Annotated in this window: 91 protein-coding genes and 3 pseudogenes; 55 read left to right on the forward strand and 39 right to left on the reverse strand. The window is 71.6% G+C overall.

What is annotated here, in order from left to right:
• The 9 genes and pseudogenes from E9998_RS26620 to E9998_RS00115 form a co-directional block, all read left to right on the forward strand.
• Positions 1 to 1033: pseudogene (locus E9998_RS26620) on the forward strand (hypothetical protein); the annotation flags it as partial.
• Positions 1034 to 1690: 657 nt separating this feature from the next.
• The gene (hemL, locus tag E9998_RS00085; RefSeq protein ID WP_136527682.1) at positions 1691 to 2998 is read left to right on the forward strand and encodes a glutamate-1-semialdehyde 2,1-aminomutase; all 1308 of its coding nucleotides are present in this window, start codon (positions 1691 to 1693) and stop codon (positions 2996 to 2998) included.
• Positions 2995 to 3648 (forward strand): histidine phosphatase family protein, encoded by a 654-nt coding sequence (locus E9998_RS00090; protein WP_136527683.1) that lies wholly within the window; start codon positions 2995 to 2997, stop codon positions 3646 to 3648. The genes hemL and E9998_RS00090 overlap by 4 nt, the downstream gene beginning before the upstream one ends.
• A 23-nt stretch (positions 3649 to 3671) precedes the next feature.
• Positions 3672 to 4241 carry a TlpA disulfide reductase family protein gene (locus E9998_RS00095; protein ID WP_136527684.1) on the forward strand — a complete coding sequence of 190 codons (570 nt, stop codon included), beginning with the start codon at positions 3672 to 3674 and terminating at the stop codon, positions 4239 to 4241.
• The gene (locus tag E9998_RS25050) at positions 4241 to 4387 is read left to right on the forward strand and encodes a hypothetical protein (protein WP_158299638.1); all 147 of its coding nucleotides are present in this window, start codon (positions 4241 to 4243) and stop codon (positions 4385 to 4387) included. Before E9998_RS00095 ends, E9998_RS25050 begins: the two co-directional genes overlap by 1 nt.
• The gene (locus E9998_RS00100) at positions 4384 to 5181 is read left to right on the forward strand and encodes a cytochrome c biogenesis CcdA family protein (RefSeq protein ID WP_136527685.1); all 798 of its coding nucleotides are present in this window, start codon (positions 4384 to 4386) and stop codon (positions 5179 to 5181) included. The genes E9998_RS25050 and E9998_RS00100 overlap by 4 nt, the downstream gene beginning before the upstream one ends.
• Positions 5178 to 6770 carry a cytochrome c biogenesis protein ResB gene (gene resB, locus E9998_RS00105; protein WP_240037437.1) on the forward strand — a complete coding sequence of 531 codons (1593 nt, stop codon included), beginning with the start codon at positions 5178 to 5180 and terminating at the stop codon, positions 6768 to 6770. Before E9998_RS00100 ends, resB begins: the two co-directional genes overlap by 4 nt.
• Positions 6771 to 6828: 58 nt before the next feature.
• The gene (gene ccsB / locus E9998_RS00110) at positions 6829 to 7830 is read left to right on the forward strand and encodes a c-type cytochrome biogenesis protein CcsB (protein WP_136527686.1); all 1002 of its coding nucleotides are present in this window, start codon (positions 6829 to 6831) and stop codon (positions 7828 to 7830) included.
• 4 nt (positions 7831 to 7834) lie between these two features.
• Complete coding sequence (locus E9998_RS00115) at positions 7835 to 8392, forward strand: hypothetical protein (protein ID WP_204745165.1); 558 nt, start codon at positions 7835 to 7837, stop codon at positions 8390 to 8392.
• 281 nt (positions 8393 to 8673) lie between these two features.
• Here E9998_RS00115 and E9998_RS00120 read toward each other — a convergent pair whose 3' ends face one another.
• Together E9998_RS00120 and E9998_RS00125 are read right to left on the reverse strand one after the other, a co-directional pair.
• Positions 8674 to 9777 carry an MHYT domain-containing protein gene (locus tag E9998_RS00120; protein ID WP_136527687.1) on the reverse strand — a complete coding sequence of 368 codons (1104 nt, stop codon included), beginning with the start codon at positions 9775 to 9777 and terminating at the stop codon, positions 8674 to 8676.
• Between the two features lie 80 nt (positions 9778 to 9857).
• Complete coding sequence (locus E9998_RS00125; RefSeq protein WP_136527688.1) at positions 9858 to 10727, reverse strand: MHYT domain-containing protein; 870 nt, start codon at positions 10725 to 10727, stop codon at positions 9858 to 9860.
• Positions 10728 to 11278: 551 nt separating this feature from the next.
• Here E9998_RS00125 and E9998_RS00130 point away from each other — a divergent pair.
• From E9998_RS00130 to E9998_RS00145, 4 genes are all read left to right on the forward strand, one after another.
• Positions 11279 to 14536: a sensor histidine kinase gene (locus E9998_RS00130; protein WP_136527689.1), complete on the forward strand. Its 3258-nt coding sequence runs from the start codon at positions 11279 to 11281 to the stop codon at positions 14534 to 14536.
• A 45-nt stretch (positions 14537 to 14581) separates the two neighbouring features.
• The gene (locus tag E9998_RS00135) at positions 14582 to 14980 is read left to right on the forward strand and encodes a roadblock/LC7 domain-containing protein (protein WP_030161947.1); all 399 of its coding nucleotides are present in this window, start codon (positions 14582 to 14584) and stop codon (positions 14978 to 14980) included.
• Positions 14981 to 15232: 252 nt separating this feature from the next.
• A complete protein-coding gene (locus tag E9998_RS00140) occupies positions 15233 to 15610 on the forward strand; it encodes a DUF742 domain-containing protein (protein WP_136527690.1) in 378 nt (125 codons plus the stop codon).
• A gap of 6 nt (positions 15611 to 15616) precedes the next feature.
• Positions 15617 to 16204 (forward strand): GTP-binding protein, encoded by a 588-nt coding sequence (locus tag E9998_RS00145; protein ID WP_136527691.1) that lies wholly within the window; start codon positions 15617 to 15619, stop codon positions 16202 to 16204.
• A gap of 194 nt (positions 16205 to 16398) precedes the next feature.
• Here E9998_RS00145 and E9998_RS00150 read toward each other — a convergent pair whose 3' ends face one another.
• Positions 16399 to 16728 carry a hypothetical protein gene (locus tag E9998_RS00150; RefSeq protein ID WP_136527692.1) on the reverse strand — a complete coding sequence of 110 codons (330 nt, stop codon included), beginning with the start codon at positions 16726 to 16728 and terminating at the stop codon, positions 16399 to 16401.
• Positions 16729 to 16839: 111 nt separating this feature from the next.
• On the opposite strand from E9998_RS00150, the gene E9998_RS00155 reads away from it, so the two are divergent.
• From E9998_RS00155 to E9998_RS26965, 6 genes are all read left to right on the forward strand, one after another.
• Positions 16840 to 17694: a helix-turn-helix domain-containing protein gene (locus E9998_RS00155; protein ID WP_136527693.1), complete on the forward strand. Its 855-nt coding sequence runs from the start codon at positions 16840 to 16842 to the stop codon at positions 17692 to 17694.
• The gene (locus E9998_RS00160; RefSeq protein WP_136527694.1) at positions 17691 to 17888 is read left to right on the forward strand and encodes a DUF397 domain-containing protein; all 198 of its coding nucleotides are present in this window, start codon (positions 17691 to 17693) and stop codon (positions 17886 to 17888) included. The genes E9998_RS00155 and E9998_RS00160 overlap by 4 nt, the downstream gene beginning before the upstream one ends.
• Positions 17889 to 17976: 88 nt before the next feature.
• The gene (locus E9998_RS25055; protein ID WP_158299639.1) at positions 17977 to 18864 is read left to right on the forward strand and encodes a hypothetical protein; all 888 of its coding nucleotides are present in this window, start codon (positions 17977 to 17979) and stop codon (positions 18862 to 18864) included.
• Positions 18861 to 19520 carry an AAA family ATPase gene (locus tag E9998_RS00165; RefSeq protein ID WP_158299640.1) on the forward strand — a complete coding sequence of 220 codons (660 nt, stop codon included), beginning with the start codon at positions 18861 to 18863 and terminating at the stop codon, positions 19518 to 19520. The genes E9998_RS25055 and E9998_RS00165 overlap by 4 nt, the downstream gene beginning before the upstream one ends.
• Positions 19475 to 20935: an ASCH domain-containing protein gene (locus tag E9998_RS26030; protein WP_240037440.1), complete on the forward strand. Its 1461-nt coding sequence runs from the start codon at positions 19475 to 19477 to the stop codon at positions 20933 to 20935. The genes E9998_RS00165 and E9998_RS26030 overlap by 46 nt, the downstream gene beginning before the upstream one ends.
• A gap of 32 nt (positions 20936 to 20967) precedes the next feature.
• Positions 20968 to 21084 carry a DUF397 domain-containing protein gene (locus E9998_RS26965; RefSeq protein WP_158299641.1) on the forward strand — a complete coding sequence of 39 codons (117 nt, stop codon included), beginning with the start codon at positions 20968 to 20970 and terminating at the stop codon, positions 21082 to 21084.
• Positions 21085 to 21123: 39 nt separating this feature from the next.
• Here E9998_RS26965 and E9998_RS00180 read toward each other — a convergent pair whose 3' ends face one another.
• The 8 genes from E9998_RS00180 to deoC all read right to left on the reverse strand — a co-directional run bounded on the left by E9998_RS00180 (position 21124) and on the right by deoC (position 31129).
• Complete coding sequence (locus tag E9998_RS00180) at positions 21124 to 22146, reverse strand: DUF2332 domain-containing protein (RefSeq protein WP_136527696.1); 1023 nt, start codon at positions 22144 to 22146, stop codon at positions 21124 to 21126.
• A 564-nt stretch (positions 22147 to 22710) separates the two neighbouring features.
• Complete coding sequence (locus tag E9998_RS00185; protein ID WP_136527697.1) at positions 22711 to 24189, reverse strand: HNH endonuclease signature motif containing protein; 1479 nt, start codon at positions 24187 to 24189, stop codon at positions 22711 to 22713.
• Between the two features lie 286 nt (positions 24190 to 24475).
• Complete coding sequence (locus E9998_RS00190; protein ID WP_136527698.1) at positions 24476 to 24901, reverse strand: roadblock/LC7 domain-containing protein; 426 nt, start codon at positions 24899 to 24901, stop codon at positions 24476 to 24478.
• On the reverse strand, positions 24898 to 26436 hold the full coding sequence (locus E9998_RS00195) for a hypothetical protein (protein WP_136527699.1): 1539 nt from the start codon (positions 26434 to 26436) through the stop codon (positions 24898 to 24900). Before E9998_RS00195 ends, E9998_RS00190 begins: the two co-directional genes overlap by 4 nt.
• 416 nt (positions 26437 to 26852) lie before the next feature.
• Positions 26853 to 27671 (reverse strand): DNA primase, encoded by an 819-nt coding sequence (locus tag E9998_RS00200; RefSeq protein ID WP_136527700.1) that lies wholly within the window; start codon positions 27669 to 27671, stop codon positions 26853 to 26855.
• 253 nt (positions 27672 to 27924) lie between these two features.
• A complete protein-coding gene (locus E9998_RS00205) occupies positions 27925 to 28800 on the reverse strand; it encodes an aldehyde dehydrogenase family protein (RefSeq protein ID WP_136527701.1) in 876 nt (291 codons plus the stop codon).
• The gene (locus E9998_RS00210; RefSeq protein WP_136527702.1) at positions 28793 to 30211 is read right to left on the reverse strand and encodes an aldehyde dehydrogenase family protein; all 1419 of its coding nucleotides are present in this window, start codon (positions 30209 to 30211) and stop codon (positions 28793 to 28795) included. The genes E9998_RS00205 and E9998_RS00210 overlap by 8 nt, the downstream gene beginning before the upstream one ends.
• Before the next feature lie 3 nt (positions 30212 to 30214).
• Complete coding sequence (gene deoC / locus E9998_RS00215; RefSeq protein ID WP_136527703.1) at positions 30215 to 31129, reverse strand: deoxyribose-phosphate aldolase; 915 nt, start codon at positions 31127 to 31129, stop codon at positions 30215 to 30217.
• 107 nt (positions 31130 to 31236) lie between these two features.
• Here deoC and upp point away from each other — a divergent pair, with 107 nt between their 5' ends.
• A complete protein-coding gene (gene upp, locus E9998_RS00220) occupies positions 31237 to 31869 on the forward strand; it encodes a uracil phosphoribosyltransferase (protein ID WP_136527704.1) in 633 nt (210 codons plus the stop codon).
• A 35-nt stretch (positions 31870 to 31904) separates the two neighbouring features.
• On the opposite strand, the gene E9998_RS25065 is transcribed toward upp, so the two are convergent.
• The 5 genes from E9998_RS25065 to E9998_RS25640 form a co-directional block, all read right to left on the reverse strand.
• Positions 31905 to 32072, reverse strand: coding sequence for a hypothetical protein (locus E9998_RS25065; RefSeq protein ID WP_158299642.1), 168 nt, complete (start codon positions 32070 to 32072; stop codon positions 31905 to 31907).
• Positions 32065 to 32478, reverse strand: coding sequence for a type II toxin-antitoxin system VapC family toxin (locus tag E9998_RS00225; RefSeq protein WP_136527705.1), 414 nt, complete (start codon positions 32476 to 32478; stop codon positions 32065 to 32067). Before E9998_RS00225 ends, E9998_RS25065 begins: the two co-directional genes overlap by 8 nt.
• Positions 32475 to 32711 carry a hypothetical protein gene (locus E9998_RS00230; RefSeq protein WP_136527706.1) on the reverse strand — a complete coding sequence of 79 codons (237 nt, stop codon included), beginning with the start codon at positions 32709 to 32711 and terminating at the stop codon, positions 32475 to 32477. Before E9998_RS00230 ends, E9998_RS00225 begins: the two co-directional genes overlap by 4 nt.
• Positions 32712 to 32809: 98 nt before the next feature.
• Positions 32810 to 34465, reverse strand: coding sequence for a phospho-sugar mutase (locus E9998_RS00235; protein ID WP_136527707.1), 1656 nt, complete (start codon positions 34463 to 34465; stop codon positions 32810 to 32812).
• Positions 34466 to 34521: 56 nt separating this feature from the next.
• Positions 34522 to 36567, reverse strand: coding sequence for a protein kinase domain-containing protein (locus tag E9998_RS25640; RefSeq protein ID WP_204745166.1), 2046 nt, complete (start codon positions 36565 to 36567; stop codon positions 34522 to 34524).
• 183 nt (positions 36568 to 36750) lie between these two features.
• Between E9998_RS25640 and E9998_RS00245 the strand changes: the two genes are divergently transcribed.
• Positions 36751 to 38337, forward strand: a complete 1587-nt coding sequence (locus tag E9998_RS00245; protein WP_136527708.1) for an acyl-CoA mutase large subunit family protein — start codon at positions 36751 to 36753, stop codon at positions 38335 to 38337.
• A gap of 599 nt (positions 38338 to 38936) precedes the next feature.
• Positions 38937 to 40127: an amidohydrolase gene (locus E9998_RS00250; protein ID WP_192907020.1), complete on the forward strand. Its 1191-nt coding sequence runs from the start codon at positions 38937 to 38939 to the stop codon at positions 40125 to 40127.
• A gap of 79 nt (positions 40128 to 40206) precedes the next feature.
• On the opposite strand, the gene E9998_RS00255 is transcribed toward E9998_RS00250, so the two are convergent.
• A complete protein-coding gene (locus tag E9998_RS00255; protein ID WP_136527710.1) occupies positions 40207 to 40650 on the reverse strand; it encodes a gamma-glutamylcyclotransferase family protein in 444 nt (147 codons plus the stop codon).
• A gap of 63 nt (positions 40651 to 40713) precedes the next feature.
• Here E9998_RS00255 and E9998_RS00260 point away from each other — a divergent pair, with 63 nt between their 5' ends.
• Positions 40714 to 42099 carry an NAD(P)H-quinone dehydrogenase gene (locus E9998_RS00260; protein ID WP_136527711.1) on the forward strand — a complete coding sequence of 462 codons (1386 nt, stop codon included), beginning with the start codon at positions 40714 to 40716 and terminating at the stop codon, positions 42097 to 42099.
• A 55-nt stretch (positions 42100 to 42154) separates the two neighbouring features.
• Here the strand turns inward: E9998_RS00260 and E9998_RS00265 are convergent, their stop codons facing one another.
• The 3 genes from E9998_RS00265 to E9998_RS00275 form a co-directional block, all read right to left on the reverse strand.
• Positions 42155 to 43159, reverse strand: coding sequence for an L-type lectin family protein (locus tag E9998_RS00265; RefSeq protein ID WP_136527712.1), 1005 nt, complete (start codon positions 43157 to 43159; stop codon positions 42155 to 42157).
• Between the two features lie 190 nt (positions 43160 to 43349).
• The gene (locus tag E9998_RS00270) at positions 43350 to 44069 is read right to left on the reverse strand and encodes an ABC-2 transporter permease (protein ID WP_158299643.1); all 720 of its coding nucleotides are present in this window, start codon (positions 44067 to 44069) and stop codon (positions 43350 to 43352) included.
• A gap of 19 nt (positions 44070 to 44088) precedes the next feature.
• Positions 44089 to 44838 carry an ABC transporter ATP-binding protein gene (locus E9998_RS00275; RefSeq protein WP_136527714.1) on the reverse strand — a complete coding sequence of 250 codons (750 nt, stop codon included), beginning with the start codon at positions 44836 to 44838 and terminating at the stop codon, positions 44089 to 44091.
• Between the two features lie 132 nt (positions 44839 to 44970).
• On the opposite strand from E9998_RS00275, the gene E9998_RS00280 reads away from it, so the two are divergent.
• Positions 44971 to 45840 (forward strand): sensor histidine kinase, encoded by an 870-nt coding sequence (locus tag E9998_RS00280; protein WP_158299644.1) that lies wholly within the window; start codon positions 44971 to 44973, stop codon positions 45838 to 45840.
• Positions 45837 to 46478, forward strand: coding sequence for a response regulator (locus E9998_RS00285; RefSeq protein ID WP_136527716.1), 642 nt, complete (start codon positions 45837 to 45839; stop codon positions 46476 to 46478). Before E9998_RS00280 ends, E9998_RS00285 begins: the two co-directional genes overlap by 4 nt.
• Before the next feature lie 466 nt (positions 46479 to 46944).
• On the opposite strand, the gene E9998_RS00290 is transcribed toward E9998_RS00285, so the two are convergent.
• From E9998_RS00290 to E9998_RS00300, 4 genes and pseudogenes are all read right to left on the reverse strand, one after another.
• Entirely contained in the window at positions 46945 to 48378 is a 1434-nt protein-coding gene (locus tag E9998_RS00290; protein ID WP_136527717.1) for a GuaB1 family IMP dehydrogenase-related protein, read from the reverse strand.
• A 129-nt stretch (positions 48379 to 48507) separates the two neighbouring features.
• Positions 48508 to 48756, reverse strand: a pseudogene (locus E9998_RS26970) (acyl-CoA carboxylase biotin carboxyl carrier protein subunit); the annotation flags it as partial.
• A gap of 57 nt (positions 48757 to 48813) precedes the next feature.
• Positions 48814 to 50265 (reverse strand): annotated as a pseudogene (locus E9998_RS00295) (acetyl-CoA carboxylase biotin carboxylase subunit); the annotation flags it as partial.
• 168 nt (positions 50266 to 50433) lie between these two features.
• On the reverse strand, positions 50434 to 51108 hold the full coding sequence (locus tag E9998_RS00300) for a PadR family transcriptional regulator (protein ID WP_136527719.1): 675 nt from the start codon (positions 51106 to 51108) through the stop codon (positions 50434 to 50436).
• 168 nt (positions 51109 to 51276) lie between these two features.
• Here E9998_RS00300 and E9998_RS00305 point away from each other — a divergent pair, with 168 nt between their 5' ends.
• Together E9998_RS00305 and E9998_RS00310 are read left to right on the forward strand one after the other, a co-directional pair.
• Positions 51277 to 52245, forward strand: a complete 969-nt coding sequence (locus E9998_RS00305) for an ATP-binding cassette domain-containing protein (protein ID WP_136527720.1) — start codon at positions 51277 to 51279, stop codon at positions 52243 to 52245.
• Between the two features lie 2 nt (positions 52246 to 52247).
• The gene (locus E9998_RS00310; RefSeq protein ID WP_136527721.1) at positions 52248 to 53009 is read left to right on the forward strand and encodes an ABC transporter permease; all 762 of its coding nucleotides are present in this window, start codon (positions 52248 to 52250) and stop codon (positions 53007 to 53009) included.
• A 184-nt stretch (positions 53010 to 53193) separates the two neighbouring features.
• Here E9998_RS00310 and E9998_RS00315 read toward each other — a convergent pair whose 3' ends face one another.
• Entirely contained in the window at positions 53194 to 54471 is a 1278-nt protein-coding gene (locus E9998_RS00315; protein ID WP_204745167.1) for a nucleotide sugar dehydrogenase, read from the reverse strand.
• 339 nt (positions 54472 to 54810) lie between these two features.
• On the opposite strand from E9998_RS00315, the gene E9998_RS00320 reads away from it, so the two are divergent.
• Positions 54811 to 55926, forward strand: a complete 1116-nt coding sequence (locus E9998_RS00320) for a glycosyltransferase (RefSeq protein WP_136527722.1) — start codon at positions 54811 to 54813, stop codon at positions 55924 to 55926.
• Here E9998_RS00320 and E9998_RS00325 read toward each other — a convergent pair.
• On the reverse strand, positions 55843 to 57372 hold the full coding sequence (locus E9998_RS00325; RefSeq protein ID WP_136527723.1) for a glycosyltransferase family 2 protein: 1530 nt from the start codon (positions 57370 to 57372) through the stop codon (positions 55843 to 55845). The genes E9998_RS00320 and E9998_RS00325 overlap by 84 nt on opposite strands.
• A 40-nt stretch (positions 57373 to 57412) precedes the next feature.
• The gene (locus tag E9998_RS00330; protein ID WP_158299645.1) at positions 57413 to 58819 is read right to left on the reverse strand and encodes a glycosyltransferase family 2 protein; all 1407 of its coding nucleotides are present in this window, start codon (positions 58817 to 58819) and stop codon (positions 57413 to 57415) included.
• Positions 58820 to 59381: 562 nt separating this feature from the next.
• Between E9998_RS00330 and E9998_RS00335 the strand changes: the two genes are divergently transcribed.
• The 5 genes from E9998_RS00335 (at position 59382) to E9998_RS00355 (ending at position 65455) form a co-directional block, all read left to right on the forward strand.
• Positions 59382 to 61592, forward strand: coding sequence for a glycosyltransferase family 2 protein (locus E9998_RS00335; protein WP_158299646.1), 2211 nt, complete (start codon positions 59382 to 59384; stop codon positions 61590 to 61592).
• 2 nt (positions 61593 to 61594) lie between these two features.
• Positions 61595 to 61930: a hypothetical protein gene (locus E9998_RS00340; protein ID WP_136527726.1), complete on the forward strand. Its 336-nt coding sequence runs from the start codon at positions 61595 to 61597 to the stop codon at positions 61928 to 61930.
• Positions 61931 to 62055: 125 nt separating this feature from the next.
• Positions 62056 to 62901: an ABC transporter ATP-binding protein gene (locus tag E9998_RS00345; protein ID WP_136527727.1), complete on the forward strand. Its 846-nt coding sequence runs from the start codon at positions 62056 to 62058 to the stop codon at positions 62899 to 62901.
• Positions 62898 to 64913 carry a CDP-alcohol phosphatidyltransferase family protein gene (locus tag E9998_RS00350; protein ID WP_136527728.1) on the forward strand — a complete coding sequence of 672 codons (2016 nt, stop codon included), beginning with the start codon at positions 62898 to 62900 and terminating at the stop codon, positions 64911 to 64913. The genes E9998_RS00345 and E9998_RS00350 overlap by 4 nt, the downstream gene beginning before the upstream one ends.
• 107 nt (positions 64914 to 65020) lie before the next feature.
• Positions 65021 to 65455 carry a hypothetical protein gene (locus tag E9998_RS00355; RefSeq protein WP_136527729.1) on the forward strand — a complete coding sequence of 145 codons (435 nt, stop codon included), beginning with the start codon at positions 65021 to 65023 and terminating at the stop codon, positions 65453 to 65455.
• A gap of 120 nt (positions 65456 to 65575) precedes the next feature.
• Here the strand turns inward: E9998_RS00355 and E9998_RS00360 are convergent, their stop codons facing one another.
• Positions 65576 to 66481, reverse strand: a complete 906-nt coding sequence (locus E9998_RS00360; RefSeq protein WP_158299647.1) for a polysaccharide deacetylase family protein — start codon at positions 66479 to 66481, stop codon at positions 65576 to 65578.
• Positions 66482 to 66533: 52 nt separating this feature from the next.
• Between E9998_RS00360 and E9998_RS00365 the strand changes: the two genes are divergently transcribed.
• Both E9998_RS00365 and E9998_RS00370 read left to right on the forward strand, forming a co-directional pair.
• Positions 66534 to 67127 (forward strand): non-oxidative hydroxyarylic acid decarboxylases subunit B, encoded by a 594-nt coding sequence (locus E9998_RS00365; protein WP_136527731.1) that lies wholly within the window; start codon positions 66534 to 66536, stop codon positions 67125 to 67127.
• 3 nt (positions 67128 to 67130) lie between these two features.
• Positions 67131 to 67382: a hypothetical protein gene (locus tag E9998_RS00370; RefSeq protein ID WP_204745168.1), complete on the forward strand. Its 252-nt coding sequence runs from the start codon at positions 67131 to 67133 to the stop codon at positions 67380 to 67382.
• A gap of 145 nt (positions 67383 to 67527) precedes the next feature.
• On the opposite strand, the gene E9998_RS00375 is transcribed toward E9998_RS00370, so the two are convergent.
• Positions 67528 to 68922: a UDP-glucose dehydrogenase family protein gene (locus E9998_RS00375; RefSeq protein WP_136527732.1), complete on the reverse strand. Its 1395-nt coding sequence runs from the start codon at positions 68920 to 68922 to the stop codon at positions 67528 to 67530.
• A 334-nt stretch (positions 68923 to 69256) separates the two neighbouring features.
• Here E9998_RS00375 and E9998_RS00380 point away from each other — a divergent pair, with 334 nt between their 5' ends.
• A complete protein-coding gene (locus tag E9998_RS00380; protein WP_136527733.1) occupies positions 69257 to 70423 on the forward strand; it encodes an acyl-CoA dehydrogenase family protein in 1167 nt (388 codons plus the stop codon).
• Positions 70424 to 70484: 61 nt separating this feature from the next.
• Here E9998_RS00380 and E9998_RS00385 read toward each other — a convergent pair whose 3' ends face one another.
• Positions 70485 to 71363 carry a sulfite exporter TauE/SafE family protein gene (locus tag E9998_RS00385; RefSeq protein WP_136527734.1) on the reverse strand — a complete coding sequence of 293 codons (879 nt, stop codon included), beginning with the start codon at positions 71361 to 71363 and terminating at the stop codon, positions 70485 to 70487.
• A gap of 363 nt (positions 71364 to 71726) precedes the next feature.
• On the opposite strand from E9998_RS00385, the gene mdh reads away from it, so the two are divergent.
• The 3 genes from mdh (at position 71727) to E9998_RS00400 (ending at position 74846) form a co-directional block, all read left to right on the forward strand.
• Positions 71727 to 72677, forward strand: a complete 951-nt coding sequence (mdh, locus tag E9998_RS00390; protein WP_136527735.1) for a malate dehydrogenase — start codon at positions 71727 to 71729, stop codon at positions 72675 to 72677.
• A gap of 201 nt (positions 72678 to 72878) precedes the next feature.
• The gene (locus E9998_RS00395) at positions 72879 to 73565 is read left to right on the forward strand and encodes a phosphatase PAP2 family protein (RefSeq protein WP_136527736.1); all 687 of its coding nucleotides are present in this window, start codon (positions 72879 to 72881) and stop codon (positions 73563 to 73565) included.
• Positions 73566 to 73601: 36 nt separating this feature from the next.
• On the forward strand, positions 73602 to 74846 hold the full coding sequence (locus tag E9998_RS00400) for an APC family permease (protein WP_136527737.1): 1245 nt from the start codon (positions 73602 to 73604) through the stop codon (positions 74844 to 74846).
• 206 nt (positions 74847 to 75052) lie between these two features.
• Here E9998_RS00400 and E9998_RS00405 read toward each other — a convergent pair whose 3' ends face one another.
• Together E9998_RS00405 and E9998_RS00410 are read right to left on the reverse strand one after the other, a co-directional pair.
• Positions 75053 to 75436 carry a DUF3263 domain-containing protein gene (locus E9998_RS00405; protein WP_136527738.1) on the reverse strand — a complete coding sequence of 128 codons (384 nt, stop codon included), beginning with the start codon at positions 75434 to 75436 and terminating at the stop codon, positions 75053 to 75055.
• 39 nt (positions 75437 to 75475) lie between these two features.
• Entirely contained in the window at positions 75476 to 76261 is a 786-nt protein-coding gene (locus tag E9998_RS00410) for an HAD-IIA family hydrolase (protein WP_136527739.1), read from the reverse strand.
• Between the two features lie 151 nt (positions 76262 to 76412).
• Here E9998_RS00410 and E9998_RS00415 point away from each other — a divergent pair, with 151 nt between their 5' ends.
• A complete protein-coding gene (locus E9998_RS00415; protein WP_136527740.1) occupies positions 76413 to 77003 on the forward strand; it encodes a heme-binding beta-barrel domain-containing protein in 591 nt (196 codons plus the stop codon).
• A gap of 40 nt (positions 77004 to 77043) precedes the next feature.
• On the opposite strand, the gene E9998_RS00420 is transcribed toward E9998_RS00415, so the two are convergent.
• Positions 77044 to 79389 carry a DEAD/DEAH box helicase gene (locus E9998_RS00420; RefSeq protein WP_204745169.1) on the reverse strand — a complete coding sequence of 782 codons (2346 nt, stop codon included), beginning with the start codon at positions 79387 to 79389 and terminating at the stop codon, positions 77044 to 77046.
• A gap of 179 nt (positions 79390 to 79568) precedes the next feature.
• Between E9998_RS00420 and E9998_RS00425 the strand changes: the two genes are divergently transcribed.
• The 6 genes from E9998_RS00425 (at position 79569) to E9998_RS25070 (ending at position 89040) form a co-directional block, all read left to right on the forward strand.
• Positions 79569 to 79928: an STAS domain-containing protein gene (locus E9998_RS00425; protein WP_240037441.1), complete on the forward strand. Its 360-nt coding sequence runs from the start codon at positions 79569 to 79571 to the stop codon at positions 79926 to 79928.
• 41 nt (positions 79929 to 79969) lie between these two features.
• Positions 79970 to 80443, forward strand: a complete 474-nt coding sequence (locus E9998_RS00430) for an ATP-binding protein (protein WP_158299648.1) — start codon at positions 79970 to 79972, stop codon at positions 80441 to 80443.
• Positions 80444 to 80662: 219 nt separating this feature from the next.
• Positions 80663 to 82996, forward strand: coding sequence for a sodium-translocating pyrophosphatase (locus tag E9998_RS00435; protein WP_136527742.1), 2334 nt, complete (start codon positions 80663 to 80665; stop codon positions 82994 to 82996).
• Between the two features lie 119 nt (positions 82997 to 83115).
• Positions 83116 to 85866 (forward strand): type I DNA topoisomerase, encoded by a 2751-nt coding sequence (gene topA, locus E9998_RS00440; RefSeq protein WP_136527743.1) that lies wholly within the window; start codon positions 83116 to 83118, stop codon positions 85864 to 85866.
• A 171-nt stretch (positions 85867 to 86037) separates the two neighbouring features.
• On the forward strand, positions 86038 to 87207 hold the full coding sequence (locus E9998_RS00445) for a glycosyltransferase (RefSeq protein WP_136527744.1): 1170 nt from the start codon (positions 86038 to 86040) through the stop codon (positions 87205 to 87207).
• Between the two features lie 123 nt (positions 87208 to 87330).
• The gene (locus E9998_RS25070) at positions 87331 to 89040 is read left to right on the forward strand and encodes a CDP-glycerol glycerophosphotransferase (protein ID WP_158299649.1); all 1710 of its coding nucleotides are present in this window, start codon (positions 87331 to 87333) and stop codon (positions 89038 to 89040) included.
• A gap of 4 nt (positions 89041 to 89044) precedes the next feature.
• Here E9998_RS25070 and E9998_RS00455 read toward each other — a convergent pair whose 3' ends face one another.
• Positions 89045 to 89791: an IspD/TarI family cytidylyltransferase gene (locus tag E9998_RS00455; protein ID WP_204745170.1), complete on the reverse strand. Its 747-nt coding sequence runs from the start codon at positions 89789 to 89791 to the stop codon at positions 89045 to 89047.
• A 182-nt stretch (positions 89792 to 89973) separates the two neighbouring features.
• On the opposite strand from E9998_RS00455, the gene E9998_RS00460 reads away from it, so the two are divergent.
• From E9998_RS00460 to E9998_RS00475, 4 genes are all read left to right on the forward strand, one after another.
• Positions 89974 to 90669, forward strand: a complete 696-nt coding sequence (locus E9998_RS00460; RefSeq protein WP_136527745.1) for a phosphocholine cytidylyltransferase family protein — start codon at positions 89974 to 89976, stop codon at positions 90667 to 90669.
• A 102-nt stretch (positions 90670 to 90771) separates the two neighbouring features.
• The gene (locus tag E9998_RS00465) at positions 90772 to 94215 is read left to right on the forward strand and encodes a bifunctional glycosyltransferase/CDP-glycerol:glycerophosphate glycerophosphotransferase (protein ID WP_136527746.1); all 3444 of its coding nucleotides are present in this window, start codon (positions 90772 to 90774) and stop codon (positions 94213 to 94215) included.
• A 40-nt stretch (positions 94216 to 94255) separates the two neighbouring features.
• The gene (locus tag E9998_RS00470; protein WP_136527747.1) at positions 94256 to 96217 is read left to right on the forward strand and encodes a tetratricopeptide repeat protein; all 1962 of its coding nucleotides are present in this window, start codon (positions 94256 to 94258) and stop codon (positions 96215 to 96217) included.
• Positions 96218 to 96349: 132 nt separating this feature from the next.
• The gene (locus E9998_RS00475; protein ID WP_136527748.1) at positions 96350 to 98278 is read left to right on the forward strand and encodes a tetratricopeptide repeat protein; all 1929 of its coding nucleotides are present in this window, start codon (positions 96350 to 96352) and stop codon (positions 98276 to 98278) included.
• A 49-nt stretch (positions 98279 to 98327) separates the two neighbouring features.
• Here E9998_RS00475 and E9998_RS00480 read toward each other — a convergent pair whose 3' ends face one another.
• The 4 genes from E9998_RS00480 to E9998_RS00495 all read right to left on the reverse strand — a co-directional run bounded on the left by E9998_RS00480 (position 98328) and on the right by E9998_RS00495 (position 103803).
• The gene (locus tag E9998_RS00480) at positions 98328 to 99482 is read right to left on the reverse strand and encodes a phosphonoacetaldehyde reductase (protein ID WP_136527749.1); all 1155 of its coding nucleotides are present in this window, start codon (positions 99480 to 99482) and stop codon (positions 98328 to 98330) included.
• Positions 99483 to 99493: 11 nt separating this feature from the next.
• Positions 99494 to 100618 carry a phosphonopyruvate decarboxylase gene (aepY, locus tag E9998_RS00485; protein WP_136527750.1) on the reverse strand — a complete coding sequence of 375 codons (1125 nt, stop codon included), beginning with the start codon at positions 100616 to 100618 and terminating at the stop codon, positions 99494 to 99496.
• A complete protein-coding gene (gene aepX / locus E9998_RS00490; protein ID WP_136528041.1) occupies positions 100615 to 101895 on the reverse strand; it encodes a phosphoenolpyruvate mutase in 1281 nt (426 codons plus the stop codon). The genes aepY and aepX overlap by 4 nt, the downstream gene beginning before the upstream one ends.
• Positions 101896 to 102117: 222 nt before the next feature.
• Positions 102118 to 103803, reverse strand: a complete 1686-nt coding sequence (locus tag E9998_RS00495; protein WP_136527751.1) for a CDP-glycerol glycerophosphotransferase — start codon at positions 103801 to 103803, stop codon at positions 102118 to 102120.
• 310 nt (positions 103804 to 104113) lie between these two features.
• On the opposite strand from E9998_RS00495, the gene E9998_RS00500 reads away from it, so the two are divergent.
• Complete coding sequence (locus tag E9998_RS00500; protein ID WP_158299650.1) at positions 104114 to 105043, forward strand: GT-D fold domain-containing glycosyltransferase; 930 nt, start codon at positions 104114 to 104116, stop codon at positions 105041 to 105043.
• Here the strand turns inward: E9998_RS00500 and E9998_RS00505 are convergent.
• On the reverse strand, positions 105030 to 105845 hold the full coding sequence (locus E9998_RS00505) for a DUF3109 family protein (RefSeq protein ID WP_136527753.1): 816 nt from the start codon (positions 105843 to 105845) through the stop codon (positions 105030 to 105032). The two genes, E9998_RS00500 and E9998_RS00505, sit on opposite strands and share 14 nt — an antisense overlap.
• Positions 105846 to 105954: 109 nt before the next feature.
• Here E9998_RS00505 and E9998_RS00510 point away from each other — a divergent pair, with 109 nt between their 5' ends.
• From E9998_RS00510 to E9998_RS00525, 4 genes are all read left to right on the forward strand, one after another.
• Entirely contained in the window at positions 105955 to 106743 is a 789-nt protein-coding gene (locus E9998_RS00510; RefSeq protein ID WP_136527754.1) for a sugar phosphate isomerase/epimerase family protein, read from the forward strand.
• Between the two features lie 171 nt (positions 106744 to 106914).
• Positions 106915 to 108021 (forward strand): DegT/DnrJ/EryC1/StrS family aminotransferase, encoded by a 1107-nt coding sequence (locus tag E9998_RS00515; RefSeq protein ID WP_136527755.1) that lies wholly within the window; start codon positions 106915 to 106917, stop codon positions 108019 to 108021.
• The gene (locus E9998_RS00520; protein ID WP_136527756.1) at positions 108018 to 109028 is read left to right on the forward strand and encodes a Gfo/Idh/MocA family protein; all 1011 of its coding nucleotides are present in this window, start codon (positions 108018 to 108020) and stop codon (positions 109026 to 109028) included. Before E9998_RS00515 ends, E9998_RS00520 begins: the two co-directional genes overlap by 4 nt.
• Positions 109029 to 109090: 62 nt before the next feature.
• A complete protein-coding gene (locus tag E9998_RS00525) occupies positions 109091 to 110374 on the forward strand; it encodes a nucleotide sugar dehydrogenase (RefSeq protein WP_136527757.1) in 1284 nt (427 codons plus the stop codon).
• Positions 110375 to 110868: the final 494 nt, after the last annotated feature.

Below are 110868 nucleotides of genomic sequence, written 5' to 3' on the forward strand. Positions count from 1 at the left end.
GCCCACCGCCCGCCCCCTCACCCACCACCTGCCCGCCGACCTCAAGACCCCCGTCCCCAGGCCCGACGAATACCGCGCCCTCGACCGCGCCTTCGCCGGCCACCGCCTCGTCACCCTCACCGGACTTGACGGCTGCGGCAAGACCACCCTCGCCAAGTCCTGGGCCCGCCGCCGCCTCGCCTTCCACGAAGGCGGCGTCTGGTACTGCCGCGCCGCCGACGACCTCGGCCGCTCGCTCCTGAACGCCCTCGGCCGACCCGCCGAGGCCCTCCGGCCCGCCCTCGACACCGCGATCGACCGCCTCCGCGGCGCCCGCGCCCTCCTCGTCCTCGACGACCTCACCCGCGCCGCCGCACCCGACGTCGAACGCCTCCTCGCCGAATGCCCCGAACTCACCGTCCTCGCCGTCGGCACCCGCCCCCTCGAACTGCCCGGCGAGGCCAAACGGGCCCTCGGCCTCCCGCCCGCCGACGTCGGCGCCGCGATCCTCGCCGGGCACTGCGAGGACCGCGGCGCCCCGTGGACCCCCGCCGACTGCCGCCGCCTCGCCGCCGCCGTCGAGGGCTTCATCCCCGCCCTCGCCGCCCTCGCCGAGGTCACGGCCCTCGCCTCGCCCGCCGCGGCCCTGCGCCGCCTCACCGACGACCCGGTGACCGCGCTCGGCGGCGCGGGCTTCCGCGCCGCCGTCGACGAAGCGGTCGCGGCCATCTCGGGCCCGGCCCGGGCCGTGCTGCTCGAACTCGCCGCCCGCGCCGGCGGCGCGACCGTGGACGAGGTGCTCGAACTGTGCCGCCAGCGCGACGGCAGCCTGGAGGCGCTCGTGGAGCTCGTCGACGTCGCGCTCGTGGTGATCGAGCGGCCCGCGATGGACCAGGCGCTCTACCGGGTGCCCGCACCGCTGCGGTGGCTCCTCGCGGGCCCGGATGCGCCCGCGGCGACCGAGCGCGAGAGCCCGCACGAGGCGGTGACCGCGAGCTTCGCGGCGCGCCTGGTGCACCCGGTGACCCTCGGCGCGCTGGGCGCCGCGGCCTGAAGGGCGGGGAGGGCCGCGGCGACCGCCCCGGCCCTCCCCGCCCTTCAGCGCTGGAAAGGTTCCTGCCGACACCCCGCACGCTCGACCTCACCGCCGACGGCCCTGCTTGTCAGCGCTGAGGGCGCCAGGTATCTGCCGACACCGGCGTCGGATACCTCGCCGACTGCGATTTCGACTCCGACCTTGCGCTCTTCGGCGCCGACGGGCGCCGGACACTCGGAGCCTCGTTTGGAGCCCGGCTCCACCTTCGGAGCCGTCGCACCGCGCGGTTCGCGACGGTGCCTCGCCTGCGGGACCCGTTCGGGCGACACGGGAGCCGAGACGGCCGCTTTCTGTCGTACGCGGGCGGCAGTGTCGACCGTATGGTCCCCTCTCGGGAGGGTGGGGGTTCGGGATGGCAGGGCGCGGCAACGTTCTCAGGCGGTCGCAGTGGGCCTCGACCGCCGCCGTTACCTTCGTGGCCGCAGTGCCGGGCTCGCGCGAGGCCCGGGCGCGAGGTCCGGGAGCGAGGCCCGGGGCAAGGTTCTGGCGCGAGGCTCGTGAGTGCGGCTCCTGAGCGAGATCCCGGCGCGAGGTCCGGGCCGGGCTCGGGTTGCGCCCGCCGTGGGGCACGGGCCGATCCGGGGCGTGGGGCTCGGCGTGTGCGATGCTGGCCGTGTGACAGACAGGGACGCACCGGCAGCACTGGACCACGCCGCCTCCTCGGCCGCCGTCGCGCGGGCCGCGCGGGTCATCCCCGGGGGCGTGAACTCGCCCGTCCGGGCCTTCCGCGGCGTCGGCGGCGACCCGGTCTTCATCCGGGAGGCGGCCGGGGCCCGCATGACCGACGTCGACGGGAACACGTACGTCGACCTCGTCGGCTCCTGGGGCCCGCTCATCCTCGGCCACGCCCACCCCGACGTCGTCGCGGCGCTCGCCGAGGCTGCCGCGCGCGGGACCTCGTACGGCGCCCCCACGCTCGGCGAGGTCGAGCTCGCCGAGCTCATCGTCGAGCGCACCCCGTGCGAGATGGTCCGCCTCGTCTCCTCGGGCACCGAGGCGACCATGAGCGCGGTGCGCCTCGCCCGCGCCGCCACCGGCCGCGACAAGATCGTCAAGTTCGCCGGCTGCTACCACGGCCACGCCGACTACTTCCTCGCCGAGGCCGGCTCGGGGGTCGCCACACTCGGCCACCCCGACTCGCCCGGCGTGCCCGCCGCCGCCGCGGCGGACACGATCGTCGTGCCCTACAACGACATCGCCGCCGTCGAGGCCGCCTTCGCCGCCCACCCCGGGCAGATCGCCGCGATCATCACCGAGGCCGTCCCCGGCAACATGGGCGCGGTCGCGCCGCGCGACGGCTTCAACGAGAAGCTCCACGCCGTCGCGAAGGCCCGCGGCGCCCTCCTCGTCTCCGACGAGGTCATGACCGGCTTCCGCGTCGGCCCTGGCGGCCTCGCGGCCCCCGCCGACCTCTACACGTACGGCAAGGTCATGGGCGGCGGCCTCCCCGCCGCCGCGTTCGGCGGCCGGGCCGACCTCATGGGCATGATCAGCCCCGCCGGGCCCGTCTACCAGGCCGGGACGCTCTCGGGCAACCCGCTCGCCGTCGCCGCCGGGCTCGCGACTCTCCGCGCCTGCGACGCCGACGCCTACCGGACCCTCGACGCCACCAGCGCCGAACTCCAGCGCCTCGCCTCGGCCGCGCTGTCGAAGGCCGGCGTCCCGCACCGCGTCTCGGCCCCCTCGAACCTGTTCTCGGTGTTCTTCACCGACGAGGACGTCACCGACTTCGAGGGCGCCAAGCGCCAGGACACCGCGGCCTACGGCGCGTTCTTCCACGCCATGCTCGAAGGCGGCGTCTACCTGCCGCCGAGCGCCTTCGAATGCTGGTTCACCTCGACCGCGATCGACGAGGAAGCCCTGTCACACATCGAACAGGCGCTGCAACCGGCCGCCGAAGCCGCGGCTATGGTGCGATCATGAGCGGTTCCCAGACCATCGTCCACCTGCTGCGGCACGGCGAAGTCCACAACCCCGAGGGCATCCTCTACGGGCGCATCCCCGGGTTCGGCCTGTCCGCGCTGGGACGCGAGATGGCCCTGGCCGCCGCCGAGCGACTCGCCGGCCGCGACATCGTGCACGTCGGCGCCTCGCCGCTCCAGCGCGCCCAGGAGACCGCCGAGCCCGTCGCCGCCTCGCACCGCCTCGACGTCACCACGTACGACGGCCTCATCGAGGCCGGGAACTCCTTCGAGGGCCTGCGCGTCGGCGTCGGCGACGGCGCCCTGCGCGAACCGAAGTACTGGTGGCGCCTGCGGGACCCCTTCACCCCGTCCTGGGGCGAGGCCTACCTCGACATCGCCCGCCGCATGACCGAGGCCGTCGACAAGGCCCGCGTCGCCGCCGAGGGCGGCGAGGCCGTCCTCGTCTCCCACCAGCTGCCGATCTGGACCGCCCGCCGCTTCGCCGAGCGCAAGCGCCTGTGGCACGACCCGCGCAGACGCGAATGCGGCCTCGCCTCGCTCACGAGCTTCCACTACGAGAACGAGACGCTCACCCGCATCGAGTACTCCGAACCCGCCGCGCACCTGGTCCTCAAGTCCGAGTCCGCTCGGAAGGCCAAGGGCGCCTGACGGTGGGCCTGCGGCGGAGGAGGATGCTGGCCGCGGTGCCGCTGCTGGCCGTCGCGGCCTGCACGGAAGCCGACCCGAACGCCAACCGCGTCAACGAGATCAACCGCGACCGCTACGTCTCCGGCGACGGCCGCAACTACCGCTGGGACGACCCCGAGGAACGTTTCGACGCGCCCCGCCTCACCGGCGAGGACCTCCAGGGCAATGCGATCGACACCGACGACTGGGCCGGTTCGGTCATCGTCGTCAACTTCTGGGGCTCGTGGTGCGCCCCGTGCGTCGAGGAGGCCCCCTACCTCGTCGAGGCCGCCGCCGAGTTCGCCGACCAGGACGTGCGGTTCCTCGGCGTCAACATCCGGGACTCCCCGGACGCGGGCAAGGCCTTCGAGACCCGCTGGGGCGTCGAGTACCCGTCGCTCAACGACGAGGCCGGGCGCATCGCCGACGCGTTCATCGACTACGGCGTCTCCCCGAACAACATCCCCGCCACCATCATCATCGACGCCGAGCACCGGGTCTTCTCCATCTGGCGCAGCCAGTTCGACGACGCCCGCACCCTCATCGCCGACGTCAACGAGGCACTGGAGACCTGATGCCGAACCTGCCGAAGTCCGCGATCCGCAAGGCCGCCAAGGGCGCCGTCATGGCAGGCACGCTCGCCGTCAGCGTCGTCGCCGTCGGCGCCCTCGTCAAACGCCGCCTCGCCACCGAGCCCCCGCCGCGCGAGGAGGGCGAGTGACCGCCGCCGAGACCGCCGCCTCGGGCCCCCTCCTCCTCGCCTTCGGCATCGCCGCCCTCGCCGGGCTCGTCTCCTTCGCCTCCCCGTGCACGCTGCCGCTCATGCCCGGCTACGTGTCCTATGTGACCGGACTCAGCGGCGCCGAACTCGACGGGGTCTCCAAAAGCGGGGTTTCCAGCGGCAGCGCCTCCGGTGCCACCCTCCTCCAGACCCGCCGCCGCACCGGACGCATCCTCCTCGGCGCCCTGCTCTTCGTCGCCGGGTTCACCGCCGTCTACACCACCGTCGTCTTCGCGCTCCAGAGCGCCGGACGCGCCCTCCTCCAGAACTCCTCGACCCTGGAGACCGTCGCCGGGATCGTCATGATCGCCATGGGCCTCATGTTCATCGGCCTCATCCCCACCCGCGGCGGCTTCGCCCCCCGCTGGAGGCCCGCCGTCGGCCTCGCCGGGGCGCCCCTGTTCGGCGCGGTCTTCGCCCTCTCCTGGATCCCCTGCACCTCACCGGTCCTCGCCGCCATCACCAGCCTCGCCGTCGTCCAGGACGGCACCGCCCGCGGCATCGGCCTCATGATCGCCTACTGCTTCGGCCTCGGCGCGCCCTTCGTGCTCTTCGCCGTCGGCATGCACCGCCTCGCCGGCGCCCTCGACTTCCTCAAACGCCACGGCCGCGCCATCGCGATCGCCGGCGGCGTCATGCTCGTCCTCGTCGGCCTCATGCTCGTCACCGGCGCCTGGACCGAGTTCACGAACTGGCTGCGCGCCACCGTCGGCGCCGGGGTGAGCGTCCTGTGACCGCCACCCTCGCCCCGCCGCCCCGCAGGAAGGCCGGACCCGCCAAGCGCCTGCGCTCCTTCGCGCGCCGCTGGTGGCACCAGCTCACCTCCATGCGCACCGCCCTGCTCCTGCTCCTCGCGCTCGCGCTCGCCGCCATCCCCGGTTCGACGTTCCCGCAGCGCGCCATCTCCTCGGTGGACGTCGCCGACTACTACACCGCGCACCCCGACCTCGCCCCCTGGCTCGACCGGCTGTGGGCCTTCGACGTCTACACCTCGCCGTGGTTCTCCGCGATCTACCTGCTGCTCATGATCAGCCTCGTCGGCTGCATCATCCCGCGCCTGGGCGTCCACTGGCGGGCCCTGCGCGCCCCCGTGCCCGACGCCCCCCGCCGCATGTCGATCCTGCCCTACCACCGGGTCGTCGAAGGCGACCTCAACCAGAGCCGCGCCCGCGCCGTCTTCAAGCAGCGCCGCTGGCGCACCGCCGTGCGCGAGGCCGAGGACGGCACCGTCACCATCGCCGCCGAGAAGGGCCACCTGCGCGAGACCGGGAACCTGCTGTTCCACACCAGCATCATCTTCATGCTCGTCGGCATCGCCGTCGGCAGCCTCGGCACCTGGTACGGCAACCGCATCCTCTCCGAAGGCAAGTCCTACTGCAACAACCTCCAGCAGTACGACGAGTACGGCCTCGGCTCATGGGTCGAGGAGACCGACCTCCCGCGCTTCTGCCTCACCCTCAACGCCTTCGACGCCGAGTTCACCGACGGCGGCCCCACCGCCTACGACGCCGACGTCTCCTACGAGACCCCGAGCGGCGACGGCGACTACGACCTCGAGGTCAACCACCCCCTCAACCTCGAAGGCACCAACGTCTTCCTCATCGGCCACGGCTACACCGCCGTCGTCACCTACACCGACCGCTACGGCCAGACCCAGACGCTCCACCAGGAGTTCCTGGCGATGGACGCGGCCCTGAACTCCGAGGGCGCCTTCAAGTTCCCCGACGTCAACGTCGACCCCGCCACCGGCGTCGTCGACCCGGACGCCGAAGTCGGCTTCGACGCGATCCTCGTCCCCACCTTCGACGACGCCACCGAGATGCTCCTGGGCTCCGAACCCGAACCGAACAACCCGGTCCTGGCCCTCACCGCCTACACCGGCGACCTCGGCCTCGGCGACGGGCTGCCCGAATCCGTGTACGCCGTCAACCCCGACCAGATCGCCTCCGGCGGCCTCGAACAGGTCAACGACCAGGTCGAGGTCATCGGCGTCGGCGACTCGATGACCCTGCCCGACGGCTCCAGCCTCACCTTCGACGGCGTCGAGCAGTACGCCGTCCTCCAGGTCCGCCACGACCCCGGCGGGCCCATCGTCCTCATCGGCGCGCTCCTCCTCCTCGGCGGGCTCCTCCCCGCGCTCGCCGTGCGCCGCAGGCGCTACTGGATCCGCTGGAACCCCGACGGGACCGTCGAGACCGCCGGTCTCAACCGCAACGACTACGACGGCCTCGACGAGGAGTGCGACGAACTCACCGCGCTCATCGCCGGCAACGAGCCGCCGCGAACCGACAACGACACCCACGACGACGGGGACCGGGCATGACCGACGCATCAGCCGCGCCCGCCTCCGCCGCCGTCCGCGCCACGAACTGGAGCCAGCCATGACCGGTGCCCAAGCGGCGAACGCGCTGTTCGTCGCCACCATCCTCGCCTACGCCGCGGCGATGTTCGCCTACGCCGTGGAGTACGCCTTCGACAAGCGGGCCCCCAAGCGCGCCAAGGCACTCGTGGCCGCAGGGGGAGGCGCCGAAGACGCTGTCGAGAGCGCCGCCTCAGGGGGAGGCGCCGAAGACGCTGTCGAGAGCGCCGCCTCTGAGGCCCCGATCAGCCCCGCCGCCGCCCGCGGCGCCGGGCGCCTCGGGCTCGTGCTCACCTACCTCGGCACGGCCGCCCTGGCCGTCAGCATCGTCACCCGCGTGGTCTACACCGGACGGTGGCCGTGGGGCAACATGTTCGAGTACACCGTCGGCGTCGCCCTCGCGGGCATGGTCACCTGGCTGATCCTCGTCGCCAACCGCACCGTGCCCCGCCGCCTCGGCCTCTTCGCGGCCTTCGCCGTGACGATGGTCCTCGGCACCTCCGTGCGCGTCTACACCGAGGCCGGACCGCTGGTCCCGGCCCTGGACTCGTACTGGATCATCATCCACGTCACGGCCGCGATCATGGCCTCGGGCATCCTCCTCATCGGCTGCGTCTTCGCGATCCTCCACCTCGTCAAACGCCGCTTCGACCGCCAGGTCTCCGACGGCGCCGCGATCCGCTTCCCGCTCAACGTCGCCGAGCGCCTCCCCGACGCCACGGTGCTCGAGCGCCTCACCTTCAAGATCCACGTGTTCGCGTTCCCGCTGCTGACCTTCGGCATCTTCGCCGGCTCGGTCTGGGCCCACTTCGCGTGGGGCCGCTACTGGGCCTGGGATCCCAAGGAGGTCTGGGCCTTCATCGCCTGGGTCGTCTACGCCGCCTACCTCCACGCGCGCGTCTCCGGCAAGGGCGCCAAGGCGAACGCCCCGTGGATCGCGATCCTCGGCTACGCCGTCATGCTCTTCAACCTCACCGCCGTGAACCTCGTCTTCTCGGGCCTGCACTCCTACTCCGGGGTCTGACGCGGTGCGCGCCCGGCCGATCCGCGCGGTCGCACCGGGCCGCGCCGTCCTCCTGCGCATCGGCCTCCCCCTCGCCTGCCTCGCCCTCGCGGGCTGCTCCGCCGCGTCCTCGCTGGTGTGCGCCGACGCGAGGGCCGAGCGCGGCGAGGCCGGCGCGAGCGTGGCGGTCGAGGACGTCGAGGGGCCGACCGGCGCGACCGCGACCGTCACCGACTGGCGGATCGAACCGCACCCGCAGACGCCCGACGAGGGCGACCTGCTCCACTTCGAGTACGAGGTCACCGGGTTCGAGGGCACGCGCCTCCACCTCGACGTGTGCGCCGTCGACGCCGACCGCACGGCGCTCGTCTGCGTCACCGTCATGACCGAGACCGCCTGGGAGCAGACCGAAGGCGTCTACACCGGCGACGAGTGGCTGTTCCCCGAGGACCTCGGCCGGGTCGCCGACGTCCTCATCGTCCCCAACGACGTCACCGACGATCGGGCCATGTGCGACCAGGACGCGAAGGACGGCGGCGGCACCCATCCCCCCGAGGGCCCCGTCCCCGGCGAACGCCTCTAACGGGCGCCCGGAACCGATCCGGCGCCCCCGCAACGCCTCCCCGCCCTTCCCGGCGCACCTCGCGACCGGACCGTCGCGTTCCGTGCAACGTTCGCGGACCCCTTGCGGCCCTTCGGCACCGAGAGGGACCGTTGTGCCGTGTTCCGGCTGCTCAGGCCTCCGGCAACCGCTGGCACGGGGCTGCGTTGCGTTACGGGCCATATATATAAGGCATAGAACGGGGACGGCCCCCGCCCGAATGGGCGGGGGCCGTCCCCGCTGCCTGCGGGTGCGGGAGTCGTTCAGTTGCGCCTGGTGTGCTGCGTGATGTCGAAGTGCTCGGCCGTCCGCTCCAGGTCCGCCTGCTGGAAGGAGCGCTGCTCGCGCGGCGGCGTGCCGTCGGGGACGATGAGCGGGCCGTCGTGGCCGCCCAGCGGCGCGGGCACTGGCGGGGGCGTGCGCTGGTCCGGGACGTAGCCCGGCGCGCGCTCGGTCCGGTTGCGGACCCGGCCGGGGGCCGGGGGCGCGGTCGGGTTCGCGGTCGCGCCGGGGGTCGGGCGCGGCCGTCCGCCGCGCATCCGCTCGACCTGGATCGCGCCGGTGGCGGTCGGGAGGACCTCTTCGTCCTCGACCTCGATGCCGAGCTGCTCGCGGCGGGTCACGGTCTTCGGCGTGGTCCCCATGAGCGCGAACAGGAGCACGATGATGCCGATGGTCGCGACCCCGAGGATCGGGAGGATGAGCATGATCGGGTCGATGCCGTCCACCGAGTTGCGGCCCTGGTCGTAGACCGTCACCCGCACCCCGGCCATGCCCGTGTAGTGCATGCCGCAGATGGCGACCGCCATGACCACGGCGGCGGCGGTCTGCCAGCGCCAGCCGTCGAGGAACATGCCGCAGAACAGCGCGGCGGTGGCGGCGACGACGGCGATGACGACGGCGGCGACGAGGTAGTCGCGGTCGTGTGCGATGTGGCCGGAGACGTTGATGGCGGCCATGCCGGAGTAGTGCATGACGACGACGCCGATGCCGGTGAGCGGCCCGGCGATGAGGATCTTGGCGACGGTGTTGCGCCGTCCGGTGCCGGCGACGAGGAGCCCGAAGAACACCGAGCCGATGGAGGCGACGAGGCTCAGGAGGGTCGTGACGGGGTCGTAGGCGATGTCGGACTCGACGACCTTGAAGCCGATCATGGCGGTGAAGTGCATCATCCAGATGGCGGTGCCGCCCAAGGCGAACGCGGCCAGCGCGATCCACTTGACGCGTTTGCGGGCGGCCTTCACCGTCCGGTCCTGGCGACGCGCCTGCGTCATGCACATCAGCGCCAGGATCGACCCCGCGAAAGCGAATCCGAAGGCCATGATGGGGTTGATCCATCCGTAAGTGAAGTGACTTACGTGTTCCACCAGCGGTCTTCCTCCCCGGGTCGAGACCCGTATCCGGAATGTTGCGCGATTGCAATCTGCGCGATTCGAAACTTATACGACTACTGTCCGCCTGCATCCACAAGACGGACAGTTGCACTAGGACGGTCAATTCGCTCGCGGCGGCCCTGATCGCCCGAACGGTGGTCGAGGGTGGGGGAGGCGAGCACGCCGAACACCATGCCGACGATGGCGACCAGGGCGAGGACGAGGATCGGCAGGAGCAGGACCAGGGGGCTGATCCCGTCGACGGCGCGGTCCGGCGGGCCTTCGACGCTGACGGCGGCCATGCCGGTGTAGTGCATGCCGACGACCGCGACGCTCATGACGGCGGCCGCGAGGGACATGGAGCCGCGGCGCGAGACGACGGCGGTGAAGCGCAGCGCGACGGTGGAGGCGACGACGGCGACGACCGCGGAGGCGGCGACGAGTCGCGGGTCGTAGACGACGCGCGCGCCGGTCGCGATGGCGGCCATGCCCGTGTAGTGCATTCCCACTACGCCCGCGCCGCACACCAGTCCGCCGAGGACGAGGCGCGGCCAGCCAGCGCGCCCGCCTCCGGAGACGAAGAGCCCCACGCCCACCGCGAGGACCGCGAGCGCGAAGGAGGCGCCGGTCAGTGCGGGGTCGTAGGCGAGGTCGGCGCCGATGACCGTGAAGCCGATCATCGCGATGAAGTGCATCATCCAGATGCCGATCCCGCCGATGGCGAGTGCCGCCATCAGGGTCCAGCGGAGGCGTCCTGCGCGGGTGGGCGCGGCGCGGGCGTAGCGGGAGGCCGACAGGCCGAGGAACGATCCGGCCGCGGCGAAGGCGAGGCCCATCACGGGATTGAGCCAGCCGTAGGTGAAGTGGTGGTGCTCGAGGGTCGTGGCGAGCACGGTGTGCAGCGGCGAGCTGCTCGGTGACACGGCGTCCAGTGGCACGGTCATGGGGTTGCCTCCTGAAAGGGGTTGTGCCTCAACGGTGCCTTAGCGAGGGTGGTCCCCTGTCGCACAGTCTGTGCGAGTTCTCGGAGCTTGTGGCGTATCCGTCCGCGGGAAGTGGCCGTGCGGTCGCGGAGGGTGTGCGGACCTTTGCCGCGAATCGGACGGTACTGAACGTGGTCGTGTCATCGCGTTCCGTGCCGTCGCGATCGGGTGCGGGCGGATCGGCCGTGCGGCGCGACGGTGTTCGCCTTAGCGGTCTGATTTCCTGACTGAACGACCGAATACCGGATAGGCATGTGTCCGAAAGATCAGTGTTTCTTGAGATTCGCCCCGTAACACGGTGCCATACGCGGGCCGCATCAGAACTCCAGTACGCCCCTGGATTTCGAGGCGTTCTTTCGTCATGATGGAATCTGCTGGGCTTCACATGCCGGCCCCCGTCGCCCCGGCGGCCGGACGGCACCGCCGACGCGCAGCGTCGGCCCGAGACCGAGCCCGGCCCGGCACGGGCCCTTCGGTCTGACACAGAGGACCACCCCAGGAGGCTAGACAAGGTGAGCAAGCGCAGCGCGAACCGTGCGGGTTCAGCGGCTCGACGAGGACCGCTCGGCCTGCCGCGCATCGCCGACATGCGGATCCGGTCCAAACTCGGCCTGATCCTGCTCGTGCCCCTCGTGGTGCTGGTGGCCGTCGCGAGCCTCCGTCTCTACGACCTCGCCAACCGGGTGTTCGACTCGGACGACATGGTGAAGCTCGTGGAGTTCAACGCCGTCACCGCCGAACTGCGGTACGACCTCCAGCGGGAGCGCTCGCTGCTGGTCACCAACCTGCGGCTCGACAAGGACAACGTCGAGGACATCGACGAGTCCCAGTACGACGAGGCCGCGGTCAACAAGCAGCAGGCCGAGACCGACGCCTCCCTCGACGCCTTCAACGTCAAGGCCGACGAGCTCCCCGCGATCTCCGACGACATCGAGAACCGGATCGACGCGATCGGCACGAACTACGAGAGCCTCCTCCAGATCCGCCAGGCCGCGGCCGACAGCCCCGGCGGCACCTCGATCGACGCGACCTCCCGCGTCTACCAGCGCCTCATCGCCGAACTGGTGACCATCACCGACATCTCCTCGCGCATCGTCAACGACCCCGACATCGCCAGGAACCTCCAGGCCATCGCCGCCGCCACCTCCGTCATCGAGACGCTCGAGGAAGAGCGCGCGATCGCCATCAACGTCGGCGACGGCGAGCGGTTCATCAACAACACCCGCTGGCAGAACTTCATCGCCTACGCCAAGCTCCGCGAGTCGGCCGAGGACCAGTTCAAGACGGTCGCCGACCGCGACGAGCAGCTCGCGTTCTTCTTCGACGAGGGCGGCCTGAACACCGACCAGGCCAAGGCCGCGCTGGAGTTCGAGAACTCCGCGATGAACGCCAACACCACCAAGCCCCTCGACGTCAACGCCGAGATCATCGACTCGTACAACGCCATCCTCGAGAACGGCGTCCAGTACATCGACAGCGAGTCCGAGCAGGTCCTCGACGAGGCCCGCGCCGACCTCAACGCGCAGATCTTCCAGCTGCTGCTCGAAGCGGTCCTCATCCTCGCGGCCTTCGTCATCGCGACCGTGGTCGCCCTGCTCATCGCCCGCAACATGGCGACCGGCCTGCGGCGCCTGCGCGAAGGCGCGCTCGACGTGGCGCACGTGTCGCTGCCCCAGGCGGTGGCCCAGATGCGCGACGCCGAGACGATCGGCAACCGGACACCGGACGAAGTGGCGGCGGATACGGGCGCGGTCATCGACATCGACCAGCGCGACGAGATCGGCAACGTCGCCCACTCCTTCAACATCGTCCACACCGAGGCCATCCGCATCGCGGCCGAGCAGGCCGCCCTGCGCGCCAACGTCTCCCAGATGTTCATCAACCTCGCCCGCCGCTCCCAGAACCTGGTCGACCGCCTCATCGGCCACCTCGACCACCTCGAACGCGGCGAGGAGAACCCCGACCGCCTCGCCGAGCTGTTCCAGCTCGACCACCTCGCGACCCGCATGCGCCGCAACGACGAGAACCTCCTGGTGCTCGCCGGCGCGGACTCCACCCGCCAGGAGCGCTACCCGGCCCCGATCGGCGACATCCTCCAGGCCGCCCAGTCCGAGGTCGAGCAGTACACCCGCATCGAGTTCGGGAACCTGGAGGCCGAGCGGGAGATCCGCCCCGCCGCCGTCAACGACCTCGTGCACCTCATCGCCGAGCTCATGGACAACGCGACCGCGTTCTCCCCGCCCGAGGCCCCGGTCATCGTCGAGGCCGAGCAGATGCGCACCGCCGACAGCCCGCAGGGCGCCATCCGCGTCCGCATCTCCGACATCGGCATCGGGATGCCCCCGGCGCAGATCGAGGAGATCAACCGCCAGCTCTCGGAGTCCGGCGACGTCATCGACCTCGCCTCCTCGCGCATGATGGGCCTGGTCGTGGTCGCCCGCCTGGGCAAGCGCCACGACGCCCGCGTCGAACTGCGCCCCGGCGACCAGCGCGGCACCGTCGCCGAGGTCATCCTGGGCGACGCGGTCCTCACCGAGCCGCGCCTGCCCGAGCGCGGCGCCCGCTCCGGCGTCCCCCTCGACAGCGCCTTCGACGGCAACTCCTTCGAGAGCGGCGAGACCGTCGCCCTCCAGGGCCGCGAAGGCGGCCCCCGCGGCGAACTGCTGTCGGGCATGGAGTCCACCGGCGCCCTCCCGCAGGTCCCCGAGAGCCCGGCCGGCCTGTTCGACACGGTCGCGCCGCAGGCCCCGCACTCCCCGCCCCCGCCGCAGTACCAGCCGCCGGCCTGGCAGCCGAGCGCACCGCCGATGGCCTCGCGCCCGCCGATGCAGCCCGAGCACCCGGTCGAGCCCATGACCGGCGAGCACCAGCTCCACCGCCAGCCCTCCCAGCCGTTCCCGCCCGCCCCCGCGGACGAGGAGCCGGGCTTCATGTTCCGCCCCGGCGCGCTCGCCGACGAGCGCAAGGCCAACGGCAAGGTCATGGAGGTGACCGGGGAGATCGTCTCCTCCGAGCACGTCGCCCTGCCGAAGATCCAGCTGGAGGCCTGGACCCCCGAGCCCGAGCCCGTCCCGCCCTCGTGGCCGGACGTCGCGGCCGGCCCCGGCGGGACCGAGGCCCCTCGCGAGGCCAGGGGCGGACGGGTGTCCGCACTGGACGCCACGACCGAGCTCCCCATCTTCCGCGAGGTCGAGTCGGCCTGGTTCAAGGCGGTCACGCCCGCCCCCAAGCCCGTCGACGAGGAGGCCCCCGCGGCGCCCGCCGCCGAGGAGGCGCCCGTGTCGTCCTTCCGGCCTCAGGCTGCAGCACCTTCGGAGGTGGCGGCGGCACCCGTGCCGCGCTACGCTGACCAGTCAGGTGCGGCAGAGCCCGAAGCCCCGGCTTGGGAGGCGGCGCCCCCTTCCCCTCCGCAGCCCACGGAAGGCCCGACCATGCAGAGCAGCCCCGCCGACGAGTCGTCGGCCGCCTCGGGTCCGGAGCGCCGTCGCCTCAACACCGCCCACGAGTCCGAGGCCGGCTCCTACGCCTGGCGCACCGCCGCCGACGACGGCTGGCAGCGGGTCGACAACGCCTTCGCCGAGACCGTCGTCGACGAGACGACCTCGGTGGGACTTCCCAAGCGGCGCCCGATGGAACGCCTGGTTCCCGGCGCCGTGGAGGAGTCGCAGGAGACCGTCAGCGCGCAGAAGCGCAACCCCGAGGGCATTCGGGGCCTGCTGTCGGCCTATCACCGTGGCGTGCAGCGAGGACGTGGCAATGACGGTAACTGAGTCGCTGAACCGCAACACGGCAGACGCTACTAAGGAGCGCAAACGATGAGCACTGGTGGAACCTCGGTCCAAGACCTTGGCTGGCTGCTTGCCGGCTTCGCCGAACGCGTGCCGGGAGTGGCGCACGCCGTGGCGGTCAGCGCCGACGGTCTGCTGCTGGCCTCCTCGCGGGACCTCCCGCGGGACCGGGCCGACCAGCTGTCGGCGGTCACCTCGGGTCTGGTCAGCCTGACCCAGGGCGCGTCCCGCTGCTTCGAGGGCGGCGCCGTCCTCCAGACGGTGGTCGAGATGGACCGTGGCTTCCTGTTCCTCATGTCGATCAGTGACGGCTCCTCTTTCGCCGTCCTGGCTTCGAAGAACTGCGACGTGGGCCAGGTCGGCTACGAGATGGCCCTCCTGGTCGACCGGGTCGGCCAGGCCCTGACGCCTTCGGCCCGCAGCTGATCCGCCGCGGCGCCCGCCCGCCGGCCGTGGATTCGCAGGGCCGCGACTCGGGCGCGATTGGCAGATGGGCGCGTGGCACGGTAGGCTCCACTCGATGCATTAAGCAGCACGAGTGGGACGAACTGAACAACCAACCCCTCCGTCGCGTCCCCAGGCGACGGGCCGGTGCCTCCCCGGGCACGCGGTACATGGATAACTGACAAGACTGCGGCACAAGGATTGTGGGATCTGCGTCCGTGGTTGGAGGTAACAATGGTCCTCGGTGGTGATGAGCCTACCGGCTCACTCGTCAGACCGTACGCGGTCACGCGCGGCCGCACGCGGCCCCAATTGGAGATCGCCCTCGAAGCGCTGGTGGAGACCACCGCGCGCGGCCGGTCCGGGCAGTTCCTCGGCGGCAGGGAGCAGAAGGTGATCGTCGACCTGTGCGGCGGCCGTCTGCAATCGCTGGCCGAGATCGCCGCACGCATGGAGGTGCCGCTCGGCGTCGCCCGAGTGCTGGTCGCCGACATGGCGGCCGACGGCTTGTTGGCAGTGCACGCACCCACCGGTTTCGACGCCGACGGCGCCGACGAATCGGTCGGAACCGAGCTCCTTGAGCGCGTTCTCAGTGGACTCAGGAGGCTTTAGACCCTAATGAACTCACCCGCAGACACCTCTCGTGTGACCTCTGCCAAGATCGTCATCGCCGGTGGCTTCGGCGTCGGCAAGACGACCTTGGTCGGATCGGTCTCCGAGATCACCCCGTTGACGACCGAGGCGATCATGACCTCCGCCTCCGAGGGCGTCGACGACAACAACCTTGTGCCCGACAAGGCGACGACCACGGTGGCGATGGACTTCGGTCGTATCACCATCGACCAGGACCTCATCCTGTACCTGTTCGGCACGCCCGGACAGACCCGGTTCTGGTTCATGTGGGACGAGCTCGTGCGCGGCGCGATCGGCGCGATCGTCCTGGTCGACACCCGCCGTCTCGCGGACTGCTTCTCGGTCATCGACTTCTTCGAGCACCGCAAGCTCCCCTACCTCGTCGCGGTCAACTGCTTCGACGGCAAGCAGCTCCACGAGGTGCAGGACATCCGCGACGCCCTCCAGATCGCCCCCGAGGTGCCCGTCGTCTACACCGACGCCCGCAACCGCGAGTCGACCAAGCAGGTGCTCATCAAGCTCGTCGAGTACGTGCTGTCGATGCGCCGCACCCGCACCGTCGGCGTCCACTAGTCGCCCACAGACGGACGCCCCCGGAACAGCCACAACCGCATATTGCCCCGTCTAGGCTGACCCAACCACCTGGACCATGACGCAAGGGGCCCGAGGCGAAAGCCTCGGGCCCCTGCGCCGTCCCCACCGGCTCCCGTTCCCGATGCCCGCGCCGACCCTGCCCAAGCAGTCGCCGCTCCCGCCTTTGCTCCCGCTCACGCCAGCCCTGCCCGGCGCTGAAGCTCTCGCATCGCCGCAAGGCTGGTCACCCCGCTGATGGTCGAACCCGGTTTGCGGCTCAACGAGGTCGAGACGCCGCTGTCGAACTCCCGCCCGAGACTCCCCGACTCAGCGGCACCTGTATACCGATCGGCGATCTCCACGACGATCCGGTGCGCGAGCGAATCGGCCTCCCGGAAGCTCAGCCCCGCAGGGAGATTGAAGCGGAGCGTGTAGGCCTCGTGCTCCCACATCTCCCCGATCCGCTTCTCCCCGAAGGCGAGATCGGACTCGTAGAAGTCTGCGGGCGGCTCGGTCGTGTCCACTGCGCTCTCCCTTGATCGCTCTGCGTACACTCATCGTGTGAAGTAGATCGTAGCGAATAACTCACCTCAGGTAAACTAGGGACACGCAATCTCCTTCGAAAGGTGTCGATCATGAGCACACCCGACGGCCCGACCGCCCTGCGCCGCATCATTGGAGCCGAACTGCGCCGCCTGCGGACCGCGCTCGACCTGACCCAGAAACAGGCCGCCGAGCGAGCGGGCATCGACCCCTCGGCGATGGTCCGATACGAGGGCGGCGTGTCCTCGATGTCGAACCCTGTGGCGGAGAAGCTGCTCGACATCTACGGGGTGGACGCCGACCGCAAGACGGAACTCCTCGACCTGGTCAAACGATCCCGAAAACGAAGGCCGAAGGGCGAAGTCCGGCCCGCGATCTGGGAACCGGTCGAAGACCTGATGGCACTGGAGCGCGATGCTTCAACGATCCGGGAGATTGCGATCCAGCCACTCCCAGGGATGCTCCAGACCGAGGCCTACGCACGAGCGATGCTGGGGCAGGGCAAACTCGGCGCGGATGTTGTCGAGGGCCATGTGCAGGGCCGACTTTCTCGTGCCGTAATTCTGACCGGCGACGGGCGTGTCCAGTACTGGGCGGTGCTGCACGAGGCCGCGCTTCGATGCGCCGTAGGCGGACCGGAAACGATGAGGGAGCAGCTTGCGTACCTCGCAGAGCTTTCCAAGCGGCCCAACATAACTCTTCAAGTCCTGCCGGATAGTGCCGGGGCGCATTCGGCCATTGCTGGTGCGTTCATGGTGCTCCGGTTCCCGATCGCGCCCGAGTATGGCGTGGTGTACGTCGACTACCTGACCGGCGCAAATTACCTCGACGAACCCGAGGAGGTCGCGCAGTATGATGACGCATATCTTCATCTGATCAAGATGGCCCTGTCGGAACAGGCCAGCTTGGCGTTCATCAAGAAGCTGTCCAAGGAGCTGTATTCATGACTGTCGTGGGGTTCGAAGATCAATTCACCTGGCGCAAGGCCCAGCGATCGGCGAACCAGGGCGGCAACTGCGTCTGCGTCGCCGCCGATGGCGACCGCGCCGGCATCCGCGACTCCAAGGAAGGCCCGACCGGCCCTGCCCTCTGGCTCACCCCAACCGACTGGACCGCCCTCCACTCCCACCTCGCCCGTTGAGGTCCGGAATCCCGAGCTGAGCTCCAACGCCACTTCCACGCCGGTTTGAGTGTGGGCATTTTCTGGGCATCTATGGTTCAATACTTGCATGACCACGAAAAGCCCACTCCATCAGGACGTCGGTGCGGCGCTCCGTGTGGTGCTTCGCCACGGTCTCCCGCTCACCGTCGACCTGTCTCCGCCAGCGCTGCTTGAACTCCGAGGGGTTGTCGGACGCGCCGCCGACCCTATCGATCCGGCCAGCCGAACCGAGGCGGCCGACGGTCTGCTGCGCTCGCTGTTCGCCCGCTATCCCGATCCTCGTTTGGCTTCCGGGATTCGCGTCCTGTTCGGCCTCGACACCGGTGCGGGCCTCAACCTGATGAAGCGACGTGCGCTCGCCGCTACGGCGGTCGCATACGAGGCCGACCACTTTCGCAAGCGCATCGAGCCGGAGATGGTCGATCACCTCGCCGCCGAACTCCTCGCCGATGCGGACCGATTCCGCAATACCAGGCTCATCGCACCGCGACTGACCGCATCTACTGCACGCCAATCGATTCCAGCCGATCCGTTCGCCTGGGAAGTGACCGCTCAAGAGGAGTCCACGGCGCTGGTCTGGGCGGACCTGTACTCCCTTCGAGCCGCCCTGCTGCACGTCGAGCGACTCCTCAGCCTGGATGCGAACCCTGAGGAGATCGTCGACGCCTTGCGAAGTGCGGCATGGAAGTGGGGCCGTGCCCGCAGTGTCGCCCTTGCCCACGCCGATACGTTTCCCGGTGACGTGAGCGCCGACGCGCTCATGTCGCTCGCCGGCTGGTGCCCGCCCATCTCTCAGGAGGCGGCCGCGACGATCCAGACCGCAGCCCAGTCGGCCGACGGACTCGACACCTTCAATGCCGCCCTTGCGGCCGACTTCGATCTCGACCAGGTCTGGGTGCGTCCCTACCTGGAGTCGCCCGTGACCAGACCGATCCGAGAAAGAATCACGCCGTGAAAGAGACCGACGCGCTTACGCAAGCGATCACCGCCGCCGCCACCGAACCACCGCGGCGGTACGTGATCACCGGCGGACCTTCAACCGGTAAAGACGACCTCATCGAGGCCATCCGTGAAGCCGGCATCCCCGTCATGGAGGAGGAACCGGGCCGGGCGATCTACCGCAGACACCGTGACCGCCTCGGCCGCCACCTCCGCAAAGAGGATCGCCGTGAATACTCCCTGGAGGTCCTCGCCGCATTCATCGAAGAGTTCGAGACCCACACGAGCGGCATCCGGTTCTACAACCGCGGTATCCCGGACGGATACGGCTGGGAAGGCTTCTTCGGGCTACCCCCGGCGCCTGAACTGGAGGCGGCGACCGCCCGCTGCCGATACGACACCGTGTTCGTCCTCGACCCGCTCGACAAGTTCGAGGACCCCGACGACATCGTGTGGGCCAAGGAACGCGAACTGCGCCGGGTCCATGAACTGATCGTCCAGGGCTACTACAACGCCGGATACGAACCCGTGTTCGTCTCACCCGGCCGCCCCGCCGACAGGCTCGACTTCATCTGCGCCAATCTGCGCCTCCCCAAACCCGCTCGCGACGAGAGGTTACGGCCATCATGGATCTCCTGGTCTCCCCGAACTCGGTTCTCGCGAACGCGCTGATGCGCTCGATCGACCTCCTGCGGCCCCGGGTCCACGCCAACCGGCCCGACCGCATCGAATTCGTCGTAGGCACCCAGATCAACGGCGCCCCGCACTTGGGCACCAATCTCGTCCAGGCCGCTGCGTTCTCCCTCGCGAAGATCGCTCGCCGCGAGTTCGGCGTGGAGACCGTCGTCCGTTTCGGGGCTCTCGACAACGCGCCGCACGATGTCGAACTCGACCCGGAGACGCATCACGCCTACCAGCGAACCTACTTCCATGCACTCGGCAAGGCCGGGATCGACGACCTGATCGACCGGTACTACCGGGCCTTCTTCGACTCACTCGCCGACGCCACCGATGTGGACTACACAATCGAGACGTACACCGACCAGCAAGCCGCACCCGGTTTTCGCGCCGAGTTCCTCCGCAGCCTCGAACACCTCGACGGCATCCGCTTGTGGCTGGCCCCCTCACACGGCAACATCCACGTACGGGTCCCCTGCCCCGAGTGCGGCTGGGCCGAGAAGCGCGGCGACCGGACCAGGCTCCGCGGCCTCGGCGAGGACGGTGCCGAGTTCACGGCCGTATGCATGGACCACGGTGGGTACGAGGCCCACATCGACCCCGAAGACGGTTCGCCGTACCTCGACCTCGCCACCCTCTACCGCAACCTCGTCAAGGAGCGCCTGGCCGGTCACGACCGGAAGGTTCTGCCGGTCATGATCAAGGGCGGCGACTGGACTTTCGGCTGCCAGCTCGTAGACGGCGCACTCGGTGCGATGGGCACCCCCGTCGCTCAGATCCCCATGCGGATCTTCACCCCACAGGTTCTCGCGCCGACCGGTGCCAAGCTCTCGAAGTCACTGCTCCGGCAACAGGGCAAGACCGCGCTCCCGGCAGATGTCGAACCGTGGATGCTGGACACCACAACCGTTCCCGGCCATGTCGATGACTATGTCGATGCGCTCCTGTGGCTTGTCGGGGTCATGCTCGCCGACCCGAAGCACTTCTTCAGGTCGTTCACCGTCCGTGAGCTCGCAAGGCTCATGCACGCTCGGCCCGCCCAGCAGACCGATCGACCGCGCGCTCACGAGATGGGCATCTACAAGCGCTACTTCGACCTGATCGCCTCCGGCAAGAAGACCACCGAGATCCGCGTGAACGACGCCTCCCGGCGAAATCTCAAGGCGGGCAAGCTGATCAGGTTCAAGTGTCAGGGCGACGAAGTTCTCACCCGTGTCACGTACGTCCACCGGTACCGCGATTTCGAGGAGATGTTCGATCACGAGTCCGTCGCATCGGTGAACCCGACAGCCAGCAGGGAAAGCCAACTCGCCAACATCCGCCAGATCTACCCACCCGACCGCGAGGCCGCCGGAGTGTTGGCAATCGGGATCGAACTGGTCGGCGCAGCAAGAGGTTCCGACAGTTGAGCACTGCGGCAAGGTCGTCCCTTCTGGCTTGCGTGGCCGCCGATCGCGACCGTGCCGGCATCCGCGACTCCAAGGAAGGCCTGAACGGACCCGCCCTCTGGCTCACCCCCGCCGACTGGACCGCGCTTCACTCCCGCCTCGCTTCCTGACCTCAGCCGTCGTTCCCAGTTCTCCAACGCGGCAGGCTTTCAGGATCGAGCCGGGATGGCTTCGTATGTCCGCCCGTGCGGTGAGGTCAAGGCGGTTGGGACACCGTCGACGGCGAGGACGAAGTGTCCTTCGGATGCGGTGCCTTCCGGGCGCTGGGCGGTGATGTCGGGGAACACTGCGGGCGCTTCGTTGCTGATCCAGGTGCAGTCGAGGTCTTGGACCGTGCGGCGGAATCGGGCGCGCTCCTCGGGTTGAAGGTAGGCGAGTACCGCCGAGTGGAATACCACGAGGTGTGCGTCCGGCGGTGCTGCGGCGGCGACCTTGGGGAGGGCCTCGTTCAGGTCGGCGGCGACCAGGCGCGGTGGTTGCTCGGCGAGGATCGCGGCTGCTTGCGTGATGCGCTCGCGGCGATCGTGGTGTTCGGGCCAGACGAGCGATTCGAGCCAGGCGCGGGCGTCAGGGTCGGTCGCGTCGAGAGGGTTGCGGTCGATGCCCCCTCGCCATACGACCTGCGGCAGCCGGGTCGGTGCTTCGCCCTGGCGCAGTTCGCATTCGAGAACGACCTTGCTGGGTCCGTCGCCGGGGTCGAGGCTGGCGATGCCTGAAGCCGTCCGATAGCGGTAGCTGTAGCGGTCGGGATACAGGCACAGCCCGGCAGAGGCACCGACCTCCAGCAGGGCGATCGGGCCGTCGATCGCGGCGAGCGCGGGGAGGAGCGTCGCGCACCGTGCCGCCTCGTTGGTCTGTGTCGCCCGCTCAAGAATGATCGGGAGCATCTGCCCCCATTGCTCCGACAGCCATGCACGCCACCGCCCGTAGTCCCTCACCGGTGCACCGAGATGCCGAGAGGCGGCGAACACCAGATTCGGCTGGCGCTTCGCGGGCGGCAGTTCGGCGATGCGGTCGCACATGGTGCCGTCTTCGGACACCCCTGCGGCCAGCGCCTCGTAGATCGGCGAGACGCCGTTGGCCTCCACCGCGGCGAATCGCGCATAGAGGCGAGCGACCTCGGCAGACTGAGAGGCTGTTGCGGTGGGGCCGAAGGAATCGTTGTGCGACATGGGCACGATCCTATGAACGTGCGTCATGACCTCAGGTCGGGCGTCTCCTCCACCGCGGATGAGGGCGCGGCGGGTCCGTGGCCTGTTCTTTGGCTTTGCGCGCCTTCGTGGGCGGGGCTACTGCGGCGGCGACAAGAAGGTGAGGGGAGGGTCTGGCCGGGTTCTTCGGCACAGGGGTCGTCGGTGTGAGGGGCGCGGACACCTTGGATCCTCTGGGGTGAGGCGTGACGGATCTTTGAGGTGTGCGGGGCGGGCGGACTCTGGTCCAGGGCTTGACAGCCAGGTCTGGGCATGGCGGTGTGCCCGGACCCTTTCGGGCATCGGGCTGGGAGGCGTGTCCCGTACCCCCGCCCCGGCCGCCACCGGGACGGGCGTCTTAAGAATGGGGGAGGTCCGTAGTCGACGGGTCCGGCCATTGCCAACTTCGGGCGGTGATGGGTCGACCCAAGGGAGTCTTGCTTTGCTGTTGCGGCTGGCTTGAAGGGGATTCGTGTGGGCGCAATGGGGGGGCTGGGGAGTTCTCGCTCTTTTGGCGCTGGCGGCTGTTGCGCGGGTATCCGTTCGTCAGCGGAGGCTTCCGCGATGCCGAACTTGGCTCGCAATCTGGCCTTGGCCGCTTTGATGTCGGCGAGGATGTTGATGCGCTCTGCCGCATCGGCCCTGGTCCGCAGTTCGGATTCCAATGCCGATGCCCACTCCGCGCGGTAGAGCCCGGTGGGGAAGGATTCCGCGCCGTCCTCGGCTCGGTCCATGTCCGCGTCGGTGCGCCAGTCCCGAGCACCCGCATCCGCCTTCGATGTCCGCAGGGGCGCTCTCGTGGCCCTCGTGGTGGACGATGAGCGCCTGTCCGGGGCCGGTCTTCTCGACCGACCAGCCAGGAGTGTGTATGCGGCCGTGGTGAAAGCGGCACAGCAGGATCAGGTTCTCGGCGACCGTCGCGCCGCCGTCGGCCCAGTGAGCGATGTGGTGTGCCTCGGTCCAGGCGATCGGACGGTCGCATCCCTGCCAGGCGCACCCTTCCGGTTGCTCTAGCTCCAGTTTGCGGCGGAGGGCGGTGTTGGGGAGTCGGAGGGCTCGGCCGAGTTCGACCGCTTCGCCTGTCTCGTAGTCGAAGACCGAAGGGATGATGCCGGCTTCGCAGGCGAGGAGGCGGGCCTTGGCGACACTGATGGGGCGGCCTTCGAGGAGGGGGAGGCGGCCGGTGTCCTTGCCCTGCAAGGTCTCGATGTCGACGGTGAGGTCGAGGGTCGCGGTGTGCCCGTGGCGGGTGGCGGCCTGGGGGGAGGTGCCGTATCCGGCGAGGAGCTGGTGCAGGGCCTCGGCGTGGCGGTTGGGCTGGGCCATGAGGACACCGTCGTTGTCCTGCTCGGATTGGCGGGGTGGTGGGCAGGCCGTCTTCAGGTACTTGTCGAGGAGGCGGCCGGTGTCGGGGGAGAGTTCGCCTGAGAGCGACCAGAGTCCGTTGGCCTGTTCGCCGACTTCGATCCATTGCAGTGCCTGCTCGCCGAGGTGCTCGAACAGCTCTTCTTGGTCGGCCAGTTGGGCGGCGAGGGCGTCGATGTGGGCTCGGAGTTCGGTGAAGGTGGCGTGTGCGCAGTACTCGCTGAGCATGGCTTCGGGTGTGGCGCAGGAGACCTCGGGATCGAACGGGGAGGTGGCCGCCTCCCTGAAGGGGGTGAGGGCGAACAGGCGCATGGCGGGGGTCTTGTCGAGTTGGCGCACGCCGTAGGCGACCTGGTCGATGCGGGCCCTGCCGGTGGTGGCCGCTTCGGTGAGGAGGGTGAACTTCGTGGAGAGGCGGGCGATGGCGGCGACCGATCCGGCTGTGGCGTAGGTGAAGTCGAACTGTGAGAGGAGGAGGTCGCGGAGGGCGGAGAAGCCGAAGGCGTTGCGGTGGAGGTTCGCGTTCTTCATGGTGATGACCGCTGAGAGGACCTGGGCGTAGTGGGCGTTCACTGCGGCGGCGGCTTCATCGAGGGTGGTTCGGATGGCTTGGGCTCGTTCGCCGGAGCCGGTGAGGATCTGAAGCGCTGTCGCCGCCATTGGATTGCACCTCCTTCGCTGCTTCTCGAATGTGTTGCCGAGTTTGGGTTGTCTGTTCTATTGGTGTAGGTCAATTGTGACTCTTGGTGGTATAGGGCGGCAACACCCAGAAGGATGACATTTGGTGAGAAAGTTTCGCCGGGACGGCCGAGACCCGCAGGCCCGCAACCAAACCGGGGAATAGCGAGACCTCTTCGTCGCTGACTTCTCTGACCCGTCCCCAAGAACACCAGAGACGCGGAAACGGCCCGAGGCAATGCCCCGGGCCGCTCGCTCAGTCTTCGCCTCAGATGACCTTCGGGATCGAACCCGTGTTGGTCAGGGCTTCGTTCAACAGCGGACCCACCTGCATGGTGAACTGGCCCAGCTCGTAGCCGAGTTGCTCTCTGTCGCACTGCGACACGGCCAGCAGCGTCAGGCAGATCTGCGGGCCGACCGGGGCGGCCAGGAGCACGCCCTCGGCCATCTCCACGATGACCTGCTGGGCGGGGCCGTGGTCCATCGACCGGCCAGCGCCCTCGCCCATCGAGAGGAGGCCCGAGCCGATGCCCGCCAACTGGTCGGCGCGCTCCTTCGGCAGCCCTGCCGAGACGGCCAGCGGCAGTCCGTCGACGCTCACCAGGACCGCGTGGGACAGGCCCGGGGTCCGGGCCACGAGGGAGCCCAGCAGCATGCTCAGCGAGCGCTCGTAGACACCGAGGTTGGCGCTCATCGGGCGGCCATCCTCTCCGTCCGGGAGGCCGTGCCGGGGCGGGCGCCGCGAGCGCGGCCCCAGCCCTTGAAGTAGCCGGCGGTGTTCTGCGCCAGCAGTTCCGCGTCGCGCTCGATCGGCTCGTCGAAGCGGGTGTGCTCGTCGGCGACGACGGCGCCGGGCACGAGGTTCGCCTGGGGCTTCCTGCGCGGCAGGCCCGCGGGCGTCGTCTTCTCCTCCGTGGCGGGCGTCTGCGTCGCGGTCCGGGCGGTGCGCCAGCCGTCGTCGCCGGGGAGGTTCCACGACTCCGACTCGGGCTCTTCGCCTTCGGGACGTTTGAACCAGGCGCTGCGGGCCTGGCCGAAGATGAGGAGGCCGTCGTCGTCGTTCGCGAGGCTCGCGACGTCGACGATGCTGACGTCCTCCTTGGGCTGCCACGGGTGGCGGCGCGGCTCGGGGTCGGCCTGCATCGGCTTGGCGGGCTTGAACAGCTCGTTGGGCTGCGACAGCTCCGCGGGGGCGGAGCGGCGGCGCCGCAGCGACCGCGTCGAGGGCTCGCCGTCGACCGGCGCGCGGTCGGGGTCCGGGAGCACCTGAGTGGCCTCGAGATCGACCGGGAGCACCGAGTGCAGCTGCGAGGCGGGGTCGAGCGCCCGGAGGCTCTGACGGTCCGGCAGGTCGCCTGGAAGGCGGACGGTGGCGTGCGTGGTGTCGCGGAAGCGGCGCGGCGGGGCCTGCTCCTCGGGGGCCGGGGGAGCGGGGGCGGGCGGGGCCTCGGAACGGGGGCGCTTGGCCTGGAGCAGGCCGATGAGGCCCTCCAGCGAGCGGTCCCAGGCCGAGACGGCCTCGGCCGTGGCGGAGACGGACGGGGCCACCGACGGGTCGTCCCCGCCGCCGATCTCCCGGATCGCCTCGGTCAGCGCCCCGGCCATCGCCGCGACCTGTCCGGGGTCGGCGACCGTGGCGAGGTCCGCGGCGAGCTCTTCGGTTGAGATCGACTGGAGCGCACCGGGTTGGGGGAGTCTGGTGAGGATCGCGACGGCGTTGGCCTCGCTGGGGTCGTCCCAGGCGGCCAGCGCCGCGGGGAAGACCGCGCGCAGCAGGCACGTGAGCGCCTCGGCGGCGTCGTGGCGGGCGCGGGCGGCGGAGGCGACGGTGTCGAGGATCGGGCGCAGGGCGGCGATCTCGGCTCGCGCGGCGAAGGGCTGCCCGGCGACTTCGCCGGTGGCCATGCCGCGGGCGATGGCGATGGCGTCGTCGAGGGCGTCCTTGGAGCGGGAGGCGCGGCCGTCGGCGCGGACGACGTACTGCCCTGCGGCGGCGGCGTACTCGGCCAGCTGGACCACGTCGCCGTCGACGGCGACGGAGACCGACTGGCCGGGGGCCGAGCGGGCGAGCAGGCTGTTGAGGCGGACCCAGCCGCGCGGGTCGTCGCCGAAGGTGTCGGTGGCGATGAGGCCGCCTCCGGCCGCGACGAGCGCGACCGCGCAGGCGGTGTCGCCCGGTCCGGCCCCGGTTACCTGCTGATCGGTGGTGATGCCGCAGAACACTTGCACCCGCGGAGCTCCTCTCGTAGGGCGCGCCCTCGGGCACCGACCCCTGACGGCGAGGCCTGTGCCCCGCCCGTTTTTACCAGTCCGTTATCAGTTTTCCGCAGAATACTCGGTTCTGCAAGCGGACTCCCAGTGCGGGTTCGCGAAGGGCGCGTACGCCGGGCGGGCCCCGGAACGGGCCTCCCTCAGGTCCTTAACACGCCTTTCCGGCAATTGGCTGAGAGTCCTGACCAGGCGATTCCCTTGTGGAGTAACGCAGCGGTGCCGCCGCGGTCACGCCGCGGCGGCACGGGAATCGGTCTTGGAGTACGAGTGGCAATGGGCTGTTCGGACGATTCTCCCGATTGCCTATCGCGTCACCGTCGCACCGGACCGCAGACCGTTCGGACCTTTCGCCCTACTTCCACTCGGCTGCGCTCCTAACGCCATTCGACGTGGTCGTTGAGCTTCGCGATGACGCCGCGCCAGGCGATGGCGGCCTGCTGGGCGTCGTTCTTGCGCAGGCGGCGGCGCGCGAGCTTGCCGCGCAGGCCGCCGTCGACGACGACCCGGAAGGTCTCGTCGAGGTCGTCGAGGGGCGAGCCGGGGGCGAGGGCGCCGACGATGGAGTCGTTCTTGAGCGCGTACCCGAGGTCGCGGCCGACCTCGGCGGCCTTGATGAGGAGTTCGGGCTCCCAGGTGTCGTGGCCGCCGCGGAGGTTGGCGACGACGAGGTCGAGCTCGTAGGTGTCGTCTTCCTCACAGGCGATGTCGGCGACGGCGACGCGCTCCTGGAGCTCGGCGTACTCCTCGATGACGGCCAGGTCGTGGTCGTCGTTCTCCTTGACGTAGGCCACGAGCGCCTCGGGCTCGCGGAAGAGCAGGAGCTTCCCCTTGCGCGTCAAGAAGACCGGGACCTCTTCGGGCTCGGCGTCGAGGGCGTCGACCTCCTCTTCGGGCTCGTCGTCGGCGAAGTCGGCCTCGTCGGGCTCGTCCGCGTCCTCGTCTTCCGCGAGCGGCGCGTCCTCGTCCTCAGGCGCTTCTTCGGCGACCTCGTCCTTGGAGGCCTTGTCCTCGGACACCCCGTCCTCGGGCTCCTCGTCGCGCTTCGCGGTCGGCAGCGTGTCCGACATGCGGTAAGCCCGCAGGGTGAAGCCCGAGTCCTTGCCCAGGTGGAGCTCCACCGGGTCGACGCCGGTCTCGTTCCAGAGCTTGTCGGTCTCGGCGCTGCGCGCCGCCCCGTCCGATTCGGCCGCCATGTCGCGTCCCTCCCGCAGTCGTCAACGTGGTCACAGAGTCCTCTAGCTGGGGAACAGCCTACGACCACATGGCACGGCCACTCGCTCCGGTGCGCGCTTTCGGCACGGGGCGCCCGAAAACGCCGCAGTACTGACGTATCGGCACTTCTCAATACAGGGACGGGCCCGTGCCGCGGCCGCGGCACGGACCCGCCGGTCCAGGTGGTGACGACGGACCCCCGCCGGCGTCGCCGGCAGGGGTCTTCAGGCCTCGTCAGTAGCCGCCGCCCGCGGCGGCGGCCATGCCCGCCGGGTGCCACACGGTCTTGTACTCGGTCCACTGCCGCAGCAGGGCGAGCGAGTCGCCGACCTTGCCCGGGCGGCGCACGACCTTGAGCGTCCCGGCCGCCGCGGCCTCCAGTTCGGCCGCGAGCGCGGCGTCCTCGACGCCGCCGAGGTCGATCCCGTTGACGTCGGCGTGCGCGGCCAGGTGCGGCGCGACCTCGGCGACGTTGCCGCTCAACAGGTTCACCACCCCGCCGGGCAGGTCGGAGGTGGCGAGCACCTCGCCGAAGCTCAACGCGGGCAGCGGTTTCGCCTCACTGCTGAGCACCACGACGGTGTTCCCGGCGGCGATCGCGGGCGCGAGGGCCTCGACCAGGCCCAGGAACGGGTCGTCCTGCGGCGCGAGGACGGCGACGACGCCGAGCGGTTCGGGCTTGGTGTGGTTGAAGTAGGGCCCGGCGACGGGGTTGGCGCCGCCGAGCACCGAGGCGTACTTGTCGGTCCAGCCCGCGTAGTGCACGAGCCGGTCGATCGCCTGCTCCACGGTGCCGAGGGCCGCATGGGGCTCGGCGCCGGTGGCGTCGGCCAGCTCCTCGGCGAACTGCCCGGCGCGGCCTTCGAGCATCTCGGCGGCCCGGTAGAGGATCTGGCCCCTGAGGTAGGCGGTCTGGCCCGCCCACGGGCGCTGCGCCTTGCGGGCCGCGGCGACGGCGTCGCGCGCGTCCTTGCGGCTGGCGAGCGCGGCGTTCGCGAGCTCGGCGCCGTCGGGGCTGGTCACCGGGTAGCTCCTTCCGGACTCGGAGCGGGGGAACTTCCCGCCGACGTACAGCTTGTAGGTCTTCTTCACCCGCAGTCGCTCAGACATCGAGGTACGCCTCCAGCCCTTGGCGGCCGCCCTCGCGGCCGTAACCGGACTCCTTCAGGCCGCCGAAGGGGCTGGCGGCGTCGAACTGGTTGAACGTGTTGGCCCACACCACGCCCGCGCGCAGCCGCTCGGCCGCCCACAGGATCTTGGAGCCCTTCTCGGTCCACACCCCGGCCGACAGGCCGTAGGGGGTGTTGTTGGCCTTGGCGATCGCCTCGTCGGGGGTGCGGAACGTGAGGACGCTGAGCACCGGGCCGAAGATCTCCTCGCGGGCGATCCGCATCGACTGCTGGACGCCGGTGAACACGGTGGGGCGGAACCAGAAGCCGTTCTCGGGCAGGTCGCAGGCGGGCTGCCACACGTCGGCGCCCTCGCCGCGGCCGGTCTCGGTGAGCGCGGTGATGCGTTCGAGCTGCTCGGCGGAGTTGATCGCGCCGATGTCGGTGTTCTTGTCGAGCGGGTCGCCGACCCGCAGCGTCGCGACGCGCTCCTTCAGCCGCGAGAGGACCTCGTCGGCGACCGACTCCTGGACGAGCAGGCGCGACCCGGCGCAGCACACGTGGCCCTGGTTGAAGAAGATGCCGTTGACGATGCCCTCGACGGCCTGGTCGATCGCGGCGTCGTCGAAGACGATGTTCGCGGCCTTCCCGCCCAGCTCCAGCGTCACCTTCTTCTTCGAGCCCGCGATGGACTTCGCGATGGCGCGGCCCACGGCGGTCGAACCGGTGAAGGCGACCTTGTCCACGTCGGCGTCGACGAGCGCGGCGCCAGTGGCCCCGGCGCCGGGGAGGATGTTGACCACGCCCGGGGGCAGGTCGGCCTCCTGGCACAGCTCGGCGAACATGAGCGCGGTCAGCGGCGTCGTCTCGGCGGGCTTGAGCACCACCGTGTTCCCGCACGCGAGCGCCGGTGCGATCTTCCACGCGAGCATGAGGATCGGGAAGTTCCAGGGGATGACCTGGCCGATGACGCCCAGCGGCCGCGGGTCGGCGCCCAGGCCCGCGTAGGCGAGCTTGTCGGCCCACCCGGCGTGGTAGAAGAAGTGCTGCGCGGCGGTGGGGACGTCGAAGTCGCGGGTCTCCTTGATGGGCTTGCCGTTGTCGAGGGACTCGGCGACGGCGAACTCGCGGGACCGCTCCTGGAGGAGCCGGGCGATGCGGAACAGGTACTTGCCGCGCTCGGCCCCGCTCATGGGGCCCCACACGGCCTCCTGGGCGCGGCGGGCCGCGGCGACGGCCTTCGCGACGTCGGCCGCTCCGGCCTCGGCGACGGTGAACAGGACCTCCTCGGTGGCGGGGTTCACCGATTTGAAGACGGCCTCGCCGTCGACGAACTCGCCGTCGACGAAGAGCCCGTAGTGCTCTTTGATCTCGGGCCGCACCGACTCGGGCGCGGGGGCGTACTCGAACATCGCTTAGTCCACCGTCACGTAGTCGGGGCCGGAGTAGTGGCCGGTTGTGAGCTTCTGGCGCTGCATGAGCAGGTCGTTGAGGAGGCTGGAGGCGCCGAAGCGGAACCACTCGTTGCTCAGCCAGTCGTCGCCGAGGGTCTCGTTGACGCACACCAGGTACTTGATCGCGTCCTTGGTGGTGCGGATGCCCCCGGCGGGCTTGACGCCGACCTGGCGGCCGGTGAGGGCGCGGAAGTCGCGCACGGCCTGCATCATGAGCAGCGTGACCGGCAGGGTCGCGTTGACGCCCACCTTGCCGGTGGAGGTCTTGATGAAGTCGGCCCCGGCGTGCATGGCGAGCCAGGAGGCGCGGCGCACGTCGTCGTAGGTGACCAGTTCGCCCGTTTCGAGGATGACCTTGAGGCGGGCCTCGCCCGCGGCGGCCTTCACCGCCTTGATCTCGTGGAAGACCCGTTCGAGGTCCCCGGCGAGGAACGCGCCGCGGCTGATGACCATGTCGATCTCGTCGGCGCCCGCGCGCACGGCGGCCTCGGTGTCGGCCAGGCGGAGGTCGAGCGGGACCTGCCCGGCGGGGAATCCGGTGGCGACCGAGGCGACCTTGACGCCGCTGCCCTCGAGGGCCTCGGCGGCGACGGCGACCATCGCGGGGTAGACGCAGACGGCGGCGGTCGAGGGCGCGTCGCCGTCGGGGCGCACGGCCTTCGCCGCGAGCGACCGCACCTTGCCGGGGGTGTCGGCCCCTTCGAGCGTGGTCAGGTCGATCATGCTGATGGCGAGGTCGATGGCCTGCGCCTTCGACGCCTTCTTGACCGAGCGGGTGGCGAGCCCCGCCGCGCGCGCTTCGAGGCCGACCGCGTCGACGCCGGGGAGGGCGCGGACGAGGGCGGCGGCCTCGGCGCCGCTCACAATTGATCCCATGACCCGATGGTATCCGTCCCTGTAACGACCGCCGTCGCGACGTTCGGCTCAGCGTGTGGTGACCAGCTCACATTAGCCCGGCGAACTGGACGTTAAGGTTGGTAACCGTGGATGTCAAGATCGTCGAACACCCGCTCGCCGCCGAACGGCTCACCGCCATGCGCGACGAGCGCTCGGACTCGCCGAGGTTCCGGGCCGCCCTGCACGAGCTCACCATGATGCTCGTCTACGAGGCCACGCGCGACGTGGCCGTGACCGAATACGAGATCAGGACCCCCGTGGCCCCCGCCAAGGGGTACCGGCTCGGGAACCCGCCCGTGCTCGTCCCGGTGCTGCGCGCCGGGCTCGGCATGGCCGACGCCGCCCAGGCGATGATCCCGGACGCCTCGATGGGCTTCGTGGGCCTCGCCCGCGACGAGGAGACCCACGAGCCGTACGCCTACATGGAGTCGCTGCCCGACGACCTGGCCGGCCGCCACGTCATCGTCCTCGACCCGATGGTCGCCACCGGCGGCTCCCTCCTGCGCTGCTGCGAGATGATCGCCGCCCGCGGCTGCACCGACATCGACCTCATCAGCGTCCTCTGCGCCCCCGACGGCATCGACAAGCTCGCCGCCTCCGGCATCGCCATGCGCATGACCACCGCCGCCGTCGACCCCGAACTCAACGGCAAGGCCTACATCGTCCCCGGCCTCGGCGACGCCGGCGACCGCCAGTTCGGCGCCTACCGCCGCTTCTAGACACGAAAAAGGGCCGGGCGCGCAGCGCCCGGCCCTCATTCGTCGCTGTAGCACTCCCACGGATCCCTCACGATGAACGATCGGTTCATCTCCTGGTGGACTTCCTCGAGATTCGCCGCGAACTCCTCATCGGGTTCACGGGCAGAGTAGTAAGCGATGATCGCGGCGCCGTTCGGATTCGGCGGGGGAGGGTCGTCAGCCACGCTGCCCGTCCAGGCACTTGATGGTCACGATGTTGCATTTCGGTCCCGGAGTGCGCTCGAATTTGCAGTCAACCGTCAACAGCGGAACCTGGAACGCTTCGGCAAGTGCCACGTAGGAGGCATCGTACGTGGTCATGTTCGCCCTCAGTTCCCAGATCCTGGGCAGGTACCATGCGTGCTCATACCGGTCAATGTCCGATTGCATCAGCGATTCCAAGGCCAGGTTGGCTTTCGCCTGATCGAGTTTGCGGCCGAGTACCAAGCCGCGGAGCACTGAGCTGAACTCGAGATCGATGAAGTGCGGCGCTATCAGTTTCTCACCCGCGACTGCCGCGCGTACGCCTTCGCCCAGTTCATCAGAGCTGGTGAGCAGTTCGATCATGGAGGAGGTGTCGATGACGATCATTTGCGGTGCGCTCGGTCCTCCTCGACGGCCGCGAGTATGTCCTCGGTCGTGATCCCGCTGCCCTCGGAGATCGCTCGGCCGCGTGCGACGAGTTCGTCGGAGGTGAGTCGTTTCGAGTCCTGTTCGAGCAGGCGCTTCACGAAGCCCTCTACGGTGGTGTGGTTGTTCTGCGCGCGGAGCCGCAGTCGAGCCATCACGTCTTCGGACACATCGTGGATCTCCAGATCAGCCATGATTCGAGCGTAGGCGACCAGCCGTCGGATTTCATGTTCTGACACGCCGTGCCGAAGGGGCCGGGCGCGTAGCGCCCGGCCCCTTCGTCGTACGGGCGTCAGTGCGGGACGCCGAGGATCGCTGCCATCTCGGCTTTGAGGGCCTCGACGCCGGCGCGGGCCCGTTCGCGGGCCGCGGGGAGGTCGCCGCCGGTGTCCTCGCGGACTTCGAGGTAGGCCTTGAGCTTCGGTTCGGTGCCGGAGGGGCGGCAGACGACACGGGCGTTCGCGGTGGTCACCGTGACGACGTCCGCGTCGGGGAGCCGGTCGAGGTAGTCGGTGACGGGTTCGTCGAGCAGGGAGGCGGGCCGGTTGGCGCGCAGGCGCTTCATGCACGCGTCGATCTCCGAGAGGTCCTCGACGCGGACCGACAGCTGCCCGGTCTCGTAGACGCCGAACTCCTCGGCGAGCTCGTCGAGGCGGTCCTGGAGGGTCGCGAAACGCGCGGCCTGGCCCGCGGCGATCTCGGCGACGACGAGCGACGCGGAGACGCCGTCCTTGTCGCGCAGGAACTCCGGTGCGACGCAGTAGCCGAGGGCCTCCTCGAAGGCGAACGCGAGGTCGGCGCCGGCGCGGGCGAGCCACTTGAAGCCGGTGAGGGTCTCCTCGTACGCGAAGCCGCGCCGCTCGCACATGGCCTTGAGCTGCGTCGTGGAAACGATCGTGGTCGCGTAGGTGCCCTTGTGGCCCTTGCGCATCCAGTGGTCGGCCAGGAGGACGCCGACCTCGTTGCCGCTGAGCTGGCGCCAGCCGTCGCCGGTGGGGACCGCCACCGAGCAGCGGTCGGCGTCGGGGTCGAGCGCGAGCGCCACGTCCGCGCCCTCCTCGGCGGCGAGGGCCTTGAGGAGGTCGATCGCGCCGGGCTCCTCGGGGTTGGGGAAGGCGACGGTGGGGAAGTCCGGGTCGGGGTCGGCCTGCTCGGGCACGAGGGTCGGGGCGGCGAACCCGGCCCGCTCCATGGCCTTGACGAGGGTGGCGCCGCCGACGCCGTGCATCGGCGTGGCGACCGAGGCGAGCCGCTTGGGGTCGTCGGGGTCGACGACGGAGGCGACGGCGGCCAGGTACCGGTCGAGGACGGACTCGTCGAGGGTCTCGCCCTCGTCGCCGAGCGGGATCTCCGAGAGCGGCCCGAGCGCCTCGATCGCGGCCTCGATCTCGGTGTCGGCGGGCGGGACGATCTGCGCGCCCGCGCCGAGTTCCCCGCCCAGTTCGCGGCCGAGATAGACCTTGTAGCCGTTGTCCTGCGGCGGGTTGTGGCTCGCGGTGACCTGCACGGCGGCGGCGCCGTCGAGGTGCGTCACGGCGAACGCGGTCACCGGGGTCGGCAGGGGACCGGGCATGAGGAGCGCGCGACGGCCCGACCCGGTGACGACGCGGGCGGTCTCGACGGCGAAGTCGCGGCTGCCGTGGCGGGCGTCGTAGCCGATGACGACGGGACCGGTCGCGCCCTTGGCGTCGAGCCAGTTCGCGAGCCCGGCGGCGGCGGCGCGGACCACGGCGAGGTTCATGCCGTTCGGTCCGGCGCGCAGGGGCCCGCGCAGCCCGGCGGTGCCGAACTTCAGGCGCCCGGCGAAGCGGTCGGCGAGCTCCTCGGCGGTGCCGGGGAGCGCGTCGAGGAGCCGGTAGAGCTCGTCGCGGGCGGCCTTGTCGGGGTCGTCGGTGATCCACCGCAGTGCCGTGGCGCGCAGCGCATCCAGATTGGTCACGTCCGTCATGGGGAAATGGTCGCATATCCGCCGTCCGCGGGGCCGCTCTTGCGGACGGTGTGGCCTCAGCCGGTCTGGAACGACGCCACGGCCTCGGCGTAGACCTCCTGTGATAGCGACCATGCGTCGGCGTCCCCGGAGATGAAGACGCCGAACGTGGTCCCGTCCCCGGCGTCCACGATGGCCCAGATCGAGTGGCGCTCGGCGCCGGCCTCGTCGAGGTTCGTGCCGGTGTACTCCAGGACCGTGCCGCCCATCCCGGCGATCTCGACGTCGTCGAGCGCGACCCGTTCGAGGTCGGTCATCTCCACGGGCAGGCCGTCGAAGTAGTCCGAGAGGTAGCCCTCGGCGTCGCCGGCGCCGCGGTCGGAGCCGGCGTAGAACCGGACCCACTGGGTGTCGTCCTCGGGGTTGTAATAGGAGACGTAGTCGTCGCCGGCCTGGCCCTCGGGCCACTCGGCGGGGTGGTTCACGGTGAAGCCGTCGCCCTCGTGGGCGGCGGTCTCGAACGACGGGCCCTCGTCCTCCTCGGAGCCCCCGTCCTCCTCCTCGCCCTCGCCGGAGGGGGACTCGCCGCCGGAGGCGTCCTCGGCGGCCGTGGTCGGGTCGGCGCCGCCGGCCCCGCCGCCGTCCCCGGCGAACTGCCACTTGTAGACGCCCCAGCCGAGCACGACCACCAGGAGCACGCAGATCGCGATGACCGACCCGGACTTCCAGCGGTTCGGCTCCGGCTCGGGTTCGGGTTCGCGCACGCGGGGGCGCCCGCCGGTGCCGTCGGCGCGCGGACGCGGCGGCGAGACCTCCTGGTAGGCCGCGGAGGGCCCGCCGCCGCCGTCGTTGCGGTAGGCCGGTCCGGCGGCCATGCCGCCGGTGACGCCGGTGCCGCCCAGCGGCCCGGCGAGGAGGGACGCGAGCTCCTGGCGGACCTCGGGGAGCGAGGCGCGCTGCTGCGGGTCCTTCGCGAGCATCCCGCCCAGGAGCGGCGTCAGCGGCCCGGCGTGGCGCGGGTTCTCCGGCGGCTCCTGCACGACCGCGCGCATCGTGGAGACCGCGTCGCCCCGGTCGAACGGCGGGCGGCCCTCGACGGCCGCGTACAGGGTCACGCCGAGGCTGAAGACGTCGCTGGCGGGCGCGGCCGGGTGGCCCACCGCGCGCTCGGGCGCGATGTAGTGCGCCGAGCCGAGGACCTTCCCGGGGGTCGTGCCCCCCGAGACCTGGTGCATCTGGGCGGCGCCGAAGTCGGAGAGGACGCAGCGCCCGTCGGTGGAGATGAGCACGTTCCCGGGCTTGACGTCCCGGTGGATGATCCCCGCGTCGTGCGCGGCCTGGAGCGCGCCGACCAGCGCCATGCCGATCTTCGCGGCCACGCGCGGGGCCAGCGGGCCGTCCTGCGTCAGGATCTCGGCGAGGCTGCGCGCCTGGAGCAGCTCCATGACGATCCACGGCAGGCCCAGGTGCTCGACCACGTCGAAGACGCGGATGACCGACGGGTGCGAGAGCCCCGCGGCGATCTGCGCCTCCCGCCGGGAGCGGTCGATGAGCTGCGAGCGCTCCTGCGGCGGCAGGTCCGGCGGCAGGAACACCTCCTTGAGGGCCACCTCGCGGCGCAGGACCGTGTCGGTCGCCCGCCACACCGACCCGTTGCCGCCCTTGCCGACGAGGTCGACCAGGAGGTACCGGTCGGCGACCATGTCGCCGGGCCCGGCCCGGTTCGCGCCCGGACCGCCCGCCCCCGGGCGGTGCCCGGGCTCGTCGCCGACCGCGAAGCTCTGCCCGAGGTTCCCGTAGTTGCCGTACGAGGAGCTGTGCCGGTACGAGGAGTCGCCGTAGGAGTCCCCGCCGTACGGGGACCGGTTGTAGGCGCCCGACTGGCCGCCGGCCGCGTCGTAGCCCGAGGAGGCCTCGTACCCGCGCCCGTACCCGGGCGGGTGCGGCTCGGAGCCGGTGAACCTCGCCCCGAACGACGGGTGCGGGTCGCGCCCCGGATCGGCGCCCGGGCCGCCGTACGGCCCTTGGCCTTCGGGGGAGCTCCGCGGGGTCGGCACGGCGCCGGGGCGGGGGTCCTCATAGGCGCCGGGACCACCGCGACCGTAGTCAGATGAGTACGTCATACCGCCACTCCTCGCGAGGGATCCCCACTAGTCTGCCGCGTCCCGGCCACCGGTGTGGAACCGGGGACGCGTAACAGTGCGCTGACGGCGACGTAGACGGCCTTCGTCCGGGGGAGCGGCGGCGCCCCCGGAGCGACCACCATGATCTTCCGAAGACGCAGTTCACAACCTAGGATGGCAGCCATGCAGCCGCCACCGCAAGGCCGAGACGGACTTGAGATCCGAACCGTCTACGGCCCCGACGACCTCGCGCCCGACCTCCAGGAACGACTCGGCGACCCCGGCTCCTTCCCCTACACGCGCGGCGTCCACCCGACCATGTACGCCTCCCGGCCCTGGACGATGCGCCAGTACGCCGGGTTCGCCTCCGCCGCCGAGTCCAACCGCCGCTACCGCGACCTCCTCGCCGCCGGCACCACCGGACTCTCGGTCGCCTTCGACCTGCCCACGCAGATGGGCTACGACTCCGACGCCCCCGAGGCCCTCGGCGAGGTCGGCAAGGTCGGCGTCGCCGTCGACTCCCTCGCCGACATGCGCGTCCTGTTCGGCGGCATCCCCCTCGACGAGGTCTCGACCTCGATGACCATCAACGCCCCCGCGGCCGTCCTCCTCCTGCTCTACCAGCTCGTCGCCGAGGAGCAGGGCGCCGACCCGGCCGCCCTGCGCGGCACGATCCAGAACGACGTCCTCAAGGAGTACATCGCCCGCGGGACCTACATCTTCCCGCCCGCCCCGAGCCTGCGCCTGGTCAGCGACACCTTCGCGTACTGCGCCGCCGAACTGCCGCAGTGGAACACGATCTCCATCTCCGGCTACCACATGGCCGAGGCCGGGGCCACCGCCGCGCAGGAGCTCGCGTTCACCCTCGCCGACGGCATCGAGTACGTCGAGTGCGCCCTCGCCGCCGGCCTGGAGGTCGACGCGTTCGCCCCGCGCCTGTCGTTCTTCTTCGTCGCCCGCTCCACGCTCCTCTCGGAGGTCGCGAAGTTCCGCGCCGCCCGCCGGATCTGGGCCCGCATCATGCGCGACCGCTTCGGCGCGAAGGACCCCCGCTCGATGAAGCTGCGCTTCCACACCCAGACCGCCGGCGTCGAGCTCACCGCCCAGCAGCCCGAGGTGAACCTCGCCCGCGTCACCGTCCAGGCCGTCGCCGCCGTCCTCGGCGGCACCCAGTCGCTCCACACCAACGCCTACGACGAGGCCATCGCCCTGCCCACCGACCGCTCCGCGCGCCTGGCGCTGCGCACCCAACAGGTCATCGCCGCCGAGACCGACCTGTGCGACACCGTCGACCCCTTCGCCGGCTCCTACGCCGTCGAGGCCCTCACCGACGAGGTCGAGGCCGAGTCCCTGCGCCTCATCGACGCCGTCTTCGCGCACGGCTCCGCCGTCGCCGCGATCGAGGAGGGCTTCCAGAAGAGCGAGATCGAACGCAGCGCCTACGCGACCGCCAAGCGCATCGACGCGGGCGAGCAGACCGTCGTCGGCGTCAACAAATACCTCCTCAATGGCGATGACGCCCCCTATAAACCGCTCAAAGTGGACCCCGCGATCGAAGTCGCGCAGGTCGAGCGCCTCGCCGCCCACCGCGCCGGCCGCGACGCCGCCGTGATCGCGTCGTCCCTGGCAGCGGTGCGCGAGGCCGCCGCCGGGACCGCGAACGTCCTCTACCCGCTCAAGACCGCGCTCGCCGCCGGCGCCACCGTCGGCGAGGTCTGCACCGCGCTCGCCGCCGAATGGGGGCGCTACACGCCGAACGAGCACTGGTGACCCCATTGCGCCGTTCGACGAATGGTGACGGGAGTGTCACCGAGCGCCGAAGCGCACAAGGCGTCTGTCGACGCATTCGGTGAACGGGGAAACACTGGTCCGGGGTCGCGTCACCGAGTCGGTGCATTGCCGGGCGTCGGTTGAAAAACCGTGCTGCGGCCGTAACTAATCGGGCTGGCAAGCGTTATGCCTCATGACGGCGGGTTCGGCCGCGGGGCCGTAACCGCCAGTCGTGCGGCCGTGACCCATGGGCGGGAATTGCCCCGGTGCGATTCGCGGGCCGAGCGCAGGTCCCGCCCGGGTTCGGACGGCGGGCGTCGCTCAATGCGGCGCTGACCGCAACGGAGTGCGATCGGATTAAGCTTGGTCGATCGCCCTCCATCGTCTTTGATCCTCGAACGCGAATTGCGAGGCGCGAAGGAATGTACACGCTCACTGCGGAGAAAGTCGTCGAGATGGGTACCGCCACGAAATCCAATGAGCCGCTCCCGAGTGCGACCGCGCCCGAATCGCGTCTCGTGGTACCGGCCGCACTGCCCACGCTCGATAAGGCTGCCCCAGTCGCAGCCGCCGGCAACACCGCTACGGAGCCGCAGGCCATGCCAACATCGCTGCCCGACTTCCTCGACGGCTGGCTCGAAGCGCACGAGGGCGAGATCGTCGCCGCCCGGCGCCACATCCACGCCAACCCGCGCCTCTCGCGCCAGGAGCACGACACCGCCGACTTCGTGGCCGCCCGCCTCGCCGAGGCCGGGCTCGACCCGCGCCTCATCCCCGACGGGACCGGCCTGACCTGCGACATCGGCACCGGCGACCGGATCATCGCGATCCGCGCCGACATGGACGCGCTCCCGATCCACGACCCGAAGCAGGTCCCGTACCGCTCCACGGTGGAGGGCGTCTGCCACGCGTGCGGCCACGACGCCCACACCGCGATGCTCCTGGGCCTGGGCCGCGTCCTGGGCGAACTGGAGCGCCGCGAGGGCCTGCCGGGCCGCTTCCGCCTCGTCTTCCAGCCCTCCGAGGAGCAGTTCCCCTCGGGCGCGCCCACGATGATCAAGTACGGGGCGCTCACCGGCGTCGACGCGATCTTCGCGTTCCACTGCGACCCGCAGTTCCAGGTCGGCCAGATCGGCGTCCGCAACGGGCCGCTGACGGCCGCGTGCGACGTCATGGAGGTCCGGATGCAGGGGCGCGGCGGCCACACCTCGCGCCCGCACCTCACCTCCGACCTCGTCAACGCCATCGGCCGCGTCGTCGTCGACGTCCCGGCCCTCGTGGGCCGGCGCCTGGACCCGCGCCAGTCGGTCGCGATCGTCTTCGGGGCCGTCCAGGCCGGCGAGGCCGCGAACGCGATCCCGCAGGAGGCGCTCGCGCGCGCCACCGTCCGCGTCCACGGCCGCGAGACCTGGGACATGATTCCCGACCTCGTGCAGGAGGTGACCCGCTCGGTCGCCCGCGCCTGCGGCGTCGAATGCGAGATCGACTACCGCCGCGGCGTCCCGCCGGTCGTCAACGACCGCGCCGCCTCGGCGATGTTCGCCGGCGCGACCGCCGCGGCCCTCGGGGAGCAGGCCGTCGTCGAGGCCCCGATGTCCATGGGCGGCGAGGACTTCGCGTACTACCTGGAGCAGGTCCCCGGCGCGATGGCGCGCCTCGGCGTCGGCCGCCCCGGCGAGCGCCTCGACATCCACCAGGGGAACTTCGACATCGACGAGCGCGCCCTCGGGCACGGCATCCGCGTCATGACCCACACGGTCCTCGCCGCCGCCGTCAATCCCGCGTTCTGAGGACACGCGAACGGGCGGGGACGACGTGTCGTCCCCGCCCGGTCTGAAAAGTTTGTCGCCCCGGCGTGTCGCGCCGGGGCTACTCGGCGGTCGGGCGCTTGCGCAGCGCCTCGACGTAGTCCTGCGGGGCGCCCGCGGCCTCCGCGGCGCGCATGATCTCGTCGAGGTACCACTGGCTCGGCAGCCCGCCCTCGAACCCGTCGAACACGTACAGCCACACCTGCCGGTTCGCCTCCAGCGTCGCCGCCTGCGTGTTCATCTTCCGGTAGAGCCCCGAGTTGAGGCCCTCCAGTTCGTCGAGGACCTGGCGGTCGGCCGGGTCCAGGTCGTAGAGCGAGACGAACACCCGCTCGCCGGGGGCCTCGACGACCGTGGCCACCGCCGACTCCCAGCCGAGGTCGGCGCCGGCGAACGTCAGTCGCCAGCCCTCCATCCAACCCGTGCCGACCAGCGGCGAGCGCGGGCAGGTCGCACGCATGCGGGCGGGGTCGAGATTCGAGCCATACGCGGCATAGAGATGCACGACTCGAAGATACCCTTAAACCTGCCCGCACTGAAGCATCCCGAACAGCGAAAGGCGCGCCCCGTGACACGAGTAGCGATCATCGGCGGAGGCCCGGCCGGTTACGAGGCCGCCCTCGTGGCGGCCCAGCTCGGCGCCGACGTCACCCTCATCGAGGCCACCGGGGCCGGCGGCGCCTGCGTCCTCTCCGACTGCGTCCCCTCCAAGACGTTCATCGCCGCGTCCTCGGTCCTCACCGAGATCCACGAGTCCTCCGAGCTCGGCATCGGCACCAAGGAGGCGATGGCCGACCCCGGCGCCGTCAACGGCCGCGTCCGCCGCCTCGCCACCCAGCAGTCCGCCGACATCGCCCAGAAACTCGTCGACGCGGGCGTCGACATCGTCTACGGCCGCGCCGGCCTCCGCGTCGACAAGGGCTACAACTACGTCCACGAACTCCATGTGGTCCCCCTCGAAGGCGACCCGTACGACACCGACGCCGACGTCGTCCTCATCGCCACCGGCGCCACCCCCCGCACCCTCACCTCCGCGCCCGTCGACGGCGAGCGCATCCTCACCTGGCGCCAGCTCTACGACCTCAAGGAGCTCCCCGAGCACCTCGTCGTCGTCGGCTCCGGCGTCACCGGCGCCGAGTTCGCCTCCGCGTACCTCGCGATGGGCTCGGCGGTCACCCTCATCTCCTCGCGCGACCGCGTCATGCCCCACGAGGACGCCGAGGCCGCCGAGACCGTCGGCCGCGTCTTCGTGCGCCGCGGCATGGACGTGCGCAACCACTCCCGCGCCGCCGCCGCCCGCCGCACCGACACCGGCGTCGCCGTCGAACTCGACGGCGGCACCGTCGTCGAGGGCACCCACGCGCTCATCTGCGTCGGCTCGATCCCCAACTCCGACAACCTCGGCCTGCACGCCTACGGCGTCAAGGTCGACGAGCGCGGCTTCATCCCCGTCGACAAGGTCTCGCGCACCAACGTCCCCGGCGTGTACGCCGCCGGCGACGTCACCGGCGTCCACGCCCTCGCCTCCGTCGCCGCCATGCAGGGCCGCATCGCCATCTGGCACGCCCTCGGCGAGGCCGTGCGCCCCATCAAGCTCGCCCACGTCGCCGCGAACGTCTTCACCGACCCCGAGCTCGCCTCCGTCGGCGTCACCCAGGCCGACGTCGACTCCGGCAAAGTGGACTGCCGCGGCGTCCTGCTGCCCTTCGCGTCCAACCCGCGCGCGAAGATGGTCGACCGCACCGAGGGGTTCGTGAAGCTCTTCGCCTGGAACTCCTCGGGGATCGTCGCCGGCGGCGTCGTCGTCGGCTCCCGCGCCTCCGAGCTCATCACCCCGATCGCGCTCGCCGTGGAGCAGCGACTCACCGTCGAGCAGGTCGCCCGGACCTTCACGATCTACCCGTCGCTGTCCGGCTCGGTCGCCGAGGCCGCCCGCCAGCTCATGGAGTACTGACCGGCCACGCGAACGGGCCCGGGGCGAATGCCCCGGGCCCGTTCGCGTGCCGTCGCTACTCGAAGGTCTCGACCCGCAGGTGGCGGATGAGGTGCACGTCCGTGGCGCCGCCCGTCGAGGCCGCGAAACCGATCTTGAACGAGTCGGGGGCCGCGAACGGCATCGTCGTCTCCAGGGCCCGGTACCAGCCGTTGCCGTCGAGGAAGTCGAGGTCCACGGTCACCTTCGGGTGCTCGCCGTCGGTGATCTTCAGCTTCACCAGCCGCTTCGCGCCCTCGAGGGAATCCGAGCGCAGGCTCTCGGGGAACGCGGTCCCGTACAGGTCGCCGTCGACCGCGGTGCCGACCTTCTCGTCGGTCGCCGTCGTCGCCAGCAGGCAGTAGCCCTCGGTGCCCTGGCCGGGGCCGCGCAGCGCCACGTTGTCGGGGGCGCGGTTCATCGCCACCCGCAGGTGCTCGGGCGCCCGGTAGTCCTCGGGGCAGCCGTTGCCGCGGTTCTCGGTGTCCGCCGAGAAGTTCCCCCACGCGTCCAGGCCCAGGCCCAGGTAGGCGCCGTCGACGCCCGGGTTGTCGCCGTGCTGGGCGTAGCCCAGGCTCCCGCCGAACGCGCCCGCCTCGGTGAGGTCGGTGTCGCCGTCCACGAGGAAGAACGAGATGCCGTCCGCCCCCGTGCCGCCGTACTGGTACTGCGCGAACGTGACCTCGAAACCGCCCTGGTTCGGCAGGGCCTGGTTGAGGATCGCCGCGCCTGTGTTCGACTCGCTCGCGTCGGTGAGCTGGAGGAAGCCGGGCACCTTCCCGACCTCGGGGACCGGGCCGACCGCCTGGTCGGCGCACGACCCGAAGCCGTTGACGCCGTCGGGGTCGGTCGCGCCGGTCAGGCACGCGTCGAGCGAGAGCGCGGCGTCGGGGACGTCCTCGCCGTTGCTCGTCATGGGGGCGTTGAACAGCAGGACCTTCTTCTCCTCGTCCGCCGCCTGCGCCCCCGAGGCGCCCGGCAGCGCGGCCAGCGCCGCCGCGAGCAGCATCGAACCGGCCCCGAACATCGCAACTCGTCTCACTGGAACTCCCTCGCTGGTGCTGCGGCCCGGCCGGCTGCGGCCGGGCCCGATCGGCCTGCGGTCCTGGAACACCAGCGGCCGACTACTCAGCGAAGCTATATGAGAACTTCCTGTGAGGACGGTGGTTCCGTCAATTGCGGACGGACCCCGCGGCGACCGGACGAGAAAACCGGCCGCCGCCTCGTATTCCTCAGCCGTCCCGGCGCCGCATCGACAGCCACCCGCCCGCCAGCGCCGCACCCGTCCACGCCACCAGGATCGCGATCCCCGTCCACGCCCCGTAATCGCGCCCGAACGTCGGATCGCCCGGGATCGTCATGTGCATGATCACCATCGACACCTGATCGGGGAAGTACTGCACCACCGGCCGGATCGGATCGAGGTTCCCCAGACCCTGCCCCGACAGGAACAGCACCGGCAGCAGGATCGCCAGCGTCCACACCGTACTGCGCGTCACCACCGTCACCGCCGCCGCGAACACGCACATGAGCGTCAACCCGATCCACCCGCCCAGCAGCGACTCGACCGTCCCCCACGCCGCCCACGGCACCGCACGCTCGCCCGCCCGCGCCTGCACCACTGCGAACACCGCCAGCTCCACCGGCAGCACGACCGCCGCCGCGGCCCCGCCGACCGCCACCATCTTCGCCGCGAACAGCCGCCCCCGCGACGGCACCGCCGCCAGCGCCGCCCGCACCGTCCCCGAGGAGTACTCCGAACCGACGCACGAGACCGCGAACGTCACCAGCACCAACTGCGTCACCAGCAACCCCATGAACGTCGCCGCGAGGGTGTCCCCGTTGAAGAACGCGTCCTCGATCGACCCGCTGACGAGCCACCCGAACCCCAGCGACAGCGCCGCGAACACCGACAGCGTCACCGCCGTCGACCGCACCGACCGCAGCTTCACCCACTCCGCCGCCGTCGCCCTACCGAACGCCCTCATCGCGCACCCCCGCCCGGAACTCCACCGACTCGCTCGTCAACCGCATGAACGCCTCCTCGAGACCCGCACCCGACCCGCCGTGCGAGGCGATGAACGCCGCCGTCGACGAGTCCGCCAGCAGCCGCCCGCGCCCGATCACCACCAGGTGATCGGCCGTCAACGCCATCTCCGACATGAGATGGCTCGACACCAGCACCGTCCGGCCCTCCGCCGCCAGGCCCTTCATCAACCGCCTGATCCACACCACCCCTTCCGGATCGAGACCGTTCACCGGCTCGTCCAGAATGAGCACTTCTGGATCCCCCAGCAGCGCCGCCGCCACCCCGAGCCGCTGCCGCATCCCCAGCGACAACGCCCGCGCCCGCTTCCGCGCCGCACCCGCCATGCCCGTCGCCTCCAGCACCGCCGACACCCGCCGCTCACCGATCCCGTTGCTGCGCGCCAACCACCGCAGATGCTCCCGCACACTCCGGCTCGGATGCAGATCACCCGCCTCCAACAGCGCACCCACCTGCGTCAACGGACGCTCCAGCGACGCGTACGCCCGCCCCCCGACCGTCGCCGTGCCGCCCGTCGGCCGGTCGATCCCCAGGATCAGACGGATCGTCGTCGACTTCCCCGCCCCGTTCGGCCCCAGAAACCCCGTGACCCGCCCCGGCGCCACCGAGAACGACAACCCGTCGACGGCGGTGCCGCCCCGGTACCGCTTGCGCAAATCCCTCACTTCGATCATGAGGCAACCGTAGGAAAACCCACCCCACGGCGACAGTCGCCGAACGTCGCCCGCGACAACGACGAAAGAGAACACCAGGAGAGCCGCCCCGGCCGGATGCTCCGAATCGAAAGGGCTGCGTACCCTGACCGGATGAGAGGTCTCCTCGCCGCGATCGTCGTGGTCCTGGCCGAATTCGCCGTCCTCGCACTCATGCCCGCCGGGCCCGTCCCGTCCGGCATCCTCGTGATCCTCGCCGCCGCGGTCGTCGTCGCCCTCTGGCAGCGACACCGCCGCGCCGTGCGCGAACGCGAAGCCGCCGTGCACCGCGAACGGTTGCGCCTCGCCCGCGACATGCACGACCGCATCGGCCGACGCCTCGGCCTCGCCGCACTCCAGGCCGCGGCCCTCGAAGTCCGCGAAGACGACGACGAACGCCGCGCCGAAGTCCGCCAGGTCGGCGACACCGTCCGCGCCGCCGTCGAAGACCTGCACGGCCTGGTCGCCGTGCTGCGCACCGGAACCGAACCCGCGGCCCGGTTCGACTCGGCCGAGGCCGCCGCGCTGGCGGCCGTGTTCTTGGAGGCGGGCGTGACCGTCGAACTGAGCCAGGAGGGCGAGCCGAAGCCGCTCCCGCCGGCGGCGGCCGGTGCGGCGTACGCGGTCCTCGAAGAGGGTTTGGCGAACGCCGCCAAGCACGCTCCTGGGCTGCCCGTGCACGCGAGCGTGACGTGGGAGTCCGACGCGCTTCTGGTCGCGGTCGAGAATCCGCTGCCGGGCGCCGCCGCCGCGGCCGGTCCGGGTGGGCACGGCCTCGACGGCCTGCGCGAGCGCCTCGATGCCGCCGGGGGACTGCTCGACTGCCGGGCGGGCGGGGGCCGGTTCCGGTTGAGCGCGATGCTCCCGCTCGTGGCGGAGGTCGCGGCGCGGCCGCGGATCGCTCGGGTCGCCGCCGTGGCGACCGTGGTGCTCCTGCTGGTCCTGCTGCCGCTGACGACCGTGGCGGGGGTGCGGGAGCCGTGACCGCCGTGGTGATCGCCGACGACGAGCCGCTGGTGCTCGCGGGCGTCCGGACCATTCTCGAGGCGGCGGGCATCCGTGTGGCCGCAGCCGCGCAGGACGGCGGCGAAGCGCTCGCGGCGGTCGCCCGGCACCGCCCGGAGGTCGCCCTGGTCGACCTCCACATGCCGGGGCTCGGCGGCCTAGACGTCGTTGAGCGGCTCGCCGCGGCGTCCTCGGGGACGCGGGCGCTGGTGCTGACCTCCTTCGGGGAGCAGGAGAACGTGCTCGCCGCGGTGGAGGCCGGTGCGGCCGGGTTCGTCCTGAAGACGTGCGCGCCTGAGGAACTGGTGGCGGCGGTCCGGGCGGTCGCGGCGGGCCAGGCGTACCTGTCGCCCGCGGTCACGAGGATGGTGCTCGGCCTGGTCGCCCCCGAGTCGGTGCCGCGCCGACGCGACGCGGTGGAGCGCGTGGCGCGGCTGGCCGCGCGCGAACGCGACGTGCTCGACCTCGTCGCCGAGGGCCACTCGAACGCCGAGATCGCGCGCCGCGCCCACATGAGCGAGGCGACCGTGAAGACCTACGTGAGCCGCATCCTCGCCAAGCTCGATTGCGCGAACCGGGTCCAGGCGGCGATGCTGGCACGCGACGCGAGCACCTGATCGGCCCGTCCACAGCATTGTCCACAGGAGGTTATCCACAGGACGACAACTCGCCCTTGCCGACGGTGCGGACCTTATGCCACCGTTGAGCCATGAACGGGAACACGAACGAAACCACAGCGGCGACACTGCTCTACAAGCTCGTGACCTGCGCCGACGATGTTCGGTCCACAAGTTATCCACAGGCTGGAAATCAGTACTTGGCAGCAGCGCCCCGACCTGTGATTGTTGGTAGAGAAAAAACGTCTGCTCCGACGGTGGTGGTGGAGATGCGGGGCAGCGGAGTCCTGACAGGACTGACGGCGAGAGTGGGAAACCCCGGGGGCCGTCCCCGAAGACCGAGCGCGGGTGCACCCGCGCTCGGCTCCTGTCAGAACGCCTCGCGAGGAACAACCGCGGGCGCCCGCCGACGGGCGGACGCCCGCGGCCCCGCGGCCAGTGCCGCAGGGCCGCGAACTCGCCTTCGCTACCAGCTGCTGGGGACCGGCGCGCCTTCGGTGTAGCCGGCCGCCGACTGGATGCCGACCGCGGCGCGCTCGTGGAACTCTTCGAGGTTCGTCGCCCCCGCGTAGGTCGCGGCGGAACGGATGCCGGCCACGATCGAGTCGAGGAGGTCCTCCACGCCGGGGCGCTTCGGGTCCAGGTACATGCGGCCGGTCGAGATGCCCTCCTCGAACAGGGCCTTGCGGGCCTGCTCGAAGGAGGTCTCGGCGGCGCTGCGGGCCTTGACCGCGCGGGCCGAGGCCATGCCGAAGGACTCCTTGAACGGCTTGCCCTCGGTGTCGTAGTGCATGTCGCCGGGCGATTCGTGGGTCCCGGCGAACCAGGAGCCGATCATGACGTTCGAGGCGCCGGCCGCGAGGGCCAGGGCGACGTCGCGCGGGTGGCGGACGCCGCCGTCGGCCCACACGTGCCGTCCCATGCGCCGGGCGGTCGCCGAGCATTCGAGGACCGCCGAGAACTGCGGGCGGCCCACGCCGGTCATCATCCGGGTGGTGCACATCGCGCCCGGGCCGACGCCGACCTTGACGATGTCGGCGCCAGCGTTCACGAGGTCGAGGACGCCTTCAGCGGTGACCACGTTGCCCGCCGCGATCGGCAGGTCCGGGGCGGCGTCGCGCACCAGTTTGAGGGCGTCGAGCATCTTCTCCTGGTGCCCGTGCGCGGTGTCGACGACGATCACGTCGGCGCCGGCCTCGACGAGCGCGGCGGCCTTGCCGGTCACGTCGCCGTTGATGCCGATCGCCACGGCGATCCGCAGCTTCCCGGAGGCGTCCGTGTTCGGCCGGTAGATGGTGTTGCGCAGCGCGCCCGCCCGGGTGAGCACCCCGTGGAGGCGTTCGCCGTCGAGCACGGGCGCGAGCTTCACGTTCGCGGCCTCCAGGATCCGGAACGCCTCGGCGTCGGAGATCCCCAGCGGCAGCGTCACGAGCCGGTCGGAGGCGACCTGCTCCAGCTGGGTGAAGCGGTCGACGCCGCGGCAGTCGGCCTCGGTGACCACGCCGAGCGGGCGCCGCTCGGAGTCGGTGACGATGACCGCGCCGTGGGCGCGCTTGGAGAAGAGGGCGATCGCCTCGGCGACCGTGGCGGTCGGCGGGAGCGTCAGCGCCGCGTCGCAGTCGAGCGGGCGCGACTTCACGCGCGCGATCACGTCGGCGACCACGTCGACGGGGATGTCCTGCGGGATCACCGCCATCGCGCCGCGGCGCGCGAGCGTCTCGGCCATGCGGCGGCCCGAGACCGCGGTCATGTTCGCCGCGATGATCGGAATCGTGTTCCCGGTGCCGTCGTCGGTCGACAGGTCGACGTCGAGCCGCGAAGTCACCGCCGAGCGGTTCGGGACCATGAACACGTCCGAGTAGGTGAGGTCGTGTTCGGGTTGTCGGTCGATGAAGCGCATGGCAGATCCCCCTGTCGGGAGTGGTCGAGGTGTCGGCGGAGGATTTCCGCCGCCGAGAACCCTAACCCGGTTTCGATGGAGAGCAGCAGTGCTTGTGGCGTCACGCACAGCACTGACTATTGTCCCCCCTCAATGTTCCGGTTGTAAGTCCGCGATCTGACAGATCGGGGCACCGGCTGCGACGACGTCGCCGATCGCGACCTCCAGGCCCGAGACCGTCCCCGACTTGTGCGCCTCGATGGGCTGCTCCATCTTCATGGCCTCCAGGACCACGATGGTGTCGCCCTTGACGACCGACTGGCCGTCGGCGACCGCGACCTTGACGATGGTGCCCTGCATCGGCGAGGGCAGGCCGTCGCCGCCGATGGCGGGTCCGGCGTCGGACTGCTTCTTGGGGCCGCGCTTCTTCGGCTTGTTCGCGCTCACCGGGTTCAGCAGCCCGGCGGGGATCGACACCTCCAGGCGCTTCCCGCCGACCTCGACGACGAGGCTGGTGCGCTCCTCGGCGTCCCCGCCGATCCCTGCCGCCGCGTCGAACGGCGCGAGCGTGTTGTCCCACTCCGTCTCGATCCACCGCGTGTGCACGGTGAAGTCCTCGGCGAACGCCGGGTCCTCGATGACGGCCCGGTGGAACGGCAGCACCGTCGCGAGCCCGTCGACCTCCATCTCGGCGAGGGCCCGCCGCGAGCGCCGCAGCGCCTCCTCGCGGGTCGGTGCGGTGACGATGACCTTCGCCAGCAGCGAGTCGAAGTTCCCGTCGATGACGGTCCCCTCCTCGATGCCGGTGTCGACGCGCACGCCCGGCCCGGCGGGCAGGCGCAGCCGCGTGACGGTCCCGGGGGCGGGCAGGAACCCGCGGCCCGGGTCCTCGCCGTTGATGCGGAACTCGATGGAGTGCCCGCGAGGCTCGGGGTCCTCGGTCATGGGGACGGCCTCGCCGGAGGCGATGCGGAACTGCTCGCGGACCAGGTCGAGGCCGCTGGTCTCCTCGGAGACGGGGTGCTCGACCTGGAGGCGGGTGTTCACTTCGAGGAAGGAGATGGTGCCGTCGACGGCGACGAGGAACTCGACGGTGCCCGCGCCGTGGTAGTCGGCCTCCTTGCAGATGGCCTTCGCGGCGGCGTGGATGGTCGCGCGCTGGTCGTCGGTGAGGAACGGCGCGGGGGCCTCCTCGACGAGCTTCTGGTGGCGGCGCTGGAGCGAGCAGTCGCGGGTGCCGACGACGATGACGTTGCCGTGCGTGTCGGCCAGGACCTGCGCCTCGACGTGGCGGGGCCGGTCGAGGTAGCGCTCGACGAAGCATTCGCCGCGCCCGAACGCGGCCTCGGCCTCGCGCACGGCCGACTCGAACAGGTCGGGGATCTCGTCGCGTTCGCGGGCGACCTTGAGGCCGCGGCCGCCGCCGCCGAAGGCGGCCTTGATGGCGACGGGGAGGCCGTGCTCGTCGGCGAACGCGAGGATCTCGGAGGCGTCCTCGACGGGGTCCTTGGTGCCGGGCACCAGGGGCACGTCGGCCTTCATGGCGAGGTGGCGGGCGGTGACCTTGTCGCCGAGGTCCCTGATGGACTGCGGGGTGGGTCCGATCCAGGTGAGCCCGGCGTCGATGACGGCCTGGGCGAACTCGGCGTTCTCGGAGAGGAAGCCGTAGCCGGGGTGGACCGCGTCGGCCTCCGACCGCTGGGCGATCTTCAGCAGTTTGTCGATCCGCAGATACGTGTCGGCGGCGGTGAGGCCGTCGAGGGCGAAGGCCTCGTCGGCCAGGAGCGTGTGGGGAGCATCGCGGTCGCCGTCGGCGTAGACGGCGACGGACTCGTAACCGGCGTCCCGGCAGGCCCGGATGACTCTCACTGCGATCTCGCCGCGGTTGGCGATCAAAACCTTGCGCACGTCCCGCAGTGTAGTGGCCGCGTATCCGAGCGCGGGGGGATGGCGAACCCGATGGCATGGATGAACCGGTATAAAGCACTCGATCTTTGGTGGTTCTCCACAAGGCAAGTTGTGGATTTTTTAAGGTGATCTATTAAACGATCGTTCAGGTGACACGATCGGCTCACCTCACTCGTCGAACAGGTGGTGCCGCTCGGTGACCGTGTCGATGAACCGTTCGCTGCTGATCGCCTCGCGCCAGTGGCCGGCCTGCGCGGCGTCGAGGTCGGCTCCGACCTCCAGGTCGCCCGACTCGATGCGGTTCGCCGTGTCCTCGCACCATTCGGCGTCGGTGTTCCACAGGTCGGTCTGGCGCTTGAGCATGGCCCGCGCGTGGGCGGGCACGAACTCGCCCTCCCGGCCCTGGACGAACTCGGGGGTGGTGGCGGCCAGCAGGATCGTCACCTGCTCGACGCGGGAGTAGAGCACCTCGGCCCGCTGCCGCAGGATCGCGATGTTCTCGGCCGGGGTGAGCACCTGCGCGAACGCCCAGGCGGTGGCGAAGGGGTCGTCGCGTTCGGCCACGTCCCACAGCTTCTCGCGCAGTGTCCGCTGGAACTCGGCCTCGCCTTTCGCGGTGATCCGGTACGTGGTCCTGGCGGGCCGGTCGTCCACCGACTCGGTGGCGGCGACCTCCAGCTGGCCGTCGGCGGTGAGGCGCTTGAGGGCGTGGTAGATCGAGCCCGCCCCGACCTCCGGGGCTCCGGGCATCCGCCAGGTGTCGAGTTCGCGGCGGACGAGGTAGCCGTGGACGGGGCCGAGCCACCGCACCAGGCCGAGGACGAGCAGTCGCGTACTCCACATGCACGCAATGTTACTTCATCCTTGACTATCGCATTTCAGCCCGCCGGTGCAGGTGGCGCACGTGATATTCCAAGTTGCGGCCTTGATCGACACCTGTATATAGTCAAACTTGATCAAGGAAACCGGCCGTCTCAGGGCGGCCACGACCCACCCACCCGTGAGGTACCCATGCTCATCGAGACCAAGGGGCTGAAGAAGACCTTCAAGTCCCGCGGCAAGGAGGTCGAGGCCGTGCGCGGCGTCGACCTCGCCGTCAAGGAGGGCGAGATCTTCGGACTCCTCGGCCCCAACGGCGCCGGCAAGACCACCACGATGCGGATGCTCAGCACCCTCATCGAACCCACCGAGGGCAAGGTGAGCGTCTGCGGCCACGACCTCGCCCGCGACCCCGCCGGCGTGCGCCGCGACATCGGCTTCGTCGGCCAGGAGGGCGGCACCTGGGGCGAGGTGACCGCCCGCGACGAACTCGTCATGCAGGGCCGCCTCTACGGCAAGTCCAAGCGCGAGTCCGCCGCGCGCGCCGCGGTCGTTCTCAAGGCCTTCCAACTCGAAGAGTTCGCCGACCGCATGGTCAAGACCTACTCCGGCGGCCAGAAGCGCCGCCTCGACATCGCCCTGGGCGTCATGCACGAGCCCAAGCTCCTGTTCCTGGACGAGCCGACCACCGGGCTCGACCCGCAGTCGCGCGCCCACATGTGGGACGAGGTGCGGGCCCTGCGCGAACGCGGCACCGCGGTCTTCCTGACCACGCACTACCTCGACGAGGCCGACGCCCTGTGCGACCGGATCGCCATCATCGACCACGGCGAGATCGTCGCCGAGGGCACGCCGCTGTCGCTCAAGAAGGAGGTCGCCGGCGACGTCGTCCTCATCGGCGTGACCGGCCAGGCCGCCGAGGCCCACGAACTCCTGGGCGGCAAGGGCTTCGTCCGCGAGGTCGAGGCCGGCGAACCCGACCCGGCCACCGGGGTCGCGCTCCTGCGCCTCTACGTCGACGACGGCGCCGCAGCGCTCCCCGAGCTGCTGCGCGCCCTCGACACCGCCGCGATCGCCCCCGCCTCCATCGAGCTGCACCGGCCCAGCCTCGACGACGTGTTCCTGAAGCAGACCGGCCGGTCGCTGCGAGAGGAGAAGTGACCATGAAGGCACTGCGCGACACCTGGCTCGTCTACTCGCGGGCCATGAAGCTCAACCTCAAGCAGCCGGTGTGGCTGGTCGTCATGCTCATCCAGCCGCTGTACTTCCTCATCTTCTTCGCCCCGCTCCTCGACGGCCTGGAGGGCACCCCCGGTTTCGAGGCGGGCGCGATGGAGACCTTCGTGCCGGGCCTGATCATCATGATGGCGCTGTTCGGCTCGACCTTCGTCGGCTTCGGCCTCATCGCGGAGCTGCGCCAGGGGGTCATCGAGCGGATGCGGGTCACCCCGGTCAGCCGCGTCGCCCTGCTCATCGGCCGGACGCTCTCGACGGTCACCACCACGGTGATCCAGGCGTTCATCCTCGTCGTGCTGGCCGCGCTCATCGGCGGCCTCCAGATCGACTGGGGCGGCGTGTTCCTCATGTTCGGGATCATCATCCTGACCTCGTTCATGCTCGGCGCGCTCTCGTACGGCGTGGCGATGGTCCTCAAGAGCGAGGACACGCTCGCGCCCGTGCTCAACACCGTGGTCCAGCCGATCATGCTGCTGTCGGGCATCATGCTGCCCATGGCGCTGGCGCCGGCATGGCTCCAGTCGGTGGCCGACTTCAACCCGTTCTACTACGCGGTCGAGGCCGCCCGGTCCCTGTTCGCGGGGGACCTCGGCAACGACGCGGTGTGGCAGGCCGCGGTCTTCATCGGCGGCCTCGCGGTGCTCCTCGTCTGGTGGGCCAGCCGCAAGTTCGCCCGCGCGGTCGCCTGACCGCGACCGCCCGTCCCGCAACGGGAAGGGCCGCCGCGCACCGTCGGGTGCGCGGCGGCCCTTTCACTCTTTCGGGCGACATTTTTCCTTACGCGTGTAAGAACGGGGGTTTTCTGTCGGACCCGCCCGGGAGACTTGACGTGGGGTCGCCCCCCTGGGAGGGCGGGGGACTGCCCGGGGCCGGTCAGAGGGCCTCGACGTCGTCGGCGCCGCGCAGCGCACCCCGCGTGTCCAGCACCGGCACCCCCGAAGGCAGCGCCTCGGGCGTGTACTCCGCGTGGTGCGTCAGCACCACGATGAGGTCGGCCTTCGCGGTCGCCAGATCGGCCACCCGTTCGACCTCGTGCCCCGCCACGCTCCACGACGCCACGTGCGGATCGTGGTACGCGAGCTCCGCGCCCGCCTCGACGAGCTTGCGGCCCACCGGCGTCGAAGGCGACTCGCGCTGGTCGGCGATGTCGGGCTTGTACGTCACCCCGAGCAGCAGCACCCGCGCCCGCGACAGCGCCAGGCCCGACGCGTTGAGCTTCGCCATCGCCCGCCCCACGACGTACTCCGGCATCCGGTTGTTGATCTCCTGTGCCAGCTCCACGAACCGGAACGGGTAGCCCAGCGTCCGCACCTTGTACGACAGGTAGTTCGGGTCGATCGGGATGCAGTGCCCCCCGACCCCCGGCCCCGGGTAGAACGCCTGGTACCCGAACGGCTTCGTCTTCGCCAGGTCGATCGCGTCCCACAGGTCCACGCCGAGCTCCCGGCAGAACACCGCCATCTCGTTCACCAGCGCGATGTTCACATGCCGGTACGTGTTCTCCAGCAGCTTCGCCATCTCCGCCTCGCGTGTGCCCTTCGCCACCACGATCCGGTCGATGAACGCGCCGTACAGGTCCCGCGCGGCCGCGGTGCACGCCTCGGTGAACCCGCCGACGACCTTGGGGGTGTTGACGATCCCGTACACCGGGTTGCCGGGGTCCACGCGCTCGGGCGAGAACGCGAGGTGGAAGTCCACGCCCGGCTCCAGGCCCGACTCCTCGCGCAGGATCGGGGCCACGATCTCCTCGGTGGTGCCCGGGTACGTCGTCGACTCCAGGACCACGAGCGCGCCCCGGGCCAGGTGCTTCCCGGCCGAGTGCGCGGCGCCGACGACGGCCGCCAGGTCGGGGCCGCCGGCCTCGCCCAGCGGGGTCGGGACGCAGATGACGATCGCCTTGGCGCGCGCCTGGACGGCGGGGTCGGCGGTGGCCGTGTAGCCCTGGCGGAGCATCGCGTCGAGTTCGGCGTCGGCGATGTCGTCGATGTGGCTGGCGCCGGCGTTCAGGGCGTCGACCACCCGCTGCGAGCGGTCGAGGCCGACCACGGTGAGGCCCTTGGCGGTCGCCGCCTGCGCCAGCGGCAGGCCGACGTAGCCCTGGCCGACCACGACGAGGTCGACGGGAGGGCCTGCCTGCACAACGGGTGCCACAATGGACTCCTCTGCGATTGGACGGGGTGTGCGGTGTGAATGCGAATCGAGATTAGCAATCTTCGGCGCGGTCCTATTGACCAGGGTAAACGTCGATCCGTGTTGGTCGCGCGTTCATTTCTCGTCCATGTCGGAGTCGACATCGGTCGATCGAACCGTTTGTTCACCGACAGATCGATAAGAGTTCACCGGTCGCGAATGGGCGCCGTGAGGCGCCCGCGGCGACCCTCCTGAGGTGCGAATCCTGCCGTTCACGAGCCGAAATGGGTGATTCGTACAGTCGCGCACGTCATATTCGGCGGCCGGTGCGGCTGTTCTTCCGGAGTTACCATCGGTGTCATGCCCTCATTGAGCATCGTCATCCCCGTCTACGAGGCCGAGGAATACCTCGCAGGGTGCCTCGACACCATCGTGGGCGGCGAGGAAGACCGGCTCGAAGTCGTCGTGGTCGACGACTGCTCGCCCGACGGCTCCCGTGCCGTCGCCGAGCGCTACGCGCAGGGCGACGACCGCATCAGGATCGTCTCCACCCCCGAGAACGCCGGTTCGGGCCCGGCCCGCAACGTCGGCCTCGCCGAGGCCACCGGCGACTACGTGTGGTTCGTGGACGCCGACGACGAGCTCAAGCCCGGCGCCGTCGCGCGCGTCCTCGCCGCGGTGGCCGCGGGGCCGGACGTGGTGCTCGTGCAGCACGAGAAGGTCCGCGACATCGGCACGCCCACCGGGGAGGTCGTGGAGATCGGCGAGCTCGCCGACCTCGCGGAGCACTGCCCGGCCGACCCGGGCGCGTTCACGCTCGCGCAGTGGCCGCAGATCGTGGACTACACGCACACGCCCTGGACGAAGGTCTCCCGGCGCGGCTTCCTCACCGGGATCGACCTCGACTTCCCCGCGGGCTGGTACACCGACATCCCCTGGACGTACGGGCTGCTGCACCGCGCGGAGCGGATCGCCGTGGTCACCGAGTGCTGCTACCAGTGGCGCCAGCGGGCGGGCTCGTCCATCACGCGCACCCGCGACGACCGGCACTTCGACGTGTTCACCCAGTGGCAGCGCACCTGGGACGACCTTGCGGGCGTCGAGGACGAGGGCGTGCGGGTGGCGCTGTTCAACCACATGGTCTGGCACCTGCTGCTCGTCATCGGCAACACCGAGCGCGTCGACCCGAAGAAGCGCCGCGAGTTCTTCCGCCGCACCTCCGAGCTGTACCGCCGGTACCACCCGGGGCCGGAGGCGTGGCGTCCCGCCGAGGGCGTGACGGGCCTCAAGCAGCGGCTCCTCGCCGCCCGGGCCTATCTCGGGTACGAGGCGCTGCGCCAGGTGTACCGGCTCTCCAAGCGGGTGCAGCGGACCGGCCGTCCGGCCGGGGGGTCAGCGTCCGAGCGTGCGCTTCAGCAGCCCGAAGGCCTTGCCGCCCAGACCTTCGGCGGCCCCACCGGGCTCGGCCGCGACTGACGGCTCCGGGGCGGTGAAGGCCGCCGCGAGCGGCCCGGACACGACCCGCTGGTAGCCCCACACCGCGTCGATCGCGACGCCGAGGTGCGCCGCCCGCGCGGCGGCGGCGGTCCGCTCCAGGCGCACCATCCCCTGCGGCAGTGCGACTTCGACCAGGCCGAGCCGGTGCTCGTTCGCGTGGGCCACAATGGACGCCACTGCTTCGGGCCCCGCGGTCACCGCGTCGGGGACGTGGAGGCGGTAGGGCACTCTCGGGTCCACGGGCGCTTCGGCGGCGAACCGCACCCGCGGCTCGCCGCGGAAGGACTCGACGAGCAGCCGCGCGTCGAGGTCCGGGTCGTCCAGGGGCGCATGGCGTCCGGTGACGGGTTCGGGCCACTTGCCGAGCACGGTCACCCGCAGGTCGGGCACCGAGCCGGACAGGAGGGCATCCACACAGGACTCGATGTCGACGTCCGCACCAGAGGCGGTCGGCGCGTCGGTGGCCGGTTCCCTCTCGGCCGCATCAGTATCCGGCGTGGACGGAACGACGATCACGTCGGCGAGCGGCGTGTCCCAGCCGCGGGACGCCCTGGGGCGCTTGCGGTCGAGTTCGGGCACGCGGTTGGCGATGTGGGGGCGGCGGTACCGCTTCGCGAGGTCGCCGCGGGCGGCGATCTGGCGGGGGCCCAGGTGCCACGACGAGGACCGGTCGTCGGGCACGAACACGGCGCCGGCCTGGTGCAGCCGGTACCCGAAGACGGTATCGGAACCGAGCACCACCTCCGCGTCCATGCCGCCCGAGGCCTCGAACAGGCTGCGGTGCACCGAGAACGAGGCGCCCACGAGCACCCGGAAGGCCCGGTGGTCGGCCTCGCGGAGCCCGCCCGTGACGTCGATGATCGTCTCGATCCACTGCGGCTCGGAGGCCCCGGCGTCGAACAGCTCCCCGGCCCTGCCCTCGCGCACCGCCGCGAACACCGCCGCCGGGTCGAGGTCGCCCGGCCGGTAGTCCACGAACCGCTTGTGCCCCAGTACGGCCAGGTAGTCCGCGGTGTGGTGCCAGCGCAGCTGCGACGCGACGTGGTCGTCGAAGACGAGCATGTCCGAGTCGAGGCGCAGGATCACGTCGCCGTCGCTGTGGGCCGCGCCGGTGTTGGTGGCGTGGGCCGAGGCCCAGCCGACACCGGTGGTGACGGGGTCCGGGGCGATGAGGCGGGTGTGTTCGGGGCGCAGTTCGGGCAGGCGCAGGGGCGGTGTGGAGCCGTCGTCGACGACGACGACTTCGAGGAGGTCGGCGGGGGAGGTCTGGGCGGCGAGGGCGGCCAGGGTCACGTCGAGCTTGTCCTGGTGGCCGTGGGCGGGGACGACGACGCTGACGCTGAGGACCGGGTCGTCGTCGGTTCTGACGAGCGGGCCGTAGTCGTTGTGGCGCAGGACGGCCGGGTTCGCGTGCGGTCCGTTCATGCCTGGGCGCCCATGCGGTGGCGTGTCATGTCGGCCGCCTTCATCTGCGGAGGAGGGCGCGCAGGCGCGCGCGTTGGCGGGCGTCGAGGAGGCGCCGGACGAGTCGGCGGGCGGGGTCGGCGGGCGGGGGGTTGAAGACGGTGGGGCCGGGTTCGGGTTCGGCGAGGCCCTGGTGTTCGGCGACGCCCCAGATGCCGGCGACGACCTGGTCGAGGTCGGTGTCGCCGGTGATGTGGCGGGCGCGGGCGAAGGCGGCGGTCCGTTCGAGGCGGGCCGGGGGGCCGTCGGGGAGGGCGGCGAGGAGGAGACCGGCGTCGACGCGTTCGATGGCGGCGAGGAGTTTGCCGATGCTCTTGGGGCCGAGGGGTATCGGTTTGGGCAGGAGGAGCCGGTAGGGGACGGCGGGGTCGTGCTCGGGGGTGTCGGTGCTGCGGCGCACGCGTGTTTCGGTGCCGTAGAGCTCTTCGATGAGGCGCGGTTGGGCGCCGTCGCCGGCGAGGATGGAGACGCGGTCGTGCGGCGGGGGGCCCTGGCCGGTGACGAGGGTGATGCGGGCGTCGCCGTCGGGGCCGCCGAGGATCGGGGCGACGCAGGCGTCCACATCGGCCACCGTTGCGTCGGTGATGTCGATCACGATGTCTATCAGGGGGACTCGCCAGGCGCGGGGCGGGGCGGTGCGGCGCATGCCGTGGAGGGGGACGCGCTGTGCGATGTGGGGGACGCGCTGTCGGCGTCCTTCGTCCTCTTTGGCCTGCATCTGGGGGATGCCGAGGTGCCAGGCGGACGATTGGGTCTCGGGGACGAAGACGGCGCCGGCCTGGGCGAGGCGGTAGGCGAACTCGGTGTCCGAGCCCAGGCGCAGGTCGGTGTCGAGGCCGCCGACGGTCTTGAAGAGGTCGCGGTGGAGGGAGCCGGTGGCGCCGATGAAGACGCGGTAGTTGCCGGGGTGGTGGGCGGTCAGGCCGTCGGTGTCGGCGATGACGTGCTCGATCCAGTGCGGGGCGGAGTCCTCGACGGCGAAGAGGGCGGCGGCCTCGCCGCACGCGACTTTCTCGTGGACCTGCTCGGGGGTCATGCGGCCCGGTTCCCACGCGACGAAGCGCTTGTGGCCGAGGACGGCGAGGTAGTCGGCGGCGTGGTGCCAGCGCAGCTGCTGTTCGACGTGGTCGGCGTAGGCGACCATGTCGGCGTCGAGGCGCAGGACGACCTGGCCTTCGGCGTGGTCGACGCCGGTGTTGACGGCGTGGGCCGAGCCCCAGGAGTCGGGGGCGGTGGTGACGAGGCGGGTGTGTTCGGGGCGCAGTTCGGGCAGGCGCAGGGGCGGCTGCGAGTTGTCGTCGACGACGACGACTTCGAGGAGGTCGGCGGGGTAGGTCTGGGCGGCGAGGGCGGCGAGGGTGAGGTCGAGCTTGTCCTGGCCGCCGTAGGCCGGCACGACCACGCTCACCGCGAGACTGGGCTTCCAATCGACTGCATTCGACGGGCGGAGCGCCCTATAGTCGTTGCGGATGATGCGCGGGCGTTTCGTTGAGTCGCTCATTTCGCGCCCACGATATCCCGGGCGCGAATGCGAGTACTGACCGGCTTCCCAGTTCAGCATCTGTTTACACAGGCAAGGGCTTTTGTTCGTGTGCAATTCAACTCCATTGCGATTGGACACGCGAAGATCTGGGCGGAATGGAACCTGGAGATGAACTGAGCCGATGATCGCAGCTGACGAGGCCGCCCGTTATCCGACCCGCCTCACCGACGACTATCTGATGCGGTCGGAGGCGAGGGAGCCCGGGTCGTTGGTCGCCACGGCGCTGCGGACGCGTTCGCCGGCGGCTCGTCACCTGCTCGCCCGCGGCGCTCACCGGGGGTTGCCGTTCGCGGATCTGGTGGCGGCCGCGCGCGCGGGCGGCGGGCCGCGGCGGGCCGCGGCGTCCGGTGTGCGTCCGGCGGCGCTGCGGGACCTGGCGCGGGTGGTGGGTCTCCAGTCGGATGCGGAGGAGGATCGCCGGGACGCCTTGGCGTTGTACGATCTCGCGTTCGACGTCGCCGGTCCGCGGCGCGTCGGTGCTCGCGACGCCGCCGTGCACGCGCAGATCGCCTTCGCGCTCGGCGAGTGGCGGCGGGCCCGTTTCTTGCTGCGCTGCTACGGGAGGCGTATGCGGCCGTTGGAGCGGGGGGCGCTGCTGGCCGACCTCGCCCATCCCGACCCGGCGGTGTCCGGTCGCGGCGGCTCCGAGTCGGCTTGGCTCGCGCGCCTGGGCGCCTTGTGCGGGCAGCCGGGGCTGCGGTTGGACCCCGTGGGCGAGGATGCGGCGCTGCCCCGGTTCGACCGGCTGCGCGCCGCGCCGGTGCCGCGCGTGGAGGGGCCGAAGGTGTCGGTGGTCGTGACGGCGTTCCGGCCGGGCCGGGAGCTGTTGACGGCGGTGCGGTCGCTGGTGGAGGGCTCGTGGGCGAACCTGGAGGTCCTCGTCGTGGACGACGCGTCGGGGGAGGCGTTCGGGCCGGTTCTGGACGCGGCGGCGGCGCTGGACGAGCGGGTGCGGGTGATCCGCAGGCCCGTCAACGGGGGCACGTTCGCGGCGCGGAACACCGCGTTCGACGCCGCGACCGGGGATTTCGTGACCGGGCTGGACGCCGATGACTGGGCCGCGCCGGGGCGCCTGGCGCGTTCGGTCGCGCCGCTCCTGGCCGACCCGGCGCTCCAGTTGACGTACGGGGAGGCGTTCCTGTTCAACGAGGACCTGACGGTGACGCGGCCGGGGCGGGTGCTGGCGACGACGTCGACGGCGTCGATGACGCTGCGGCGCAGCGTCATCGACCGGGTCGGGTATTACGACGAGGTCCGCAAGGGCGCCGACACGGAGTTCCTGCACCGGATCGGGGCCGCGTTCGGCCCCGCGGCGGTGCGCCGCCTCGACGGGGTGCGGGACACGCTCATGCGCCAGGCGCCCGGCTCGCTCTCGCGCGAGGAGTTCGGGCCCGGCTGGAAGCACCCGTCCCGCCGCGCCTACCAGTCGGCGTACCCGCTGTGGCACAAGGCGATCGCGAAGGGGACGGCCGATCCGCGCCTGGAGCGCGATCCGGAGGAGCGCCCGTTCGCGGCCCCGCACCGCATCACGGCCGCGCGGCCCGGGCCGCGGCACTTCGACGTCGTGTTCTGCCTCGACTGGCGGCCCTTCGGCGGACCTCAGAAGTCCACGATGGAGGAGATCCGGGCGCTGCGCGGCACCGGATTGAAGGTCGCGGTCATGCACCTGGAGTCGTGGCGGCACATGACGACCGAGGACCGGCTGATGTGCGAGCCGATCCAGCGGTGGATCAACGACGGCACCGTCGACCAGGTCCTGGTCACCGACGAGGCCACCTGCGACCTGCTCGTTCTGCGGTACCCGCCGATCCTCCAGTTCCGCGCCGGCGAGCGCGCGGGCCTGCGCCCGGCCCGGATGGTCGTCCTCGCCAACCAGGCCCCGGCCGAACGCGACGGCTCCGACATCCGATACGACCCCGACGCGTGCCACGCCAACGCGACCGACATGTTCGGCGTCGAGCCGCTGTGGGTGCCGCAGGGGCCGCAGGTCCGCGAGGCGCTCGAACCGAAGGAGCGCACCGGGTCGGTCCTCGACGGCCTCACCGCCGGGGCCCTCGCCGACTTCGACATGCCCGGCATCCTCGACCCGGCCGCGATCGCGCCCGCCCGCACCGGGTTCCGCGCGGCCGTCCCCGTCGTCGGGCGCCACTCCCGCGACGACTGGACGAAGTGGCCCCTCGCCGCCGACCTGCCCCTGGTCTACCCCGGGGACGGGCGCTGGGACGTGCGCGTCATGGGCGGTGTCAAGAGCGTCGCCGCCGTCACCGGCCAGGCCCCGCCGCACTCGTGGACCTGCTACGGCTACAACGAGACCGACGTCGACTCGTTCCTGTTCCAGCTCGACTTCTGGATCTACTTCCCGCACCCGATGCAGTACGAGGCGTTCGGGAGGGCCGTCCTCGAAGCGCTCGCCGCAGGGTGCGTGACCGTCCTGCCCCCGCGCTTCGAGCCGACGTTCGGCGACGCCGCGCTGTACTGCGAACCGTCCGCAGTGGCCGGTATCGTGGAGGCGCACCGCGCCGATCCGGGCCGCTTCCTCGCCCAGTCCGCGCTCGCCCGCCGGCGGGTGGCCGAGCGGTTCAGCCACGACTCCTACCGCACCCTCGTCACCGGCCTCCTGGCCCACGCCCGCGTCTGAAAGTGCCTGCCTTGATACCGAAGCTCAGAGCCCTCCACCGCCGCCTCGGCCGGCCCTCGGCCGCCCGCCTGGCCGCCGTCGCCGGACCGGTGCTCGCGGCCTCGCTCGCGGCCCTCGCCTTCTGGGGCGACCTCCGGCTCCTGTGGGCCGCCTCATCCCTGATGAGCCTGCTCACGCTCGGCGCGGTCGCCCTCGGCTGGAGCGAGGCCCGCCGGGCCCGCGTCGAGGCCCGCGAGTCGGCCGAGCGCACCGAGTTCACCTACCGCAAGATCCTGGCCGCCTTCGAGGCCGAACGCCTCGCCGGCGAGCGCCGCCGCGCCGCCGCGGGCGAGCGCTGAACCCGCCCCCGCCGGGGAGAGGCCCCTCACGGATCGGCCCGCACCGGGCCCGGCCGACCGGGCGGTAGTATTGGCCCGCCATTGCAAGCCGCACAGCAACCACCTGTTCCGGGAGGGCCGCCCCCATGGAAGAGCCGATCATTCAGGCTCGCGACCTCGGGATCTGCTTCGCGAAAGGCAAGCAGAAGAAAGCCCGCGTCAAAGACCTCTTCGTGCGCCGCGCCGCCAACCAGAAGGGCGCCGCGCAGCAGGACTTCTGGCCGCTGCGGCACGTCAACTTCGACATCTTCCCCGGCGACGCCGTCGGCATCATCGGCCGCAACGGCACCGGCAAGTCCACGCTGCTGCGCCTCATCACCGGCGTCCTCATCCCCGACGAGGGCTACGTGCGCCGCGAGGGCCGCGTCGCCCCGCTCATCGCCCTGTCGGCCGGGTTCTCCGGCGACCTCACCGGCCGCGAGAACGTCAACCTCGTCGGCGCGCTCCACGGCATGAGCACCAAGGAGATCAAGTCGAAGTTCGACGAGATCGTCGACTTCTCCGAGCTCGAGGACTTCATCGACACGCCCCTGAAGCACTACTCCTCGGGCATGAAGGTCCGCCTGGGCTTCGGCGTCATCACGCAGCTGCCGCACCCGATCCTCCTGGTCGACGAGGCGCTCGCCGTCGGCGACGCCGCGTTCAAGCGCAAGTGCCAGGCCGTCATCGCGGGCCTCCTCGAAGAGGGCCGCACCCTCGTGTTCGTCTCCCACTCCGAAGGCGACCTGAAGAAGTACTGCAAGCGCGGGATCTTCCTCGACGCCGGCACCCTGGAGACCGACGGCACCGTCGAGGAGGCGCTCGACGCCTACAAGGCCGCCGAGAAGCGCGACGCGAAGGCGAAGGCCGCGAAGAAGGCCGCCGCCAAGAAGGCCGCCGAGGCCACCGCCGCACCCGTCCTCGTCCCCGGCCCCGTCGAGGCCGCCACGTGAGTCGAGCCGTCATCCTGCCGGCTCCGGGCGGCTACGCCGAGATCGAGGAGGACCGCACGGTCCTCGACCGCCTCATCGCGCAGATCCGCGAGGCCGGCTGCGACGACGTGACCGTCCTGGTCAGGCCCGGCACCGACCGGCCCGTCAAGGCCGCCCAGATCGAGTCGGCCGACGCCGACGCCGACCTGGCCCACCTGGGCGAACTCGCCTTCTCCGGCGACGGCGCCCTCTACGCCGCGTGCGCCGACCTCGTCGCCTCCCAGACCACGGTCGCCGCCGTCCTCTCCGACTCCTCGCGCCGCTCGGGCGTCCTCGTGGGCGCCGACGACCCGACCGCCGCGCCCGTCGCCGTCGAACGCGGCCTCGTCACCGGGCCCGGGCCCGGCCCGACCCGCCTCGGCGGGCTCGCGAAGGTCTCCGCCGCCCACCTCGCCCGGCTCGAACGCCACTGGCCGCGCCGCTCGGGCGGCGACGCGTTCGAAGCGCTCCTGGCCGCCCTCCACGCCCGCGCGATCCCCGTCAACGCCTACGCCACCAGCGGCCTCGAACACCGCCGTGTCGGCGGCGGCGAGGAGGCCCGCGAGGTCGCCGCCGCGTTCGCAGCGGTCGACATGGACGCCTGGCGCCTGCGCAGCGCCGTCAAGCACGACGACGACCTCTTCGCGACCTACGCCGTCTCCAGCTGGTCGCCGCGCCTGGTCGTCCTCGCCGCGCGCCTCGGCTGGACCCCCACCCCCATCACCTGGGTCTCGATCGGCCTCGCCGTGGCCGCCGCCGCGATCTTCGCCACCGGATGGGGCGAGCCGCTCCTCGGCGGCGGGGGCGCCGCCTCCCTGTGGTTCGCCGCCGCCGCGGCCCTCATGTACTTCAGTTTCGTCTTCGACTGCGTCGACGGCCAGCTGGCCCGCTACACCCAGAACTTCTCCTCCTTCGGCGGCTGGCTCGACATGATGGCCGACCGCTCCAAGGAGTTCCTCATCTACGCCGGGCTCGCCGCCGGGGCCGTCGCCGCCGGGGCCTCCGCGCCCGCCGCGTGGGGCCTCGCCATCGGCGCCATGGTCACCCAGACCGTCCGGCACACCGCCGACACCTGGTACGCCGTCCTGCTCGACACCGCCGTGGTCCGCAAGGCCCGCGAACGCGAGTCCGCGCCGCCCGCCGGGCGCGCCGCGCACCTCGGGCAGCGCCTCGGCTCGGCCTCCGAGCAGGTCATGGGCGCCCACCGGACGCCGCTGTACTGGGCCAAGCGCACCGTCGTCGCCCCCGTCGGCGAACGCTGGCTGCTCCTGGCCGTCGCCGCGTTCGCGTTCGGCCCGGCCGTCGCGCTCGCCGCGCTCCTCGCCTGGCAGCTCCTCGCCCTCGCCTACACGACCCTCGGCCGGACCCTCCGGTCGATGGCCGCCCGCACCGCCGCCATGCGCCGCCCCGACCGGTCGGCGCACCGCGACGACGGCCCGCTGGCGCGCCTGGTGCCGCGCAGCCCCGTCGGCGGCGACATGACGCCGCTCGCGGCGACCGCCGCCGCCGTCCTCGCCGCCGGCGCCGCCGTGGCCGCCGCCGCACTCGACACGCCCGCGTGGGTGCCGTTCGGGCTCGCCGGGCTCGCTCTCGTGCTCGCCGTCTCGGTCGCCCGCACCGACCACGAGGGACTCCTCGACTGGTTCATCCCCGCGGGCCTGCGCGCCGTCGAACTCGGCGTCATCGCCGCGGTCGGCATCACCGCGGGCGTCGCCTGGCCGGTCCTGTTCGCGCTCCTGGCCGTCATCGCCCTCTACTTCTACGACCTCGCCGCCGGACTCGACAAGGCCGCCTCGCCGGTGGCCCGCCGGGACCTGGGACTCGGCTGGCCCGCAAGGAGCCTCATCGCGATCGCGGCCGCCGCGACCGCCGCGTTCACCGACCCGGCCGTGGCCACAGTGGTCTTCGGGCTGCTCGCCGTGTACGTCGCCGCGGTCTTCGTCGGCGCGGTCGTGGCGGGCACCGTGCGGGCCTCGCGGACGGCCGCGGCCTGAACGCCGACCCGGTTCGCCACGGAGTGCCAAGACCGTCAAGCGAACTCGTTCGGGTCACTGTGCCCGACGGGCGCACACCGCTGGCGTCCCGCGACTAAGGTGTACCTGTGCGCAGGTTTCGGTTCACGCGACTCGTGCTCGCCGCGGCCGTGATCGGGGCGGTGGGCGTCTTCTCGCTGTCCCTGAACACCGACGGCGGCGGACGCGACTCGAATGCGAACGCCATTTCCCAAGTGGACTGGTCGAACGCCGACCAGACCTACCCGCTGCCGCCCGGCACCCCGACCCCGAGCCCCAGCTACGACGGCGACGGCACCTCCGACATCGACGGCACCGAGGGCACCGGCGACGGCGGCGGGAACGGCCCGACCGGCGAGGCCGCCTCGCCCGGCTCCGGCCCGACCGGCGGCGACGACGAAGACGACGCCGGCGGGTTCCTCAACCTCGCGTTCCCCGCGCAGGCGGGCATGAGCGTCGGCCTCCTCGCCCTCGCGTTCCTCGCGCTGCTGCCGGGCCGCCGGATGCCCGCGAACCTCCGCTGACACGAAGAGCCGCAGGCGATCGGAGCCGACGGCACAGCCGCAAGGCCATGCGGCGGCGACACCGCGCGGCCGCAGCGCCGTGCAGCCACGGCACCGCGCAGCCGTCGAATCGCGCTGCGGTCAGAGCGCGGTGTACGCGTAGCCGCGCCGGTCGAACTCGTCGAGGATCTTCTCCAGGGCCCCGCACATGTCCTTCTGGTTCGAGGCGCCGTCGTGCAGGAGCACGATGGCGCCCGGCCCGGTGTGGTCGAGCACCCGGTCCTCGATCTGCGACTCGGTCGTCGCGTTGTCCCAGTCGGAGGGGTCGACCGCCCAGTGCAGCGACTCCATGCCCATGTCGGCGGCGACGGCGATCGCCCGGTCGGTCCACTGCCCGCCCGGGTGGCGGAAGTAGGCGATCGCGGCGCCGGGCGCGGCCTTCGTGATCGCGTCGTTGGTCCGCTGGAGGTTCGCGCGGATCTCGTCCTCGCTCTGCTTCCCCAGGTCGAACTCGTGGAACCACGAGTGGTTGCACAGCGTGTGGCCCTCGCGGACGATGTCGGCGATGATCTCGGGGTAGGCCTCGGCGTAGGCGCCGATGACGCAGAACGTGGCCTTGATGCCGCGTTCGCGCAGCATCGACAGGACCGTCGGCGTCCACTCCGGCGACGGCCCGTCGTCGAAGGTGAGCGCCACGGCCTCCGAATCGGTGTGGTTGCGGGTGCCCAGCGGCCCGTCGTAGGCGTTCGAGGCCGGCTCGGCCGACGGCGCCGGGACGGGAGCGGACGAGGGCGCCTGCGAGGTCGCGGGCGCCTCGGTCGACGGCTCGGCGCCCGTCTCGGCAGGGGACTCGTCGGCGGCGCTGGCGCCGTCCCCGGTGTCCCCGGACTCCCCGGCGCCCTCGGTCTCGGGCGCGGGGGCCGCCGAGGCAGTAGGCTCGGTCGCGGCCAGGGTCCCCTCGGGCGGCTCCCCGCCCTCGGGCCAGATCCAGGCGAGCACCAGCAGTGTGGCGACTGCGACCGCAATGCCTAGTTTGTGGTGCCTCATCACGTGATTGTAGGTGTCCTGTGCCACTGCACAGGGGATTCGAGGAGGAGCGATGCGACTGGTCGTCGGCATGACGGGCGCGACCGGAGCGGTGTTCGGCGTCCGCCTGCTCCAGGCGCTCCGCGACATCGAGGGCGTCGAGACGCACCTGGTCATGAGCCGCTGGGCGCGGACCACACTGCGCCTGGAGACCCCGTTCAGCGCCACCGAGGTCGCCGCGCTCGCCGACCACCACTGGGGCCCCGGCGAGCAGGCCGCGCCGATCTCCTCGGGGTCGTTCCGCACCGACGGGATGATCATCGCGCCGTGCTCGATGAAGACCGTCGCCGCCGTGCGCACCGGTTACACCGAGGGCCTCATCGGGCGGGCCGCCGACGTGACCCTCAAGGAGCGCCGCCGCCTCGTCCTGCTCGCCCGCGAGAGCCCGCTCTCGGAGATCCACCTGGAGAACCTGCTGGCGCTCTCGCGCATGGGCGCGGTCGTGCTGCCGCCGGTGCCCGCCTTCTACAACCTGCCTGAGACCATCGACGACATCGTCGACCACGTCGTCGCCCGGACCCTCGACCAGTTCGGCCTGGAGAGCGCGAAGGCGAAGCGCTGGAAGGGCCTCGACGGGTCGACCGGGGCGGGCGCAGAAGAGGAGTAGCCGGTGGACACGCTGATGTGGGAGGCCAAGGCCGCCGAGGGCCGCGGCGCCGAACTGCTGCGGTGGGTGCTGGACGAGGGCGTGCGCGCCGTCGCCGACCCGGCCGTGCGCACCGAGGTCTTCATCGCGGGCGACCGCGTCGTCGTCATCGCCGTCGGCGAGGCCCCGGCCCGCCGCCTGCCCGACCCGCCCGAGGAGCTCGTGGAACGGGCCCCGCACGCCTGGCCGTTCACCCGAGTCAACCTCGCGACCTGATCGAAACCGCCCCTGTCGGACCCGCCGGGCATCGTTGAATCGGGGGGTCCCCAGGTGTCCGTTTTGAAGGCAAGCGCCGAGAATATAAGTATATGTACGCTAATCGCCCGGGATGTGATGCGTCCCGGGCGATTAGCGTTCGTCGCTAGCGGCCGATGCCCTTGTAGGTCCAGCCGTGCTTGGTCCACTGCGCGGGGTCGAAGGCGTTCATGCCGTCGAGGATGCGGCGCTCGGCGACCTGCTGGCCCAGCGCCTCGGGGTCGAGGGTGCGGAACTCCTCCCACGGGACCATCGCGCACACCACGTCGGCGCCCGCCACGGCCTCGGCGAGGGTCTTCACGAAGCTCAGCTCCGGCGCGGCCGACTTCGCGTTCTCCAGGCCCTCGGGGTCGTAGACGACCACGTCGGCGCGGCAGGCGCGCAGGCGCCGGGCGATCGCGAGCGCGGGGGAGTCGCGGATGTCGTCGGTGTCGGGCTTGAAGGTCGCGCCGAGGTAGGCGACGCGCACGCCCGACAGGTCGGGGCCGTTGGGCCCGGTGGGGCGCTCGGCGAGGTCGGCGACGTGGCGCACGACCTGGGAGCGGCGGCGGGTGTTGACCGCGTCGACCTCGTCGAGGAAGCGGAAGGACTCGCCGACGCCCAGTTCCCCCGCGCGCGCGGAGAGGGCGCGGATGTCCTTGGGCAGGCAGCCGCCGCCGAAGCCGATGCCGGCGCGCAGGAACTTGTTGCCGATGCGCTGGTCGTAGCCGATGGCCTTGGCGAGGTCGGCGACGTCGCCGCCGGTGACCTCGCACAGGTCGGCCATGGCGTTGATGAAGGAGATCTTGGTCGACAGGAACGCGTTCGCGGCGACCTTGACGAGTTCGGCGGTGGCGAGGTCGGTCTCGACCACGGGGACCTCGCGGTCCTCGACGGCGGCGAGTTCGAGGATGCCGCGGTGGACGTCCTTGAGGAGGCGGGAGGCCCATTCGGACTGTGCGGCGTAGACGATCCGGTTGGGGCGCAGGACGTCGTGCATCGCGTTCGACTCCTGGAGGAACTCCGGGCTCCAGCCGACCTCGACGCCCAGGCCCTCGGGGGTGTGGCGGTCGACGAGCTCCTGGACCCAGGAGGCGGTGCCGACAGGGACGGTGGACTTGCCGACGATGAGGACCTTGCGGGTGAGGTGCGCGGAGAGTTCGACGACCGAGGACTCGATGTAGGAGAGGTCGGCGCCGTGCTCGCCCTGGCGCTGGGGGGTGCCGACGCAGATGAAGTGGACGTCGGCGAACTCGGCGACGTCCTTGACGTCGGTGGTGAAGCGCAGGCGTCCGGTTTCGAGGTTCTTCTTGAGCAGTTCGGGGAGGCCGGGTTCGTGGATCGGGAGCACGCCGGAGGCGAAGGCCTCGATCTTGGCGGCGTCGACGTCGTACCCGATCACTTCGTACCCGAGCTCCGCGAAGCAGATCGCGTAGGTCGCCCCGAGGTAGCCGCATCCCAGGAAGGAGATGCGGGGCCGGGTGGTGGTGTTCTGCGAAGGGGTCTGGATCGCGTTGACCATCTGGTGCGTGCCCTGTCTGTGCTCGTCCGGAGGCGCCCCCGGTGCGGGGCGGCCTGGTTCGTGCGGGGCCGGTCCTGGTGCCCGGTCCGGTCCGTCGGCGCGCCGCCGTGTCCGTTCGGTCGGCCGTTCGCACGGCGGCCTCGAATTGTACGTGAACACGGCTATGGCCTGCGCCATCGTATATTCAACTTCACGCATGAACGTCCTGTGACGTTGCGGCGAAACCGTGGAAAACTCACGGTGGCGCCGGTCACGAGGTGTGCGCGGGGTGGGTTACACTCGCCCTATCTTACCGACGAGTAACAACAGGATCGACTACAGCCGGGAGCCGCCGATGTCCACCGGGTTCAGCCCTTACCGCCTGCCAGAAGAGTACGACGACATCCGCTCCGCGACCCGCGCCGTGTGCGACGCGGGGGTCGCGCCGGGCGCCGCGGAGGCCGACGCCGCCGCGGCCTTCCCCGAGCGGTCGTACGAGGCGCTGCGGTCGGCCGACCTCCACGCCCCGCACATCCCGGCCGAGTACGGCGGGGCGGGCATCGACGCGCTGGGCACCGCGATCGTCATCGAGGAGGTCGCCCGCGCGTGCGCCTCCTCCTCGCTCATCCCCGCGGTCAACAAGCTCGGCTCGCTGCCGCTGCTGCTGGACGCCTCAGAGGACCTCAAGCGGCGCTACCTGCCGCCGGTGGCCTCCGGCGAGGCGATGTTCTCCTACTGCCTCTCCGAGCCCGAGGCCGGCTCGGACGCCGCGTCCATGACCACGCGCGCCGTGCGCGACGGCGACGGCTGGGTCCTCGACGGCGTCAAGCGCTGGATCACCAACGCGGGCGTCAGCGAGTTCTACACCGTGTTCGCCGTGACCGAGCCGGGCGCCGGCGCCAAGGGCATCTCGGCGTTCGTCGTCGAGAAGGGCGACGCGGGCGTCTCCTTCGGCAAGCCCGAGAAGAAGCTCGGCATCAAGGGCTCCCCGACCGCCGAGGTCTACCTCGACTCGGTGCGCCTGCCGGCGGGCCGCCTCATCGGCGAAGCGGGGCAGGGGTTCTCCCTCGCCATGCGCACCCTCGACCACACGCGCGTGACGATCGCCGCGCAGGCCCTCGGCATCGCCCAGGGCGCGCTCGACGCCGCGACCGCCTACGCGGCCGAGCGCGAGCAGTTCGGCCGCCCCATCGCCGCATTCCAGGGCGTCCAGTTCCTCCTCGCCGACGCCGCCATGAAGATCAGCGCCGCCCGCGAGCTCACCTACGCCGCGGCCGCCAAGTCCGAGCGCGGCGACGCCGACCTCACCTACTTCGGCGCCGCCGCCAAGTGCTTCGCCTCCGACGCGGCCATGCAGATCACCACCGACATGGTCCAGGTCCTCGGCGGCTACGGCTACACCCAGGACTTCCCGCTGGAGCGCATGATGCGCGACGCCAAGATCACCCAGATCTACGAGGGCACCAACCAGGTGCAGCGGATCGTCATCGCGCGGGAGCTCCAGCGCGGCAAGGCGTTCTAAGGCTTTACGGCAGGGAGCGCAGGGGCCCGGACCGCGAGGCGGTCCGGGCCCCTCGTGCGTTTCAGGCCTCGGCTTCGACCGGTTCGGGGGCGCGGCGGCGGGGGCCGACGAGGACGAGCGCCCAGACGGCCGCGAGCGCGAGGTACAGGGCGGTGACGGCGGGCCAGGGGAGGTCGAAGCCGCCCAGGAGGGTCCGCAGGTTCAAGGCGACCACGAGCATGCCGATGGTCGAGCCGAGCTTCGCGGTCGGGATGCGGCGGGTGAGCCAGGCCGCGAGCGGGGCGGCCGCCATGCCGCCGACGGCCATGCCGGCGACCAGGGGCCACAGCACGGTGAGCGTCTCGGGGGCGGCGAACCAGAAGCCGACGACGGCCGCGGTCGAGGCGAAGACCTGCGCGGTCGAGACCGAACCGACCACTTTGTACGGCTCCAGGCGCGAGGTCGCCAGCGTGATGGGCATGGTCACCGGGCCCCAGCCGCCGCCGCCGACCGCGGCGAGGAAGCCGCCGACGAGGCCGGTGGGGACGGCGAAGCCCGAGCGGACCGGCCCGGTGGCGGTGGCGCGGCCCTTCGCGAAGCGCCACACGATGACCGCGCCGAGGGCGATGAGGATCGCGCTGGTGACGGGCGTGGCCGCGTCGAGGCGGGTGAGCGAGACGAGCGCCCAGGCCCCCGCGAAGCCGCCGACGGCGCCGGGGATGCCCAGCCGCAGCGTGGTGGGCCAGTGGACGTTGCGCAGGCGGGTGTGCGCGACGGCGCTGACGGTGCCGGTGGCGATCGTCGCGACGTTCACCGAGGCGGAGGCCACCGCGGGGGCGATGCCGAGGCCGAGGAGGAACGTCATGGTGATGGTGCCGAAGCCCATGCCGAGGCTGCCGTCGACGAGCTGGGCGACGAAGCCCGCTGCGACGGCGGAGAGGATGGTGGTCGCGATCAGCACGCGCGGCTCCCTCGGTTCTGGACGGCCCTCAAATACTCCACAAAATCAGTAGGAGTTGTCAACGTTGGTCCACGTTTCGGGACGCCGGGGCTTCCCGAAGGCGCCTCACATCATCGCGCGGGCGCGCCACCGGGCCCGTTCGGGAGGCCTCCGCCACCCGACCAGGGGCCGGATGCGCCCTTCGAGACGCGAGTCATAGCGTGGACGGACAGACCCGGTTACGCTCGGCTCGCCTCGCACGGTTGGCGTGTCACCGAGCGTGGCCCGCCATTCACCTGGCACACTCTGGCCGCCGGCGACGGCGCCAGCCAATCCGGGAGCCTGCGCAGCACACAGGCAGCCTGAAATGCAGAGGAGCATTCGATGGGTAAGAAGGTCACGGTCGTCGGCGCCGGTTTCTACGGCTCCACCACCGCCCAGCGCCTGGCCGAGTACGACGTCTTCGACGAGGTCGTGCTCACCGACATCGTCGAGGGCAAGCCCGAGGGCATCGCCCTCGACATGAACCAGTCCCGCACCATCGAGGGCTTCGAGACGAAGGTCGTGGGCGCGACCACCGACGCCGACGGCGGCGGCTACGACAAGACCGCGGGCTCGGACGTCATCGTCATCACCGCGGGCCTGCCCCGCAAGCCCGGCATGAGCCGCATGGACCTCCTGGAGGTCAACGCGAAGATCGTCCGCGGGGTCACCGAGAACCTCGTCAAGCACTCCCCGAACGCCGTCGTCATCGTCGTCTCCAACCCGCTCGACGAGATGACCGCGCTCGCGCAGCTCGCCTCCGGCTTCCCCAAGCACCGCGTGCTCGGCCAGGCCGGGATGCTCGACACGGCCCGCTTCACGAACTTCGTGGCCGAGGAGCTCCAGGTCCCCGTCGGGTCGGTGACCACCCTGACGCTCGGCTCGCACGGCGACACGATGGTGCCCGTGCCCTCGCAGTCCTCGGTCGACGGCAAGCCGCTCGCGGACCTCCTCCCGGCCGACAAGGTCGAGGAGCTCGTCACCAAGACCCGCAACGGCGGCGCCGAGATCGTCGCCCTGCTCAAGACCGGCTCGGCGTACTACGCGCCTTCGGCCGCCGCCGCCCGCATGGCCAAGGCCGTCGCGGAGGACTCCGGCGCGGTCATGCCCGTGTGCGCGTGGGTCGACGGCGAGTACGGCATCTCCGGCGTCTACCTGGGCGTCAACGCCCAGATCGGCGCCGAGGGCGTCAAGAAGGTCGTCGAGACGCCCCTCGACGAGACCGAGCTGGCGAACCTCAAGGAGGCCGCCGAGGCGGTCCGCGCCAAGCAGGCGGACGTCGCCGGGCTGTAGCAGCGTCTTCGGCGCCCGCGCCGCCCGCCGCACCGGCGGGCGACGCGGGCGCTTCGTCGTTCCCCGGGCCAGGCGCGGGTCCGGTGCGGCCCCGGCCATATCGCTTCCGCGGCCGCCGGGGCGGTCGCTAGGCTTACGGCCGTGAGCGTCGTAGGGCAGCGCGATAACCGGGCGAAGCCGGACAGATGGAGGCCGTTCGTCGTGAGGCGGCCCCGCTCCTGGGCGCTCGAGATCGCCATGGTCGTCGCACTCGTCGCATGGACGGTGCCGCTGTTCTGGCCGAGCGCCCTGGTGCACTTCGACATCGCCGTGCGCGACGCCGCCGACGCCCACCGCACCGGCTTCACCCACCAGTTCGCGGTCCTCACCAACATGCTCGGTCAGGGCGGCGCGCTCGGCGGCGTCGCGCTCGGCATCGCCTCGATCATCGCCTGGCGCCGCCGCGACGTGCGCCCGCTCCTGGCGTTCGTCACCACCTACTTCATGGCCGGGGCGGTCCTGGTCATGAAGTACACGCTGCTGCGCGTCTACCCGCACTGGCCCGACATCTCCCAGCCGCCGTACGCCGACGCCGCCCAGGCGGTGCTCATGACCTCGCTGGAGCCGGCCGGTGCGTACCCCTCGGGGCACGTGCTCAACGCCGTGGTCTGGTACGGGTTCATCGTGCTCATGGTCGGCCGGTCCTTCGCGCCGTGGGTCCGCGTCCTCTTCCTGACCCTGCCGCCGCTCATCGTCGCCTACTCCACGACCTACCTGGGCTTCCACTGGTTCAGCGACACCCCCGCGGGCCTGTTCATCGGCGTGGTCATCATCCGGATCGTCCAGCGCGTCCCCTGGGGCACAGTGGAGCTGCCACTGTGGCTGGAGCCCGAGCGGCGGTATCGGTAGGGCCGGAGCGGAAGTCCCGCGCGGTATCTTCGAGCCATGCCCACTGCGCCCCGAGCACGGCCGCCCCTCAGACGACGCCTCGGCCTTCCCTCAGCGATCGCGATCGGGCTCGCCTCCATGCTCGGCGCGGGCGTGTTCGTCGTCTGGGGCCCGGCGGCGCGCGCCGCCGGATCGGGCCCGGGCCTGCTCGCGGCCCTCGCGATCGCCGCGTTCCTCGCCTACTGCAACGCCCGCTCCTCGGCCCGCCTCGCCGCCCTGTACCCGCAGGCCGGAGGCGCCTACGTGTACGGCACGCGGCTGCTCCACCCGGCCGCCGGGTTCGCCGCCGGCTGGGCGTTCACCGTCGGCAAGACCGCCTCGGGCGCGGCGATGGCCCTCACCCTCGGCGCCTACCTGCTGCCGTCCCATCCGAAGGCGCTCGCGGCGGCGGCCGTCGTCGCGTTCTGCGCCGTGAACCTGCTGGGCGTCAAGCGGACCGCGGTCGCCTCGGCGGTCTTCGCCGCCCTCACGCTCCTCGTGCTCGGCGCGGTCGTCACCGCCGGCCTGACCGGCCCGGTGGCCGCGCAGCCGCTGGGCCACACCCACCCGTGGGGGACGCTCACCGCCGCCGGGTTCATCTTCTTCGCCTTCGCCGGGTACGCGCGGATCGCCACGCTCGGCGAGGAGGTCGCGCGCCCGGCGTGGACCGTTCCGCGCGCGATCGCGATCGCCTTGGGCGCCACCGTGGCCGTGTACGCGCTGGTGGCGGTGACGGCGCTGAGCGTCCTGGGCGCCGGGACGCTCGCCGAGTCGACCGCGCCGCTCGCCGACCTCGCCGGGGCGAGCGCCCCGGCGCTGCTGCCGCTGGTGTCGATCGGCGCGGGCGTCGCGGTCGCGGGCGTGCTGCTGACGCTCTTGGCCGGGATCGGCCGCACCGTCCTGGCGATGGCCCGCGACGGGCGCCTGCCCCGGCCGCTCGCGGCCGTGTCCGGGCGCTTCGGCGTCCCGTGGGCCGCCGAGGTCGCCGCGAGCGCCCTCGTCCTGCTCCTGGTGTCCGCCTTCGACTTGACGGGTGCGATCGGGTTCTCGAGCTTCTGCGTGCTCGTCTACTACGCGGTGGCGAACGCCTCGGCGGTCACCCTCGACCGGCGTGCCCCCCTGCCGTGGATCGGCCTCGGCGGCTGCCTCCTGGTGGCCGCGAGCCTGCCTCCGGCATCGGTCCTCGGCGGCCTCGCGGTCCTCGCCGCGGGAGGGGCCTGGTTCGCCTTCACCGAGCGCCGGGGCAGGCCGGCGGCGGGTTAGCGGCGGGCCGGGGTCGCGGCGGGCCGGCGCCGCAACGGGTCGGCGACGGGTCAGGGGCCGACGGTCGCGGCGGGGCCTCCGACCGGCGCCGCAACGGGTCGGCACCGGGCGAGGAGTCGACGGTCACGGCGGGGCCCTCGTCCAGCGCCGCAACGGGTCGGCACCAAAGCGGCGGTCGTGCAGCGCCGCCGCGCCCGCCGAGGTCCCTAGCGGGCCGCGCGCCGCTCGTCGCGGGCGGCGCGCAGGCGCCGCACGACCGCGGGCTGCTGGGCGGCGGCCTCGGGGTGGTCGATGAGGCGGGCGAGGTGCTGGTAGTACCGCTCGGGGGTGAGCTCGAGCTCGTCGCTGATCGCCTGGGTCTTCGCGCCCGGCGCCCGCCACCAGCGGGCCTCGAACGCGAGGACGCGCGACTCCATCGCCGAGAGCTTGTCCTCCGGCTCCCTGGCGCGGGTGCGCGGCTGCTGGGGCGGCGCCTCCCGTCCGGGACGGGAGGCCTCCGAGGGCGCGCGCCCGGGGCGGGGCGCGGCCGGGTGCTCGTCCTCCCGGTGCGTGCGCGGCGTCGGTCCGGCGGGGCGTTGTCCGGGAGGCATGGGGTGCTCCTTACTCGCGGCTGCGGGTGGTCGCCGCTGCTACTCGATCCAGTCGATGAGGTCCGCGACCGAGTCCTTGACGTGGTTCGGCCGGAACGGGTACCGCTCGACCGTCTCCATGGTGTCAGTGACCCCCGACAGAACGAGGACCGTCTCCAGGCCCGCTTCGAGCCCCGAGAGCACGTCGGTGTCCATGCGGTCGCCGATCATCACCGTCGACTCCGAGTGGGCCCCTATGCGCCGCAAGGCGTTGCGCATCATCAGCGGGTTCGGCTTGCCGACGAAGTACGGGTCGGCGCCCGTGGCCGCCGTGATCATCGCCGCAAACGCGCCGCAGGCCGGGAGGATGCCCTCCAGGGACGGGCCGGTCGTGTCCGGGTTCGTGCAGATGAACCGGGCCCCGGCCTTGATGAGTCGCACCGCCGTGGTGAGCGCGCCGAAGTCGTAGCGGCGGGTCTCGCCGAGGACCACGTAGTCGGGGCGGTAGTCGGTGAGGACGTACCCGATCTCGTGCAGCGCCGTCGTCAGGCCCGACTCGCCGATGACGTACGCCGAGCCCTTGGGGCGCTGGGAGTGCAGGAAGTCCGCGGTCGCCATCGCCGAGGTGTAGATGTTCTCGGCCGGGACGTCCAGCCCCGAGTTCTTCAGGCGCGCATGGAGGTCGCGGGGCGTGTAGATGGAGTTGTTGGTGAGCACGAGGAATCCCTTCCCCGCCGACTGCAACTTCTCGATGAGCTTGTTGGCGCCCGGGACGGGCACGCCCTCGTGGACGAGCACGCCGTCCATGTCCGAGAGCCAGTTGTCGAAGGGTCCAGGTGTAGTCATGAACAACATCTTGCCATCGCATCGGGAAAACGACGAGGAGCGGACGTAAAGTGGTGGCCGTGGAGACGGCATTGACGGCCGTGCTCGTCATCGCCGCAGGCGCCATGGCGGGCGCACTCGGCTACTGGACCATCCGAACCGCGAGGAACAAATGAGCGAGCGCGACGTACCGGAACAGTTCGCCTCGACCTTCGACAAGGTCGAGCCCTACCCCTTCGAGGAGACCGACGACCTGCGCCGCGGTCCGAACCTGCACGACGACCTGCTGCCGCTGCTGCCGCTCGTCGGGCGCTGGAGGGGCCGCGGCCAGGGCGGCTACCCGGGCGCCGAGGACTTCCTGTACGCCCAGGAGGTCGCGTTCCTCCACGACGGCCGCCCGTTCCTGCGCTACCGGGCCCGCTCGTGGATCATCGACGCCGACGGCAAGGCCGTGCGCCCCGCCGCCCAGGAGACCGGCTGGTGGCGCGTCGTCAGGGGCGAGGACCCCCGCCGCCCCGAGGTCGAGGTCCTCCTCGCCCACCCCACCGGCATCCTCGACCTCTACTACGGCCACGTCGACGGCACCCGCATCGAGATCGCCACCGACGCCGTCGTCCGCAGCCCCCAGGCCAAGGAGGTCACCGCCGGCAAGCGCCTCTACGGCCTCGTCGACGGCGCCCTCATGTACGCCCAGGAGATGGCCGCCGAAGGCAACCCCATGACCCCCCACCTCAGCGCCAGCCTCACCAGAGTCGTTGGCTGACTCGAGTCGCCGGCTGACCCGAGTCGCCGGCTGACCCTGGTCAGAAGTCGCCGGGCCAGAGGTCTTCCTCTTTTTTCTGCTCCTCGGTGGCGGGCGGGGCGGTGACCGTGGTGGTGACCGGGCCGCGGCCGGCTTCGAGGAGGCGGTCGAGGAGGGCGAGGGCGCCGCGTTTGTGGAGGGGCTCGTTGCCGTTGCCGCACTTGGGGCTCTGGATGCAGCTGGGGCAGCCGTGGCGGCAGGTGCAGCCGGCGATGGCGCCGCGGGTCGCGCCGAGCCAGTCCTGCCATTTGCGGAAGGCCTGTTCGGCGAAGCCGGCGCCGCCGGGATGGCCGTCGTAGACGAAGACCGTCGGCAGCTCGGTGTCCATGTGCGCGGCCGTCGACAGGCCGCCGATGTCCCAGCGGTCGCAGGTCGCGATGAGCGGCAGCAGGCCGATCGAGGCGTGCTCGGCCGCGTGGAGCGAGCCCGGCAGGTCCGGGACGCCTTCCAGCGCTTCGGGATCGACCGTCCACCACACGGCCACGGTGCGCAGCACCTGCGGCGGCAGGTCCAACGGCTGGGTGTCGATGACCTCGCCCGAGGGGAGGCGGCGGCGCTGGTAGGAGATGACGTTCGACGTCACCTCGACCTCGCCGAGGCACAGCGTCGCGGGCCCCATCTCCAGGCGCTCGCGCTCGCCGAGGATCTCCAGGTGCGTGATCTCCTGCGTCGTGGTCGTCCACGGCGGCTTCGCGGCGTGGACGAGCGCCACGCCGTCGTCCAGGTCGAGCTCGTCGACGATGAACGACTCGCCCTGGTGCAGGTACAGCGCGCCCCGGTGCACGAGGCGGTGCGAGGCCGCCGCGTCCACGGTGCCGATGAGCCGCCCGGTGCTCGTCTCGGCGATGTCGACGCCCATCGGCCCCGAGCCGCGCAGCGACACCTCGGGCCGCTCCGACCCGATCCAGTAGTAGCGCCCGCCGGGGCGGCGGCGCAGCATCTTCTGCTCGCACAGCTGCTCGGCCACCGCGCGGCTGCCGGGGATCGCGTCGAGGTCGGCCTCGCGCAGCGGCAGCTCCTCGGCCGCCAGGCACAGGTGCCCGGCCAGGACGTACGGGTTCGAGGGGTCGCACACGCTCGACTCCACCGGCCGGTCGAAGATCGCTTCGGGGTGGTGCACCAGGTACGTGTCGAGCGGGTCGTCCTTCGCGAGCATCACTGCGAGCGCCTCGGTGTCGCCGCGCCCGGCCCGCCCGATCTGCTGCCAGAACGAGGCGAGGCGGCCCGGGTAGCCGCACAGCAGGACCGCGTCGAGGCCCGTCACGTCGATGCCCAGTTCGAGCGCGTTCGTCGTCGCGACGCCCAGGAGCTTCCCGTCCCGCAGGTCCGATTCGAGCTCGCGGCGGTGCTCGCGCAGGTAGCCGGCCCGGTAGGCGGCGATCCGGTCGGCGCGGGGGTCGGCGCCCAGTCGCGAGCGCGCCTCGGCGGCGACGATCTCGGCGCCCCTGCGGGAGGGCACGAACGCGAGGGTGCGCACGCCGCGGCGCACGAGCTGGGCGAGCATCCGGGAGGTCTCGCTGAGGGTCGAGGCCTGCTGCGGCTCGCCCTCGATCTCGTAGGTGACCGGCTCCCACAGGGCGACCGTGGCGCCGGGGTGCGGGGAGTGGTCCTCGGTGACGGCGACGGCGGGGCGTCCGGTGAGGACCGACAGGGACGCGGCCGGGTCGGCGGCGGTGGCGCTGGCGGCGATCACGGTCGGGGCGGCGCCGTAGTGGGCGGCGAGGCGCAGGAGGCGGCGCAGGGTGAGGGCGACGTGGGCGCCGAAGACGCCGCGGTAGACGTGGCACTCGTCGACGACGACGTACTTGAGGTTCTTCAACAGCGACCGCCACATGCGGTGGCGGGGGAGCAGGGAGTGGTGGAGGAGGTCGGGGTTGGACAGGACGAGGTTGGCGAAGCGCTGCGCCCACTGGCGGTGCTCGAAGGGCGTGTCGCCGTCGACGATGGCCGGGACGAGGCCGGGGACGGCGAACTCGCCGACCGCGCGGGCCTGGTCGGCCGCGAGGGCCTTGGTGGGGGCGAGGTAGAGGGTGCGCCCGGCCTCCTCGCCGCCGTCGTTGCGGAGCGCCTCGGTGAGCAGCGGCAGGAGGTAGGCGAGGCTCTTGCCGGAGGCGGTGCCGGTGGCGACGACCACGTCGCGGCCCTCGTAGGCGTGCGTCGCGGCCTCGGCCTGGTGCGGCCAGGGGCGCACGATCCCGTTGTCGGCCAAGGCGTCGCGGACCTCGGCGGGCACCCACGCGGGCCATTCGCAGCGCACCGAGCGCCGCGGCGGCAGGCGCCGCAGATGGCGCAGGCCGCCGTCCTCGGACTGGAGGGCGGCGATGAGCTGTTCGGCGGGCGCGGGCACGCCTCCAATGATGCCGCAGGAGTCCGACAGGACGGCGGTGCCGCGGTCGCGATCCGGTCATACGCTCCCGACTCGCATCCAGTCGGAACGCAGTACGCTTATGGGCCAAGACACAGTGTTCGCAGACCCCGGGCGGCCCCCGGGACCGGGCGCGGACGCGAAGAGCGCGAGGAGACGGCGTGAGAGGGACATCAGGCGACGGCGCGGCCGAGCCCGAACTGGGGCTCGGCCTCTCCACTGTCGGCGAGTACGCCGTCATCAGCGTCACCGGCGAGATCGACATGTACACCGCCCCGCAGCTGCGCGAGGCCGTGCGCCAGCTCTCCGCCGAGGGCCGCATGCGCGTCGCGATCGACCTGACGCCCACCGAGTTCTGCGACTCCACCGGCCTGGGCGTGCTCATCGGGGCCCGCCGCCGCCTCTCCGACGCCGGCGGGAGCCTCATCGTCGTGTGCCAGAACCCCCGCATCAGGAAGCTCCTGGACCTGACCGGACTCGACAAGGTGCTCGATGTCCGGGAAGCGGTGCCCGGCGAGTGAACGGGTCCAGGCACGACCGCGCCGGAGGACGCGCCGATCCGGTGACCGTGCGGTTCGCCTTCACCCCCGCCGCCGCGTACGTCCGCGCCGCCCGCCTCGTGGCCGCCGACGTGGCCGCCCACGCGGGCGTCGCCACCGGGCTCCTCGACGAGGTGCGCCAAGCGGTGGGCGAAGCGTGCACGCGCGCGGTCCTGCGGCACCGCGACCGCGGACTCGACGACCTCGTGCGCGTAGAATTTTCGATCGGTGATCGTTTCGTTGCGAAAATCACCGATAACGCGCAGGATCTGCGCGCACGCGCGAACGGCAAGGCCGCCGCGAGCACGCCCGGCGGCGATGCGCGAGCGAGCGATCACGACGCGGTCGAAGAGGACACCCTCTCCGAGGAGATCACCCTCATCGTCCTCGGCGGACTGGTCGAAGACCTGGTCGTGACCGGTCCCGACGCCGACGGCGGCACCACCGTCAGCATGAGCTGGCCACTCCCCGGCTCCGGCTCCTCCGGCGACCACTGAGGCCCCGCACACCCTCCCCGCGAGGCGTGACCGACCCCACTTATAAAGCGCTCACATCGTTACACTCCGCTCGTTATGTCAGCCGCGTCCCGGACGCGGCACCGGCCGCACCGTCCTGCCCGTCTCGGCCCCCACCGGTGATCGAACGACCACGCGCCACGCGCGCGTCACCCCGGGCACGGCGAGCCAGCGCGCCGCACATCGCTATGGAGGAAGTACATGCATACGTTGCTCGCCAACGGCGACGAGGGCGTAGGCGCGCTTGAAGGCGCGAACCTCAGCCTCGTCGTGCTCGCGGCCGTGCTGGCGCTCATCGCGCTCGGCGGCGCCGCGGCGCTCGTCAAGGGCATCCTGAGCGCCGGCACCGGCACCGACAAGATGCGCGAGATCTCCGGGGCCGTCCAAGAGGGCGCCTCGGCCTACCTGCGCCGCCAGTTCAAGGCGCTCGGCGTCTTCGTCGTCATCGCCGTGGTCCTGCTCTTCCTGCTGCCGGCCGAAGGCGGCATGGACGTCAAGCTCGGCCGCAGCGTCTTCTTCATCGTCGGCGCCCTGTTCAGCTCCTTCATCGGCTGGGCCGGCATGAACATGGCGACCCGCGCCAACGTGCGCGTCGCCGCCGCGGCCCGCGACGGGAAGCCCACCACCGCGATGCACCTGGCCTTCCGCACCGGCGGCGTGGTCGGGTTCCTCACCGTCGGCCTGGGCCTGCTCGGCGCCGCGGTCGTCGTCCTCGTCTACAAGGGCGACGCGCCCGTGGTCCTGGAGGGCTTCGGCTTCGGCGCCGCCCTCCTCGCCATGTTCATGCGCGTCGGCGGCGGCATCTTCACCAAGGCCGCCGACGTCGGCGCCGACCTCGTCGGCAAGGTCGAGCAGGGCATCCCCGAGGACGACCCGCGCAACCCGGCGACCATCGCCGACAACGTGGGCGACAACGTCGGCGACTGCGCCGGCATGGCCGCGGACCTCTTCGAGTCCTACGCCGTCGTGCTCGTCGCGAGCCTCATCCTCGGCCGCGCCGCCTTCGGCGAGACCGGCCTGGTGCTGCCGCTCCTGGTCGCCTCCGTCGGCATCGTCTGCGCCATCATCGGCGTCGCCATCACGCGTATGCGCGCCTCGGACGCCTCGGGCCTGACGGCCATCAACCGCGCCTTCTACATCTCCGCGGTCGTCGCCGCGGCGCTCACCGCCGCGGCCGTCTTCTGGTACGTCCCCTCGTCGTGGAGCGACCTCGGCGGCAAGATCCCCGCCGAGGACATCGCGAGCATCCCGGTCAACCCGCAGGTCCTCGCCGTCGTCGCCGTCCTCATCGGCATCGCGCTCGCCGCGGCGATCCTCGCGCTCACCGGCTACTACACCGACACGCGCTACAAGCCCACGAAGACCGTCTCGGCCTCGACGCGCACCGGCGCGGCCACGAACATCCTCTCGGGCTTCTCGCTCGGCCTCGAATCGGCCGTCTACACCGCGCTGACCATCGCCGCCGCGATCCTGGGCGCGTACCTGCTCGGCGGCGGGGTCTTCCTCGTGAGCCTCTTCGCGGTGGCGCTGGCCGGCTGCGGCCTGCTCACCACGGTCGGCGTCATCGTCGCGATGGACACCTTCGGGCCCATCAGCGACAACGCGCAGGGCGTCGCGGAGATGTCCGGCGACGTGGAGGGCGACGCGGCGCGCACGCTGACCGACCTCGACGCGGTCGGCAACACCACGAAGGCGATCACCAAGGGCATCGCGATCGCGACGGCCGTCCTGGCCGCGACCGCGCTGTTCGGCTCCTACACCGACGCGGTGTCCTCCGAGGGCCTCGCGGGCGGCGCGCTGTTCGAGACGCTGAACATCGCCGACCCGATCAACATCGTGGGCTTCATCATCGGCGCGAGCGTCGTGTTCCTGTTCTCCGGCCTCGCGATCAACGCCGTCGCCCGCTCCGCCGGGTCGGTCGTGAACGAGGTCCGCGACCAGTTCGCGCGCTTCCCGGGGATCATGGAGGGCACGCAGCGGCCCGAGTACGGCCGCGTGGTCGACATCTGCACCCGCGACGCCCAGCGCGAGCTGGTCACTCCGGGCCTGCTGGCGATCACCGCGCCGATCGCGGTCGGCTTCGGCCTCGGCGTGGGCCCGCTCGCGGCCTACCTGGCCGGTGCGATCGCGTGCGGCGTCCTCATGGCCGTGATGCTCGCGAACTCGGGCGGCGCCTGGGACAACGCGAAGAAGGACGTCGAGGACGGCAACCACGGCGGCAAGGGCTCCGAGGCCCACGCCGCGGCGGTCATCGGCGACACGGTCGGCGACCCGTTCAAGGACACCGCGGGCCCGGCCATCAACCCGCTCCTCAAGGTCATGAACCTGGTGAGCCTCATCATCGCCCCGGCCGTGGTCGTCTACACGGTCGAAGGCGTCGGCGACGAGGCCTCCAGCCCCGTCCGCTGGATCATCGCCGGCCTCGCCGTCGCCGCCCTCGTGACCGCGATCGTCGTCTCCAAGCGCCGTTCCTCGGTGGTGGAGGCGGGGGAAGCCCACGCCCCGGAGCAGCGTGAGTCGGTCGAAGTCGGCTAACTGATCCGGGCCAGTCCTGGCGTGTGCCCCGGTCCTGGTGGCCGGGGCACACTCATACTCAGGGGACGCAGTGCGGAAGCGTGAGCTACCGTAACGAATCGAGTGCATTTTCCGGATGAATGGTGGGAGCAGTGGCCGATCTCAAGCGCCTGGTCATCGTCGAGTCCCCGGCGAAGGCGAAGACGATCGCCTCGTACCTCGGTCCGGGCTACATCGTCGACTCGTCGCTGGGGCACATCCGGGACCTGCCGCGCAGCGCCAAGGAGATCCCGGCGAAGTACAAGGACAAGGCGTGGTCGCGCCTGGGCGTGGACGTCGACAACGACTTCGCGCCGCTGTACATCGTCAACCCCGACCGGTCGGCGCACGTGAAGAAGCTCAAGGGCTATCTCGCGGAGGTCGACGAGCTGTTCCTCGCCACCGATGAGGACCGCGAGGGCGAGGCCATCGCGTGGCACCTGCTGGAGACGCTGAAGCCGAAGATCCCGGTGAAGCGGATGGTCTTCCACGAGATCACCCCGGCGGCGATCGCCGAGGCCGCCGCGAACCCGCGCGAGCTCAACCAGGACCTGGTGGACGCCCAGGAGGGGCGGCGCATCCTCGACCGGCTGTACGGCTACGAGGTCAGCCCGGTCCTGTGGAAGAAGGTCATGCCGCGCCTGTCGGCCGGGCGCGTGCAGTCGGTCGCGACCAGGCTCGTGGTCGAGCGCGAGCGGGCCCGCATGGCGTTCCGCACCGCCGACTACTGGGACGTCACCGCGAACCTCGCCACTGACGAGGACCAGCGGTTCAAGGCCACCCTCATCGCGCTCGACGGCGACCGGGTCGCCACGGGCAAGGACTTCGACGCCGCCACCGGCCGCGTCAAGGGCAACGTCGTGCACCTCGACGAGGCCGGCGCCCGCGGCCTCGCGCGGCGCCTCGACGGCCGCGACTTCACCGTCCTCAAGGTCGAGAAGAAGCCGTACCGCCGCAAGCCCTACCCGCCGTTCATCACCTCGACCCTCCAGCAGGAGGGCGGGCGCAAGCTGCGGCTCTCCAGCGCCCAGGTCATGCGGGTCGCCCAGCGGCTCTACGAGAACGGCCACATCACGTATATGCGGACGGACTCGACGAACCTGTCGGCGACCGCGATCAACGCCGCGCGCGCCCAGGCCGCCGAGCTGTACGGCGCGCAGTACGTGCCCGCCGAGCCGCGCCACTACGCGCGCAAGGTCAAGAACGCGCAGGAGGCGCACGAGGCGATCCGCCCGGCCGGGGACCGCTTCAAGACCCCGAACCAGCTCAAGGCGCAGCTCTCGGCCGAGGAGCACCGGCTGTACGAGCTCATCTGGCGGCGCACGCTCGCCTCGCAGATGGTCGACGCGACCGGGAACTCCACGTCGGTGCGCGCCCGCGCGACGACGCCCGGCGGCGAGGAGGCCGACTTCGGCGCCTCCGGCAAGACCATCACGAACCCGGGCTTCCTGCTCGCCTACGTCGAGTCGATCGAGGAGGGCGACGCGGACGACGCCGAGAAGCGCCTCCCCGAGCTCGCCGAGCGCCAGCACCTCGCCGAGAAGGGCCTGGAGGCCTCCGGGCACACCACGCAGCCGCCCGCCCGCTACACCGAGGCGAGCCTGGTCAAGGCCCTCGAAGAGCGCGGCATCGGCCGGCCCTCCACGTACGCGTCGATCATGGAGACCATCCAGAACCGCGAGTACGTCTTCAAGAAGGGCCAGGCGCTCGTGCCGGCCTTCCGGGCGTTCGCGGTCGTCGGCCTGCTGGAGCGCCACTTCCCGCGCCTGGTCGACTACGACTTCACGGCCGGGATGGAGGACGAGCTCGACGAGGTGGCCGCCGGGGCCGAGTCCCGCGAGGAGTTCCTGCGCAAGTTCTACTTCGGCGGCGAGGACAAGGAGGGCACTGTGGCCGCCTCGGGCGGGCTGCGGCAGATGGTCGAGGACGAGCTCGGCAAGATCGACGCCCGCGAGGTCAACTCGATCCCGATCTACACCGACGACCAGGACCGCAAGGTCGTCGTCCGCGTCGGCCGGTACGGGCCCTACCTCGAACGCGTCGGCCCCGGGGACGAGACCGCGCCCGGCAAGCGCCCGTCGGTGCCCGAGAACATGGCGCCCGACGAGCTGACCCCCGAGAAGGGCCAGGAGCTGTTCGACCTCGCCGAGAACGAGGGCGAGCTGGGCACCCACCCCGAGACCGGCGAGCCGGTGCTCGCCAAGACCGGCAGGTACGGGCCCTACGTCACCTCCGGTGAGAAGTCCTCCTCGCTGCTGACCGGCCAGAAGCTCTCCGAGATCACCCTCGCCGACGCCGTCAAGCTGCTGACGCTGCCGCGCCTGGTCGGCAAGGACGCCGACGGCGAGGAGATCCGCACCGGCCTGGGCCCGCACGGCCCCTACGTGAAGAAGAACCGCGACTTCCGCTCCCTCGACAACGAGGAGCAGCTGTTCACGCTCACGCTCGAAGAGGCCGAGAAGCTCCTCGCGCAGCCGAAGTCGCGCGGCCGCCAGCAGCGCGCCCAGACCCTCCTGAAGGAGCTGGGCCCCGACCCGGTCACCGGCAAGGAGGTCTCCCTCAAGGACGGCCGCTTCGGCCCGTACGTGACCGACGGCGAGACGAACGCCTCGATCCGCAAGACCGACTCGATCGAGGACCTCACCATCGACCGCGCCGCCGAGCTCCTCGCCGAGCGGCGCGAGAAGGTCGCCTCCGGCACGCTCCCGGTCAAGAAGGCCGCGAAGAAGACCGCGAAGAAGACCGCCGCGAAGAAGACGGCGAAGAAGGCCGCGGCCAAGAAGACCGCCGCGAAGACGACGACGGTCAAGAAGGCCGCGGCGAAGAAGGCCGCGAAGAAGACCGCTTCGTAGCCGGACGGGCGCGCGTGGCCTGCCGCGGATCGGGCCCCGCGGCGCTTATGGTGGCCGCAGCGCCCCGACGCCCGGCCATGCGCCGGCGCCGCCGCCCGCCCCCGGTGCGGCGCGAGCGGGGCGCGGTTCGGGCGGCGAGAGGGCCGCCACCGCGAGAATGGAAGCGGCACCGTGCGCATCACCTTCCTCGTCCGCACCGTCTGGGGCATCGGCGGGACCATCAGGACCACCGTGAACACCGCGGAGGCGCTGGCCGAGCGCGGCCACGACGTCGCGATCGCGTCCTGCGTCCGCAACAAGGCGGCCCCGGACTTCGACATCGACCCGCGGATCGCCGTCCGGAGCCTGTGGGACGTCCGGGCGCCCGCCGACGGCGGCGAGGCCCTGTCGCCGCTCGACGCCTACCGGGCCCGGCGGCCCTCCTTCCTCGACGCCGACAACGTCAACAACATGAAGGAGTCCTCGCGCCTGCTCGACCGCCGCGTCAAGCGGTTCTTCCAGGAGGTCGACACCGATATCCTGGTCACCACGCAGGCCTCGCTCAACCTGTACGCCGCCGCGTACGCCCGCCCCGACACCGTGGTCGTCGCCCAGGAGCACCTCTTCCTTGACAACTACCGGCCCGCCGTGCGCAGCCGCCTCCTCGCCGCCTGCGACCGCTTCGACGCCCTCGTCGTCATCACCGAGGCCGACGCCCGCGCCTACCGCGAGGCCCTGCGCGACCGCGCCGGGATCGTCGAGGTCATCCCGAACTCCGTGCCCGCCAACACCGTCGGGCCCTCCCCGCTCACCGCCCCCGTCATCATGTCCGCCGGGCGCCTGACGAGCATGAAGGGCTTCGACCTCCTCGTGGAGGCCTTCGGCGAGATCGCCCACCGCTACCCCGACTGGAGCGTGCGCGTCTACGGGCGCGGCCCCGAGAAGAAGCGCCTCCACCGGCTCATCGGCGAGTACGGCCTGCGCGGCCGGATCAAGCTCATGGGCCCGGTCTCCCCGCTCGACCCGGTCTGGCAGGAGGCCTCGATCGCCGCCGTCACCTCCCACTACGAGTCCTTCGGGCTCATCCTCGTGGAGGCCATGGCCGCCGGAGTGCCCGTCGTCGCCACCGCCGTCAAGCAGGGGCCGATCGAACTGGTCGACCACGAGGTCAACGGCCTGCTCGTGGAACCCAAGAACGCCGAGCGGCTCGCCGAGGCGCTCGCGCGGCTCATGGACGACGCGCAGCTGCGCCGCAAGCTCGCCGACGGCGGCCGGGCCACCGCCCGGACCTTCGAGCCCTACCGGGTCGTGGCCCTCCACGAGCGCCTCTTCGAACGGCTCCTCGCCGACCGGCGGCCCTGACCGCCGGTGCGATCCGCCCGTATCCGAGACCCGCGCGCGTACGGCCCGCACCATGGAGGTGCGGGGGCACGCTTCCGCCGGCGCACCGCCCGGTCGGCGCGCCCACCAGTGAAGGCATGACCAGTGAGACGACTGCTCAGATCCGAGACCATCCGCCTGACCGCGCTCGCCGCCGCGGCCGTCGCGGCGGCGGTGGCCCTGCCCGGCGCGGCCTGGGCGGCCTACGCGCTCGCCCTCGCCGTCTTCGCGGCCGTCGCCCGCCGCCACCCCGGGAGCATCGCCGCGCTGCGCGTGCCCCGGGTCCTCGCGGCCCTCGCCGTCCTCATCGCGGTCTGGGCCTCCGGCGGGACCGAGCGGTGGCCGCTGCTCGCCGCCGGCGCGCTCCTGGCCTGCCACCTCGCCTGCGCCGACCTCGCGGCCAGGGCCGTGGGGATCGGCCGCCTCGACACGGTCAACCTGGAGGTCCACCGCTCGCGGACGCGGCGCCTCGCCGCCCCCGCCACGGTCGGGGCGCTCGTCAACGCCCTGTCGGTCGCCTTCCCGCTCGCCGCCGCCGCTCCCGCGCCGGTCGCCGCCGCCACCGACCCGCTCTTCCTCGCGCTCGCGGTCGCCGTCCTCGGCTGGGCCGGGGCGGTCGCCGCCGCGGGCCAGTGGCGCCTGCGCACCGACCCGCACCCGGTCGACGCCGCCGTCGCCGCGGCGGTCGCGGCCGTGCGCCCGAAGTTCGTGGTGCACTTCGCCGGGACGCGCCACTCGGAGTACCAGCTGCGCATGTGGCTGCCCTACTTCGCGGCGGTCGGCGACCCGTACCTCATCATCGTGCGCGAACGCCACCTCGTCGGCGGCGTCGCGGCCGAGACCGACGCGCCGATCGTGCGCGTCCCGGCCCAGTCCGTCCTCGACCGGCTCCTGCCCGAGAGCGTCGGCGCGTGCTTCTACGTCAACCACGCGGTCAAGAACGCGCAGCTGGTCAAGCTCGACGGCTACCGGCACGTGCAGCTCATGCACGGCGACTCCGACAAGCCGATCAGCCGCAGCCAGGTCTCGCTCATGTACGACCGGGTCTTCGTCGCCGGCCAGGCCGGGGTCGACCGGTACCGCGCGCACGGCGTCGACATCCCCTCCTACAAGTTCCGGCGGATCGGGCGCCCGCAACTGCACGAGATCCGCGTCGGCCCCCGCGACAGGGCGCCGGGCGAGCCGCCGACGGTCCTGTACGCCCCCACGTGGGCGGGCCTGACCAGCGACGTCGACTACTCCTCGCTCGCGGCGGGCCGCCGGATCGTCGAGGGCCTGCTCGGGCGCGGCGCGCGCGTCGTCTTCCGCGCCCACCCCTACACGGCCGGGAACCGCGCCTACCGGGCCTTCGCCGAGGAGATCAGGGCGCTGCTGGCCGCCGACGCCGCAGCGACCGGGCGCGACCACTGGTGGGGCGCCCGCGCGGAGAAGGAGGCGACGCTCACCGACTGCGTCAACGCCGCCGACGCGGCCGTGTGCGACGTCAGCGGCACCGCCTCCGACTGGCTCTACGGCGGCCGGCCCCTGGCGATGACCGACCCGCGGGGCCTCGGCGACGCCTACGCCGCGCAGTTCCCGCTCGCACGCGCCGCCTACCGCGTCGACGCCGACGCCGGGAACCTGGAGGCGGTGCTCGACGAGCTGCTCGGCGCCGACTCGCTCGCGCCGGTCCGCGCCGAGGTCCGCGAGTACTACCTGGGGGACCTCGCCCCCGGCGACCTCGTGGAGGTCTTCCGGCAGGCGGTGCGGTCGACGTACCGGCCCGTGTGGTCGCACGCGCGCGAGCGCGCACCCGAGGCGCTCGCGCGCCGCTGAGGCCTCAGGGCAGGTCGAGCAGGGCCGCGGCGACCGCGAGGTCGGCCGGGCCGGTGACCTTGAGGTTCCGCTCGTCCCCGGGGACGAGGAGGACCGGGACGTCCGGCAGGTACCGCAGCACCACCGAGCAGTCGTCGGTGGCCGTGAAGCCCGGGTCTGCCGCCGCGGCGGCGTACGCGTCGCGGATCAGGCCGAGCCGGAAGCCCTGCGGGGTCTGCACCCGCCGCAGCCGGTCGCGCTCCAGCGCCCGCTCCAGGACGGTCCCGCCGTCCCCGTCGCGGACGGCGACGACCGTGTCGGCCGAGGGCACCGCGGCGGCGGCCGCGCCGTGCCCTTCCAGGGCCGCGGCCACGGCGGCGATGACCTTCGCGGGCACGAGCATCCGGGCGCCGTCGTGGATGAGCAGCTTGCAGTCCCGGTCGCCGCCGGTGCGACCCCAGGCCCAGCCGACGGCCGCGGTCGAGGAGTCCGAACGGGTCGCGCCGCCGCGGACCACCGCGGCGACCTTCCCCAGGCCCGCCTCGGCGGCCAGCTCCCGGACGCGCCCCTCCTGGCCCTCGCCGACGACCACGACGACCTCGTCCACCGACGCCTCGGCCTCGAAGGCCTCCAGGGTCCACCGGAGCACCGGCTTCCCGGCGACCTCGATGAACTGCTTCGGCACCGCCGCGCCCATGCGCCGCCCGCTGCCGCCCGCCAGCACCGCGGCGATCGTCGGTGCGGGCCCGGTGGCCCCGGTCGGCTCTGGCACGTCGGCTCCGGTGGTTCGCTGCGGCTGGGGACTGCGAGGCTACGATACCGGCTCGGGCGCCCCGAACCGGGCGGCGCGGGGACCGCCGCGCACCTCATACCCGGAGGTCGGGCAATGCGGCCTCCAGGCGGACGCCCGGTAAACTGCACCGGACTCGCTCGCGATCATTTGAGGAATTCTCTGTGTCCACGAATATTGTCATCTTGGCGGCCGGGGTCGGTTCTCGACTGGGTCGTCCGCATCCCAAGCCGCTGACGCCGCTGAACACCGGCGAGACGATCCTCGGCCGCTCGCTGCGGCTGCTGACCTCGCGGTTCTCGCGCCACTCGATCCACCTGGTGGTGGGATTCAAGAAAGAGATGATCATGGAGGAGGTGCCCGACGTCGGTTTCATCTACAACCAGGCGTACGGGGACACGAACACCTCGAAGAGCCTGCTCAAGGCCTTCACGATCCTCGGACCGGGGGGCGTGCTGTGGCTCAACGGCGACGTCGTCTTCGACCCCCAGGTCCTCGACGTGCTGCTGCCGCACATCGCCATGGACCGGTCCTTCGTCAGCGTCAACACCGCGAAGGTCTCCGACGAGGAGGTCAAGTACACCCTCGGCGCCGACGGCTACATCAACCAGCTCTCGAAGCGGGTCAGCGACGGCGCCCTCGGCGAGGCCGTCGGCATCAACTACGTCTCCGCCGACGACCGCGCGGTCGTCGCCAAGCGGCTCGCGGAGGTCGACGACCAGGAGTACTTCGAGGGCGGCATCGAACTCGCCATCGCGAAGGACGGCCTCAAGTTCGAGGCCGTCGACATCTCGCAGCACAACGTCATCGAGATCGACTTCGGGGGCGACCTCGACAAGGTGAACGAGACCTTCAAGTAGCGCGCGGCGGACGGTGCGCGCGCCGGAGCGAGCACCGCGATCCGCCGGTTCCCAGGGGGCCCGAGACCGCGACCCGGTCGGGCGAGCATAGAGCGAGGCGTAATGGTCCAACTGTCAGTCGTGATTCCGTACTACAACGTCGAGGCCTACTTCGAAGAGGCGCTCCAGTCCCTGGCCGACCAGAGCCTGCGCGACCTCGAAGTGATCATGGTCGACGACGGGTCGCCCGACGCCAGCATCGAGATCGCGAAGCGCTTCGCCGCGAACGACCCCCGCTTCAAGCTCGTCGTCCAGGAGAACGGCGGCCTCGGCCACGCCCGCAACACCGGCGCGGAGGCCGCCACCGGGAAGTACCTCGCGTTCGTCGACTCCGACGACGTCATCCCGCACTTCGCCTACAAGCTCATCGTCGACACCATGGAGCGCACCGGCTCCCAGATCGGCGCGGGCAACGTCCGCCGCATCAAGTCCACCGGCGCCAGCTCCTCGCCCATGCACGGCAAGGCCTTCGCCGCCACGAAACTGCGCACCACGCTGAAGCAGCACCCGGCCCTGCTGCGCGACATGACCGCGTGGAACAAGGTCTACCGGCGCGACTTCTGGGAGGCCAACGAGCTCCGCTTCCCCGCCGGCGTGCTCTTCGAGGACGCCCCCGCGACCATCCCCGCCTACGCGCTCGCCGACTCCATCGACGTCCTGGAGACCTCGATCTACTACTGGCGCGTCCGCGAGGGCGGCGCCCCGTCGATCACCCAGCGCACCACCGACGGCAAGAACATCGCCGACCGCATCGCCACCACCCGCATGGTCTCGGACTTCTTCGAGCGCCAGGGCGAGCGCGAGCTCAAAGACGGCTACGACGACATGGCGATCCGCCACCACCTCAAGCTCATCCTCAAGTCGATCTCGCAGGCCGAGCCCGACGTGCAGCGCGCCTTCGGCGAGGACGCCAAGGCCTACCTGGGGACCGTCAGCGAAGAGGTCATCCGCAAGCTCCCGCGCCACCTGCGCATCTCCTGCCGCATCCTGCGCGACGGCTCCGTCGACGAGCTCCTCACCGGCCTCGACGCCCCCATTTCGGCCTCCAAGATCCCCTCCCCGCGCAGCCTCCTGCGCAAGATCACCGAACTGCCGGTCCGCGCGAACCTCCACGCCGTCGTCTGGGAGGACGGACGCCTCGCCATCCGCGGCTCGGTCGCCCCGACCTCCCCGGCCCACCCGGCGACCTGGAACCCCTCACGGCGCGTCATGTGGCTGCGCAACTCCAAGAACCGCGCGTTCCAGATGCTGCCGTCCACCACCACCGCCCGCGTGCGCCCCAAGCGCCTCGACGGCAAGAGCGACCGCCACGTCGTCTCCACCGAGTTCGAGGCGCTCCTCGACCCGGCCAAGCTCCAGCAGGACGGCCGCTGGGAGGAGGGCGTCTGGCACGTCGCCCTCGGCGTCGTCGACCAGCTCGGCGTCCACAAGGGCGGCATGGCCGCCGGCTCGGGACTGGGCACGCTCGAACTGGAGCCGCGCTGGCTCGACGACCGGTTCCGGATGGTCCCCGTCCTCAGCGGCGGGCGCCTCATCGTCAAGATCGACCGGCCCACCGTGGTCCTCCTCGGCTGCGACTTCGAAGGCACCGACCTGGTGCTGCGCGGCGAGATCCACGACAAGGTCGCCGCCGCCAAGGGCGCCCTGACCTTCGGGCGCACCCGCGGCAACCCCGCCCACAGCGTCGAGGTCGACCTCGACGGCGAAGGCGACTCGCGCTCCTTCCGGGCCGTCGTCGCCGCCCGCGACCTCCTGGACGCCTTCGGCGGCGTCGCCATCGCCCCCATCGGCGGCATCACCGACCGCATGTACATCGAGCTCAACTACGACGAGCAGCGCCGCGAACTCCTCGTCGGCAACGACGTCACCGGCGCGCACACCACCCTGCGGGACGCGACCCTCGCCGTCGACGTCACCCCCACGCGCTACGTGCGCCTGTCCGGCCGCCCGCCGCTGCCGTTCGTCACCGACCTGCGCCTGACCGACGGCGGCACCGTCGTCCTCACCGGCGAGGGCGCGCTCGCCCCCGAGGACCGGATCGTGCTCCAGCTGCGCGGCCAGCAGGAGCAGCACCCGTTCGAGGTCGAGGCCGACGGCCAGGGCTGGTCGGGCGAGCTCGCGGCGAACGCCGTGACCTCCCTGGCCGGGACCGTCGCGCTCATCCCCGGCGTCTGGGACCTGCTGCTGGAGACGCGCGACGCCAACGGCGACAAGCGGACCACCAACCTCGCCCTGGTCTCCCAGGCCGAGGCGCGGCTGCCGATCAAGGCCACCGTGGACGGACGCGACATCACCGCCTGCCGCCACGGCATCGACCAGGGCTTCATCCGCACCGGCCCGTTCGTGGAGGCCTCCGAGCAGGCCCCGGCCGGACCCGAGTGGCTCCAGCGCTTCTTCTACCCGCAGCTGCGCCGCCAGCGGCCCCTGCGCGAGGCGGTCTTCTACGACTGCTTCTACGGGCGCCAGTACTCCGACTCCCCGCGCGCGGTCTACGAGCGGCTCGTCGAGCGCGAGGCCCCCCTGGAGCACTACTGGTCGGTCCAGAACCGCCAGTTCGAGGTCCCGGCCCCGGCCACCGGCGTCACCTACGGCTCGCGGGCCTGGTACGAGGCGCTGGCGACCTCGAAGTACATCGTCACGAACACGCACCTGCCGAACTGGTTCCAGCGACGCGAGGGCCAGATCGTGGTCCAGACCTGGCACGGTACGCCGCTCAAGAAGATCGCCTTCGACGTCCCCGACCTCAAGACGGCCGACCCGGACTACCTGAAGAAGATCGCGCTGGAGATCCCGAACTGGTCGTACCTGGTCTCGCCCAACGAGTTCTGCACCGAGCAGCTCCCGAAGGCGTTCCGGTACGAGGGCCCGGTCCTGGAGACCGGCTACCCGCGCAACGACGTGTTCTACCAAGGCGACACCGAGGCGCTGCGCGCGCGCCTGGTGAAGCTCCTCGGCCTGCCCGCGGACAAGAAGCTCGTGCTGTACGCGCCGACCTGGCGCGACAACGAGTTCTACGGCCGCGGCCGGTACAAGTTCACCTCGCCGTTCGACTTCGACGCGGCCAAGCGCGCCCTCGGCGACGAGTACGTGATGCTCGTGCGCCGCCACCCGAACATCGTCGACCCCGTGCCCGGGGCCGGCGAGGGCTTCGTCTGGGACGTCTCGATGTACCCCGACGTGGCCGAGCTCCTCGCCGTCAGCGACGCGCTCATCACCGACTACTCCTCACTGATGTTCGACTTCGCCAACACCGGCCGCCCGATGCTGTTCTACGCCTACGACCTCGACGACTACCGCGACAACCTGCGCGGCTTCTACTTCGACTTCGAAAGCACCGTCCCCGGACCCATCCTCCGCACCACCGAGGACACCGTCGCGGCCCTCAAGGACCTCCCGGCGGTGGCCGAGGCGCACACTGAGCGGTACGGCGAGTTCCGCCGCCGCTTCTGCGGACCCGAGGACGGCCACGCGGCGGACCGCCTCATCGACCGGGTGTTCGGCGAATGAAGTACCCCCTCCTGCCCGCTTACTTAGGAGCGCGATTGCCATGAGTGTCAACCTGAGCCCGCTGTGGGCCCGAGCCGGAGGCCTGTGCGACCGGTTCGAGCGCTGGGGCATGGCCTGCCGCTACTACGCGAAGGCCGCGGCCGCCCAGCCGCGCAACGCCGACTACGCGTTCCGCCTCGGCCGCGTCCGCGAGCGCCTGAGCGACTTCCACGGCGCGGTCGAGGCGTACACCGCCGCGATCGGCGCCGGCGGCAGGCACCAGGGCGACTACTACAACCGCCGCGCGATCGCCCGCGGCCAGCTCGGCGAGTGGACCGAGGCCGTGGCCGACCTCGGCAAGGCCCTCGACCTCCAGCCGGGCAACCGCAAGTTCCTCTCCACCCTCGTCAAGGCCGAGTTCGAGGTCGACAACACGCGGGGCGCGGCCGAGGCGCTCGCCGAGCTCGTGGCGGCCGGCGACACCAGCCAGGCCTCGCTGCTCCTGCTCGCCAAGGCCTACGCCGACCTCGCCCGCTGGGACGAGGCCGCCGCGGTCTACCGGACGCTCATCGAGGCCGACCCGAAGGACTCCGACATCAGCAACGCCTACACCGGCGTCCTGGAGTCGGCGTTCCGGACGCCGTTCGGCATCGGCCCGGACGACGAGGTCGTCCCCGCCGACGCGGCGGGCCGCGACGCCCGCGGCGCCGCGGCGGTCGAGCAGATCCAGGCGATCGTGGACTCCTCCGAGAAGCGCGTGTGGGCGACCTTCCGCCTCGCGGCCCTCCAGGAGGTCCTCGGCGACGTCGCGACCGCCCGCGCGAACTACCGCGAGGCCGTGCGCCGCGCCGAGATCGCCAACCAGTCGTGGGTCCACCAGTCCATCGAGTCGTGGACGTTCCGGGAGCGGTACCTCGCGAACCTCCAGGGCGAGCTCGTGCTCGACGAGCCCGACGAGCGGTACGACCGCACCGTCGAGCCGACCGAGGCCGAGCCGGTCCCCGGCGACGCCGCCGGTTACGTCGAGGCGCAGGTGTCCAACCACGGCGTCTCCGTGGTCGGCGTGCTGCGCCACGGCCTGGGCAACGAGCTCACCATCCTCCTCGACGGCGAGCCGATCCAGAAGATCACCGCCGACCCCGGCCAGTGGATGCCGAAGTTCCGCTCGACGATCACGCACCGCGTCGCCGCGCACTTCCCGCCGCATTCGGTCCTGTCGATCACGCTCGACGGCCGCCCCGTGGTCGCCCCCAACGGCGCCCCCGGCTTCGCCGTCGGCGTCCCCGGCGGCGACGGCAGCCTCATGAAGCGCCTCGCCGACGGCTACTCCATCAACAAGAAGGGCCGCCTCTCCAAGCCGCCCAAGGCCAACCCCAAGCGCGAGAAGGACCTCGTGGCCGGGTACGTCAAGCTCAAGGACTACCTGGAGAGCGAGCTGGGCGTCAAGGCGTTCCTGTGCTACGGGACGCTCCTGGGCTGCGTGCGCGGCGGGGCGATCATCCCCGGCGACGACGACTTCGACGTCTCGTTCCTCACGAGCGCCGAGGACCCGAAGGCCATGAAGCGCGAGGGCATCGAGATCGTCAAGGCCCTCGTCCGCGGCGGCTTCCAGGTGCGCGTCACCGTGGACGGGCGCCTCATGCACGTCAAGGTCGACAACGTCACCCTCGACGTCAACCCGGTGTGGTTCTTCCAGGGCAAGGCCTGGGCCTTCACCTCGCACAAGCTCGGGCGCGAGTCGTTCGAGCCCGTCGTCACCGCCGAGATGGGCGGCCAGAAGGTCTACATCCCCGAGCGGGCCGAGGACTTCCTGGTCGAGAACTACGGCGCCGACTGGCGCACCCCCCGCTCCGACTTCAAGTACTTCCGGCCCGCCTCCGACATGGTCGTCCTGCGCCAGGCGCAGCTCAACCCCACCGAGGTGCAGGAGCTGCTGGACTACTCCGAGAAGGCCCGGATCGAGGACCCCGCCGCGGGCCGCTTCCACGGCTACGGCGACCCCTCCCGCCCCGAATTCAAGTAGCACGTCCAGTAACAGCGTCAAGTAGCGGCCGGACCCCCTTCCGGCCCAGGCCGGGCCGCCGATCCCCCGTCGCGGCCCGGCCCCCTCCTCCCCGTCACCCCCTCGACCTCTCGCCCCCCGAAGGACCCCCAAATGAAGAACCCCGTGGGCTGGTGCCAGTCCCAAGTCGGAGGCCTGCTCCACCGCGCGCGGCGGTGGCGACGGGCCGAACGCGCCTACGCCGCCGCCTTCCGCCGCCTCCCGGCCGACCCCGACCTGGCGTTCCGCCTCGGCGTGGTCCGCCACCGCCTCGGCGACCTCGAAGGCGCCCGCGACGCCTACTCGGCCGCGCTGGACGCCGGCGCCCCCGACCCGCTCGCGTGCCTGCGCCGCCGGGCCCGCGTCCACGAACTCCTCGGCGACCGCGAGTCGCGCGTCCGCGACCTCGAAGCGGTCCTCGCCGGAGGCGGGCGCGAACCCGAGGTCATGCGGGCCCTCGCTGGCCTGTACGCCAAGACCGACCGGCTCCCCGAGGCCGTCGCGCTCCTCGACCGGTGCGCCGACGCGGCCCCCGAGGAGCTCGCGCAGGCCCGGCGCCGCGCCGAGTACCTGTGCCGCCTCGGCGCCTGGCCGCGGGCGCTGCGCCTCTACGAGACCCTCCTCGAAGCGCACGGCGGCGACCACACGCTCCAGTACGACGCGGCGATGGCCGCCGAGCGGGTCGCCACCGTGCCGTTCCACCACGACGGCGAGGGCTTCGCCGCGACCGACCCGGTCCTGCGGGCCGAGGCCCTCGAACGGGCGATCGCGCTCATGGGCCGGGTCGCCGAGGACCCCGAGCGGGTCTGGGCGCCGTTCAGGCTCGGCCGGTTCTACGAGGCCGCGGGCCGCGGGGCCGAGGCCGCGGCGGCCTACCAGTCGGCGTGGGACCGCGCCGAGGCCGCCGACAAGTCCTGGTCGGAGCACCAGATGGCGCTGTGGGCCTTCCGCAGGGACTACGCCTCGCGCACCGGCCTCGAAGCCGACGACCGCCTTGCGATCACCGTGGGGCCCGGCCCGGAGCCGGTCGCGCTCGGCTCGGCCGCGGGCCACTGCGCCGTCACCGTCGGGAACTTCGGGCTCGCCGTCAACGGCTTCCTCTTCCACGGCCGCGCCTCCACGGTGACCCTCCACCTCGACGGCGAGCCGGTCGTGACCACCTCCGTCAACCCCGCGCGCTGGCGCCCGGAGTTCCAGGTGCTGCTCAAGCACCCCGTCGCCGCCACGCTCGGTCCGCAGACGACGCTCGCGGTCACCTGCGGCGGCGAGACGGTCGCGATCGGCGACATGGCCGCGTCCGTCGTCCTCGACAACCCGCGCGGCTCCGGCACGTTCGGGGACCTGCGGGCCAAGGGCTACACGGTGAACAAGAAGGGCCAGTGGTCGACGCCCGCCGCCGCCGACGTCACCGGTGCGGTCGCGGCCTACGCGAAGTTCCGGGACTTCCTGGAGGACGAGCTGGGCCGCAAGGCGTTCGTGCTCTACGGGACGCTCCTGGGCACCCGCCGCAACGGCCGGATCATCCCCGGCGACGACGACTTCGACATCGCCCTGCTGTCCGAAGGGGACGGTCCGGAGGAGGCGAAGGCCGACAGCATGGCCGTCATGCGGGCCTGCCTCGCGCACGGCTTCGACGTCGGCGTCGGCTTCGAGGGCCGCCCGTTCAACCTCCGCATCGACGGCCACGTCATCGACGTCAACCCCGTCTGGTTCCACCAGGGCCGCGCCTGGGCCTTCAACTCCCACGACCTGCGGCCCGAGCACTTCGCGCCGGTCGCCACCGGGGAGCTCGAAGGCGCCGAGGTGTACGTCCCGGCCGACGCGGACGCGTTCCTCGCCGAGAACTACGGTCCCGACTGGCTCCTGCCGCGTTCGGACTTCAAGTACTTCCGCTCCGACGCGACCGTGCGCACCATCCGCCGCACGCAGCTCGTGCTCTCCGAGGTCCGCGCGATCCGCGCGTACGCCGAGGAGCTGCGGCTCGCCTCGCCCGAAGCCGGGACCTTCTACGGCTGGGTCGAGCGCACCGTCCCCGTCGCCTAGGTACCGAAAAGGCCGCGTCCCTTGAGGGACGCGGCCTTTCACGTTCGCGCTAGTCGATGCCCTGGAGCAGCGCCGCCAGCTCGGGTGCGGAGAAGTCCACAGGGTTGTTGCCGAGCCGCTGCACGTTCACCGAGGCGGCGAGCGCCTCGCGCGAGGCGGGCGTGTCCGCCCCGGCCTTGCCGAGGCTCGTCTCCAGCCCGAGGCGCTGCATGAGCGCGGTGAAGCGCTCGCGCGCCTCCGTGCCGTCGGCGGCGCCGAGCCCGCCGAGGACCGCGGCCATCGCGGCCGCGTGCGCCGCCGGGTCGATCCCCTCGCGCAGGCGCGAGGGGTCGGCGTGCGCCTCGATGAACGCCCCCAGCGTCACGCCCACCGCGTGGCCGTGGCTGAGGCCGTACGTCTTGGTGATCCCGTACGACAGCGCGTGCGCGGCCGTGGTCCGGGAGACGTCGATCGCCCGCCCGGCCAGGTGCGCGCCCAAGGCCATCGCCCGGGCGTTCGCCTCGTCGGGCTCGCGTGCGAACCCTTCGAGGGCCCCGAGCAGCAGCTCCAGGGCCTCGCGGGCGAACACGCGGCTCTCCTCGGTCGCGCCGACGGCCCACAGGCTCTCGATCGCCTGCGCGACGGCGTCGACCCCGGAGGTCGCCCGCTGGTACGCCGAGCCCGAGACCGTCAGGGACGGGTCGAGGACCACCGCGTCGGGGAGCATCGCCGGGCCCTCGATCGAGAATTTGCCGTTCCCGATGTAGACCACGGCGAACCGGGTGGCCTCCGAGCCGGAGCCGCTCGTGGTCGGCGCCAGCACCAGGCGCGTCGCGCGCCCGGTGACCTTCGCGCCGGCCCTGATGCGGTCCTGGAGCTCGTCGGCGTCGGTGACGCCCCTGAAGGCGCACAGCAGCTTCGCCATGTCCATCGCGGAGCCGCCGCCGACGGCGACGACCAGGTCGGGGTCGAAGCGCTCCACGATCCCGAGGCCGACCGCGAGGTCGGCCGCGTCCGTGTTCGGCGCGAAGTCGCTCCACTGCTCGACCTCGGCGACCGCTTCGAGGCCCGGCAGCAGCCGGTCCCCGCCGGAGGCGGTGAACGAGCGCCTGCCGCGCACGAGGAGGACCCTGCGGGCCCCGAGCCCGTCGGCGACTGCGCCGACGAGCTCGATGGCCCCGGTGCCGAACCGGACGTCCCGGTCGGCGAATGCGGATGTCGGCATCGGTCCCGCGGCTACTTCGCCAGGGCGCCCATGAACGCGGCCTTGGCCTCGGCCGGGGTGCGCGTCGGGCGGCCGATGTCCTTGCGGCTGCCCGGCTTGACCTTCAGCTCCAGCAGGGCCGGCCCGCCGGCCGCGCGCATCGCGGCGACCTGCTCGGGCAGGGTGCCCAGGTCGTCGGTCGAGGCGGCGTAGCGGTAGCCGAGGGCCTTCGCGGCGGCGGCGACGTCGATGACGCCCACGGAGGTCGGCTGGCCGCCGACCGAGTCGTGTACGCCGTTGTTGAAGACGATGTGGAAGTACGTCGCCGGGGCGTGGTCGGCGATGACGGCGAGCGAGCCCAGGTGCATGAGCAGGGCCCCGTCGCCGTCGAAGCACCAGACCTCGCGCTCGGGCTCGGACATGGCCACGCCGAGCGCGATCGAGGAGGCGTGCCCCATGCCGCCGACGGTGAGGAAGTCCCCGTCGCCGGAGGCCCCTTCCCGCTGGCGGTACTCGAACAGCTCGCGGCTGAGCATCCCCGTGGTCGAGACGATCGCGGCCCCGTCGCCGACGGCGGTGGCCGCGGCGACGAGCGCGTCCTCGCGGCTGGCGAGGTCAGGCGCGGGCGCCTTCACTTTCTCGCCGTCCGCGAAGGTGTCCTTCTCGACGAGCAGGAAGTACGGCGAGGACTGCTCGACGGCGACCGCGAGGGCCTCGGCGAGCGCCTTGTCCGCCGCGTCGGGGTCCTTCGGCAGGACCGCCCACGGCAGGCCCGAGGCGTCCAGGAGCGCCTCCTGGACCTTCCCCTGCTTGACGTGCTGCGGCTCGTCCTTGACGCCGGGCTGGCCGCGCCAGCCGACGACCACGAGCATCGGGATGCCGTAGACGTCGGGGTCGGCCAGGGAGAGCACCGGGTTGACGAGGTTGCCGAACCCGGAGTTCTGGAGGTACACGAGCGCGGGCTTGGCGGTGCGCATGTAGTGGCCGATGGCCAGGCCCACGGCGGCGCCCTCGTTCGCGGCGATGACGTGCCGCTCGCGCGGCAGCGTCGCCATGATGTGGCTGCCGAGCTGCTTGAGCAGGCTGTCGGGCACGCCGGTGTAGAAATCGACGCCCAGCCGCGAGAGCTGGTCGATGAAGCGTCCGGGCTCGATCACGACTCGTTCTCCGGGATGATCGCGAGCGCTTCCTTGATGTTCGCGATCTGCGAGTCGACCTCGGCCGAGCGGGCGTTCTCCAGGATCGACTTCGCGACGCTCGACATGGCCTTGTAGGAGGCGCGCATGAGCTGGTTCGCGTAGATCACGACGTTGACGCCGCGCTCGATGAACTCCTCTTCGGTGACCTGGTTGTAGCTGGTGGGCACGACCACCAGGGGGACCTTGGTCTCGAAGGCCGCGAAGCGCTCGCAGAACTCGAAGATCTCGTCGGGGCTCTTCTGCCGCGAGTGGATCATGATGCCGTCGGCGCCGCCCTCGATGTAGGCCTTGGCGCGCGTGACGGCGTCCTCCATGCCCATTTCGAGGATGAGGCTCTCGATGCGGGCGATGATCATGAAGTCGTCGGTGACCTGGGCCTTCTTGCCCACCTGGATGCGGTGGACGAAGTCCTCGATCGTCGACTGGGTCTGGGCGACCTCGGTGCCGAACAGGGAGTTGCGCTTGAGGCCCTCCTTGTCCTCGATGATGACCGCGGAGACGCCGAGGCGCTCCAGGGACCGCACCGTGTACGAGAAGTGCTCGGGCTTGCCGCCGGTGTCCCCGTCGTAGATGAGGGGCTTGGTGGTGACCTCGAACAGGTCGTTGATCGTCTGGAGCCGCGAGTTGAGGTCGACGAGCTCGATGTCCGGCTTGCCGCGCGCGGTCGAGTCGGTCAGGGACGAGGACCACATGGCGTCGAACTCGACCTTGAGGCCGTTGCGCTCGGCTTCGGCGGTCTCGATGATGAGGCCGGTCAGGCCCGAGTGGGCCTCCAGGACGCGGACGATCGGCTTGGCGTCGATGAGGCGGCGCAGGCGGGTGAGGCGCACGTCGGGGGTGGTGCCGACCTCCTTGACGGAGGCGACGAGCTGGGTGGAGGAGATGCCCTGGGTGTAGGGGACCTCGACGAGCTCACCGCCCCACTCGGCGAGGGCGTCGACCACGCGCTGGCGGGTGTCCCGCTGCACGCCGGTGCGCCAGTCGTCGCCGTGGACGACGAAGTCGGGCTTGACGGTGCGCAGGTTCGGGACGTAGTCCAGCGTCTCCTGCGGGATGACCTCGACGACGCCCTTGAGGTTGGCGACGACGGCCTTGCGCTGCTCGTACGTCATGTGGGGGAGACGCTTGTAGCTGGCGATGGCGGCGTCGGTGAGCAGGCCGATGGTCACATCGCCGAGTTCCGCCGCGCGGCTCAGGATGTTGATGTGGCCGGGGTGGATGAGGTCGGCGCTCATCCCCACATACACGGTTGGACGTGTTGACAACGTAACTCCTCGATAGGCGCTTGGTTCTGCCCTTGGCTTGCCCTGGCGGACTCGGATGCGGCTACCAGGCGGCGTCGGCGGGTGGCCGCAAGCGGGGCGTGCCTGCCAGTCTAGCGACGTGTTCGCCAGGCGGTCATCTGCCCGTTGGTTCGCCTTCACCTGGGCGTCGGTCGCCCGCGGCGGGCCGCGGCTTCAGGCGGCGGCGGACGCGCCGGCGGGGCGGTAGACCTCGCGGGCGGCGTCGAGGAAGGGCTCGACGGCCCGTTCGGGCGCGAACCCGCCGAGGTAGTAGGTGCGGACCCGGTCGCGCCGCGCCGCGAGGGGGTCGTCCCCGAGCATGGCGTCGAGGGCCTCGCCGAGGTGCTCGGCGCGGGCGTCGATCCGGTAGGCGGCCTCGGCGAGCGGGAGGCGTTCGGCGAGGGCCTCGCCGAGGTCCTGCATGTCGGTGAGGGCGAAGGGCTTGCCGGAGTAGAGCCAGTCGGAGGCGGCGCCGGAGACGTCGGTGACGGCGTGGTCGGCGGCGTCGATGCACTCGGACAGGCTCATGCGCTCGGCGGTGGCCGCGCCCCAGCGGTGCGCGCGGCCGGTGGCCTCGGCGTCGGCGGCGAGGAGGCGTTCGAGCCCGGCGAGGCGGGCGGCGGCGCCGCGGTCGTGCCTGGTGAACGGGTGGGCGCGCAGCAGGACGGTGGCGCCGCGGTCGAGCAGGCCGCGCACGATCGGCTCGCCGATGCGCAGCGAGGAGTAGTCGACTTCGGCGGAGGTGCCGGTCCAGGTCGGGGTGTAGAGGACGACGGGGGCGCCCTCGGCGTCCGGCCGGGGCCCGACGCGGGTGCCGTGGAGCTGGGGGCGCCCGACGATGCGGAACTTCGCGTCGGGGAGGTCGACGCCGTGCGCGCGGTAGCGGTCGATGCCGGCCTGCCCGGCGACGAAGATCCGGTCGTACATGGCCGAGACGGGGTTGCGGCTGGCGAGCTTGTCGGAGTCGCCGTGCATGAGCTGCACGTGCGTGAGCCGCCCGGTGCGCACGAGCTGGGCGTTCTCCATGCTGTTGTTGACGTAGAAGACGCCCTGGACCGAGTCGGTGAGGAGGTTCTCGACGTCGGTGATGCGGGGGGCGACGACGATCGGCGCCTCGGTGCGGGAGGCGAGGTCGCCCAGGAGGTCCCGGTGGCGCAGCACGATCGCGTAGGGGTCGCCGAGCATGTCGAAGTACGGCAGCCACATGCGCAGGTGGAACGTGGACTCGGGCGGCCCGGCGAGGTGGACGAGGAACTGCGGGCGCAGCCGCTCGACGGCGTCGAGGACGGCGCGGTCCCCGGCCCGGGAGGGCCCGCCGCGGCGGCGCGCGGCCCGCAGCGTCCCGGCGCCGATCGCGGCGGCGACGGCGAGCGAAACGGCGGCGGCGGTCCACGCGGCCCAGGCCGCGTCGAAGGCGGTGAGCGCGGCGGCGGCCAAGGCGAGCACCGCGGTGAGGGCCGAGACCGCGGCGGCGACGGGTCGGGGCGCGAACCACCGGTCGGCGCCCGCGCGCGCGACGGCGAGGTTGGCCGTCTCCAGGCGGGAGGCGCCGAACACCTTGGCGAGCAGGGGTTCTGCGGTGACGAGCGCGAGGAGCACGAGTCCCGCGAGGAGCAGCGGCGTGGGTCCGGCCGCAACGGTCGCCGCGACGACGAGCGCCGCGATCGCGAGCGCGCGGGGCGCGACGGCCGCGGCGAGGGGGTCGCCGCGGTGGGCGCGCCGGGCCTCGGCGAGGGCGAGGGCGGCGGCCGCGAGGGCGGCCCAGGCGAGTTCGGGGACCGCGGCGGCGACGGCGGCGAGGACGGCGAGGGCGCTCGCGGCGGCGAGGTTCCAGAGTCTGCGGAGCGAGTTGAGACGCATGGTGTTCGGGAGTCCTCATCAATCGGCGGGTCGCCATGTCGCATGACGGTTCACCGACCGTTCATCCGGTAGCATCGTAACGGAGCGGCCGTCGCGATCGTCATTCGCGGCCTACGCCTTTCGCAGTGGATTCGGTTGCACGCTGTAGCGCATTGCACCTCCACTCCTTTCCGGATCATGGCCAATGGATGCGACGGTTATCCTTTCGGCTCGGCGATCCGTCCACATGCATAGTCGTTCATGCGTTGTCACAAGCCACAGGGCAGCAATCCACACGTCCGATCCGGACGCGAGTCACCTGGAGTTTCCCATGGGAGTCCGAAGCTACCTCTCGAATCGTCTGCGCCAGGGGGGCGTGCAGACCAAGCTGCTGCGGGAGATCCGTCAGGAGCTGGTGAAGATGCAGGCCACGAACGCCGCGATGGCGACGCAGCTGAAGAAGGTGAACAAGCACCTCGAACGCACCCGGCAGGTCGAGGAGGTCATTCGCTTCTCGCTTTCGGAGAAGGTCCTGCACGAGGTGACGCGCTTCTCGGAGGAAAGCGTTCTCGACTTCGAGACGACGCTCCGGCGGGTCGCGAAGGAGCGGCTGAGTTTCGCCCGCTTCGGCGACGGCGAACTGCGGATCATGCTCAATCCCGATTACAACCTCGGATTCCAGGCCGGTTCGGCGCCGCTGCGCCGGGATCTGCAAGCGGTCCTCACGTATCAGAACTACGACCAGGACCGGCTCCTCGTCGGATTCCCGTACCTGTTCCGCAGCCCCCATTGGCAGAAGGTGTGGAGCGACTCGTGGCCGCGGCTGCGCGAGATACTGCCGCGCGACGTGCAGTACGGCGTCGCCCACGTCTCGCGCCCGATCTTCTTCGGCCAGGTCGGCGCGCTCGGCGTCGATTTGTGGCGGGAGGTCTGGGACGGGCAGCGCGTGTGCGTGGTCACCGGGCGCGGCTCGCGCTTCACGATGGTCGACGAGCTGTTCGACAACGTCGCCTCGGTCGACTACCTGTACTCCGAGCCGAGGAACGCCTACGGCGACATCGGGCGGGTCCTGGAGGAGGCCGAGCGGCTCGACGACGCGGACCTGTTCCTCGTCTCGCTCGGCCCGGCCGGGACGATCCTCACCGCCGAGCTCTCGCGGATCGGCAAGTGGGCCATCGACATCGGCCACCTGTCGGCGAGCTACGAGCAGGCGTTCAAGGGCGCGGGCGAACCCGAGGACCGGCCCGTCAGCTCGGAATGACCCGGCGCACCGGCGCGGGGACGCGCACCGCGGCCGTGGCCGGGTGCGGCGCGACCTGGCCGAGCTTCTCGCGCGCGGCGCACAGGTCGGCGAGCCGCTCGTAGGCGGGCGCGCCGAGCAGTTCGGTGAGCTCGACGGCGTAGGAGAGGTACACCGGTTCGGCGGCGGTGTGCGCCAGGGGCGACCCGGTGCACCACCAGTCGAAGTCGTGGCCGCCGGGGCCCCAGGAGGCCCGGTCGAACTCGGTGATGAGTGTGACGGAGACCTCCGTGCCGTCGGCGCGGTGCTCGGTCTTGAAGTCGCGTTTGACCGGCAGCTGCCAGCACACCTCGGGCTTGTACTCCATGGGGTGCACGCCGTCGCGCATCGCCTGCTGGTGCAGGGCGCAGCCGGAGCCGGTGGGGAAGCCCTCGCGGTTGTGGAAGACGCAGGCGCCGTCGACCACCGCGGTCTTCTTGGCGGGCTCCTCCTCGCCCTCGTCGTTCTCGAGGGTGTCGTCGACGACGGTGTCCTTCCACTTCCGGTGGAGCTGCCACGTCTCGGGTGTGAGCTTCTTGACGATCTGCCTGGTGCGGCGAAGGTCGTCCTCGTCGGTGTAGAACGCGCCGTGGAGGCAGCAGCCGTCGGCGGGGCGGCCGAGGTCGATCCCGGGGCACCCGCCCTCGTCGGGGTGCTTCCCGAAGATGCAGCCCCAGCGGGAGAGCAGCCAGGTCAGGTCGGCGCGGACCATCGTGTCCGCGTCCTCGGGGTCGAGGAACTCCACCCACTCGCGGTCGAAACCCGCGGCCACCTCGTCGGTCATCGGACAACCGTACCCGCAGCGGCGCCCCCGCCGGGGTGCGCGCCACACCGGCCGGGGGGCGGCGGCGAAGGCTGCGGGCCGCCGGGGCGCACGGCGTACCCTGGTCCGTGTGACCCAGTCCGTCCCGGTTCTGCTGTCGACCACCTCCGTCTACCCGGAGCCCACCGCGGTGGGCTTCGAGCTCGCCGCCGAGCTCGGCTACGACGGGGTCGAGCTCATGGTCTTCACCGACCGCGTCTCCCAGGACCCGTCGGCCGCCGCGAGCCTCGCCAAGCACTACGGCGTCAAGATCGGCGCCGTCCACGCCCCGTGCCTGCTGGTGACCCAGCGGGTGTGGAGCGCCGACCCGTGGACGCGCCTGCGCCGCTCGGTGCAGGCCGCCGAGTACCTCGACTCGCCGACGGTGGTGATCCACCCGCCGTTCTCCTGGCAGCGCGACTACGCCGCGAAGTTCTCCACGGTGCTCGACGGCCTGCGGGCCCGCTACCCGTCGGTGACGATCGCGGTGGAGAACATGTTCCCGCTCAAGGTCGGCAGACGGAACCTCGTGCCCTACCGGCCGCACTGGGACCCGACCCGCCACGGGTACGAGTCGTACACGCTGGACCTGTCGCACTGCGCGGCGTCGGGGGCGGACGCGCTGGCGATGGCCGAGCGCATGGGCAAGGGCCTGCGGCACATCCACCTGTGCGACGGCACCGCGCCGGGCGCCGACCAGCACCTGGTCCCCGGGCGCGGCACGCAGCCGTGCGCGGAGCTGCTGGGGAACCTGGCCGCGGCGGACTGGGACGGCTCGATCACCCTCGAGGTGTCGACGCGCAAGAGCGGCAACCGGACGCGCCGGGCCGAGGACCTGTTCGAGTCGCTCAAGTTCGCCCGCGACGCGTTCCCCGCCTGACCTGTACCGCCGAACCGTATCCGTCCACAGAGGATGTGAACGTTCGTCGCGCCCGGAGGTCCCGGGCACGCACTCATCTCCTGGCGTTCGCGGGGTGTTCACTCGCGATTCCGGCGCCATTACCGACTTATCGTTAGCGTGAGGTCCCGACTGACCAATTCGGGGAGACGCATGCCAAACGATCAGCACGGCGAGGCACCGCCCGCCATTCCCGCGGCCAGGCCGCACCTCGGCGAGGAGGAGATCGCGGCGGCGGTCGCGGTGCTCCGCAGCGGGATGGTCGTGCAGGGGCCCGAGGTCGCGGCCTTCGAGGAGGAGTTCACGAAGGTCTCCGGGACCGCGCACTGCGTGGCCGTGAACTCGGGGACCTCGGCGCTCCAGCTCGCGCTCATGGCGATGGGGATCGGCCCCGGGGACGAGGTCATCGTGCCCTCGTTCTCCTTCGCCGCCACCGCGAACGCCGTGCGCCTGGTCGGGGCCGAACCGGTCTTCGCCGACATCGAGCCCGACTCCTTCTGCCTCGACCCCGACGCCGCCTCCGCCCTCGTCGGGCCCCGCACCGCCGCGGTCATGCCCGTCCACCTCTACGGCCACCCGGCCGACATGGACCGGCTCGGCGCCCTCGCCGAACGCCACTCGCTGGCGGTCCTGGAGGACGCCTGCCAGGCACACGGCGCGCAGCTCGCCGGGCGGCCCGTCGGCTCCTTCGGCGCCGCGGGCGCCTTCAGCTTCTACCCCACCAAGAACATGCACGCCCTCGAAGGCGGCATGGTCACCACCGACGACCCGCAGCTGGCCCGCACCCTGCGCCTCCTGCGCAACCAGGGCATGGAGCAGCGGTACGCGAACGAGATCGTCGGCGCGAACATGCGCCTGACCGACGTCGCCGCCGCGATCGGCCGCGTCCAGCTCGGGCGCCTCGACGAGTGGACCGAGGCGCGCCGCGCCAACGCCGCCCGCCTCGACGCCGGCATCGACGCCGCCTCCGTGGTCGTCCCGCCGGTCGCCCCCGACGCCCGGCACGTCTACCACCAGTACACGGTCCGCGCCGAGGGCCGCGAGCGCGCGATCGAACACCTCCGCGAGGCCGGGGTGGGCGCCGCCGTCTACTACCCGACGCCGATCCACCGCCTTGCCCCGTACGCCCACCTGGGCGCCGACCTCCCCGAGACCGACCGCGCCGCCGGCGAGGTCCTCTCGCTGCCGGTCCACCCGTCGCTCACCTCGGGGGACCTCGACCGCATCGTCGATGCCGTGAACACCTTGGAGCGGAAGTGACCCAGACCGCGCTGCGCGCTGGACTCGTCGGACTGGGCGCCATGGGGCGCAACCACGCCCGGGTCCTCCACGCCCTCGACGGCGTCGAGCTCGTCGCCGTCGCCGACCCGCTGGCCGACGCCGCCTCCATCCCCGCCGGGGTCCGCCTCGTCGAGACCGCCGAGCAGCTCGTGGCCCTCGGCGTCGACTACGTCGTCGTCGCCTGCCCGACCGCCTACCACGAACCGGTGGGCCTGCTCCTGGCCGAGGCGGGCGTCCACGTGCTCATCGAGAAGCCGCTCGCGCACACCGCCGAGGCCGCCGCGCGGCTCGCCGAGGCCTTCGCCTCGCGCGGCCTCGTCGCCGGGGTCGGGCACATCGAGCGGTTCAACCCGGCCGTCGCCTCCATGCGCCAGCGCCTCGAAGCGGGGGAGCTCGGCGAGATCCTCCAGGTCGTCACCCGCCGCCAAGGGCCCTTCCCCGGCCGCATCGCCGACGTCGGCGTCGTCAAGGACCTCGCCACGCACGACATCGACCTCACCTCGTGGGTGACGGGCCAGTCGTACCGGTCGGTGAGCGCCGAGACGGTCTCGCGTTCGGGCCGCGAGCACGAGGACATGCTCGCCGCCGTCGGGCACCTCGACGGCGGCGCGATCGCCAGCCACTCGGTGAACTGGCTGAGCCCCTTCAAGGAGCGCACCACGATCGTCACCGGCGACCGCGGCTGCTTCGTCGCCGACACGCTCACCGCCGACCTCACGTTCTACGCCAACGGCGTCGAGGACACCGAGTGGGAGGCGATCTCGAACTTCCGCGGCGTGTCCGAAGGGGACATGATCCGGTATGCGCTGCGCAAGCGGGAGCCGCTGCGCGTGGAGCACGAGCACTTCAGGGACGCGGTCCTGGGCCGGGGCGGCGAGATCGTGGACCTGCGCCAGGGCGCGGCCACCGTCGCCGTCTCGGAGATGATGCTGCGCTCGGCGCGCACCGGCGAGACCATGGTCCTCGACCGCACGCCCGTGCACTGAGGCCGCGAAGACCTCCGGCGCCCGCGCCGGTCGACTCCGATTGCAGGAATAGAAGGTTGGCAATGAACATCTGTGTGGTCGCGCTGGGCAAGATCGGGCTGCCGCTGGCGGTGCAGTTCGCCGCCAAGGGGCACCGCGTCACCGGCGCCGACGTGGACCCCCGGGTGGTCGCCGCCGTCAACGACGGCGTCGAGCCGTTCCCCGGCGAGCACCGCCTCGCCGAGCTGCTCAAGGAGGCCGTCGCCGCCGGGAACCTCACGGCCACCGCCGACACCGCCGCGGCGGTCGCCGAGGCCGAGGCCGTCGTCATCGTCGTCCCGCTGTTCGTCGACGCCGAAGGCGTGCCGGACTTCGGGTGGATGGACGCGGCCACCGAGGCGGTCGCGAAGGGCCTGCGGCCCGGCACGCTCGTGTCCTACGAGACGACGCTGCCGGTGGGCACCACGCGCGAGCGCTGGGCGCCGATGCTGGAGGCCGGCTCGGGCCTGACCGCGGGCGAGGACTTCCACCTCGTCTTCAGCCCCGAGCGGGTCCTCACCGGCCGCGTCTTCGCCGACCTGCGCCGCTACCCCAAGCTCGTGGGCGGGATCGACGCGGCCTCGGCGGCGGCGGGCGTCGCCTTCTACGAGGCCGTGCTCGACTTCGACGAGCGGGCGGACCTGCCGCGCCCCAACGGCGTGTGGGACCTCGGCTCCGCGGAGGCCTCGGAGATGGCCAAGCTCGCCGAGACGACCTACCGGGACGTCAACATCGGCCTGGCGAACCAGTTCGCGCGCTTCGCCGACAGGCGCGGCCTCGACGTCATGGCCGTCATCGAGGCCTGCAACTCCCAGCCGTTCAGCCACATCCACCGCCCCGGCATCGCCGTCGGCGGCCACTGCATCCCGATCTACCCGCAGATGTACCTGTGGAACGACCCCGACGCGACGGTGGTCCGCTCGGCGCGGGCGGCGAACGCGGCCATGCCGTCCTACGCCGCGGACGTGCTCGCCGGCGCCTACGGCGACCTCGCCGGCGCCGTGGTGCTGGTGCTCGGCGCGGCCTACCGCGGCGGCGTCAAGGAGACCGCGTTCTCCGGGGTGTTCCCGCTCGTGGAGGCGCTCAAGGCGAAAGGGGCCGTGCCTTACGTGAGCGACCCGATGTACACCGACGCGGAACTGGAGGCCGAGGGCCTGACGCCGCACCGCGGGGAGACCGTGACGGCCGCAGTGGTGCAGGCCGACCACGAGGAGTACCGGACGCTGTCGGCCACGGACCTGCCGCAGGCGCGGGTGCTCCTGGACGGGCGGCGCGTGACCGACCCGGCCGCGTGGAAGGGCCGCCGCCACATCGTGCTCGGCGCCTAGTCTTCCCAGGTCGGCGGTCGCAGACGGGCCAGGGCTGTAGTGCGCCTCCGTTCCGGTCGCTGTGTCAGAGGGCGGTCGTGCGAGCAAGGACTCGCCGCTCGCCGCTCGCCGCTCGCCGCGAGCGCGTGTCGCATGTGGGGTGTGCGCCCATTGCAGCATTCGAGGCGGAGTCGGGCTTCGCAGGCGGTGGCAAGAGGGTAGGAGCTGTCCCGGCAATGCGGTCGGGCAGTAGGCCTCGTGATGCTCGCGGTCAAGGATCGGCGGCGACAAGGGGTGGGGATTGGTCTCGCCCGGATTGTCGGCTCGGGGTCGGCGATGCTTGCGGTTAAAGACCGGCGGCGACAAAGGGTGGGAGTTGGTGGCGCCCGGATTGTCGGCTCGAGGTTCGGCGATGCTCGCGGTCAGGGATTGCGGCGACGGTCGGGTGCGGTGAGGGTCGTGTTGGATCATTCGCTGTCCGCCTGTCCGCCTGTCCGCCTGTCCGCCTGTCCGCC

The organism is Glycomyces paridis, from assembly GCF_004912155.1.
Lineage (GTDB): Bacteria > Actinomycetota > Actinomycetes > Mycobacteriales > Micromonosporaceae > Glycomyces > Glycomyces paridis.

Excerpts from the sequence above, each read along its gene's own strand:
- E9998_RS00185 (WP_136527697.1), bottom strand. The coding sequence starts at position 24,189 with ATGGCGGCGACAGCGCTTCAGATCCTCACCGGCTCCGGCGAACGAGCC.
- E9998_RS25055 (WP_158299639.1), top strand. The coding sequence starts at position 17,977 with ATGACCACGAAAAGCCCACTCCATCAGGACGTCGGTGCGGCGCTCCGT.
- E9998_RS00480 (WP_136527749.1), bottom strand. The coding sequence starts at position 99,482 with ATGCCGACATCCGCATTCGCCGACCGGGACGTCCGGTTCGGCACCGGG.
- E9998_RS25640 (WP_204745166.1), bottom strand. The coding sequence starts at position 36,567 with ATGACGTACTCATCTGACTACGGTCGCGGTGGTCCCGGCGCCTATGAG.
- E9998_RS00205 (WP_136527701.1), bottom strand. The coding sequence starts at position 28,800 with ATGTCTGAGCGACTGCGGGTGAAGAAGACCTACAAGCTGTACGTCGGC.
- E9998_RS00525 (WP_136527757.1), top strand. The coding sequence starts at position 109,091 with ATGAACATCTGTGTGGTCGCGCTGGGCAAGATCGGGCTGCCGCTGGCG.
- mdh (WP_136527735.1), top strand. The coding sequence starts at position 71,727 with ATGGGTAAGAAGGTCACGGTCGTCGGCGCCGGTTTCTACGGCTCCACC.
- E9998_RS00290 (WP_136527717.1), bottom strand. The coding sequence starts at position 48,378 with ATGCGCTTCATCGACCGACAACCCGAACACGACCTCACCTACTCGGAC.
- E9998_RS00500 (WP_158299650.1), top strand. The coding sequence starts at position 104,114 with ATGGGAGTCCGAAGCTACCTCTCGAATCGTCTGCGCCAGGGGGGCGTG.
- E9998_RS00095 (WP_136527684.1), top strand. The coding sequence starts at position 3,672 with ATGCTGGCCGCGGTGCCGCTGCTGGCCGTCGCGGCCTGCACGGAAGCC.
- E9998_RS00405 (WP_136527738.1), bottom strand. The coding sequence starts at position 75,436 with ATGCCTCCCGGACAACGCCCCGCCGGACCGACGCCGCGCACGCACCGG.
- E9998_RS00090 (WP_136527683.1), top strand. The coding sequence starts at position 2,995 with ATGAGCGGTTCCCAGACCATCGTCCACCTGCTGCGGCACGGCGAAGTC.
- E9998_RS00280 (WP_158299644.1), top strand. The coding sequence starts at position 44,971 with ATGAGAGGTCTCCTCGCCGCGATCGTCGTGGTCCTGGCCGAATTCGCC.
- E9998_RS00375 (WP_136527732.1), bottom strand. The coding sequence starts at position 68,922 with ATGGTCAACGCGATCCAGACCCCTTCGCAGAACACCACCACCCGGCCC.
- E9998_RS00305 (WP_136527720.1), top strand. The coding sequence starts at position 51,277 with ATGCTCATCGAGACCAAGGGGCTGAAGAAGACCTTCAAGTCCCGCGGC.
- E9998_RS00320 (WP_136527722.1), top strand. The coding sequence starts at position 54,811 with ATGCCCTCATTGAGCATCGTCATCCCCGTCTACGAGGCCGAGGAATAC.
- E9998_RS00235 (WP_136527707.1), bottom strand. The coding sequence starts at position 34,465 with ATGACGGACGTGACCAATCTGGATGCGCTGCGCGCCACGGCACTGCGG.
- E9998_RS00190 (WP_136527698.1), bottom strand. The coding sequence starts at position 24,901 with ATGAGCGCCAACCTCGGTGTCTACGAGCGCTCGCTGAGCATGCTGCTG.
- E9998_RS00410 (WP_136527739.1), bottom strand. The coding sequence starts at position 76,261 with ATGACTACACCTGGACCCTTCGACAACTGGCTCTCGGACATGGACGGC.
- E9998_RS00415 (WP_136527740.1), top strand. The coding sequence starts at position 76,413 with ATGAGCGAGCGCGACGTACCGGAACAGTTCGCCTCGACCTTCGACAAG.
- E9998_RS00400 (WP_136527737.1), top strand. The coding sequence starts at position 73,602 with ATGCCCACTGCGCCCCGAGCACGGCCGCCCCTCAGACGACGCCTCGGC.
- E9998_RS00360 (WP_158299647.1), bottom strand. The coding sequence starts at position 66,481 with ATGAGGCACCACAAACTAGGCATTGCGGTCGCAGTCGCCACACTGCTG.
- E9998_RS00160 (WP_136527694.1), top strand. The coding sequence starts at position 17,691 with ATGACTGTCGTGGGGTTCGAAGATCAATTCACCTGGCGCAAGGCCCAG.
- E9998_RS25050 (WP_158299638.1), top strand. The coding sequence starts at position 4,241 with ATGCCGAACCTGCCGAAGTCCGCGATCCGCAAGGCCGCCAAGGGCGCC.
- topA (WP_136527743.1), top strand. The coding sequence starts at position 83,116 with ATGGTGGGAGCAGTGGCCGATCTCAAGCGCCTGGTCATCGTCGAGTCC.
- E9998_RS00155 (WP_136527693.1), top strand. The coding sequence starts at position 16,840 with ATGAGCACACCCGACGGCCCGACCGCCCTGCGCCGCATCATTGGAGCC.
- E9998_RS00250 (WP_192907020.1), top strand. The coding sequence starts at position 38,937 with ATGCCAACATCGCTGCCCGACTTCCTCGACGGCTGGCTCGAAGCGCAC.
- E9998_RS00245 (WP_136527708.1), top strand. The coding sequence starts at position 36,751 with ATGCAGCCGCCACCGCAAGGCCGAGACGGACTTGAGATCCGAACCGTC.
- E9998_RS00310 (WP_136527721.1), top strand. The coding sequence starts at position 52,248 with ATGAAGGCACTGCGCGACACCTGGCTCGTCTACTCGCGGGCCATGAAG.
- aepX (WP_136528041.1), bottom strand. The coding sequence starts at position 101,895 with ATGAGCGCCGACCTCATCCACCCCGGCCACATCAACATCCTGAGCCGC.
- E9998_RS00505 (WP_136527753.1), bottom strand. The coding sequence starts at position 105,845 with ATGACCGACGAGGTGGCCGCGGGTTTCGACCGCGAGTGGGTGGAGTTC.
- E9998_RS00365 (WP_136527731.1), top strand. The coding sequence starts at position 66,534 with ATGCGACTGGTCGTCGGCATGACGGGCGCGACCGGAGCGGTGTTCGGC.
- E9998_RS00470 (WP_136527747.1), top strand. The coding sequence starts at position 94,256 with ATGAGTGTCAACCTGAGCCCGCTGTGGGCCCGAGCCGGAGGCCTGTGC.
- E9998_RS00275 (WP_136527714.1), bottom strand. The coding sequence starts at position 44,838 with ATGATCGAAGTGAGGGATTTGCGCAAGCGGTACCGGGGCGGCACCGCC.
- E9998_RS00300 (WP_136527719.1), bottom strand. The coding sequence starts at position 51,108 with ATGTGGAGTACGCGACTGCTCGTCCTCGGCCTGGTGCGGTGGCTCGGC.
- E9998_RS00145 (WP_136527691.1), top strand. The coding sequence starts at position 15,617 with ATGAACTCACCCGCAGACACCTCTCGTGTGACCTCTGCCAAGATCGTC.
- E9998_RS00325 (WP_136527723.1), bottom strand. The coding sequence starts at position 57,372 with ATGAACGGACCGCACGCGAACCCGGCCGTCCTGCGCCACAACGACTAC.
- E9998_RS00465 (WP_136527746.1), top strand. The coding sequence starts at position 90,772 with ATGGTCCAACTGTCAGTCGTGATTCCGTACTACAACGTCGAGGCCTAC.
- E9998_RS00515 (WP_136527755.1), top strand. The coding sequence starts at position 106,915 with ATGCCAAACGATCAGCACGGCGAGGCACCGCCCGCCATTCCCGCGGCC.
- E9998_RS00135 (WP_030161947.1), top strand. The coding sequence starts at position 14,582 with ATGAGCACTGGTGGAACCTCGGTCCAAGACCTTGGCTGGCTGCTTGCC.
- E9998_RS00125 (WP_136527688.1), bottom strand. The coding sequence starts at position 10,727 with ATGACCGTGCCACTGGACGCCGTGTCACCGAGCAGCTCGCCGCTGCAC.
- E9998_RS00225 (WP_136527705.1), bottom strand. The coding sequence starts at position 32,478 with ATGATCGTCATCGACACCTCCTCCATGATCGAACTGCTCACCAGCTCT.
- E9998_RS00140 (WP_136527690.1), top strand. The coding sequence starts at position 15,233 with ATGGTCCTCGGTGGTGATGAGCCTACCGGCTCACTCGTCAGACCGTAC.
- E9998_RS00495 (WP_136527751.1), bottom strand. The coding sequence starts at position 103,803 with ATGCGTCTCAACTCGCTCCGCAGACTCTGGAACCTCGCCGCCGCGAGC.
- E9998_RS26030 (WP_240037440.1), top strand. The coding sequence starts at position 19,475 with ATGGATCTCCTGGTCTCCCCGAACTCGGTTCTCGCGAACGCGCTGATG.
- ccsB (WP_136527686.1), top strand. The coding sequence starts at position 6,829 with ATGACCGGTGCCCAAGCGGCGAACGCGCTGTTCGTCGCCACCATCCTC.
- E9998_RS00180 (WP_136527696.1), bottom strand. The coding sequence starts at position 22,146 with ATGTCGCACAACGATTCCTTCGGCCCCACCGCAACAGCCTCTCAGTCT.
- E9998_RS00435 (WP_136527742.1), top strand. The coding sequence starts at position 80,663 with ATGCATACGTTGCTCGCCAACGGCGACGAGGGCGTAGGCGCGCTTGAA.
- E9998_RS00210 (WP_136527702.1), bottom strand. The coding sequence starts at position 30,211 with ATGTTCGAGTACGCCCCCGCGCCCGAGTCGGTGCGGCCCGAGATCAAA.
- E9998_RS00345 (WP_136527727.1), top strand. The coding sequence starts at position 62,056 with ATGGAAGAGCCGATCATTCAGGCTCGCGACCTCGGGATCTGCTTCGCG.
- E9998_RS00200 (WP_136527700.1), bottom strand. The coding sequence starts at position 27,671 with ATGGCGGCCGAATCGGACGGGGCGGCGCGCAGCGCCGAGACCGACAAG.
- E9998_RS00475 (WP_136527748.1), top strand. The coding sequence starts at position 96,350 with ATGAAGAACCCCGTGGGCTGGTGCCAGTCCCAAGTCGGAGGCCTGCTC.
- deoC (WP_136527703.1), bottom strand. The coding sequence starts at position 31,129 with ATGGGATCAATTGTGAGCGGCGCCGAGGCCGCCGCCCTCGTCCGCGCC.
- E9998_RS00230 (WP_136527706.1), bottom strand. The coding sequence starts at position 32,711 with ATGGCTGATCTGGAGATCCACGATGTGTCCGAAGACGTGATGGCTCGA.
- E9998_RS00380 (WP_136527733.1), top strand. The coding sequence starts at position 69,257 with ATGTCCACCGGGTTCAGCCCTTACCGCCTGCCAGAAGAGTACGACGAC.